We start from the raw sequence: 114,112 nt of genomic DNA, 5'->3' as shown, positions 1-114,112 counted from the left end.
CGTCTTGATCTCGTTCTGGAGCGTGTCGAGTCGGCTGCGGTAGGCGATCGCGTCGTGCAGCGCGTGCCGGTAGGAGTAGATCCCGGCCTCCTGCAGCATGGCGGTCTCGTCGGCGTTGACGATCCGGCCCTGCAGTTCGGCCAGTTGCCGCTCGGCATCGGAGACGTCCTTGCGGTGCCGGTCCGCCTCCTTGCGCACGCGTTCGGTCTCCTTCGCGGTCCGGCGCGCGTCGTCGAGGATCTCCTTCGCCGTCTCGCGTGCGTCCTTAAGGATCCCCTCGGCCTCCTCGGCGGCTTCGGCGCCCGCCTTCTCACGCAGCGCGGTGGCCTCCGCCTCGACCTGCCGTACGAGGTCCGCGACTTGCGCTGCATCCAGGCCCTGCGTCCGTGCGATCCACGCCCGCAACTCGTCGGCCTCGGACACGGCATCCGAACGACGCCGCCCGAACAGCCCGCTCTTCCGAGGCGCCGGCACCGCGGTCGTACTCCCTGGAGCGGGTGCGGCCGGTACAGCAGAGGCTCCGGTGGCAGGGCTGACGGCGAGGGTGTCGGGGGTGGAACCAGCCTCCGGGACCCATAACTGCCATCCGTCGGGCATCGGGGGCCACGATGGGTCGGGCCGCCAGTCCGGCGGCGGCATCCATCCCGCGGGTGGCGTAGGCCAACCCGGCGGCGGATTGAAGCGGTAAGTACTCATTCCCCATCCCCTCGCCCCTGAGGCTCCCCAGCCCACAGGGCGCCGGACAATCCCGGCGAACGTAGAGTGACATTTTCTTGCTGATCAGCCACCAGATTGCCTGCCCGTTCCACCTCGTGATCATCTTGTGACTAAAAGTAAGGAAGGGGTGCGATGCGTCACCGGGCGCCGCGGCGGCCCGGGCGGCGGCCGGCTCGGCGCCGGAGTGCCGCTGTGTCAACCTGGTGATGAGGAGCTTGCCTGGTAGTTGTGGCAAACGCCCAGTGACGGCTCCAACAGATCTGGCTCAATGGGCACATGGAGATTGGCGAGCACTGGGCGTACCGCGCGAGGCCGAAGGACCTGGGCAGCGAGGTCCTCCATATGGAGGTCGTTCGAGTGGGCGGCCCCGGCAGGTCTGGCTGGGTCCACGTGCGGTTCCTCGAAGGCGATGCTGCTGGCCTGCAGGAGTGGGTCAGTTCCGGCTCTCTTGTAGCACCGTGGGCGGATGTTGATACGTTCCGCGCGGACGACGCGGCGGAGCTGGCGCTGGCCGAGTCCTCTCGTCACGTCCGGGGCAGCACGGATTTCGAGGCTGCCCGCATGGTCCTCGGCTTCGTCCGTCCGAAGAACAGGCTCCGTCTGCGCCGAACGGTGGCCGACGCCGGGGTCCTGGAGCTGAGCCGCCTCGACGAGACGGCACCGCTCATCGGCATGGACGCAGCTGAACTCCGCGGCGACGCCATGGTCTACGAGAACCGCCACGGCATGTGCCTGGCCGGGTGGCCGGTCACCGAACGCGTCGCCCACCAGGTCGCCAGCCGCCTCGCCGACGAGATCCTTCCGGAGGCGGACCGCAAGCAGCAGGCCATCGAGCAGGAACGCGCCCAGTCTTCCTGGTACTCCTACAGCCGACGGGACGACCGGAAGTTGGACGCGGAGTCGGCCGTCCTGCGAACCGTCCGGGCCTGGTGCGGCGAAGACAAGGCCGACCGCTACGACGAGTTGGTAGCCCTGCGCGCCGAGGTCATCCGGCTCGGGGAACTCGTCGAGAAGGCGGCCAAGGCCCTACGCGACCGAGGTCATGGCGTCATCGCCTCCACCATTGAGCGCGACCTGGGCGTCCATATCGCCACCCTTGATCCTGATGTGCGTCGATGACGCCGCGCCACGGGTCTGGCTCCGGCCTCGGAGGCGTTGGCTGTGCCGGAGGCTCCTTCTCCGGCCGGTCCGGCCGCCAGCCGTCGAGGAACAGTCGCAGCTGCTTTTTCGTCGGCTCCACGTTGAAGTCATGGGTGGCCAGGCCCTTGCCGTTCGTCGTGGGGTCGAGCTGATCGGCCTCCGCGTTCCCCCACGCCGACCACTCGCGCAGCCTGTCAGCTTCGAGGGCGTCTTCCGACGCGGCGGCGACTTCATCCAGCGCGGCGCAGAACGCCCGGATCTCACCTGCGGCCCGCCACTGTTCCAGGGCCATGCCGAAGTGCTCGGCCCGTACCGAGTGAACCGCCTTGACTGAAGCCGTACTTACGGCGGCCTTCCACTCCCGCCGCTCGCGCTCCTCCCGCTCCGCCGCCAGCCGACGGCGCTCGGCCTCCTGGCGCTCGCGCTCCTCTCGCAGACGCCGCTGCTCCGCCTCCCGTTCCAGCCGGGCCCGCTCCTGCTCCTCCGCGCGTGCCTTCAACGCCCGGAAAATTGAAGCGATCTGCTCCTCCAACGGCTTCTTGGCCGTGTCGGCCCATTCCTTCTTCCAGCCGTAGCTGTAGCTGTAACCCGAGTTCTCGCTGACCAGCAGCTCCAGTTCGCCGGACGGCTCGGACTTGTGGGCCGGCGTGACCCGCTGCCAGTCGTACGTGCGTCGGCCCGGCTGCTTGGGGACGTACCGGACCTGCTTCTGCCGCTCACGAAAGCCGACCTCGTACGTCCTGCCGTGGACAGTGAGCAGCGGCCTCGGCTGCCTTCGTTTCTTGGACACTGCGATCTCGCCGTACCGCGCGAGTGCCTGTTCGGCGAGGAGCCGAATCAGCGCGAGCACCCTCGGGAGGACCTCCTCGGAGATCTCGAAGGCGCTGTGGTCCTTGGTAACAGCGGCGAGCACGTCCTCGACATCGGTGATCACACGGCTTCGCGCTAGCCGGATCCGGTTCCACTCGGTGTCGTCCTCGCCGGACACCCTGAGCAGACCGAGGAAGAAGTCTCCCTTCGCCCGTCCGCTGTACTTCAGGTGATACCCCTCCGCGAGCGCACTGCCGCGCCGCGTCGAACGCCCTGCGATACCGAGCCCGTTCCGCCTCGCTGGGGTCCGGAATCCGAAGGAATCGTCCGGCCTCCTGCACCTGCGCGATGAGCGCCGGTCCGACAGTCGCCGACGACGGGCGCGGAGGTTTCACGGCCCGTTTCGGGGAGGGCTTCGTCTCGTTCGGGGGATCGGCATCCTGTGACGGATCAGCGGCAACCTGCGCCCCGGCTTCAGACGCCGCTGCGCGAGGCTTGCGTGGAGCCGGCTCCGGACGGTCGGGATGGTGACCGTGCTCCAGGTAGAAGCGCCCCGCGTCAGTGATCTCCGCCTGCCACCTCCCCTTCTTCCGAGGCATGGTCACCAAGCCCCGGTCCCTGAGCGCGCGAGCTGTGACGGCGAGCTCGGGGCTGTCCGACGTGACGGGGTCTCCGTCCCCAATACGGGTGAGGAGTGCGAGCTGCCGGTCGTTCAACGGAGACCAAGGGTGCATGGCGATCGTCGTACCGTCTTAGGTCTGCTCGGCACAAGCCGTGCAGTGACTCATTCGGGGCGCGATGGATACGCCCGCGCCAAGAGGAGCCAGCAGGCCGCTCCTCGGGGAGCCACGGGGAGCCGGATCCCGAAGATCACACCCAGTTGACTCCCAAATGGCTCCCAAAACAGGGCCACAAAGCAAATCAGACCCGTTACTGATCTCTCAGTAACGAGCCTGATCTGCTGTTCTGGCTGTCGGGGTGGCGGGATTTGAACCCACGACCTCTTCGTCCCGAACGAAGCGCGCTGCCAAGCTGCGCTACACCCCGATGTCGCTGCTGGTCCTGCTTGTCGCGGCGACGTCGTTTACTTTAGCCCACCGGTGGCTGTAGACGAAATCCGGTTTTGGCGCGGTGGCGGACGGGGTTCGGGCGGGCGTGGTCCAAGGCCACGAGGAGGACGGCCAGGGCGTAGAAGGCGAGGCCGAGGAGGAGGGCGTTGCCGAGGACGCTCTTGTAGCCGTGCAGGTCCACGTCGAGGAAAGGGTAGAGGTAGCGGCCGGGCGTGCCGGGGAGGATCAGCTCGCCCCGGGTGAAGGAGAACGCCAGGTACGCCAGGGGGTAGAGGAGCCACGTCGCCGCTTGGCGCAGGTGCAGGCGGCCGGGGTGTGTCAGGAGCAGCCAGTCCAGTACCGCTGCCACCGGGACCGCCGTGTGCAGGACCTGGTTCGTGATCCAGTGCCAGCCCGTCGGAGGGGCGGTCTCGCCCGTCATCGAGAAGGGGCTGGAGGCGTTCGCCAGGAGCAGGTGGTACACCGAGCCGGTGATGACGATATAGAGGAGGGCCGCACCTGTCAGGGCCGACGGGAGCGGGCGGCGGGCCGTCCATGCGCGGCGGGCGGACAGCGTGAGGACCAGGGCCAGGAAGATGTTGCTCTGGATCGTGAAGTAGCTCAGGACGTGGACCGGGCGGCCCAGCAGCAGCTCGATGGTCACGGCGCCGGCCGCCGCCAGGGCGACCAGCAGGCGGTACGCGGCGGCGAGGCGTCGGCGTACCGGGGCCACCACCGCCGTGGCGGGGACGGGGGAGGGCAGCAGCGCGGGCACGCCCGGGACCGCGGGGAGGTCCGGGATGTCCCTGGGTATCGGGGCGGTCATGCCCTCAAGCTAGGCAATCCGGGCATAGGGGGCGAGGTGGGCGGTCCGTGCGGGTTACGTCACCGAGCCCGGCCTGGCGTCACACCTCGCACTCGTGCACACGCCCGGTACCGCGCCCCGCACCCGCGTTCCGCGCCTTACACGCTCGTCCGCGCCCGGCACGGCGGCACACGCTCACCCTCCGCGCCCGGTACCGCGCCCTGTATCGCGCTCAACGCTGGCGCCCCACCGCCCCGCCCTCGCCCTGGGCGGTAGCCCGGCTGGCACTGCACAAGCCACCCACACACACTCGCCCCAGCGGAGCTGCGCTCGCACCGCAGCCCACGGCGGCTCACCCTCTCGTCAGCACCCAGCACCCAGCACCCAGCACCCAGCACCCAGCACCCAGCCCCTCGCCGGCGCCCACCCCCACCTACACCCGCTCCACCAACGTCATCAACGTAACCTCCGGCGGACAAGCAAACCGCACCGGCGTATACCGATTCGCCCCGCACCCCGCCGACACATGCAGATACGACGTACGCCCCTCCGCCCGATGCCGGGACAGCCCCTTCACCCGGTCCGTGTCGAGGTCGCAGTTCGTGACCAGGGCGCCGTAGAACGGGATGCAGATCTGGCCGCCGTGGGTGTGGCCGGCCAGGATCAGGGGGTACGAGTCCGCCGTGAACGCGTCCAGGACGCGCAGGTACGGCGCGTGCACCACGCCCATCGAGAAGTCCGCGCCGGCCGACGGGCCGCCCGCCACCTCGGCGTACCGGTCCCGCTTGATGTGCGGGTCGTCCAGTCCCGTCAGCTCCAGCGACATCCCGTCGATCTTCAGCGTGCCCCGCGTGTTCGTCAGGTTCAGCCAGCCCGCCGCGTCGAATCCGTCCCGCAGGTCCTCCCACGGGTTGCGGGGCACGTTGACCGGCGGCGGGTTGCCGTTCAGCCCGTGGCGGCCCTGCACCTTCTCCAGCAGATACCGGGCGGGGTTACGCGGCTTGGGACCGTAGTAGTCGTTCGAACCGAAGACGTACGCGCCCGGGAACTCCATCAGCGGCCCCAGCGCGTCCAGCACCTCCGGCACACCCTCCGGGTCGGACAGGTTGTCCCCCGTGTTGATCACGAAGTCCGGACGCAGGCCCGCCAGCGAGCGCAGCCAGCGCTGCTTCTTGCGCTGGCCGCCGACCATGTGGATGTCGGAGACCTGCAGGAGGCGCAGGGGGCGCATCCCTCTGGGCAGGACGGGCACCGTGACCCGTCGGAGGCGGAAGGAACGGGTCTCGAACCCCGCCGCGTACACCACACCGGCGGCACCGGCCGCCGCGATCCCCAGAGGTACTCCGTATCGAGCGCGCATGCGTCCATCGTGTCAGACCCGCGGGACCCACCGAGCCGGCCCACCACCCCTTGGCCGTCGACGCCCACCGCCCTTTAAATCAGCGGGCGTCCGCCCTCCCGTACCTGCGACAATCAAACCCATGACCACCACGCTCAAGCAGAAGCTGCAGGAAGACCTCAACACGGCGATCAGGGGGCGCGACGAGCTGCGCTCCTCCACCCTCCGGCTGACGCTTGCCGCGATCACCAAGGAGGAGGTCGCCGGCAAGACGAAGCGGGAGCTCTCCGACGACGAGGTTCTCAAGGTGATCACCAAGGAGGCGAAGAAGCGCCGCGAGGCCGCCGACGCCTTCGCGCAGGGTGGCCGCGCCGAGAGCGCCGAGCGGGAGAAGGCGGAGGGCGAGGTCCTCGCCGAGTACCTGCCCAAGCAGCTCGGCGACGAGGAGCTGGAGCGGATCGTCGCCCAGGCCGTCGAGGAGGCGAAGGCGGCGGGCGCCGAGGGCCCGCGCGCCATGGGCGCCGTCATGAAGATCGTGAACCCGAAGGTCGCCGGCCTGGCCGAGGGTGGCCGGGTCGCCGCGGCGGTCAAGAAGCACCTCGCCGGCTGACCGACCCGCGCAGAGCAGCAGAGCAGCAGAGCAGACGAACGGCCCCTTTCCCCTCGTACAAGACTCGTACAAGCGCAGTCTCTACGAGGAGAAAGGGGCCGTCGGCCTGTTCAGTGCACGGCGTCAGCCGCGCGGTCCCTGTCCGGGCTAGCCGCGTCCCCCGCTGTTCCCGTTCCCGTTGCTGTTGCCCTGGAACAGGTTTTCCGGGATGGAGAACGTGGGCGTCGGGATGGTGCCGCCGTCGGTGCCGCCCGTGTCGGTGCCGCCGTCGGTCTGGCCCTGGTCGGTGGTGCCGCCGTTGTCGCCGTTGTTCCCGTCGTCGTTGCCGTTCCCCTTGCCCTTGTTGGCGTCGGGGATGTTGACGAGGTTGAAGCTCTCCACCGGCTTGCCGTCGAGCGCGCCGGTCATCATGTCGCGCCAGATCGGGCCGGGGACCTGGCCGCCGTAGACCTTCTCGTTCCAGACGCCGCCGATGGTGATGTTCTTCATCTGGCGCTCGTGGGCCGGGTCGCCGACCCAGACCGCGCCCGCCATGTTCGGCGTGAAGCCGACGAACCAGGCGGCGTAACGGTTGTCCGTCGTACCGGTCTTACCGGCGCTCGGACGGTCGCTCAGGCCGGCCTGGGTACCCGTACCGTCCTCGACCACGCCCTTCAGCAGCGTCGTCACCGTGTCGGCGGTCTTCTCCGACATCGCGCGCGAGCAGGTCGACTTGGGCACCTCGAAGGACTTCTTCTGGGTCCCGACGGTCTGGGTGATCGACTCGATGGCGATCGGCGTGCAGTACATGCCGCGCGAGGCGAAGGTCGCGTACGCGTTCGCCATCGTCAGCGGGGACATCTCCTGGGTGCCGAGCGCGATGGACGGCGCCTGCTGGAGCTTCTTGCCGTCGGCCCGCTCGACGCCCATCTTCTGCGCCATCGTCGTCACCGGGCAGATGCCGATGTCGCTGATCAGCTGCACGTAGTACGTGTTGACCGACTTGGCGGTCGCTTCCTTCATCGAGTACGGGCCATGCTCCGACTCGCTCTCGTTGGTGAGCTTGACGCCCTTCTCGTCCCAGGTCCTGCCGTCACAGGCGGAGACCGGCGCCGGGTAGTCCATCTCGTACGGCGAGGAGTACGTCTGTGTCGCCGGCGTGCCGCCCTCTATGGCGGCCGCGGCCACGATCGGCTTGAACGTCGAACCGGGCTGGTAGCCCGCGCCGCCGCCCATGGCCGCGTTGACCGACAGGTTGATCTGCGTCTCGTGCTTGCCGAAGCCGTACGGCCGCGACTGGCCCATCGCCAGGATCTTGCCGGTGCCGGGCTCGACGATGGTGGCGGCGGTGGCGACCGGGTCGCTCTTGTAGACGTGCTCCTTGATGGACGTCTGGACCGACTCCTGCGCCTGCGGGTCGAGGGTCGTACGGATCGTCAGACCGCCCTGGTTCCAGATCTTCGCCCGGGCTTCCCTGGTCTTGCCGAAGATCGGGTCGGTCAGGAAGACCTCGCGCACGTAGTCGCAGAAGAAGCCGGCGCCCTTGACCGCGGTGATGCAGCCGTTCTTCGGCTGGCTGGGGTCGAGGCCCAGCGGGGTCTTCTTGGCCTTGTTGGCCTCCGCCTGCGAGATGTCGCCCATGTCGGCCATGCGCTGCAGCACGACGTTACGGCGCTTGGTGGCCTCCGTGGCGTCGTTGACCGGGTCGTACCGGGTCGGCGACTGGACGATGCCCGCGAGCAGCGCCGCCTGCTGGACGTTCAGGTCCTTGGCGTGCTTGGAGAAGTAGCGCTGGGCGGCGGCCTCGACGCCGTAGGCCTGCTCACCGAAGAACGTGATGTTCAGGTAGTTCTCGAGGATCTTCTTCTTGCCGAGCTCTTCCTCGAGCTGGATCGCGTACTTCAGCTCCTTTATCTTGCGGCCGATCGTCTGCTGCGTGGCCTGCGCGACCTTCGTCGGGTCGTCGCCGGCCTCCTCGATGGCCACGTTCTTCACGAGCTGCTGGGTGAGCGTGGAGGCGCCCTGGGCCACCCCGCCGCTCTGCGCGTTCTTGTTGAGGGCGCGCAGGACGCCCTTCAGGTCGATCGCGCCGTGCTGGTAGAAGCGCGAGTCCTCGATCGCGACGATCGCCTTCTGCATGTACGGCGAGATGTCCTTGAGGGGGACCACCGTGCGGTCGCGCGAGTACACCGTGGCGATCTGGCCGCCGTCGGCGTCGAGGATCGTGGTGCGCTGACTCAGCGGCGGAGTCTTCAAGTTGGCCGGGAGCTCGTCGAAGCTCTCCACCGACCCCTTGGCCGCGAGTCCGAGCGCGCCGAAGGCGGGCAGCGCGATGCCGGCCATGACGGCACCGGCGAGCACACTGACACCGAGGAACTTGGCGGCCTGCTGCGTTGGCGACAGACCACCGCCCGAGCGCTTCTTTGGCATGAGGGCAGCCTACGTTCTCATTCGCCGGACACGCGTATATGCCTTGGCCTAAGCTGCTCTCAACTGTCACAGCAGTAGGGCTACGTATCAATACGTCCGGCGACCCCGAATCGTTCCGGAGGTTCCCCAACTTTTTTGTTGGGGGTGTGTCCGAATCCGCCTTGTGTGTCGGGCGGTGTCCGTTGTGACTCCATGGAACTGTCCCGGTTTGCCGGGAAGGTCACGCATGTCGCCAGCTCACTCCCCCGGGTGATCTGCCGCTTACGCATAGTCCGTTCGGGCCATTCAAGATTGGGCCCGAAGGGGGTGTTGCGCTGTGCCCGCCTTCCGTAACGTCCTCAACTGGCGGCGGTGAATATGCCGCTGCCGCCGTGGGGGAGCCTCGATTCGGGAGAGGACGGCGCCGGTATGGGCTGGGTAACCGACTGGAGTGCGCAGGCCGCCTGCCGCACTACCGATCCGGATGAACTGTTCGTTCAGGGAGCAGCGCAGAACAGGGCCAAGGCGGTGTGCACCGGATGTCCGGTACGCACCGAATGCCTGGCCGACGCGCTCGACAACCGCGTCGAGTTCGGCGTGTGGGGAGGCATGACGGAGCGGGAGCGCCGCGCACTGCTGCGCAGGCGGCCCACCGTGACCTCCTGGCGCCGGCTCCTCGAGACGGCTCGTGTGGAGTACGAACGCGGTGTGGGCATCCTGCCGCTCGACGACGACCAGGTGTACGAGAACTACGCGGCGGTGAGCTGAGGGCACCCTCTGGGCAGGGTCCCTCAGACACGCACCTCGGGCAGCTCCGGCCGGTTGGCCGCGAGCCGGTCGCCGATGTCCCTGAGGCCCGCGAGGTCGTGCACATCGCCGGGCAGCGCGGCCACTTCGGCCACCGCCACCTCGGGGTGGAGCGCCGTGAAACGGTCGCGCGTGCGCTGCTCGCGGGAGAGCAGCCGCATACGCTCGGCGTGCAGCCTCAGCAGGCCCGCGGCGAGCCGGTCGACGTCCCGGTCCGCCCCGGGGGAGTGGGGCTCGGACACGGGAGGCCCGTCGGCCGCGGGCGCCGCGGCGGGCTCGGATGCGGGAGATTCTGAACTGCCGTACGTGTCGGGAGAGTTACGAAGTCCAGCTTTCCCGCCGTCCTGATCGACAATGCGGGGCGCCGCAAGATTTTCCCCGCGGGGTTCGACGAGGCTCTCCGCGGCGGCGAGCGCACGCTCGGCCGACAGCCGGTCGGCGCCGCTGCCGTGGACGCGGTTGAGCACCAGTCCGGCCAGCGGCATGTCCTCGGCCGCCAGCCGCTCCACGAAGTACGCGGCCTCGCGCAGCGCGTCCCGCTCCGGCGCCGCGACCACGAGGAACGCCGTCCCGGGCGCCTGAAGCAGCTTGTACGTGGCGTCCGCGCGCGTGCGGAACCCGCCGAAGGTGGTGTCCATCGCGGCCACGAACGTCTGGACGTCCTTGAGGAGTTGGCCGCCCAGCAGCTTGCCGAGGGTGCCGGTCATCATCGACATCCCGACGTTCAGGAACTTCATCCCCGCGCGGCCGCCGAGCTTGGCCGGCGCGGTCAGCAGCCGGATCAGCCGGCCGTCCAGGAACGAGCCGAGCCGCTTGGGCGCGTCCAGGAAGTCCAGCGCCGAGCGGGACGGCGGGGTGTCCACGACGATCAGGTCCCACTCGTCCTTGGCCCGCAGCTGGCCCAGCTTCTCCATCGCCATGTACTCCTGCGTGCCCGCGAAGCCCGCCGAGAGCGACTGGTAGAAGGGGTTCGACAGGATCGCGGCCGCCCGCTCGCGGTCCGCGTGCGCCTCGACGATCTCGTCGAAGGTGCGCTTCATGTCGAGCATCATCGCGTGCAGTTCGCCGTCGCCGTCCACGCCCTTCACCCGGCGCGGGGTGTTGTCGAGCGAGTCGATGCCCATGGACTGGGCCAGGCGGCGGGCCGGGTCGATGGTCAGCACGACGACCTTCCGGCCGCGCTCGGCGGCCCTGAGGCCCAGCGCCGCGGCCGTGGTGGTCTTGCCGACCCCGCCCGAGCCGCAGCACACCACGATCCGGGTCTGCGGATCGTCGATCAGCGGGTCGACGTCGAGCACGCGCGTGGCGGAGATGCCGTGCTGGGTGGCGGCCGGGTTCGGACTCATGACATCCCCTGCTTCCGACTCGTGCTCCGGCTCATGACAGACCCTGCTCGCGCAGCTCCGTGGCCAGCTCGTACAGCCCCGCCAGGTCCATTCCCTCGGCGAGCAGCGGCAGTTCGTGCAACGGCAGGCCCTGCTCGCCGAGGACCGCGCGCTGCTCGTGCTCCAGCGCGTACCGCTCGGCGTACTCCTCGGCCTGGGTCAGCAGGGGGTCCACCAGCTTCTCGGCGTTCCCTCCCCGCCGCGCCCCGCCCAGTCCCGCCGTCGACAGTGCCTTCGCCACAGAAGAACGCGGCACGCTCCGTACGAGTTCCAGATCCGCCGCGTCCAACACCTCGGGGCGGACCATGTTCACCACGATCCGGCCCACCGGCAGCTTCGCCGCGCGCAGTTCGGCGATGCCGTCCGCGGTCTCCTGGACCGGCATCTCCTCCAGGAGCGTGACCAGGTGCACGGCCGTCTCCTTGGACTTCAGCACCCGCATCACGGCCTGCGCCTGATTGTGTATCGGCCCTATCTTCGCGAGGCCGGCCACCTCGTCGTTCACGTTCAGGAAGCGGGTGATGCGGCCCGTCGGGGGCGCGTCCATGACGACGTAGTCGTACGCGAACCGTCCTGCCTTGTCCTTCCTGCGCACCGCCTCGCACGCCTTGCCGGTCAGGAGTACGTCCCTGAGGCCGGGCGCGACGGTGGTGGCGAAGTCGATCGCGCCGAGCTTCTTCAGGGCTCTGCCCGCGCCCCCGAGCTTGTAGAACATCTGGAGGTAGTCCAGAAGGGCCAGTTCGGGGTCGATGGCGAGGGCGTACACCTCCCCGCCCCCTGGAGCGACGGCGATCTTCCGCTCCTCGTAGGGCAGCGCTTCCGTTTCGAAGAGCTGCGCGATGCCCTGCCGGCCCTCGACCTCGACGAGAAGCGTCCGCTTCCCCTCCGTCGCGAGGGCCAGCGCGAGGGCGGCGGCGACCGTGGTCTTTCCGGTCCCGCCCTTGCCGCTGACGACCTGGAGCCTGCTCACGTCTTCGAGCCTAACCAGTCCCTGTGCGGATCACGCGACAGCCTGTGGATAACTCGACGACGGATGGCGGACGGCCAGCGGCTAAAGTCGGCCACATGACCAAGTGGGAATACGCAACCGTGCCTCTGCTCGTCCACGCCACGAAGCAGATTCTGGACACCTGGGGCGAGGACGGCTGGGAGCTCGTCCAGGTCGTGCCCGGGCCGAACAACCCGGAGCAGCTGGTGGCCTACCTGAAGCGGGAGAAGCCGTAATGGGCGCCGTCGACGAGCGGCTCGCGGAGCTGGGCCTGACGCTGCCCGAGGTCGTCCCGCCGCTCGCCGCCTACCAGCCGGCCGTGCAGTCGGGCGCGTACGTGTACACGGCCGGCCAGCTCCCCATGGTCGAGGGCAAGCTGCCCGTCACCGGCAAGGTCGGCGCGGAGGTCACGCCGGAGGAGGCCAAGGAACTGGCCCGCACCTGCGCCCTGAACGCCCTGGCCGCGGTCAAGTCGGTCACCGGCGACCTGGACCGCATCGCGCGCGTGGTGAAGGTCGTCGGCTTCGTCGCCTCGGCCTCCGACTTCACCGGCCAGCCCGGAGTGGTCAACGGCGCGAGCGAACTGCTCGGCGAGGTCCTCGGCGACAAGGGCGTGCACGCGCGCAGCGCGGTGGGCGTCGCGGTGCTGCCGCTGGACGCGCCGGTCGAGGTCGAGATCCAGGTCGAGCTCACCGAGGCATAGCCGCCGGGCCCTGGCCGACGCTCTGACCTCGGGGACCTCTCGAACATTCGCGCACCACGGGATAGCCTCCGCCCATGGCGAATGGGCAGTGGTTTCCGCAGGACTGGCCGGAACGCATCCGTGCGCTCGCCGAGGGCACGCTCACCCCGGTCGTCCCCAAGCGCGCGGCCACCGTCATGCTCCTGAAGGACACCGCCACCGGCCCCGCCGTCCACATGCTGCGCAGACGCGCCTCCATGGCCTTCGCCGGAGGCGCGTACGCGTATCCGGGCGGCGGCGTCGACCCGCGCGACGACGAGCACCAGATCCGCTGGACGGGCCCCACGCGCGCGTGGTGGGCCGAGCGCCTCGGCGTGGACCAGGCGGCCGCCCAGGCGATCGTCTGCGCGGCCGTGCGCGAGACGTACGAGGAGGCGGGCGTCCTGCTCGCCGGACCCTCCGCCGACTCCGTGGTCGGCGACACCACGGGTGAGGACTGGGAGGCGGACCGCGCGGCCCTGGTCGCCCGTGAGTTCTCCTTCGCCGAGTTCCTGGACCGCCGCGGCCTGGTCCTGCGCTCCGACCTGCTGGGCGCCTGGACCCGCTGGATCACGCCAGAGTTCGAGACCCGGCGCTACGACACCTTCTTCTTCGTCGCCGCCCTCCCGCACGGCCAGCGCACCCGCAACGCCTCCACGGAGGCCGACCGCACTGTGTGGACCCGGCCCGCGGAGGCCGCCGACGGCTACGACAAGGGCGAGCTGCTGATGATGCCGCCCACCATCGCGACCCTGCGCCAGCTGATCCCGTACGGCACGGCCGCCGAGGCGCTCGCCGCGGCTCCCGGCCGCGACATGACCGCCGTACTGGCGAAGGCGCGTCTGGAGGACGGCGAGATCGTGCTGACCTGGCCGGGCCACGACGAGTTCACCAAGCACATCCCGACCGACCTCCCGACCGGTGGAGCCTCGGCGTGACCCCCGCTCCGGCCGCCCCGAAAGGTTTCCTCGCATGACCGACGCCGCAGCCCTCCCCGGCCAGCCGCGCGGCGGGGTCCTCACCGGCCCCGCCACCCCGCGGGCCGTCAACGTACTGGCGCCCAACGCCTCGGCGATGACGCTCGACGGCACGAACACCTGGATCCTCGCCGAGCCGGACTCCGAGCTGGCCGTCGTGGTCGACCCCGGTCCGCTGGACGAGGGCCATCTGCGCAACGTCGTCGACACCGCCGAGAAGGCGGGCAAGCGCATCGCCCTGACCCTGCTGACGCACGGCCACCCGGACCACGCGGAGGGCGCCGCGCGCTTCGCCGGGCTGACCGGCACCAAGGTGCGGGCCCTGGACCCGGCGCTGCGGCTGGGCGACGAGGGGCTGGCCGCAGGAGACGTGGTCGCGGTCGGCGGCCTGGAGCTCAGGGTCGTACCGACCCCCGGCCACACCTCGGACTCCCTCTGCTTCCATCTCCCGGCCGATCAGGCGGTCCTCACCGGCGACACCGTCCTGGGCCGCGGCACGACGGTCGTGGCGCACCCCGACGGCCGCCTGGGCGACTACCTGGACTCGCTACGGCGCCTGCGCTCGCTCACGGTCGACGACGGCGTCCACACGGTGCTCCCCGGCCACGGCCCGGTCCTGGAGGACGCCCAGGGCGCGGTCGAGTTCTACCTCGCCCACCGCGCCCACCGCCTCGCCCAGGTCGAGACGGCCGTCGAGGACGGCTACCGCGAGCCGTCCCAGGTCGTCGCCCATGTGTACGCGGACGTGGACCGCTCCCTGTGGCCGGCCGCGGAACTGTCGGTGCGCGCACAGCTGGACTACCTGGAGGAGCACGGCCTGATCTAGGCCGGCCCCTCGGCCCTGGGTGCCTTCACGCCGTGCACGCGCGCGTACTCGTCGGCGAGCCACGGCCCGAGGTCGTCGACGTAGGAGCGCAGTACGGCGGCGTCCCCGGCCGGCTCCTGGCCGCGTACGGCCGCCGCGCGCATCTGGTCGGCCCGCTCCGGGTAGTACGCGCCGAAGGCCTCGGCCATCTCCGCCAGGTCGCTGGTCCAACCGTTCCAGCGGGGCATGACCAAAGTGAAGCCGGTGCGGACGAGATGCCGGGACATGAAGCGGACGAGGGGCCGCCGGGCCGCCTCCGTGTCGTCGGCGTCCGCGATCCGCCGCCGCCACCGGGGAAGCAGCAGCGCGAGGTCGCCGTTGGTCTCGCGGGCGAGCAGGGAGTCCGGCCGGTAGCGGGGCAGGTACTCGGCGAGGTCCTCCCCGAGCAGGGGCGTGCACATACAGGCGACGAACCAGCCCAGGTCGTACGTCTCCGCCTCGCTCAGCAGCCGGGCCCGGCCGTAGAGCAGCGTGCCGACGCCGTCGACCTGCGCGAACTCCTTGTCGACGGCCTCTCCGAGGGCCCGCGCGGCCTCCCGGTCCGCCTCGGCCGGGTCCTCGCGCAGGGCGACCAGCAGATCCAGGTCGCTGCGCCCCACGCGCGTGGTGCCGCGCGGAATCGACCCGTAGAGGTACGCGCTGTGCAGCCGCGCCCCGAAGACGTCCAGCAGCCGGTCGCGGGCCGCGGCGACGACCGGACGGAAATCGCGCGGCACGCGCGCGAGGGAGCCCTCTCGCTCGATGTAGCCCTGGGGGTCGAGACCTCTGGAGGACGACACGCTTTCGGCCATATGCCCACTACATCAGCCGGGGCCCCGCAACGGCGTCAACGCGAACGCTTGGCGAGCCTTTCGACGTCCAGGAGGATGACGGCCCGCGCCTCCAGGCGCAGCCAGCCTCGCTGGGCGAAGTCGGCCAGCGCCTTGTTGACCGTCTCGCGGGACGCGCCGACCAGCTGGGCCAGCTCCTCCTGCGTCAGGTCGTGCACGACGTGGATGCCCTCCTCGGACTGCACGCCGAAGCGGCGGGACAGGTCCAGCAGGGCACGCGCCACACGGCCGGGGACGTCGGAGAAGACCAGGTCGGACATCGCGTCGTTGGTCTTGCGCAGCCGGCGCGCGACGGCGCGCAGCAGGGCGCCGGCGACCTCGGGGCGCGCGCTCAGCCAGGGCTGCAGGTCGCCGTGGCCGAGACCGAGCAGCTTGACCTCGGTCAGCGCGGTGGCCGTGGCCGTCCGCGGACCCGGGTCGAACAGCGACAGCTCGCCGATCAGCTCGCTGGGGCCGACGACGGCGAGCATGTTCTCCCGGCCGTCGGGGGAGGTGCGGTGCAGCTTGACCTTGCCCTCGGTCACCACGTAGAGGCGGTCACCGGGGTCGCCCTCGTGGAAGAGCGAGTCGCCGCGCGCGAGGGTCACCTCACTCATGGAGGCGCGGAGCTCCGCGGCCTGCTCGTCGTCGAGCGCCGCGAAGAGCGGGTTCCGCCGCAGAACGTCGTCCACGAGTTCTCTCCTTGTCGACCTGCTCAGGGGATCTTGCTCCCCCTTGGTACCAGGGGACCGTGCTCCCCATTTTGCCGGACGGTCCAAACAGTGTGATCTGTCACAAGGATGCCGCACAGGTGTCCCGAGGTAAGCGGCAGGGGTCCAATTGGGGGCTGATCTCCGGGGTCCGGGGCGGATGTCAGTGCCGGGCTCTAGGCTGGCCGGGTGTCCAAATCGCCGGTGAGAGCACAGGCCAAGGGGGCTGGGCGGGTGGTTGTACGTCGTGATTCCGCTGTGGGCGAACAAGACTCCGGTGGCGGAAAGAAACCGGCAAAAGCGACAAAGAAGGCTGCGGCGAAGAAGGCCTCCACGGCAGGTGGGGGCGTGAAAAAGCCGACGGCTGTGAAGAAGTCCGCGACCGCGAAGAAGGCCCCGGCCACCAAGAAGACGGCTGCCGTGAAGAAGTCCGCCGCCGTCAAGAAGGCGACCGTCGCTCCCAAGAAGGCCTCGGCCGCCGTCGAGGGCGTGCCCGCCGCCAAGACCGTCGCCAAGCCGCCCAAGGGCGAGTCGCAGACCGCTCTCGTCCGCCGGGCCCGGCGTATCAACCGCGAGCTCGCCGAGGTGTATCCGTACGCCCATCCGGAGCTGGACTTCGAGAACCCCTTCCAGCTCGTGGTCGCGACGGTGCTGTCCGCGCAGACCACCGACCTCAGGGTCAACCAGACGACACCGGGCCTCTTCGCGAAGTACCCCACACCGGAGGACCTGGCCGCGGCGAACCCCGAGGAGGTCGAGGAGATCCTGCGTCCGACCGGCTTCTTCCGGGCGAAGACCAAGTCGGTGATAGGCCTGTCGAAGGCCCTGGTGGAGCAGTTCGGCGGCGAGGTGCCCGGCAGGCTGGAGGACCTGGTCAAGCTGCCCGGCGTCGGCCGCAAGACGGCGTTCGTCGTGCTCGGGAACGCGTTCGGGCGCCCCGGCATCACCGTGGACACGCACTTCCAGCGGCTGGTGAAGCGCTGGCAGTGGACCGACCAGACCGACCCGGACAAGATCGAGGCCGCCGTGGGAGCGCTCTTCCCCAAGAGCGACTGGACCGACCTCTCGCACCACGTGATCTGGCACGGCCGCCGCATCTGCCACGCCCGCAAGCCCGCGTGCGGCGCTTGTCCCATCGCCCCGCTCTGCCCGGCGTACGGCGAGGGGGAGACGGACCCCGAGAAGGCGAAGAAGCTCCTCAAGTACGAGAAGGGCGGCTTCCCGGGCCAGCGCCTGAAGCCCCCGCAGGCGTACCTGGACGCGGGCGGCAAGGCGGCGCCGCCGCTGGGGGCCGGATGACGGGGCGGACCCGGACGTCGGCTCAGGGACCGTCTCGGGGTCGATCTCAGGGGCGGCGGCTGGAACGATCAAGGGACTGCGCGGCGTTGTACCGGGCAGGACTACGGGGGTGGGTATGACGCGGGCGAGTGAGACACAGGGTGGGGCGGTGACGCTCAGCAAGGACGGGCTGCCGGGGTGGCTGGACCCGGTGGTGCGGGCGGTGGAGACCGTCGAGCCGCTGCAGCTGAGCCGGTTCCTGCCGCCGGAGGACGGGGCGGGCCGGCAGTCCGCCGTGCTCGTGCTGTTCGGCGAGGGCGAGCGCGGACCCGAGCTGCTGCTCATGGAGCGGGCCGGCTCACTGCGCTCGCACGCGGGCCAGCCCTCCTTCCCCGGTGGTGCCCTCGACCCCGAGGACGGCGACCCGAAGGCCGACGGGCCGCTGCGGGCCGCTCTCCGCGAGGCCGAGGAGGAGACCGGGCTCGACCCGTCCGGCGTCCAGCTCTTCGGTGTGCTGCCGCGGTTGTACATCCCGGTCAGCGGCTTCGTCGTGACCCCGGTGATGGGCTGGTGGCGCGAGCCGAGCCCGGTCGGGGTGGTCGACCCGAACGAGACGGCGCGGGTGTTCACCGTCCCCGTGGCGGATCTCACGAACCCCGACAACCGCGCCACCACCGTCCACCCCAGCGGCCACCGAGGTCCGGCATTCCTGGTCGAATCGGCCCTGGTCTGGGGCTTCACGGCCGGAATCATCGACCGCCTGCTGCACTACTCGGGCTGGGAGCGCCCCTGGGACCGCGACAAGCAGGTCCCGCTCGACTGGCGGTCATGACAGGGTGTCCACCGTGAACGTGCTGGACATCCTGTTGCTGGTCGCCGCCGTGTGGTTCGCGATCGTCGGCTATCGCCAGGGCTTCGTCGTCGGCATCCTGTCGGTGATCGGCTTTCTGGGCGGCGGCCTCGTCGCGGTCTACACGCTGCCCGTCATCTGGGACGCGCTGACCGACAACTCCGAGGTGAGCACGACCGCCGCCGTCGTCGCGGTCGTCATCGTCATCGTCTGCGCCTCCGTCGGCCAGGCCCTGACCACCCACCTCGGCAACAAGCTGCGCCGGTACATCACCTGGTCCCCGGCCCGCGCCCTGGACGCGACCGGCGGCGCCCTCGTCAACGTCGTCGCGATGCTCCTCGTCGCGTGGCTGATCGGCTCCGCCCTGGCCGGCACCACCCTGCCGACCCTCGGCAAGGAGGTCCGCAGCTCCAAGGTGCTGCTCGGCGTCTCCCGCGCACTGCCCGACCAGGCCGACACCTGGTTCGCGGACTTCTCCTCGGTCCTCGCGCAGAACGGCTTCCCGCAGGTCTTCAGCCCGTTCTCGAACGAGCCGATCACCGACGTCCAGCCCCCTGACCCGGCGCTCGCCAACAGCCCGGTCGCCACGCGCGCGAAGAGCTCCATCGTCAAGGTCATGGGCACCGCCACGAGCTGCGGCAAGGTCCTGGAGGGCTCCGGCTTCGTCTTCGGCGACCGCCGCGTCATGACCAACGCGCACGTCGTGGGCGGTGTCGACGAGCCCACCGTCCAGATAGGCGGCGAGGGCCGCAAGTACGACGCCAAGGTCGTCCTGTACGACTGGCACCGCGACATCGCCGTGCTCGACGTGCCCGACCTCAGGGCGCCCGCGCTGAAGTTCGCCACCACGGACGCGAGGAGCGGCGACGGCGCGATCATCGCGGGCTTCCCGGAGAACGGCTCGTACGACGTCCGCGCCGCACGCGTGCGTGGCCGCATCCCGGCCAACGGCCCGGACATCTACCACCGCGGCACCGTCCGCCGCGACGTCTACTCGCTGTACGCCACCGTCCGCCAGGGCAACTCCGGCGGCCCGCTGCTCACCCCCGAGGGCAGGGTGTACGGCGTGGTCTTCGCGAAGTCCCTCGACGACGCCGACACCGGGTACGCGCTCACCGCCGACGAGATCCAGGAGGACATCGTCAAGGGACGTACCGCGAACGAGCAGGTCGACAGCGACAGCTGCGCTCTGTAGGCGTCAGCCTCGAGGGTGACGCAGGCGCACCGAGACCCAGCGGGCCCGGCGGCGCAGGATGCGCGGAATGCCCACCCGGAGGTCCGTGCCCGGCAGCTGCGGGGCGCCTCCCTGGTGAGGGCTCAGCCCGTTGGCCGAGCGGCGAGTGCGTGCTGCGTCACTGTAGTCGTGCGTCCAGCCCATACCCCGACGTCTGCCCCTGCCCCATGGTCGATAACCACCCCCGTGGACCCCAATTGGCCTATGCGCCGGGCAATTGGCTGTTCGTAGGACAGATGTTCAGGTCCGGATACCGGGCGCACAGGCTCGGTCACCGATCGGGTTCGGGGTCTTTCAGCCAATTGACCAGTTCTGTGGAAAAACTGACCGGATCCTCCTCCTGCGGGAAGTGCCCGAGCCCGTCGAACAGCCGCCAGCGGTACGGCGCTTCGACGTACTCGCCGGATCCGGCCGCGCTCCGCGTCCGCATCACGGGGTCGAGCGAGCCGTGCAGATGGAGTGTCGGGACCCGGAGGGGGCGCTTCATGCGCCGGTTGAACTGGATGCCGTCCGGCCGGGCCATCGACCGCACCAGCCACCGGTACGGCTCGATCGAGCAGTGCGCCGTCGACGGGATGCACATCGCGCGGCGGTACGTCGTGAGCGCCTCGTCGTCCGGCGCGTTCAGCCCGGACCAGTCCCGGATCAGCTCGGCGACGAGCGCGCCGTCGTCGGCGGTGAGCTGGCGTTCGGGGATCCAGGGGCGCTGGAAGCCCCAGATGTAGGAGCCCGCGCGGGTCTGCCGGACGTCGGAGAGCATCGCCGAGCGCCAGCGCCGGGGATGCGGCATCGAGGCGACCGCGAGCCGTCGTACCAGCTTCGGGCGCATCACGGCCGCCGTCCACGCCAGATAGCCGCCCAGGTCGTGGCCCACCAGCGCGGCGTCCGGCTCGCCGAGGGAGCGGATCACGCCGGTGACGTCGAGGGCGAGGTTGACGGGGTCGTAGCCGCGCGGGGTGCGGTCGCTGCCGCCGACGCCTCGCAGGTCCATGGCGACGGCCCGGAAACCCGCGTCGGCCAGCGTGCTCAGCTGGTGCCGCCAGGTCCACCAGAACTGCGGAAAGCCGTGCAGCAGCAGCACCAGCGGGCCGTCACCGGCCTCGGCGATGTGGAAGCGCGCGCCGTTGGCGGCGACGTCGCGGTGCGTCAGCTTCGTACCGTCGGGAAGGGTGTCCGGTCGTACGAGCGAGGCCGGTTGCGCCGAAGGTGTGGCGGGATCCGTCATGAGGTCGAGCGTCCCACAGCTTCGATGGCCGCGGGGGCGCGGTCCTCGAGGGCCGGCGTCTCCGGGCGCGGGTGCGGCTTGGCCTTCTGCAGGACGTTCGCCGTCTCCTTCATGGACGCGGCCACCTTCTGCGGGCCCTGGCCCTTCTTGGCCTTCTTCGCGAACACCACGCCGATCAACGCGAGGACGCCCGCGACCAGCACGTTCGCCGCGAAGGAGAGCAGGAAGCAGATCGCGAGGTTCCAGTCGCTCCAGGTGCGGATCCCGTACGCCAGCGCGAAGTTGAGCATCGGCAGGGAGAACACCAGCACCATGGCGGCCACCGTGAACGCGCCGCCGCTGGTCGCGCCGCGCTTGACGTCCTGCTTGAGCTGGGCCTTGGCCAGCGCGATCTCGTCGTGCACCAGCGCGGACATCTCGGTCGTCGCCGAGGCGAACAGCTGGCCGATGCTGCGTTCGGCGCCGACCGGGCTGCCGTCGGGTGCGCTCATCGCGGTCTCCCTCTATCTCTTTATGTCCGGCTCATGTAGCGACTCTTTTGTACCGTCCCGTCAGATCATGCCGGACGGCCGTCCTCGTCGCCTGCCCCGCCCGTCACTTCGGCAAGCGCGCGTCGCTCGGCTTCCTTGATCCCGGCGATCCGGCGGTGCTCGGCGGCCTTGTTCTCGTAGATCTCCGCCATCCTCAGGTGGTACGCCGGATCGTCCTGTTCGTAGATGTCCGGGATGCCGTCGAGGTCCTCGTCCCGTTCCTCGGCCTCGACCAGCCGGCGGTACTTGGCGTTCCGTATCTTCAGCAGCACGGTCGCCAACGTCGCCGCGACGAGCGATCCCACGAGTACGGCGGCCTTGACCTCGTCGGTGAGCGTCGCGTCGCCGTCGAAGGCGAGCTCGCCGATCAGCAGCGACACCGTGAAGCCGATGCCGGCCAGGGTCGCCACCGCGAACACGTCCGCCCACTCCAGGTCCTCGCTGAGCGTCGCCCTGGTGAAACGTGCCGTCAGCCAGGTCCCGCCGAAGATCCCGGCCGCCTTGCCGACGACGAGCCCGAGGACCACGCCCAGCGTCTCCGGCCTGGTGAACACATCGCCGAGCGCGCCGCCCGAGACCACGACACCCGCGCTGAACAGCGCGAACAGCGGCACGGCGAGGCCCGCCGACAGGGGCCGTACGAGATGCTCGATCTGCTCACCGGGGGAGTGCTCCTCGCCCTCGTGGCGGTGGCAGCGCAGCATCAGGCCCATCGCGACGCCGGCGATGGTGGCGTGGACTCCGCTGTTGTACATCAGCGCCCAGATGACGAGCGCGAGCGGGACGTACACGTACCACCCGCGCACGCCCTTCCTCAGCAGCAGCCAGAAGACTGCGAGGCCCACGACGGCGCCGCCGAGCGCGGCGAAGTCGATGCTGCTGGTGAAGAAGACCGCGATGATCAGGATCGCGAAGAGGTCGTCGACGACGGCGAGGGTGAGCAGGAAGGCGCGCAGGGCGCTGGGCAGGGACGTCCCGATGACCGCGAGCACGGCGAGTGCGAAGGCGATGTCGGTGGCGGTCGGCACGGCCCAGCCGCCGAGCGAGCCGCTGCCGGTGACGTTGGTGAGCGTGTAGACGAGGGCCGGTACGGCCATGCCGCACAGGGCCGCGACGACCGGCAGGGCGGCCGCCCTGGGGTCGCGCAGGTCGCCGGCGACGAGTTCGCGCTTGAGCTCGATGCCGGCGACGAAGAAGAAGACGGCGAGCAGGCCGTCGGCGGCCCAGTGCGCGACGGAGAGGTTCAGGCCGAGGGCCCCGGGGCCCAGGTGGTAGTGGCTGACGGTCTCGTAGCTGTCGCGTAGTGCGGGTATGTTCGCCCAGATCAGCGCGGTGACGGCGGCTATGAGGAGCAGCACACCGCCGACGGTCTCGGTGCGCAGGGCGTCCGCGACGAAGGTCCGCTCGGGGAGGGACAGCCGTCCGAGGACCTTGCGAGGGGGCGCGGGCATGGGGGAGACCTCCGGTGGATGGGCAGGGCGGAACTGTTCGCCGACCAGACTTCCCGGCACACCTTGAGGGTCACGCTGTTTTGCTTAGTTTACCTAAAAGGGGCGCCCGGCGCTTTTCGCGCCGGACGCCCCTGTCAGGGAGTGTCGGTCCTCGCTGCTCAGTCCTCGCTCGGCGCCGCCGGCAGCTTCGCCTGGATGAGGTCCATCACCGTCGAGTCGGTCAGCGTCGTCACATCGCCGAGCTGGCGGTTCTCGGCCACGTCGCGCAGCAGCCGGCGCATGATCTTGCCGGAACGGGTCTTCGGCAGCTCGGCCACCGGCAGGATCCGCTTCGGCTTGGCGATCGGGCCGAGGGTGGCGCCGACGTGGTTGCGCAGGTCGTTGACCAGGCCCTCGTCCTCGGCGTTCGCCGTCCCGCGCAGGATGACGAAGGCGACGATCGCCTGCCCGGTGGTCTCGTCGGCCGCGCCGACGACGGCGGCCTCGGCGACGGACGGGTGGGACACCAGCGCCGACTCCACCTCCGTCGTGGAGATGTTGTGGCCGGATACGAGCATGACGTCGTCGACCCGGCCGAGCAGCCAGATGTCGCCGTCGTCGTCCTTCTTGGCGCCGTCACCGGCGAAGTACTTGCCCTCGAAGCGGGACCAGTACGTGTCGAGGAAGCGCTGGTCGTCGCCCCAGATGGTGCGCAGCATGGACGGCCACGGCTCGGTCAGCACCAGGTAGCCGCCACCGCCGTTGGGCACCTCGTTGGCCTCGTCGTCCACGACCGTCGCCGAGATGCCGGGCAGCGGGGTCTGCGCCGAGCCGGGCTTGGTGGCGGTGACGCCGGGCAGCGGGGAGATCATCATGGCGCCGGTCTCGGTCTGCCACCAGGTGTCCACGATCGGCGTGGCATCGGCGCCGATGTGCTTGCGGTACCAGATCCACGCCTCGGGGTTGATCGGCTCACCGACCGAGCCCAGCACCCGCAGGCTGCTGAGATCGAACTTGGCGGGGATGTCGTCGCCCCACTTCATGAACGTACGGATCGCGGTCGGCGCGGTGTAGAGGATCGTCACCCCGTACTTCTGCACGATCTCCCAGAACCGGCCCTGGTGCGGGGTGTCCGGCGTCCCCTCGTACATGACCTGGGTGGCGCCGTTGGCCAGCGGCCCGTAGACGATGTACGAGTGGCCGGTGACCCAGCCGACGTCGGCGGTGCACCAGTACACGTCCGTCTCGGGCTTGAGGTCGAAGACGGCGTGGTGGGTGTACGAGGTCTGGGTGAGGTAGCCGCCGGAGGTGTGCAGGATGCCCTTGGGCTTCCCCGTCGTACCGGACGTGTAGAGGATGAACAGCGGGTGCTCCGCCTCGAACGCCTCCGGTGTGTGCTCGGCGGACTGCCGCTCGACGATCTCGTCCCACCACACGTCCCGGCCCTCGGACCAGGCGACCTCCTGGCCGGTACGGCGCACCACGAGGACGTGCTCGACGTTGTCGACCTTGGCGATCGCCTCGTCCACGGCCGGCTTGAGCGCGGAGGGCTTGCCGCGCCGGTAGCCGCCGTCGGAGGTGATGACGACCTTGGCGTCGGCGTCCTGGATACGGGTCGCGAGGGCGTCGGCCGAGAAGCCGCCGAAGACGACCGAGTGCGCGGCGCCGATGCGGGCGCAGGCCAGCATCGCGATCGCCGTCTCCGGGATCATCGGCATGTATACGGCGACCCGGTCGCCCTTCGAAACACCGAGCTCCAGCAGCGCGTTGGCGGCCTTGGACACCTCGTCCTTCAGCTCGGCGTAGGTGATCGCACGGCTGTCGCCGGGCTCGCCCTCGAAGTGGATCGCGACCCGGTCGCCGTTGCCCGCCTCGACGTGCCGGTCCACGCAGTTGTACGCGACGTTGAGCGCGCCGTCCTTGAACCACTTGGCGAACGGCGGGTTCGACCAGTCCAGCGTCTCGGTGGGCTCGGTGGCCCAGGTCAGCCGGCGGGCCTGCTCGGCCCAGAAGCCGAGCCTGTCAGCCTTGGCCTGTTCATACGCCTCCGCGGTGACGTTGGCATGCGCGGCCAGGTCGGCGGGGGGTGCGAACCTGCGCTCTTCCTTGAGCAGGTTGGCCAGGCTCTCGTTGCTCACGGCATCTGCCTTTCCCAGGGTGTCCGTTGTGTCCCAGGCCACAGCTCATCAGAACCGAGGGGCCGATGACAAGGGTCGCCCGACAATTGGTTTAGACCTATCGGTTCAGCCTGTCACCGGGGTGCCCGACCGGCTCGGCCGATCAGGCGGCTTCGACCGCGGTGGCCCGGGTCATTCGTACCCACGAGGACAGCCCGGGCGGGGTTCAGGAGTGTTATCCCCTTCACACCCGCCCCGGCACCCGGGTTACCCGGTCAGGGAGACAGCTCCACCGCCTCCACATGGCCGAACACCTGCTCCTCGTCCGCCTGGGCCAGCAGATACGCCTGTGCCTCGCCCACGTGGAAGTACATCCCGTGCAGCTCCAGCGCCCCCTTCCGCAGGGCCCGCGCCACCGACTCGTGGGCGCGCAGGTGCTCCAGCTGCTGGACCACGTTGGTCAGGCACAGCTGCTCGACCGCGTCGGCCGGTGCGCGGCCCGCGAGCCGGGTCCACGGGCGACCGTCGTCGGCCATGCGCTCCAGGCTCGGCAGCCCGTGCCGCAGCCACCGCTTGAGCGGTGTCCGGGGGCCGCCGGGATCGGAGTTGAGCAGCGCCTGCATGGCTCCGCACCCGGAGTGCCCGCACACCGTGATGGACCGCACCTGCAGCACGTCCACGGCGTACTCGATCGCGGCCGCCACCGAGTCGTCGCCGCTCTCCTCGCCGGGCAGCGGCACGAGGTTGCCCACGTTGCGCACCACGAAGAGGTCGCCGGGACCACTGGAGGTGATCATCGACGTGACGAGCCGCGAGTCCGCGCAGGTGAGGAAGAGCTGCGACGGCTGCTGCCCCTCCCGGGCCAGCCGGGCGAGCTCACCCCGCACGAGTGGCGCGGTGTTGCGCTGGAAGGCGCTGATGCCGCGGGCCAGTTGGTGGCTGCCGGGGCCACTGGGGGTGGCGGGGCTGCCGGGGCTGCCGGGGCTGCCAGGCGTGGCGGGGCCGCCGGTGCTGCCGGGCCCGCCGGTGCCGACCGGGTTGGCGGAGCCGTCGGAACCGTCGTAGCCCTGGGAGCTGTCGGTCGTGCCGTCGGAGCCGTCGGAGCCGTCGGTGCTCGGCCCCTGCGGCGTGTCGGGATGGGCGGCCGGCGGTGCGGAGCTCGGGTGCCCGCACTGGTGGTTGCGCCAGGGTGTCCAGGGGTGGCAGCGGCAGCCGGCGGGTGACGGTGAGGCGGGCTCTGCGGTGCTCACCCCGGCGCGGCGGCCGGTCAGTTCGGCGGAGCCACCCTGTGCGGTGTGCGTCTTCTGCCAGTCCTGCAGTGACTCGTACGCCGCGTGGTCCATGAACGAACCGTCCAACTCCACGACGGCGTGGGCGCCTTGGGGTACGAGGTGCAGGGTCCGGCTGAGCCGTGGCACCGCGAGGAACGTCAACTGGCCTCGGACGTGTACGTGATGGACTCCTTCCTTCTCGTCGTGCGTGATACGGGTGCGGGCGAGGCGGTTCATGGCGACGGCGACGGCCACGGCGATCCCCAGCGTCACGCCCTCCAGGACGCCGAGGAACACCACGCCGAGTGTGGTGACGGCGTACACCAGCACCTCGCGGTGGCGGGTCACCGTGCGGATGTGGTGCAGGGACACCATCTGGATGCCGACGGCCATCACCAGGGCGGCGAGCGAGGCGAGCGGGATGAGCTCCAGGATCGGGACCATCAGCAGCGCGGCGATTACTACGAGAACGCCGTGCAGCATCGTGGAGTTCCGGCTCACCGCCCCCGCGTTCACATTCGCCGAACTCCGCACCGCGACCCCGGCCACCGGCAGTCCGCCGAGCGCGCCGGAGACGATGTTGGCGGCGCCCTGGCCGAGCAGTTCGCGGTCGAGGTCGGAGCGGCCGATGCGGGTGCTCAGCCCGGGCCGGGCGGCGATCAGCTTGTCGACGGCGACCGCGCCGAGCAGTGACTGCACACTGCACACCAGCGTGATGGTGAGGACGGCGGCGGTCAGGCCCAGCACCGGGCCCTCGGGAAGTCCGGCCAGGGCGTGGCTGCTCCAGGACGGCAGGTCCACCCTGGGCACGGTCAGCCCGGCGAGCGAGGCGGCCGCGGTGGCACCGGCGACGGCGACGAGCGCGGCCGGGACCTTGCGCAGCAGGCGTCCCGCCCGGCCGGGGATCCGCGGCCAGAGCAGCAGCAGGGTCAGGGTCAGCGTGCTGACGGTCACGGCGGCCGGCTGCAGGTTCGCCAACTGGGCGGGCAGCGCGCGGAGGTTGTCGAGGACGGAGCTCTGCGGGGTGCCGCCGAGGACGATGTGCAGCTGGGCGACGGCGATGGTGACGCCGATGCCGGCGAGCATGCCGTGCACGATGGCGGGGCTGACGGCGAGCGCGGTGCGGGCCACGCGCAGGCAGCCCAGCCCCAGTTGGGCGAGTCCGGCGAGGACCGTGATGGCGCAGGTCGTCCGCCAGCCGTAGCGGTGGATGAGGTCGGCGGTGACGACGGTGAGGCCGGCAGCGGGGCCGCTGACCTGGAGCGGGCAGCCGCCGAGCCGGCCGGCGACGAGCCCGCCGACGGCCGCGGCGACGAGGCCGGCCTGGAGCGGGGCGCCGGTGGCGAGGGCGATGCCGAGGGACAGGGGCAGGGCGATCAGGAAGACCGCGATGGAGGCCGACACATCGGCGCCCGCGATGCGGAAGCGGCGGTGCGGGGCCGGTGGCGGGCTGTGGGGCTGGTGCATGCGCTCGGTCCGAGTGGGGTCGGTGGCGCGGCTGGGTGCGCAGGCTGACATGTTTCCCGTCTCCTCCGGGGCGGCGCGGTCGCGGAACAGGTGGTCCCCGTCGATGGCGGGGCTCGGGTCGCGGCCGTGGGTCACGGCTTGCAGCGGCGGGATGAATCAACGCTCGGTAAATGGATCGTAATGCAGAGTAAAGGCCAGGCATAGACTTTCCGGGCAAATGGGTTAATAAATCACTCTCCAGGGTGAAGCAGATATTTCATCGGCTTGTCGTACTAATTCCTTCTCGGTCCCGTGCGAACTTGGCGGCGCTGTGGCCCCAGAGTCCTAGAGAAGGAAGAAGGTGGGCGGAAATGGCCGCCACCCAGAGGATCGCCGCCGGTGCCGTGGTAGTCGCGGCCTGTGCCGTCTCACTGGCCGGCTGCGGGATCGGTACCGACGGAGCCAAGACGGGGGCGGCCGGCCCCCAGAAGGCCAAGCCGGCTCATGCACCGAAGAGCGTGGTCCGCCTGATCGGCGACGGCTCCACCTCCTACACCGGAGCCCAGCCGCATCTGCCCAGGCCGGAGCGGCTCAAGCCCGGCCAGAAGCCCCCGCAGTTCGTCGTGTTCTCCTGGGACGGCGCGGGCGAGGACAGCCAGAAGCTGTTCTCCCACTTCCGCAAGGTCTCCAAGGCCAACCACGCCACGATGACGTACTTCCTCAGCGGCGTGTACATGCTGCCGGAGGAAAAGCGCGACCTCTACAAGCCGCCGCAGCACTCGCCGGGCCGCTCCGACATCGGCTTCAACGACGAGCAGGGCATCGCCGACACCGTGAAGCAGCTGCGCCTGGCCTGGCTGGAGGGCAACGAGATCGGCACCCACTTCAACGGCCACTTCTGCGGCAAGGGCGGCGGCGTCGGCGAGTGGTCGGTCGACGACTGGAAGGACGAGATCTCCCAGGCCAAGCAGTTCGTGAAGTCCTGGAAGACCAACGCCGGCATGAAGAAGGCAGCCCCGCTCCCCTTCGACTACGACAAGGAGCTCATCGGCGCCCGCACACCCTGTCTGGAGGGCCAGAAGAACTTCATGAAGGCCGCGAGCCGGCTCGGCTTCCGCTATGACACCAGCGGGGTCAACGACCAGCTGTGGCCGAAGAAGAAGGAAGGCCTCTGGGACCTGTCCATGCAGCTCGTGCCCTTCCCCGGGCACTCCTACGAGCAGCTCACCATGGACTACAACTTCATGGTCAACCAGTCCGGCACCCAGACCCAGGGCGACCCCGACAAGTACGAGTACTGGGGCGACCAGATGCGTGACGGCCTGCTCGCGGGCTTCCGCCGGGCCTACGACGGCAACCGCGCGCCCCTGGTCATCGGCAACCACTTCGAGTCCTGGAACGGCGGCACCTACATGCGGGCCGTCGACGAGGTCGTCGAGAACGTCTGCAACAAGCCCGACGTGCGCTGTGTGTCCTTCCATCAGCTGGCCGACTGGCTGGACGCCCAGGACCCGCAGGTCCTGGCCAAGCTGCGCACCCTGAACGTCGGTGAGGCGCCGAAGCAGGGCTGGGCGTCCTTCCTGACGGGCCGCCCCGCCCCGGCCCCGAAGGGCGTGCCCGGAGCGCCGGCCGCCAAGCAGTAGTCCTCGTCACGCGGGGGCGACAACGCCCTCGCCCAGCACGAACCCGGGGTCGACCTGCGCCGCCAGGTCGGCCCCGGTGCGCTCATTGCCCCAACTCTGCGCGTTCTTCAGGTGGAAGTGCACCATCTGCTGGGTGTAGCGCTCCCAGTCACGCAGCTCATACGTGGCGTCCACGGCGACCCGGAGCGTGTGCAGGGCACGGTGGTTGGTGTCCTCCAGGAGCTCGAACCGGGGCGGGCGGCCCTTCTCCATGGCGCGCACCCAGTCCGAGTGCCCGACGGTCACCAGCAGGTCGTCCCCGACCTCGGCGCGCAGGAAGTCAAGGTCGTCCTGGCCCTGCACCTTGTTGCCGACGACCTTGAGCACGACGCCGAAGTCACGGGCGTACTCCTTGTACTGGCGATAGACGGAGACCCCCTTCCGGGTCGGCTCGGCGACGAGGAACGTGATGTCGAAGCGGGTGAACATGCCGGAGGCGAAGGAGTCGGAGCCCGCCGTCATGTCCACCACGACGTACTCACCGGGCCCGTCCACCAGGTGGTTCAGGCACAGCTCCACCGCTCCCGTCTTGGAGTGGTAGCAGGCGACCCCCAGGTCGGCGTCGGTGAAGGGGCCGGTGACCATCAAACGGACGGCCCCGCCGTCGAGTTCCACCGGTCGCGCGCAGGCGTCGTACACCGGATTGGTCTCGCGTACCCGCAGCAGCCGTGAGCCCTCGCCGGGCGGGGTGGTCTTGATCATCGTCGCGGCGGACGGGATGCGCGGGTTGGAGCCGCGCAGGTAGTCCTTGATCAGCGGCAGCCGGTCGCCCATCGCGGGCAGGGCGGCGGCCTCCGTCTCGTCGAGGCCGAGGGCGGGGCCCAGGTGCTGGTTGATGTCCGCGTCGACGGCGAGGACCGGTGCCCCGATGGCCGCGAGATGGCGGATGAACAGGGAGGACAGGGTCGTCTTGCCGCTGCCGCCCTTCCCGACGAAAGCAATTTTCATGTTCACGAAGGGTAGTGGGGTGATAGCTGTACGTGGCAGGCGTGCGTGAAGAAGACCACTCATTCGTGGGGCACGCGCGCGTAGTGCGTAATGTCGTACTCATGAGTACGACAGGTGCGACCGCCGATCCGCTCGCGGCACTGGGTTCGCTGCCCGGGGTGGCCGAGTCCGTGGAGTCCGTGCGCAAGGCCGTGGACCGGGTCTACGGGCACCGGGTCATGCGGCGCCGCAGCAACGAGATCACCTCCGAGGCGGCCCTGCGCGGCGCCCGCGGGTCCGCGGCGCTGTCCGGCTCCGACTGGGCCCTGGAGGAGGTGCGGCGGCGTACCGACTTCAGTGGTGACGAGGACGCGCGCGTGGTGGGCGCCGCGTTGCGGCTGACCGCCGAGGCGGGCCAACTGCTGTCCATCTGGCGGCAGTCGCCGCTGCGGGTCCTGGCCCGGCTGCACCTGGTGGCCGCGGCGACCAACGGAGACGAGGTGGGGCGTCCGCGGCTGGCCGGCGAGCCGGTCGCGGAGCCGCTGATCGAGCTGCCGCTGCCGGGCGCGGACGAGGTGCACGGCCGCCTTGAGGGCCTCGCCGAGCTGGTCGTCGAGGGCAGCTCCGCGCCGGCCCTGGTGACGGCCGCCGTGGTCCACGGCGAACTGCTCGCTCTGCGCCCCTTCTCGTCCCACAACGGCCTGGTCGCGCGCACCGCCGAGCGCATCGTCCTGGTCGGCAGCGGCCTGGACCCGAAGTCGGTCTGCCCGGCGGAGGTCGGCCACGCCGAACTGGGGCGCGCGGCCTATCTGGCGGCGCTCGACGGGTACGTCTCCGGCACTCCGGAGGGGATGGCCGCCTGGATCGCCCACTGCGGCCGGGCCGTCGAGCTGGGCGTGCGCGAGTCGACGGCCGTGTGCGAGGCGCTGCAGCGCGGGGCCGCATAGGGATGCGGCGGTACGAGGATCCGTACCGCCGCTGGCATGCCCACCGGGTTACCAAGCGTCCTCGATATGTTGCCCATCAGGTCGGGAACTTCGCCCGTAACCTGGTGCGGCTGGCCCGTAATCGACGGGTCGACGTCGCGTGGGTGCCCGGTGTTCATGCGCCGGTCCGTGGGGCCAAATGCGTTATTAAGGTGATCCTTTCGGATGTCCTTGGTCTCGCGGGCCGTTAAACCCTTTGTACTCCAGGTCCGAAGCAAGCGGAACCCCCGGCTGTACTTCTTTACTTTTAGTCTCAAATTGGTTTCAAACGGACACGGGTATGTCAGACGGTCGCGGCCCGGCGGCGGCTGGCGTACCAGACCAGGCCCGCGGTGGCCGCCGCGGCCCCTATGGCGGCCGCCGCGACAAGGGCCGGGCGGGGCGGTACGGAGAATCCCGGGATGCGCTGCTTGAGCCGTACCGGTCGGTGGAAATCGAGAATCGGCCACCCGCGCGCGAGTGCCTCGCGACGCAGCGCACGGTCCGGATTCACCGCATGGGGATGCCCGACGGACTGGAGCATCGGCAGATCGGTCGCCGAATCGCTGTAGGCGTAACAGCGGTCCAGGTCGTATCCCTCGGAGGCGGCCAGTTCCCTGATCGCCTCGGCCTTGGTGGGGCCGTACGCGTAGTACTCCACCTCTCCGGTGAAGCAGCCGTCCTCGCCGACCACCATGCGGGTCGCCACCACCCGGTCCGCGCCCAGCAGTTCACCGATCGGCTCGACCACCTCGGCGCCCGAGGTCGACACGATGACGACGTCGCGGCCGGCGGTGTGGTGCTCCTCGATGAGGGAGGCGGCCTCGTCGTAGATGATCGGGTCGATCAGGTCGTGCAGCGTCTCGGCGACGATCTCCTTGACCTGCTGGACGTTCCAGCCGCGGACGAGCTGCGAGAGGTACTCGCGCGTGCGCTCCATCTGGTCGTGGTCCATACCGCCGACGAGGAACACGAACTGGGTGTACGCCGACCGCAAGGCGGCCCTGCGGTTGATCAGCCCGCCTTGGTAGAACGACTTGCTGAACGTGAGCGTGCTCGACTTCGCAATGACCGTCTTGTCCAGGTCGAAGAAGGCCGCTGTGCGGGGCAAGGAGTGGTTTTCCACGCCCCGAGCATAGGCGCAGCCCATTCGGCGTAAGGTGGGGCGCGTGGGTTTGCCTGAGAGGGCTCTCGGGTACACCATGGAAGTCACGGATCGTTCGCGACCGTGCTAACCCGGTCCGGCTCCTCCCCCCCCGAGTCGGCCGTGGAGACGACCCCCACTCTCCCCCCCGGTGGGGGTCGTCGCATGTCCGGGTGGGTTTTCACTCCTCCCCTCTTTCCCTGCGTGGTCGTACGACCGTCCCGGGGCGGCTGCGGCCGCCCCTTCCGCATGTGCATGATCCGTCACTGTGCGTAGTGCTGGCGCTGCTCTGCGGAAGTCGCACAGAGGTCGGTACAGGGCTCACCGGTATGGGTGACGGCGATATTCACAACCGCCGAGTTGTCCACAGTTATCGACCAAGATCCACACGATTTCCGGGAGCGCTGCACCGTGATTCCAACGCGTCCCGGCCGCACCGAGTTCATGACCGGATCCGGTTAGTCGGGCGGGTTTGGCCGGTTCCTATCGGCCGTTCATATGGAGGCCGGTTGCCGGTTCTTCACATGTTTGGGAATCGCGGGGCCGCAGGGGCCCGGCGAGTTGCAGCGAAGGGGGATGGACACCGTGGCCGGAGCAGTCACACAGGAACCACCGCCGGCCGCCTCGGGGCGGCAGGCCGGACCGCTGATCGTCACGGAGGACGTGGAGCTCCTCGACGACCTGCTGCGGCTGTGCGCCGCGGCCGGGGCGACACCGGAGGTCCACCACTCGGTGCCGGAGCGCGCGGGCGGCTGGGAGGCCGCACCGCTCGTCCTGGTCGGCGACGACGCGGCCCGGCGGGTGCGCGGGGCCGCGCGCAGACGGGGAGTGGTGCTGGTCGGCCGCGACCAGGACGACTCGGGGGTGTGGCGCCGGGCCGTCGAGATCGGCGCCGACCACGTCCTGATGCTGCCGGACGGCGAGCAGTGGCTGGTCGACCGGATCGCCGACGTGGCCGAGGGCGTCGGCCGGCCCGCCCTCACCGTCGGCGTCATCGGAGGACGCGGCGGGGCCGGAGCGTCCACGCTCGCGTGCGCCCTCGCCGTCACCTCCGCGCGTGAGGGGCTGCGCACCCTGCTCGTGGACGCCGATCCGCTGGGCGGCGGACTCGACGTACTTCTCGGCGGCGAGACCGCCGAGGGCCTGCGCTGGCCCGCCTTCGCGGCCTCCCGGGGCCGGGTCGGCGGCGGCGCGCTGGAGGAGTCCCTGCCCGAGCTGCACTCGCTGCGGGTGCTCAGCTGGGACCGCGGCGACCGCATCGCCGTACCCGCGCAGGCGGTACGGGCGGTGCTCGCGGCGGCCAGACGGCGCGGTGGCACGGTCGTCGTCGACCTCCCGCGCCGTATCGACGACGGGGTCGCCGAGGCGCTCGCCCAGCTCGACCTCGGGGTCCTCGTGGTCCCCGGCGAGCTGCGCGCCGTCGCCGCGGCCGGGCGGGTGGCGTCCGCCGTGGGGATGGTGGTGCGGGACCTCAGGGTGGCGGTGCGCGGGCCGTACGCTCCCGGGCTCGACGACCGCGAGGTGGCCCGGCTGCTCGGACTGCCGCTGGCCGGCGAGCTGCCGGTCGAGGCGGGGCTGGCGCGACCGGGGGAGGGCAAGGTGCCGCCCGGGGCCGGTCGGGGGCCGCTGGCGCGCTTCTGCAGGGAGTTCTGGGAGCGGGCGCTGCTGGAAGCGGGTGCGGCATGAGCGCGCCCGACGGACTTCTCGATGGCGTACGGCAGTGGCTCGTCGAGAGCGGGGCGGAGCCCACCCCCGCGCGCGTCGCACAGGCGTTGCGCGAACAGGGCCGGGTGCTCGGCGACGCCGAAGTGCTCGGAGCGGCGCGGCAGTTGCGCTCCGAGCTGGTCGGCAGCGGCCCGCTGGAGCCGCTCCTCGCCGACCCGTCGGTGACCGACGTACTGGTGTCGGCACCCGACCGGGTGTGGGTGGACCGGGGTGGCGGCCTGGAGCTGACCGGCGTCTCCTTCCCGGACGCGGCAGCGGTACGACGCCTCGCGCAGCGCCTGGCCGCGGTGGCCGGACGTCGCCTGGACGACGCCCGCCCCTGGGCCGACGCCCGGCTGCCCGACGGGACCCGGCTGCACGCGGTGCTGCCACCGGTGGCCGTGGGCTGCACCTGCCTGTCCCTTCGGGTGGTACGACCGCGGGCGTTCACGCTCGCCGAACTCGTGGCGGCGGGAACGGTGCCGCCGGGCGGGGACCGCGTCCTGCGGGCGCTGCTCGACGCCCGCCTGTCCTTCCTGATCAGCGGCGGCACCGGCAGCGGCAAGACGACGCTGCTGAGCGCGCTGCTCGGGCTGGTGGGCCCGGGCGAGCGGATCGTCCTGGCCGAGGACTCGGCGGAGCTGCGGCCGGATCATCCACACGTCGTACGGCTGGAGTCCAGACCGGCCAACCAGGAGGGCGCGGGCCTGGTCACGCTGCAGGACCTGGTGCGGCAGGCGCTGCGGATGCGGCCGGACCGGCTGGTCGTGGGTGAGGTGCGCGGGCCCGAAGTGGTGCATCTGCTGGCCGCGTTGAACACCGGCCACGAAGGGGGCTGCGGAACGGTCCACGCCAACGCCGCGGCCGACGTGCCGGCCCGGCTGGAGGCGCTCGGTACGGCGGCCGGCCTCGACCGGGCCGCGCTGCACAGCCAGTTGGCGGCGGCGCTGTCGGTGGTCCTGCATCTCGTACGGGACCGCTCCGGGCGCCGGCGGATCGCCGAGGTGCATGTGCTGGAACGGGATGCGGCCGGGCTGGTGCGGACGGTGCCGGCGCTGCGGTGGGGCGCGGAGGCCTTCGCGCACGAGCGGGGGTGGGAGCGGCTGCGGGGGCTGCTTCGGGGCGAGTACGTCGAAGCGGGGCGACACGGTGGACAAGGGGGACGACATGGGTGAGACGGCGATGGGGGCGGCCGTGCTGTGCGTCGGGGCGGCGGCTCTGCTGCTCGGCGGATGGCATTCCGGGGCCCGGCGGGCGGAGTTGATGCTCGCGGGCGGAGGGGCGGTCGGGGACGGGCCGCCTTCCTGGCGGGAGACGGTCCGGAAACTACGGCGGATTCGGGGCCGGTTGAGGCCCGAATGGTGGGTGCTGGCCGTCGGTCTGGTGCTCGCGGTGCTGGGCGCATCGGTGGTGCCGGTCGTCGCGGGGGCGGCCGGAGTACCGGTGCTGCGACGGCTGCGGCTGGCCGGGGAGGCCCGGCGGGCCCGGGAGCGGCGCGCGGACGGGGTGATCGGGCTGTGCGGGGCGGTCGCCGGGGAGGTACGGGCGGGCCGGCAGCCGGAGGAGGCGCTGCTGCGGGCCGCACGGGACCCCGACGGACTCGGGGACGCGCAGGCGGCGGTACTGGCGGCGGCCCGCTTCGGCGGCGACGTCCCGGGCGCGCTCGCCGGGGCGGCACGACAGCCGGGCGCCCAAGGGCTGCTGGGACTGGCGGCGTGCTGGCGGGTGGCGGTGGACCAGGGGGCGGGCCTCGCGACCGGCCTCGACCGCCTGGCAGCGGCGCTGCGGGCGGAACGGGACCAACGCGCGGATCTGCGCGCGCAGTTGGCGGGCGCCCGGTCGACGGCACTGATGCTTGCGGGATTGCCGGCGGTGGGGCTGCTGCTCGGGGCGGCATTGGGGGCCGATCCGTTGCGTGTCCTGCTGCATACGGGGGCGGGGATGGGGTGCTTGGTGGTTGGGGGGTTGCTGGAGGGGGTGGGGGTGTGGTGGGCGATGCGGATTGTGCGGGGGGCGGAGGGGGTGTGAGGGCGGGGCGGGCCGAGGTGGGTGTCGGTGCAGTGCGGGTCGGACGGGTTGAGGAAAGGAGTCGTGGTGAGTGCGGAAGTTGTCCACAGGCTGGGGGTGGCCGTGGGGATGTTGCTCGGTCTCGCGTGGCTGCTTCGGTGGGTGGAAGGGGTGCGGCGGGAGCGGAGGGTTCGGCGGCGGTTGGCCGAGTTGGTGGCGCTTGCCGAGGTGACGGGAGCCGGTCGGCGGGCGGAGAGGCTTGCGGCTGCGCGGCGGTGGGCGCCCCTGGTGGGTGTGGTGTGTGCCGGGTGGGTGTTGGTCGGTGGGTTCGGCGGTGTGCTCGTGGGCGTGGCCTGCGCGGTCGGATTGTGGCGGTGGCGGCGTAAGCAGGCGGGCGCGGTGGCCGCCGGTGCGGTCGATTCCGGCGAGGCCGCTCGGCAACTTCCGCTCGCCGCCGATCTGTTGGCCGCCTGCATCGCCGCGGGGGCCGGTCCGGTGGTCGCCGCGCAGGCCGTGGGCGAGGCGCTCGGCGGTCCTGTCGGGGACGCGTTGGCGCGGGGTGCTGCCGAGGTGCGGCTGGGCGGTGAACCGGGCGAGGCCTGGCGGAGGTTGGCCGCGCTGCCAGGAGCCGGGGCCCTGGCCGGGCTGCTGGAGCGGGCCGACGTCTCGGGACTCCCGGCCGCGGGACCGGTGGCCCGGCTGGCCGGCGAGGCCCGTGCCGACTGGGGGCGCGCGGCGACGGCGCGGGCGCGGCGGGCGGCCGTCATGGTCACCGTCCCGGTGGGGCTGTGCTTTCTACCCGCCTTCATCGCGGTCGGCGTACTGCCCGTGGTGATCGGGCTCGCGGGCGGCGTGCTGGGAGGGGGTGCCGGATGACGGCGGAGGGCTGAGCGGGCAGCGGGCGACGACTGGACGACGAAAGCTAACGGAACGGAACCTCACGGGGGTTGAGATGTACAAGGCGGTACGGGCGCGGCTGTGTGCCCTGGTGTGCAGGGTGCGGGCGGCGCGGAGTGACGGGGGGATGGTCACCTCCGAGTACGCGATGGGGATCGTGGCGGCGGTGGCGTTCGCGGTGGTCCTTTACAAGGTGGTGACGAGCGGGGCCGTCAGCGAGGAGCTGCAGGACATCGTGAAGCGGGCCCTCGATGCGCCGATGTGAGCGGGGCGCGGACCGGGGGTTCGTGACGGCGGAGTCGGCCGTGGTGCTGCCCGTGCTGGTGATGTTCGCGACGGCGCTGGTGTGGGGGCTGCTGGTGGTGGCCGCGCAGATCCAGTGCGTGGATGCGGCGAGGACGGGGGCGCGGGCGGCCGCCCGCCAGGATCCGGCCGACGCGGTCGTCGAGGCGACCAGGCGGGCGGCACCGCGCGGGGCGGAGGTCACGGTGAGCAGAGAGGGCGACCAGGTCCGGGTGACGGTCACGGCGAGGCCGCCGGCCCTGCGCGCGTTGCCCTTCGAGGTACGGGAGGAGGCCGTGGCGGCGGCGGAGGAGACGGTGGGGGTGAGGGTGCCGTGAGGGGCACGGCTGCGGGGCGCCGCTGGGCGGCCGCGTCTCACAGGGGCCGTCGTATCGCCTCCGCATGGCGATCGGGCGGGGTTGCCTCCGCATGGCGTTCCGACCGTGCCGCCTCCCCATGGCGTTCCGACCGAGGCTCCGCCACCGTCTGGAGCCTCGGTGCCATCGCCGTGCTCTGCGTGGTCTTCGGGATCGTGCTCGCGCTGGGGCAGGCCGTGGTGGTCCGGCATCGGGCCGCCGGCGGTGCGGATCTCGCGGCGCTGGCCGCGGCGGACCACTGGGCGGACGGGGGTACGGCGGCGTGCGCCCGGGCCGACCGGGTGGCTCGGGCGCAGGGCGTGCGGCTGGTGCGGTGCGTGGTCGTGGGCGAGATCTCGGACGTGACGGCGGCATCGGGCCGGGGCCCGTTCACGGCGGAGGTCAGGGCACGGGCGGGGCCTGCGGGGCCGGATCCGGCGTCGACCTCTCCGCCCGCGCCCCCTCCGGACCCCCTACGGACGGCCCCACCGGCACCGACGGCTCCCTGACGCCTTCTCCGGGCTCCCCCTGGGCCGACGGCTCTGTGCCGCCCTCCTTGGGTCCTCCCGAGGCCGACGGTCCCCTGGCACCCTCTGCGGGCTCCCCTTGGACCGACGGTTCCTCGGCACCCTCCCCAAGCCCCCCTTGCCCCGACGCCTCCCCACCCTTCTCCTCCGCCGCCCCCCGCAAAAGCACCGTGAGCAACCGCACCGCCCCCCTCTTGTGCAGCGGGTCGTTGCCGTTGCCGCACTTGGGGGACTGGATGCAGGACGGGCAGCCGGACTCGCACTCGCAGGAGGCGATGGCCTCGCGGGTGGCCGTCAGCCAGGTGCGGGCCGTGTGGAAGGCGCGTTCCGCGAAGCCCGCGCCGCCCGGGTGGCCGTCGTAGACGAAGACCGTCGGGAGGAGGGTGTCGGGGTGGAGCGGGATCGAGACGCCGCCGATGTCCCAGCGGTCGCAGGTCGCGAAGAGGGGGAGGAGGCCGATCGAGGCGTGCTCGGCGGCGTGCAGGGCGCCGCCGAGGATCTCGGGGTTGATGCGGGCCTCGTCGAGCTGGTCCTCGGTGACCGTCCACCACACCGCGCGGGTGCGCAGCGTGCGGGCGGGGAGGTCGAGCTTCGTCTCGCCCAGTACCTCGCCGGTGATGAGCCGGCGGCGCAGGAAGGAGACCACCTGGTTGGTGACCTCGACGGAGCCGTAGCACAACCGGCCCTCGCCCCAGGGGACTTCGACGTCCGTCTCCAGGACGGAGATGGACGTGGTGTCGCGGGCGACGGTCGAATACGAGGGGCTCGCCTCCTCGACCAGGGCCACCGAGTCCTCCAGGTCCAGGGATCGGACGAGATACGTGCGGCCCTGGTGGAGGTGGACCGCGCCCTCGTGCACCGTCGTGTGCGCGGCGCCCGCGTCGACCGTGCCGAGCAGGCGGCCCGTGCCCGACTCGACGATCTGGACCGGTCGCCCGCCCTCGCCGCGGATGTCGGTGAGGTCGGCGGCCCGTTCCCGGCGCGTCCAGTGCCAGGCCTTCGTACGGCGGCGCAGCAGCTTCGCGGCCTCCAGCTGGCCCAGCAGCTCCTCCGTGGCGGGGCCGAACAGCTCCATGTCCTCGTCCGTCAGCGGCAGTTCGGCCGCAGCGGCGCACAGGTGCGGGGCGAGGACGTACGGGTTGTCGGGGTCGAGGACCGTCGACTCCACCGGCTGGTCGAAGAGGGCCTCGGGGTGATGGACGAGGAAGGTGTCCAGGGGGTCGTCGCGGGCGACGAGGACCGCGAGGGCGCCCTGCCCGGCGCGGCCCGCCCGGCCCGCCTGCTGCCACAGGGAGGCGCGCGTGCCCGGGTAGCCGGCGATCACCACCGCGTCCAGGCCGGAGACATCGATGCCGAGTTCGAGGGCGGTGGTGGCGGCCAGGCCCAGCAACTCGCCCGAGTGGAGGGCCTGTTCGAGGGCGCGGCGCTCCTCCGGGAGGTAGCCGCCGCGGTACGCCGCCACGCGCCGGGCCAGGGAGCGGTCGACCTCGGCGAGGCGTTCCTGGGCGATGACCGAGATCAGCTCGGCGCCGCGCCGGGAGCGGACGAAGGCCACCGAGCGCACGCCCTGCACGGTCAGGTCGGTGAGGAGGTCCGCGGTCTCCGCCGTGGCCGTACGGCGGACCGGCGCGCCCTTCTCGCCCTGCAGCTCGGTGAGCGGGGGCTCCCAGAGGGCGAACACCAGTTCACCGCGTGGGGAGGCGTCGTCGGCGACCTCGAGCACCGGGAGGCCGGTGAGGCGGCGGGCGGCGACGGCCGGGTCGGCGGCGGTCGCGGAGGCCAGCAGGAAGACCGGGGAGGCGCCGTAGCGGGCGCAGAGGCGGCGCAGGCGGCGCAGTACCTGGGCGACATGGGAGCCGAAGACGCCCCGGTAGGTGTGGCACTCGTCGATGACGACGTACTTCAGCGCCTTCAGGAAGGAGGCCCAGCGGGAGTGGGACGGGAGTATTCCCCGGTGCAGCATGTCGGGGTTGGTCAGCACGTAGTTGGCGTACTGGCGGACCCACTCGCGTTCCTCGAACGGGGTGTCGCCGTCGTACACCGCGGGGCGTACGGCATTTCCCAGCGGTTGTGAAAGTTCCTTCACGGATCTGCGCTGGTCGGCCGCCAGAGCCTTGGTGGGGGCCAGGTAGAGAGCCGTGGCGCCGCGGCCGTTCGGGGCCTCGGAGCCGTCCAGGAGCGTGGAGAGGACGGGTACGAGATACGCCAGGGACTTGCCGGACGCCGTGCCGGTGGCGACCACCACCGAGTCGCCGTCCAGCGCGTGCTCGGCGGCGAGGGCCTGATGGGCCCAGGGATGCTCGATGCCGCACTCCTGGACGGCCGCGATGACCTCCGAACGAATCCGGTCAGGCCAGACGGCATGGCGGCCCTCGCGCGGGGGCAAGTGCTCCGTATGAGTGATGCGCGAAGCCCGGCTCGGCCCGGAGGCGAGCCGGCCCAGGACCGTGGCCGGCGCGAGCCGGGAGACGGGGTCCGTCGGGGATCGATCGGATCGGTGATTCTTGGCCATCGGCACCGAGTGTGTCACTGGCGTGACGGACAATGGGACCAAGGCGTCGTGCACGCCTGCCGTAAGTGATTGAATGCCATCGCGGCTGGCGAACCGTTCCGGGGGCTCTGCCGAGGTGTCCCGAGGGGCGACCGCTCGAGTAGCAAGGTGCTGGAGGATCCGTGGACCTGTCCCTGTCGACCCGTACCGTCGGCGATCGTACGGTCGTCGAGGTCGGTGGCGAAATCGACGTATATACCGCGCCCAAGTTGCGTGAGCAGCTGGTCGAGCTGGTGAACGACGGGAGTTTCCACCTCGTCGTCGACATGGAGGGCGTCGACTTCCTCGACTCCACCGGGCTCGGCGTGCTGGTCGGCGGCCTGAAGCGGGTGCGTGCCCATGAGGGCTCGCTGCGCCTGGTCTGCAACCAGGAGCGCATTCTGAAGATCTTCCGCATCACCGGCCTCACCAAGGTGTTCCCGATCCACACCTCGGTCGAGGAAGCGGTGGCGGCGACCGACTGATCGACCGGCCCACAGGGAGCGGGAAAGGACCGCTCCGGGCCGGAAGAAGGACGGAAGTAGTACCAACAGGGGGTCCGGGCTTTCGGCGGCCCGGTCCCCCGACAGCACGCCCGTAGTTCCGAGGGGGATGCATGGCCACCGTTGAACTCCGCTTCAGCGCGCTGCCCGAGCACGTCAGGACCGCACGGCTGGTGGCGGCGGCGGTGGCGCGCAGGGCCGGAGTGGACGAGGCCGTCCTCGACGAAGTCAGACTCGCCGTCGGCGAGGCCTGCACACGGGCCGTGGGACTGCACCAGAGCGCCGGCATCACCGCGCCGGTGAAGGTGCAGCTGATCGAGGAGGAGAAGCAGTTCTCCATCGAGGTCGGCGACGAGGCGCCGCGCATCGCCCCGGGAGACCGGGCGCCGGGTGCGGCGGGCGACGACCTGGAGGCCGAGGAGGACGAGATGGGCCTCGCGGTCATCAGCGGCCTCGTCGACGACGTCGAGGTCACCGCCGGGGAGAACGGCGGGCAGATCCGGATGACCTGGCCCACCGCCCCGCCCAGTGCGGTGCTTGCCTGAGCCACCGCTGAGCTTCCGTACCCGAAGGGCCCTACCTCGTAGGGCCCTTCGGCATGTCGGCGCACAAGGCCGCGCACCTACATTGGTCAGGTGCGATGGATTTCGTGAATTCCTTCACGATCAATCACCCGATAATTCGATCAAGTCAATGTCGGCGTCAATGGCTTTGGAGCATTACCACTTTCGGGTTCTGTGGCGTGACGTCGATCATTTGCTGAAGAGCATGTGAAGGCCAATTCCGTTTACCGTGGACTGTTTTGATCAGCATGCGGTACCTAGAATCCGTCCACATCTTGAGCTCAGCACAGGCGTCAAGGAGGACGAATGGCGGGGCTTTCTACCCCTCATCAGTTTGACCACCCCACAACCTTCGCAGCCGCAGTCCTGACCGACGACAACCGGATCATCGTGATGGTCATCGGGCTCGTCGCCCTGGCTGCCCTCGTGGTCGCGGGCGTCCTGGTGCGCCAGGTACTCGCGGCGGGCGAGGGCACCGACAGCATGAAGGAGATCGCGGGAGCCGTACAGGAAGGCGCCAACGCCTATCTGGCCCGGCAGCTGCGCACGCTCGGCGTATTCGCCGTGGTCGTGTTCTTCCTGCTCATGCTGCTGCCCGCGGACGACTGGAATCAGCGGGCAGGCCGATCGATCTTCTTCCTGATCGGCGCGGCGTTCTCGGCGGCCACCGGTTATATCGGCATGTGGCTGGCAGTGCGCAGCAATGTGCGTGTCGCGGCGGCGGCACGGGAAGCGACCCCGGCGGAGGGTGAGCCGGAAAAGGATCTCACCGCCGTCTCGCACAAAGCAATGAAGATCGCTTTCCGTACGGGCGGCGTCGTCGGCATGTTCACGGTGGGGCTCGGTCTGCTGGGCGCCTCCTGCGTGGTGCTGGTGTACGCGGCCGACGCGCCGAAGGTGCTCGAAGGCTTCGGCCTCGGCGCCGCCCTCATCGCCATGTTCATGCGTGTCGGCGGCGGCATCTTCACCAAGGCCGCCGACGTCGGCGCCGACCTGGTCGGCAAGGTCGAGCAGGGCATTCCGGAGGACGACCCGCGCAATGCCGCGACCATCGCCGACAACGTGGGCGACAACGTCGGCGACTGCGCGGGCATGGCGGCCGACCTCTTCGAGTCGTACGCCGTGACCCTGGTCGCCGCGCTGATCCTCGGCAAGGCGGCCTTCGGCGACTCCGGACTCGCCTTCCCGCTGATCGTGCCCGCGATCGGCGTGATCACCGCCATGATCGGCATCTTCGCCGTGGCCCCGCGCCGTGCGGACCGCAGCGGGATGTCGGCCATCAACCGCGGCTTCTTCATCTCCGCGGTGATCTCGCTCGCGCTGGTGGCGGCGGCCGTCTTCATCTATCTCCCGTCCACGTACGCGGACCTCGACGGCGTCACCGATGCCGCCATCAAGGCCAAGGACGGCGACCCGCGGATCCTCGCGGTGGTCGCGGTGGGCATCGGCATCCTGCTGGCCGCGGTGATCCAGCAGCTGACCGGCTACTTCACCGAGACCAACCGCCGCCCTGTCATGGACATCGGCAAGACCTCGCTGACCGGCCCGGCCACCGTCGTCCTCGCCGGTATCTCGGTGGGTCTGGAATCGGCCGTCTACACCGCCCTGCTGATCGGCCTCAGCGTCTACGGCGCCTTCCTGCTCGGCGGTACGTCGATCATGCTGGCGCTGTTCGCGGTGGCCCTGGCCGGCACCGGCCTGCTCACCACGGTCGGCGTGATCGTCGCCATGGACACCTTCGGCCCGGTCTCCGACAACGCGCAGGGCATCGCCGAGATGTCCGGCGACGTCGAGGGTGCAGGCGCCCAGGTGCTCACCAACCTGGACGCGGTCGGCAACACGACCAAGGCCATCACCAAGGGCATCGCCATCGCCACCGCCGTCCTGGCGGCGTCGGCGCTCTTCGGGTCGTACCGTGACGCGATCACGACGAACGTGCACGACGTCGGCGAGAAACTCACCGGCGCGGGCGCGCCGCTGAGCCTCTCGATGGACATCTCGCAGCCCAACAACCTCGTCGGTCTCATCGCGGGCGCGGCGGTCGTCTTCCTCTTCTCGGGGCTGGCGATCAACGCGGTGTCGCGGTCGGCGGGTGCGGTGGTCTACGAGGTGCGCCGGCAGTTCCGCGAGAAGCCCGGGATCATGGACTTCAGCGAGAAGCCGGAGTACGGCAAGGTCGTCGACATCTGCACCAAGGACGCCCTCAGGGAGCTCACGACGCCGGGTCTGCTGGCCGTCATGGCGCCCATCGCCATCGGGTTCACACTCGGTGTCGGCGCCCTCGGCTCGTACCTGGCCGGCGCGATCGGCACGGGCACGCTGATGGCGGTGTTCCTCGCCAACTCCGGTGGCGCGTGGGACAACGCCAAGAAGCTCGTCGAGGACGGCCACCACGGCGGCAAGGGCAGCGAGGCCCACGCCGCGACCGTGATCGGCGACACGGTCGGCGACCCCTTCAAGGACACCGCCGGTCCCGCGATCAACCCGCTGCTGAAGGTCATGAACCTGGTCTCGCTGCTCATCGCGCCCGCGGTGATCAAGTTCTCCTACGGCGACGACAAGAACCTCGGCGTGCGGATCGCGATCGCGGTCGTCGCGCTGATCGTCATCGTCGGGGCGGTCTACGTCTCCAAGCGGCGCGGAATCGCCGTCGGCGACGAGGAGGGCAAGAGCGAGCGGGTGGCCAATTCGACGGATCCCGCGGTGGTTTCGTAGACGGTCTTACGGGACCCGGTCCGGGCGGTCGTACGAGGCCCGGCCCAAAGGGCGGGCGGGAGGCGCGCGTTGGCGCGTCGCCCGCCCGTTCGCGTGTCCGCGCGCGGTATGTGTGCAGCCTCACGGTGAGCCTTCTCTCGCCTGGTGCAAATGGCTTCAAAAGGGTCCGTAGTGGATGCTCGGCATGCGGTTGGCGTGTGTGCGCCGTGTATGTTCCGGGGCCGAGAGCCATGGAAGGGACCAATCCGGTGAACAAGAAGCTCGCGGCCGCACTGTCCGGCGGTGCGGTACTGGTACTGGCGCTGTCGGGATGCAGCAGCGACGACGGCAACGACAAGCTGGACGCCTGGGCCAAGCAGGTCTGCGACTCCGTGCAGCCGCAGGCCAAGAAGATCGAGGCCGCCAACGCCGCGATCCAGAAGCAGACCTCGGACAACAGCACGCCGGAAGCGGTCCAGAAGACCGACGCGCAAGCCTTCCAGGACATGTCCGACGCCTACAAGGCGATCGGGGCCGCCGTCCAGAACGCCGGGGCGCCGAACGTCGACGACGGAGCGACGAAGCAGAAGAACGCGGTCAAGGAGCTCAACGACATCTCCGCCGCGTACGCCTCGCTGAAGACGCAGGTCGACAAGTTGAACACCAAGGACCAGGCGAAGTTCGCCGACGGCCTCAAGGACATCGCCACCTCCCTGGACAAGCTGAGCCAGAGCGGGAACGACGCGCTGAAGACCCTGGAGGAGGGCGACGTCGGCACGGCGATGGCGAAGCAGCCGAGCTGCAAGTCGGCGTCCGCGTCCGCGTCGGCGACCGGCAGCTGAGGTTCCGCGGCGGCGATCGGCGCTGCGGGCCGTGCGTACAGCGGTTGGCGACACAATGGGGGCGTGAGCGACTCCACTCTGCCTGCCCTGCCCGCCGTCCCTGCCCCCGGCCGACCCGATGTCGCCGCCCGGCTGCGGGACGCCCTGCTCGGGGCGTCCTTCACCGTCGACGGGCTGCTCGAACTGCTCGGCGCCCCCGCGTACGCGGCGCTGGCCCGCAGCGAGACCGTGCCCGCGCTCCGGGCGACCCGCGGGGACACACCGCTAGAGGTGCTCGTACGGCTGTTCCTGCTGCAGCAACCCGTGCTCCACGCGCGCGTGGCGGCCGTTCTGCCGGTCGACGCCTGTCTGGAGAGCGGGTGGCTGGTCCGGGTCGGCGCCGACGAGGTGGCCGCGACCGTGGACGTACGGCCGTACGGCGGGCCCGACGGCGAGGACTGGTTCATCGTCTCCGACCTGGGCTGCGCCGTGGGCGGGGCCGGCGGCATCGGCAGCCGTGCGGAGGGCGTCGTCCTGGGCGTCGGCGGCGCCTCCACGACCCTCGCGGGCATCACCGTCCGTACGCCCGTCTCCGCCGCCCTCGACCTCGGCACCGGCTCCGGCATCCAGGCGCTGCACGCCTCCCGCCACGCCACGCGCGTGACGGCGACCGACCTCAACCCGCGCGCGCTGCACATCACGGCGCTCACCCTGGCGCTCTCCGGCGCGCCCGCGGCCGATCTGCGCGAGGGTTCGCTCTTCGAACCCGTCCGCGCCGACGAGACGTACGACCTGATCGTCTCGAACCCGCCCTTCGTGATCTCGCCGGGCGCGCGGCTGACCTACCGGGACGGCGGGATGGGCGGGGACGATCTGTGCCGCTCGATCGTTCAGGGGGCAGGGGAACGGCTGAACGAGGGCGGGTTCGCGCAGTTCCTCGCCAACTGGCAGCACGTGGAAGGGGAGGACTGGCAGGACCGGCTCAGGTCGTGGGTGCCGCGCGGGTGCGACGCGTGGATCGTGCAGCGCGAGGTGCAGGACGTCACGCAGTACGCCGAGCTGTGGCTGCGGGACGCCGGTGACCACCGGGCGGATCCGGCGCAGTACCAGGCGCTGTACGACGCCTGGCTGGACGAGTTCGAGGCGCGCAAGGTGAGGGCGGTCGGCTTCGGCTGGATCACCCTGCGCCGGACGGGCGCCGCCGTGCCCTCGGTCACGGTGGAGGAGTGGCCGCACCCGGTCGAGCAGCCGCTCGGCGAGACGGTACGGGCGCAATTCGACCGCCTGGACTACCTGCGGGCGCACGACGACGCGGCCCTGCTGGCGGCGCACTTCAAGCTGGCCTCCGAGATCGTCCAGGAGCAGGTCGGGCTGCCCGGCGCCGAGGACCCCGAGCACGTCGTGCTGCGCCAGAACCGCGGGATGCGCCGGGCCACCAAGGTGGACACGGTCGGCGCGGGCTTCGCGGGCGTCTGCGACGGCTCGCTGAGCGCGGGGCGCATTCTGGACGCCATCGCCCAACTGGTGGGCGAGGACCCGGTGTTGCTGCGCGACCGCACTCCGGCGCAGATCAGGCTGCTGGTGGAGCAGGGGTTTCTGGAGCCGGCGTGAGGTGACGTACCGGGATTGGCGCGGGGCGATTTTCCGAGCCGGTGTCAGGCAGGCGCCGACGCGCCCCCGCCACCGGGCCCGCGTCACGGCTGGGGCGCGCCCGCACCCCTGATGCCCATGTGTCCGGTCTGGTGGGATTGATGCCGAAAAGGCCTCCTGTCAGTGGCACGTGCGAAGCTACCTTCGAGAGACAGGTTCCACGCGTCCTCGGGGGAGGCGCGCTGTCTCGGGGGAGGCACGATGGCGGGGGAGACGCCGGAGCAGGGCGAAGGCAGGGTCATCAACGGCCGGTACCGGCTGTTGCGGACGCTCGGCGCGGGCGGCATGGGCCGCGTATGGCTCGCGCACGACGAGGAGTTGGCCTGCGAGGTGGCGCTGAAGGAGATCGCGCTCCCGGAGATGCCGACGGACGCTGCCGAGCCCGCGCAGCGCATCGCAAGGGCCCGCAGCGAGGCGCGCCACGCGGCCCGCCTGCGCGGGCATCCGCACGTGGCGACGGTGCACGACGTGGTGGTGCACGAGGAGCTGCCCTGGATCGTCATGGAGTACGTGCCGGACGCGGTCGACCTCCAGGCGGTGGTACGGCGTTCAGGGCCGCTGCCGCCCGCCCAGGTGGCCCGCATCGGGCTCGCCGTGCTCGACGCGCTGACCGCCGGGCACCGGATCGGCATCCTCCACAGGGATGTGAAACCGGCCAACATCCTTCTGGCGTCCGACGCTTCGGGCGACCCGTACGCGCGCGTGCTGCTCACCGACTACGGCATCGCCCTCCAGCCCGAGTCCCGCGAGCCGCGCCTCACCGCCACGGCCGGCATCCTCGGCACGCCGGGCTATCTGGCGCCGGAACGCGCGCGTGGCGAGCCGCCGACCCCGGCCGCCGACCTCTTCTCCCTGGGCGCCACGCTGTACGCCGCGGTCGAGGGCCGCGGCCCCTTCGACCGCCACGGCGACTACGCGACCCTCACGGCGCTGCTCGGCGAGGAACCGACCCCACCGCTGAGGGCGGGCGCACTGGCGCCGGCACTCCAGGGGTTGCTGGTGAAGGACCCGGTGCGGAGGTCTTCGCCGGAGGCGGTGACGCGGGGGCTGGAGCGAGTGGTGCAGGGAGCGGCGGCCGGAGGGACGGGGTTCGGCACGCCGGGTGGGGGGTTCGGAGCGCAGCAGGGTTGGGGTGCGGGGGCGAGTGCCGCGGGGGCGGGTGCAGCCGGTGCGGCGGCAGCGGGCTATGGCGCCTCGCCCGGCGGATTCGGGCCACCGGGCGACGCGTTCGGAGCGCGGACGCCGGAAGGGCAGGGCGGAGCTGGTGGGGGCGGGGCGCCGGGCCGACCGGGGACGCCTGCGGGACCCGGAGCCGAAGGCGTGCCACCCGGGTACGTCGGCAGCCCGCCTCCGGGGTATGTGGGCGGCCCGCCACCGGGGCACGGCGACGGCCCGGCACCGGGATACGGCGAGAGCCCACCCCCGGGGTACGTCGCGAGTGCGCCTCCCGGTGGCTGGAACGGTGGGGTCGGCGGACCCGGCACTCCGCAGACGCCAGGAGCAGGAGCACCGCCGACGCCGAACACGCCCCACACGCCGGGCGGCGCCTCCGACACACCGGCCGGGGCGCCCGGTTCATCAGCCGGGGCGCCCGGTTCGCCGGCGTACGACGTCTGGCGGCAGCCTGCGCCACGGGACCCCTTTGCTCCGGCCAATCCCTACGCCCAGGGTCCGGCGACTCCGGGCGGGGGGCCCGGCGGTGCGCAACCTCCGCCGTATGCGGGCGGCGCGGCCACACCATCGCCGTACGGCACCAGCGCTCCGGGCTCAGGGTCGCCGGCTCCGTACGGCACCAGCGCTCCCGGCTCGGGGCCACCGTCTGCGTACGGCACAGGCTCGCCGGGCTCCGGTTCGCCGTCCCCGTACGGCACCGGCGCCCAAAGCCCCAACTGGGCCGCCGCCCCCACCGCCCCCGGCACCGGTGGCCCGTCCTTCCCGCCTCCGAAGCCATCGCCCGGTCCGCCCGGTCCGCCGTCCGGGAAGAAACAGCTGGCGATCGTTGCGCTGGTCGTCGCCGCCGTACTCGTGCTGGCCGGGGGAGCGTGGGGGGTCTACTCGCTGACCAGCGACGACGGCGGTGGACGTAAGAACAGCGCGACCACCAAGAAGTCGCCGTCGGCGAGCGCGTCGCAGAAGTCGTCGACGCCGACCGGGCCCGTGCTGCCGTACGGAAGCGCGGTCGGTCTCAGCCAGCCGTTGCAGACCGGCGACTGTGTGAAGGCGGTCTGGACGGGGACGCCGTTCAAGTCGGCGCCGAACCTCGGCGTCGTGAGCTGCAGCCCCGACAAGTGGCCCGACGGCCAGGTCGTCGGCATCGACACGGCCACCGACTACGCCGACGCCCGCGCCCAGGGCGCGAAACGCTGCGACAACCAGAGCCGGGCGATCGCCGACGCGCTGCCGGACGCGGGCGGATACGCCGTCCTGCCGACCAAGGAGGGGTTCGCCGCGGCCAAGGGCGGTACGGCGTGTCTCGTACTGGGGCGGCATGCCGCGATAGGCGGCGAGGTGGGCCGTTTCCGGGACGAGGGCTCGGACCTGTGGGTCGGCCAGATGAGCGTCGGTGACTGCTGGGTCTACAAGGAGGTCGGCGACCGGTACAAAGCCCCGCTCACCGACTGCGCCAAACTCCACAACTACCAGGTCATAGGCGCGGTTCAGGCCCCCGACAAAATGAGCTACAAGAAGGGCATCGACAACGCGAACAAGCTGTGCAGCAACAAATTCGAGTCGACCTGGGCGCCGGATGCCGAGCGTGTCGTATACGGCTGGGTGGCCGATCAGCACGACTGGGACCTGGGCTTCGACAAGGCGGTCTGCACGGTGAGCCGGTCCGACGGCAAGCAGACGACCGGAAAGATACCTGCGCCGGGTTCGGTCTGAGCCGGAGGCTGCCCGCGGCCGGAGCCGGGGCGGTCCACAGCCGCGTCGGCTCCGCGTTCACCTCCGGTTCGCCCGGCCGTCTCCCGTGCGTGTCAGTCTCCCGGGGCGGGGCACTCGCGGACGGGCAGAAAAGGGGCACGCGGAGCCATGGAGAGCGGACCGGCGATCTTCGCGGGAGTGGTGTTCGCCCTGTTCGGCGGCTCACTGCTGGTGTGGACCGCGACCCGGGTACGGCGTGGCGAACCCGTCGCCCACGGTGTGAACCCCGTCGCATCGGCGACCCTCGCGAGCCTCGCTTCGGTGATCGCGCTGGCTCTCGGCGCCTGGTGCTTCACCCGCGTCTGAAAGCCGCCCGCGGGCTGCGACTCCGTTAATTGGGAGGCGCTCCTCCGGATGGGCTCGAAATGGCCGCTGAGCACTCCGGGCGGCAGGAATGGCGCGACTCGGGTTACCGTTCGAGTGGCCGTTGCGGGCTTTTCCCGTTTGACACGGGGGCGGGATGTACCGTCACACTCCGCAGCGTCACCATGACATGACCCCGGGGCACAGCCCGGGCAGACCCAGTGTCGACCGGAGAGAAGAGCGAAGTTGTCCCCGACCAGCGAGACCGCACACGGCGGCCGCCGACTCGTCATCGTCGAGTCGCCTGCCAAGGCGAAGACGATCAAGGGCTACCTCGGCCCTGGTTACGTCGTCGAGGCGAGCGTCGGGCACATCCGCGACCTCCCCAACGGCGCCGCGGAGGTGCCGGAGAAGTACACCGGCGAGGTCCGCCGCCTCGGCGTGGACGTCGAGCACGACTTCGAGCCGATCTATGTGGTCAACGCCGACAAGCGGGCCCAGGTCAAGAAGCTCAAGGACCTGCTGAAGGACTCCGACGAGCTCTTCCTCGCCACCGATGAGGACCGCGAGGGCGAGGCCATCGCGTGGCACCTCCAGGAGGTGCTCAAGCCCAAGGTCCCGGTCAAGCGGATGGTCTTCCACGAGATCACCAAGGCCGCGATCCAGGCCGCCGTGGCCAACCCGCGCGAGCTCAACCAGAAGCTCGTCGACGCCCAGGAGACCCGCCGCATCCTCGACCGCCTCTACGGCTACGAGGTCTCGCCGGTCCTGTGGAAGAAGGTCATGCCCCGGCTGTCTGCCGGCCGCGTCCAGTCGGTCGCCACCCGACTTGTCGTGGAGCGGGAACGCGAGCGGATCGCGTTTCGTTCTGCTGAGTACTGGGACCTGACGGGGACCTTCGCGACCGGCCGCGCCGGGGATCCGTCGGACCCGTCGTCGCTGGTCGCCCGCCTGCAGACCGTCGACGGCAGGCGGGTCGCGCAGGGCCGCGACTTCGACTCCCTGGGACAACTCAAGAGCGAGCAGGTCCTCCACCTCGACGAGGCGAACGCCCGCGCCCTGGCCGCCGCCCTGGAGCAGACGCAGTTCGCCGTCCGCTCGGTCGAGTCCAAGCCGTACCGCCGCTCGCCGTACGCCCCGTTCCGTACGACGACCCTCCAGCAGGAGGCGAGCCGCAAGCTCGGCTTCGGCGCGAAGGCGACCATGCAGGTGGCCCAGAAGCTGTACGAGAACGGCTTCATCACCTACATGCGTACGGACTCCACGACCCTGAGCGACACCGCGATCGCCGCCGCCCGCGCGCAGGTCACGCAGCTCTACGGCGCCGACTACCTGCCGTCGAGCCCGCGGACGTACGCCGGAAAGGTCAAGAACGCGCAGGAGGCGCACGAGGCGATCCGCCCGTCGGGTGATCGTTTCCGCACGCCTGCCGAGACCGGCCTGACCGGCGACCAGTTCAAGCTCTACGAGCTGATCTGGAAGCGGACCGTCGCCTCCCAGATGAAGGACGCGACCGGCAACAGCGTGACCGTCAAGATCGGCGGCACGGCCGCCGACGGCCGGGACGTCGAGTTCAGCGCGTCCGGCAAGACGATCACCTTCCACGGCTTCCTGAAGGCCTACGTCGAGGGCGCCGACGACCCGAACGCCGAGCTGGACGACCGCGAGCGCCGGCTGCCGCAGGTCGCCGAGGGCGACCGGCTCACCGCCGAGGAGCTCACGGTCGACGGGCACGCCACCAAGCCCCCGGCCCGCTACACCGAGGCCAGCCTGGTCAAGGAGCTCGAAGAGCGCGAGATCGGCCGCCCGTCGACGTACGCCTCGATCATCGGCACGATCCTCGACCGCGGCTATGTCTTCAAGAAGGGCACGGCACTCGTCCCGTCCTTCCTGTCCTTCGCCGTGGTCAACCTCCTGGAGAAGCACTTCGGGCGGCTCGTCGACTACGACTTCACCGCCCGCATGGAGGACGACCTCGACCGCATCGCGGCCGGCCAGGCGCAGTCCGTGCCGTGGCTGCGGCGCTTCTACTTCGGTGAGGGCGGCGGCGAGGGCGGCGCGGCCGACGCCGGCAACGGCGACGGGGACCACCTCGGCGGCCTCAAGGAGCTGGTGACCGACCTGGGCGCGATCGACGCGCGCGAGGTGTCGTCGTTCCCGGTGGGCAACGGCATCGTGCTCAGGGTCGGCCGCTACGGCCCGTACATCGAGCGCGGCGAGAAGGACTCCGAGAACCACCAGCGGGCCGACGTGCCCGAGGACCTGGCGCCGGACGAGCTGTCCGTCGAGCTCGCGGAGGAGCTGCTCGCCAAGCCGAGCGGCGACTTCGAGCTGGGCGCCGACCCGGAGACCGGCCACCAGATCATCGCGCGCGACGGCCGCTACGGCCCGTATGTCACCGAGGTGCTCCCCGAGGGCACCCCGAAGACGGGCAAGAACGCCGTGAAGCCGCGTACGGCCTCGCTGTTCAAGTCGATGTCGCTGGACACCGTGACGCTCGAGGACGCCCTCAAGCTGATGTCCCTGCCGCGCGTCGTCGGCACCGACGCCGAGGGCCAGGAGATCACCGCGCAGAACGGGCGCTACGGGCCGTACCTGAAGAAGGGCACGGACTCGCGTTCGCTCACCTCCGAGGACCAGCTCTTCACGATCACGCTCGAAGAGGCGCTGCAGATCTACTCGCAGCCCAAGCAGCGCGGTCGTGCGGCAGCCAAGCCGCCGCTGAAGGAGCTGGGCACCGACCCGGTCAGCGAGAAGCCGGTGGTGGTCAAGGACGGCCGCTTCGGGCCGTACGTGACGGACGGGGAGACCAACGCGACCCTGCGCTCCGGCGACAGCGTCGAGACGATCACCCCGGAGCGCGGCTTCGAACTCCTCGCCGAGAAGCGGGCGAAGGGGCCCGCCAAGAAGACGGCGAAGAAGGCGCCCGCCAAGAAGGCCGCCCCAGCCAAGAAGACGGCCGCCAAGAAGACCGCGGCGAAGAAGACGACGACGGCCGCGAAGAAGACGACCGCCAAGAAGACCACCGCCGCGAAGAAGGCGACGGCTTCGAAGGCGGCGGCGTCGGACGACTGAGGCGCTTCCTCCACGGAGACTTCGCGAAACGCCACGGAGACTTCGCGAAACGAACGCCCCGATATCGCTTTGGTGTCGGGGCGTGCGCACGTTCGGGCGCGTGCCGCGGGCTGTCAGTCCGTCCCGATAGGCTGAAAGCATGACGCGAGCCGAGCAGCCAACGGCCCACCACCCGGCCCCCGACGACGCCCTTGTCGCGGACTCCCGCGAGCGCGCCGTCCGCGCCCTGTTGCGGCAGCCGCAGCTGAGGCGGCTGTGGAGCGCCCACCTCGTGGGTTCGGTCGGCGATGCCCTCACCCTCTTCGTCCTGGTGCTCCTCGCACTCCAGGCGGCGATCAGCGAGGGCTCCTTCGGCGGCGACTACCGCGGCGTGGCGTTCGCAGTGGCGACGGTTTTCGGAGTGCGCATCCTGGCGACGCTGCTCTTCGGAGCCGTACTACTGGGCCCGCTGACTTCGCTCACTTCGCAGGACGGCCCCCTCGACCGCCGCTGGACCATGGCCGGCGCCGACGGCATCAGGGTGCTCGCGCTCATCGTCGCGCCCCTGTGGATCGACTGGACGCCGGACGACGCGCTGGCGGTCCTCCTGGTCACCGCCTTCGTCACCGGAGTCGCCGAGCGCTTCTGGACGGTGGCCCGCGAGAGCGCCGCGCCCGCGCTGCTGCCGGCCCCGCCCCTGGAGGGCGCGACGGTACGGCCGTTGCCTGACCACATGGACGCGTTGCGCCGCCTGTCGCTGCGTACGTCCTTCGTGGCGATCCCCCTCGCGGCCGCCGCGCTCGTCGTCGCCGGGCTGCTCAACAACCTTCTGGGCGCCGGGATCGACTGGTTCGAGCAGCACCAGGCGGCCCTCGCGTCGTACGTGGCGGCCGGCCTGTTCGCCGCCTCGCTCTCCGTCGTCACCTTCCTGGAACTGCCCGCCACGCGCACGCCACGCGCGCGTTCGCCGCTCGAAGGGCTGCGCCGCCCCAAGACGGGCACGGGCGTGGACAAGGGCCGTACCGGCGCGATCCCGCTGCTCGTCCTCGCCTGCGCGGCCGTCGCGGGAGCGGTCTCGGCCGCGGTCGCCGTGGCCGTGCTGCACGCCACGGACCTGGGCGGCGGCCCGGTCCTGTACGGGCTGCTGGTGCTCGCGCTGACCGGCGCGGTCGTCGTCGGCATCCGTACGGCGCCCAAGGTGCTGGTGTCGCTGTCGCGGCGCCGCCTGCTCGCGCTGGCGATCGCCTTCACCGGACTCGCGTTGCTGGCCGCCGGCCTCGTCCCGGACGTCACCACCGTGCTGCTGATCGTCGCGCTGGCCGGTGTCGGCGCGGGCGTGGCCGCCAACACCGGGCACACCCTGCTCGACCAGGAGGCCGAGGAGTACCGGCGCACGCGCACCACGGAACACCTCCACGCGGTGGTACGGGTCTCCGTGGCACTCGGCGCGGTGATCGCGCCGGTGGTGGCCGCGGGGATCGGCCCGCACCGCCTGGAGAACGGCAGGTTCGTCTTCGCGCACGGCGGCGCCGCCTTCACCCTCATGCTGGTCGGCGCGCTGCTGCTGCCCGTGGCCGCCCTGGTGCTGGCCAAGGTCGACGACCGCTCCGGAGTGCCGCTGCGGCACGACCTGCGGGACGCGCTGCTCGGCGGCGACGACCCGGTGACGGCACCCGCCGCGAACGGTTTCTTCATCGCCCTGGAGGGCGGTGACGGCGCCGGCAAGTCCACCCAGGCCGAGGCGCTCGCCGAGTGGATAAGGGCCAAGGGCCACGAGGTCGTCGTAACCCGGGAGCCTGGTGCGACGCCGGTCGGCAAGCGGCTGCGATCGATCCTGCTGGACGTGTCGAGCGCCGGGCTGTCCCACCGGGCGGAGGCGCTGCTGTACGCGGCGGACCGCGCGGAGCACGTGGACACCGTGGTCCGGCCCGCGCTGGAGCGCGGCGCGGTGGTCATCTCCGACCGCTACATCGACTCCTCCGTGGCGTACCAGGGAGCGGGCCGCGACCTGTCCCCGACGGAGATCGCCCGCATCAACAGGTGGGCCACGAACGGCCTGGTTCCTCACCTGACCGTCCTCCTGGACGTCTCCCCGGCGATCGCCCGCGAGCGCTTCACCGAGGCGCCGGACCGGCTGGAGTCCGAGCCCGCCGAGTTCCACGCGCGCGTGCGCTCCGGTTTCCTGACGCTGGCCGCGGCGGACCCCGGGCGGTACCTGGTGGTGGACGCGGGCCAGGAGCCCGAGGCCGTCACCACCGTCGTACGCCACCGTCTCGACCAGTTGCTGCCGCTCTCCGAGGCCGAGATCAAGGCCCAGGAGGAGGCGCGGAAGAAGGCCGAGGAGGAGGCCCGCCGCAAGGCGGAGGAGGAGGCCGCGCGCAAGGCCGAGGAGGAGCGGCTGGAGCGCGAGCGCCAGGAGCAGCTCGCCAAGCTGCGCGCCGAGGAGGAGGAGCGCAAGCGGCGCGAGTTGGAGGAGGCGCAGCGGCGCGAGGCCGAGCGGCAGGCGGAGGAGGCCCGGCAGCGGGCCGAGGAGGCGCACCGGCGGGCAGAGGAGGAGCGGCAGCGGCTGCTAGCCGAGGAGAAGGCACGCGCCGAGGAGGAGGCCCGCCGCAAGGCCGAGGAGGAGCGGCGGCGCAAGCAGGCCGAGGAGGAGGCCCGGCTGCACGCCGAGGCCGAGGCCCGGCGGCTGGAGAAGCAGCGCAAGGCCGAGGAGGCGTTGCTGCGGGCGGAGGAGGCCCGACGGCTCGCCGAGCAGGCGGCGGCCGCGGCGGAGGCGGGTGCGCAGCAGCCGACGGCTCCGGCGGTTCCTCCGGAGGCGTCGACCGTGCCCACGCCGGTGGTGACGCCGACGAACGCGTCGGGCGGGCCCGTCGAGGAGACGGCTGTGCTGCGGCCGGTGCGGGATGGTGAGGCGCGCGGTGCGGATGACGCGCGGGGCGCGGACGACGCTCGTGGTGCGGGTGGTACGCGGGCCGGTGGTGAGTCCGAGTCGGAGGTGACGGCGAAGCTGCCGCAGCCGCCGGCTCCTGCGGGCGCGGCGGACGAGACGGCGGTGTTGCCGCCGGTGCCTTCCGGGGCGGAGGACGAGACTTCGGTGCTGCCGCCCGTGGTGCCGGGGGCGGCTGACGAGACCGCGGTGTTGCCGCCGGTTCCCTCCGGGGCCGAGGACGAGACGTCGGTGCTGCCTCCCGTGCGGGGGGAGGGGCCTGCCGATCGGGTGCCGCCGGGCTACTTCCGGGACGAGCAGGGCGGCGGTGCGGCGGCGGATCGCGGCGAGGACCGTACGCGGGAGATGCCTCAGGTCGACGCGGAGGGTGCGCCTCGGCGGAGGGCTCGGTCGGACTGGGCCGAGGAGACGCCGCTGGACGATCTGCCGTCGCTGGCCGACGAGTTGCTCGGGCCGCGGGATGAGTACGACGACGATGCGGGGCGGGGGCGGCGTAGGGGTCGGGGGCGCTGAGGTCGATTGCGGGTGCGGGTGCGGGTGCGGGTGCGGGTGCGGGTGCTGGTCGGCGGGCGGCTGGGGTACGTGCGTGTCGCTTGCCCGCGCTGGCGGGGTGCCGCCTGCGCCCACCCGTGCCGCCCCAGCGGCACGACTGCCCGCAGGCTGGGTGGGGTTTGGTGTAGCGGCTGGGGGCAGGCTGGGTGGGGCTTGGGCGGCACGGCTGCCCGCAGGCTGAGCCGTTTGCGATCGCCCGCGACCCGTTGTCAGTGCCAGCCCCCACAATGGATCCCGCAACGCGAACCATGACGAAAGGGCGGGGTGGCGTATGACCGTCTGGGACGATCTCGTCGGGCAGGAGAAGGTGGCCGGGCAGCTTGATGCGGCTGCTCGGGACGCCGACGCGCTCGTTACCGCGGCCGCCGCCGACGCGCCTCCGCCCGAGGCCTCGAAGATGACGCACGCCTGGCTGTTCACCGGGCCCCCCGGTTCCGGGCGGACCCAGGCGGCGCGGGCCTTCGCCGCCGCCCTGCAGTGCGTGTCGCCGGACCGCGCGCTCGGCGGATCCCCTGGCTGCGGCTTCTGCGACGGATGTCACACGGCCCTCGTCGGCACGCACGCCGACGTCACCACCGTCGCCGCCGTCGGCACGCAGATCCTCGCCGACGACATGCGGGACACTGTACGGAAGTCCTTCACGTCACCGGCGAACGGCCGTTGGCAGATCATCCTCGTCGAGGACGCCGAGCGACTGAACGAGAAGTCGGCCAACGCCGTCCTGAAGGCGGTGGAGGAGCCCGCGCCCCGTACGGTCTGGCTGCTGTGCGCGCCGTCCATCGAGGACGTCCTGCCCACGATCCGCTCCCGCTGCCGGCACCTCAACCTGCTGACGCCCTCGGTGGACGCCGTCGCCGACATGCTCGTACGGCGTGAAGGCATCGAGCCGCCCGTGGCCGCCGCGGCGGCCCGCGCCACGCAGGGGCACGTCGACCGCGCGCGCCGACTCGCCACCGACCCGGCCGCTCGCGAGCGCCGTGCTGCCGTGCTGAAGCTGCCGCTGCGGGTCGAGGAGATCGGCGGCGCGCTGAAGGCCGCCCAGGAGCTCGTCGACGCCGCCGCCGAGGACGCCAAGCAGCTCGCCGAGGAGATGGACGGCAAGGAGACCGAGGAGCTGAAGGCGGCGCTCGGCGCGGCCCAGGGCGGCCGGATGCCGCGCGGCACGGCGGGCGTGATGAAGGACCTGGAGGACAAGCAGAAGCGCCGCCGCACGCGCACCCAGCGCGACAGCCTCGACCTCGCCCTGACCGACCTCACCGGCTTCTACCGAGACGTACTCGCCCTCCAACTCGGCTCCCGCATCGCCCTCGCCAACGCGGACGCCGAGGACACCCTGGAACGCCTCGCGCGCGGCAGCTCCCCCGAGTCCACCCTCCGCCGCATCGAGGCCATCGGCGCCTGCCGCGAGGCCCTCGACCGCAACGTGGCCCCGCTGCTCGCGGTGGAGGCGATGACGATGGCGCTCAGAGCGGGTTGATTCTCCCGAGTCTTCAGAGCGGGCTGACTCCCCGCACCGGCGATTCCCTAGACGATCCACCGCCAACTGCCTCGACGATCCACCGCCGACTCCCTCGACGATCAACGGAGGTTGACCATGTAACTCGTACGGGCAACGACATGCACGTACGGCATTCGATCCACTGCGCAGAGTTACGCTCGCCTGATGCACACCAGGCGCAGCTTCCCTCCCGGCCGGTCCCGGACCGCCGCCACTCTCCTCGCCACCGCAGCCCTGCTCGTCTCGGCCTGCTCCTCCTCGGGTTCGGCGAGCGACGCCAGTAGCGCGGCCGAGGCGGCGCTGGCCGCGCTGCCGCAGTCGACGCCGTCCGTGCTGGCGCCGTACTACGGGCAGAAGCTGAGCTGGCGCACCTGCGGTGTCCCCGGCTTCGAGTGCGCCACGATGAAGGCGCCGCTCGACTACGCCAAGCCGGGCGCCGGGGACGTACGGCTGGCCGTCGCGCGCAAGAAGGCCACCGGCAAGGGCAAGCCGCTCGGGTCGCTGCTGGTGAACCCGGGCGGGCCGGGCGGCTCGGCGATCGGCTATCTGCAGCAGTACGCGGGTATCGGCTACCCGGCGGAGGTCCGCGCACGGTACGACATGGTGGCGGTCGACCCGCGCGGGGTCGCCCGGAGCGAGCCGGTCGAGTGCCTCAGCGGGCGGCAGATGGACGCGTTCACGCAGACGGACACGACACCCGACGACAAGAAGGAGACCGACGAACTCGTCGACGCCTACAAGGAGTTCGCGGAGGGCTGCGGGGCGCGCTCGGCGGGTCTGCTGCGGCATGTGTCCACCGTCGAGGCGGCCCGGGACATGGACATCCTGCGGGCGGCGCTGGGGGACAGGAAGCTGACGTACGTGGGGGCGTCGTACGGGACGTTCCTGGGGGCGACGTACGCCGGACTGTTCCCGGAGCGGGTGGGCCGGCTCGTGCTGGACGGCGCGATGGACCCGTCGCTGCCCGCGCGCCGCCTGAACCTGGACCAGACGGCCGGCTTCGAAACCGCCTTCCAGTCCTTCGCGAAGGACTGCGTACGGCAGCCGGACTGCCCGCTCGGCCGCAAGGGCACGAAGCCGGCCCAGGTCGGCAGGAACCTCAGCGCCTTCTTCAAGAAGCTGGACGCGCACCCCATCCCCACGGGCGACGCCGACGGCCGCAAGCTCGGCGAGGCCCTCGCCACCACCGGCGTGATCGCGGCGATGTACGACGAGGGCTCGTGGGCACAGCTGCGCGAGGCGCTGACGTCGGCGATGAAGGAGAACGACGGCGCGGGCCTGCTGGTCCTGTCCGACAGCTACTACGAGCGGGACGCCGACGGCCGCTACTCGAACCTGATGTTCGCCAACGCGGCGGTGAACTGCCTGGACCTCCCGGCGGCTTTCTCCTCCGTCGACCAGGTGGAGAAGGCGCTCCCCTCCTTCGAGAAGGCGTCCCCGGTCTTCGGCGACGGCCTGGCGTGGGCGTCGCTGAACTGCGCGTACTGGCCGGTGAGGCCGACGGGCGAGCCGCACCGGATCGCGGCGAAGGGCGCGGCCCCGATCGTGGTGGTCGGCACGACCCGCGACCCGGCGACGCCGTACCGCTGGGCCCAGTCCCTCTCCCGCCAGCTCTCCTCGGCGAGGCTGCTGACGTACGAGGGCGACGGCCACACGGCGTACGGGCGGGGCAGCGACTGCATCGACGCGACGATCGACACGTATCTGCTCCGCGGGACCCCGCCGGCGAAGGGAAAGCGCTGCTCATAGGGGCCTGCCGCGCCCCGGAGCGGCCGCCTCCGGGGTGTGTTCGGAGCACCCTCGGAAACTGTGTAGACTTACCGACGTTGCTGATCGCACCATAGTGCGGACAGCGCGCCGCCTTAGCTCAGATGGCCAGAGCAACGCACTCGTAATGCGTAGGTCTCGGGTTCGAATCCCGAAGGCGGCTCTTTTTGAACCCCAGGTCAGGTAACTGACCTGGGGTTTTCTGTCATTCATGCCGTGTCGTCCGGGGTGGAACCTGGCAGTTGACCTGCACAGGCGTGGGCGCGGTTGGTTCCGTCGGCCCCCTATTATGGATAAGTGCAGCTATAATAACTGTATCTATCTGTGGGAGCTGGGTGCTGTGGACAAGCCCGCCGAGATGTTCGACCGTGTCTTCGAATGGTCCGAGCTGACCCGGTTCGCCACCCTGCCGGGCCCGCGCGCCACGCTGGGCGTGGTCTCCGGTCGTCGCCGACAGGGCAAGACCTTTCTGCTCGACGCCGTCGCTCGTGCCAGTGGCGGCTTCATGTTCACCGCCACCGAGACCACCGAGGCCGACGCCCTGCGTCAGTTCGGTGAGGCACTGGCCCGTTATCGCGGGCAGCCCACTCCGTTCCGTTTCGCGCACTGGGACGAGGCGGTCGCGGAACTCATGCGCATCGCCGACGCTGGCGGCCCCACCGTGGCGGTCATCGACGAGTTCCCCTTCCTCGCCAAGGCATCTCCCTCCTTGCCTTCGATCATCCAGCGCGCTCTGGACCCTGCTGCCCAGCACACCAACACTCCCGTGCGTCTGCTGCTGTGCGGCTCCGCGCTGTCGTTCATGGGCCGGTTGCTGTCCGGCAATGCTCCGCTGCGTGGCCGAGCCGGCCTCGAACTCGTGGTCCCAACCCTGGACTTCCGGCTCGCGGCCGAGTTCTGGCAGATCGACGACCCGCGTACCGCGCTCCTGACCAACGCCATCGTCGGGGGTACGCCCGCCTACCGCCGTGAGTTCACCCAGGGGGACACCCCGGCCGGGCCGGACGACTTCGACGACTGGGTCATCCGCGCCGTCCTCAACCCGGCGCGTCCGCTCTTCCGAGAGGCCCGCTACCTTCTCGCCGAAGAGCCCGAACTCCACGACACCGCGCTGTACCACTCGGTACTGGCAGCCATCGCCTCCGGCAATGCGGCTCGTGGTGGCATCGCCGACTATCTGGGGCGCAAGTCCACCGACCTCGCCCACCCATTGAGCGTCCTCCAGGACGTCGGCATGATCACCCACGAGGCGGATGCCTTTCGCCGCAACCGCTCCGCCTACCGCATCGCCGAGCCGCTCGTCACCTTCTACCACGCGGTCATGCGCCCGTCCTGGGGCGATCTGGAACGCCCCGGGCGGGCGACTGAAGTATGGCAGCGCGCCCAGTCCACCTTCCGCAGCAAAGTGGTCGGCCCGCGCTTCGAGCAGGTCTGCAGGGAATGGGCCCGCTGGCACGCTGCGCCCGACACTCACGGAGGGCATGTCACACAGGTCGCCAGCGGTACCGTCAACGACCCCGCGGCCAGGACCAGCCATGAAGTCGACGTCGCCGTCCACGGTGAGTCCCACGAAGGCCGCCAGGTGCTGCTCGCCATCGGCGAAGCGAAGTGGAGTGACGTGATGGGAACCGGCCACCTGGAACGCCTCCGGCACATCCGTTCCCTCCTGACCAGGAGCGGCACAGCTACCGAGGCAACGAGGCTCTACTGCTTCAGCGGCACCGGCTTCACCGATGAGCTGAATCACCTCGCAAAGAACGACCCTACGATTCAACTGATCGACCTGCCCCGCCTCTACCACGGAGAGTGACTCTCGATCCGCAGCGCGGGGGAGCGGTCGGCCGCACCGGCCAGCGGACCCGTATGAGGAGATCGGGCTCGAATAGCTCGGCGACGCCGCCCTCGCCGATCGGCTGCGGACCGCCATCCGCGGCCGAGGTGCCTTTCGGCGTTTCAAGGATGTCCTCGCCCTTGACGAGTGCGCCTGGCGCCGGTTTCACCGGCTCAGCGATGAACTACGCCTCGGACGGGCCCGCGCCTGGCTGGCCGAAGAAGGCTGTCGTCCAAGGCTTCCGTTCGGCGGCAACGGGTAGGGCAGCCCAGGCCCCCGGCCAGGACGGGCGGGGTGGCCCCGACGCCGTGAGCCGGCGGCCCACCGGGCCCGTGGTCTTCTGAGCGCCTGGTTGAGGATGCTCCTCTCATACCGCCGAGGGGCCGATCGCGCCGCAGAAGTGCGGTGGCCGCTGCTCCGCCGAAGAGCGGCGACGCAGCGGCCACGAGAGCTGCGGTCAGCGTCGGAAGCCGCGCCCCGGGTCCCGGGCGTCCGGGTATCCGAATGGCTCGAACCAGGCTGCGGTGCGCAGGTCTCCCATGCCGAGGCGCTGGTTCACGTCGCCGTCCGGGTCCTCGATGCCGTCGAGGCGTGCGTCGAAGAGCATGAGGACGTCGTGGTCCTGGAAGAACAGGTCGGAGCAGGCGTCCCAGTCGTAGTCGTCCCGGTGTTCGGGCAGGGTGCCGTGTGCGGTGTCGCGCGTGTCGATGTCGTCCAGGTAGCCGGGCGCGTCCTCGATCGCCAGGTGCAGGGCCATCTCCTCGGCAGTGCACGAGGGTTGGGGCCATCGGCCGTGTTCCAGGTCGTCGGTCAGGTCGTCGAAGGCTCGTGCCATTCGGCGGCGCCAGTTCCGGTCGGCGGACCAGGTGAGGGAGGGCAGGCGAGTGAACAGCTCCCAGTCGCCGGGCTGTTGCTTGGTCACGGGCTGGTCCCGTAGTTCGTCGGCGTCGTCGTAGGCCTGGTCGGCCAGAACGCTCAACGCGGTCAGGAGTAGGTCGGCGGTGCGCGGGGTGAGTTGCCAGCCGCAGTTCTCGCAGTCCTCGTCGCCGCAGGAACACTCCTTGACCGGGAAGAGCGCGACCAGGTCGGGCTGCTCCTCGTCGGCCGGCGCGTCGGGGGCCGCACGGCGCAGCCGCCACCCGTGGTGGAAGTGGACTGTTACCGGGACGGGGCTCCAGTCCGTGAGCTCGTCACCGTGCCCGGCGCGCAGCAGTTCTGCCTCGCTCTGGTCTTCCAGGGTGTCGGCACCGGTGATCCAACTGCCGCTCTCGGTCAGGGTCATCACGGCGCCGACCAGATCGCGAGGATCGTCCGCGTCCAACTCGGACGCGGGCAGCGGCTCCCAGCCTTCGTCGATCGCCGCACGTATGAGCGCGTCCTCGTCGGTGATGTGGAACTCGCGCAGATGAGCAATGCGTACGACCTTGCCCGGCAGATCCTTCAGACGCGCGCCGTCAGGTGTTTCTGACCCTGGTGCGGTGGGGGCCTCGTCGACTTGCGTGTCCTCGTCCTCTCCGAGGTCTTCGTCAGGTGGGCAGAACGTCGTGCCTGCGGGGGCGGGCCATGTTCCTGAGGCTGCGTGGGCCGTCGCCGCCCGCAAGGAGCTGGCGGGGGCGTCGGGCAGCGCGGTGGCCAGAGCGTTCAGGTCTTCCATGACGACGGCAGTGTCGCGGGAGGCCAGTGCGCGGCGCAGCAGCTGGACCGATTGGTAGGCGTGGTGCTTGTCCTTGCAGGTCAATACTGCGGTGAGGGAACGAGCGCCGTGGTAGGGACCGATCAAGGCCATGACGCGGCTCTTGCTGGGGCTGTGCTCGCACAGGAAGTCGACGACTGGAGTGAGTTCGGGCTCGGTGGCCATGCGGGAGACTCCGGGACGCGTTGGGTGCGCAACCTTGCGGATGCGCAACCGAGAAGGAGATTTCCGCTGGTGAGCGCGGTACTGCCGCGCTCCCGGACGGGGAAGTAGGTGAGCTTCGGCTGGTGCCTCCGGTGCTACCGGTGGTCCGGGCCGTGCGGAAAGCCAGCGTACGTCAGGGCACTGACATCGGGCGCCCAGATGGGTGGACAGAGCCGCGGAGTTCCTGGGAGCCGCGGAGGCCAGGATCCTCACCGAGCGGAACGGCCGGGGTCAGGCCGACGACGACGTCCTGCTGCAACGTGCCTTGGGCGCCGTGCTCCTGGAAGGTCCGCCGGACGCTGCCGCCGCGGCACAGCGTGTGGTCGACTGCCTGCGACGCCACGAGAAGCCGGACGAACTCAAGCGCGCGAAACTGGCCTTCGTCGCGGTGGCGCAGGAGTGCTGCCGGATCCGGTGAGCCCCGTGGACCTCGCCTGGGTCGGCCGTCGGCCCCTTGTCCGATCCCGGAGAAATCAAGCCAACTTCTCACGCCCGTGCCGGGGTCAACTCGCGCCTGATGCCGACGCGTAGGCCCCCGACATTCCTGGAGCGACTCGCCACTTGGCTGCGGGCTCGGTGTCGTGAGTGTCGGGTGGGGCGGCTGATTCGGCGTGGCGTGATTGGTGCTGTCCCCTCGGAGAAAACACTTCCGACAACTCTTGTGAGTTGGTTACCAACTCCAATTATGTTGTCCCCACTTGGAAGCAGGTCATAAACAATTCCCGGGTGACTCACTCTGACGAGGCGGCGTAATTTCGCGACAACCGGCGGAGCCAACTGGTGGTGCTGGGCGGATGCGCGGTCTGCCATCCGGTCGGGCGATAGTGCTGTGACCTGCGCATAGCTGATCCATCCACCGTTTCAATGACCCGCCATGTCACTCAAGTTGGCAACCAACTTCACTATTGTTATCTCCGCTTGGCAGCAACTCATAAACACTTCCCAAGCAACTGCCGCAAGGTGGCGCGGAGTTGTACTGTCGGGGGTAGTGGGAGCGGAATACGTGCCCTACACTCGCAACACCCCTTCGGGGTAAGGGAATCGCGTCTTTCAGCTGGGGGCGCGATTCGTTGCCTCTGCGCGCGGGGCGCACCCCCGCACGTATGGCCCACGGGCCGGAAGGGAGCCGGTCTTGATGCTGATCAATTGGCTGACGGACCGGTGGCAGGATCACGTACGACCACTGATTTCCTCAGAGCGGGTCTCTGCGACCTGCGACGTGATCGTCACGATCGCGCTGATCTATCAGTGGATCCCGCGGTCCTGAAGTGCGTGGGCCCCGACTGAGCGATCAGCCAGGGCCCACACCACCGAAGCAAGAGCCTCGTTCTCGCGGTCCGTCGGCGGCAACCGACGGGAGGGCGGGGCTCTTGGCCGTTCTCATCACCAACGCTATTGACTACCCCAAGAGGCTAGCCGGTCAATCGCAAGCTGTAAGGGGGTTTCCGCGCCGACCTCAAGGCCGTGGAATGGTGATCACCAAACCCATTCCGGGAGGCACATTCATGGGCGGCTCCAGTTCGGCCGGTTCCGGATACTCCGGTACCCCCCTCGCCAAGAAGATCGGCATCAAGCCCGGCCACCGGGTCGCGCTCCGGCACGCCCCGGACGTCTTCGACATCCCCGGCCTCCCCGACGGCGTCGCCCTCACCCCCGGCGGCCCCCGCGACGCGGACGTCACCGTCGCCTTCTACCGCGCGCACGCCGACCTGGCCGCCGAAGCCCCCGCCCTCGTCGCCGACCTCGCCGACGACGCCATTCTCTGGATCGCCTGGCCGCGAAAGGCCGCCGGGCACGTCAGCGACATCGCCGAGAACGACCTGCGTGACCTCTTCCTCCCCCTCGGCGTCGTCGACGTGAAGGTCGCCGCGCTGGGGGAGGACTGGTCGGGGCTGAAGTTCGTACGGCGCAAGGAGAACCGGCGCGGCGGCGCGTGACCGAACCGGTCAGCTCAAGCCGGGCGGCCCAAGACGGTCAGCTCAAGCCGGTCGGCCCAAGACGGTCAGCTCAAGACGGCCGGACCAAGACGATCAGCCCAAGCCGGTCAGCCCAAGACTTGGCATACGACACGGCGTACTTAAGAAGTCCTTACCGTGAACGGCTAGCATCGCGCCCGGAGTTTTCGGCGGCCGGACGGGGTGAGCTCATGGAGGAGTGGAACGCGCCGAGGATCGCCGTCGCCGTGGTCACCATGGGGAACCGGCCCGCCGAGGTCGACGCCCTGCTGGAGTCCGTCGCCAAGCAGGACCTCGCCCCCGCCAGGATCGTCGTCGTCGGCAACGGCTGCCCGCTCCCCGACTTCGCCGCCCGCCTCGCCCTCCCCGGCGAGGTCACCCTCCTCGAAGTCGACGAGAACCTCGGCTGCCCCGGCGGCCGCAACCAGGCCCTCGCCCGGCTGCGCGACTTCGGCGACATCGACATCGTCGTCGAACTGGACGACGACGGCCTCCTCGTGGACGCCGATGTACTGCACCGCGTGGGGGAGTTGTTCGCGGCCGACCCCCGCCTCGGCGTCGTCGGCTTCCGTATCGCCGACGAGCACGGCGAGACCCAGCAGCGGCACGTGCCGCGCATCGGCGCCTCCGATCCCCTGCGCGGCGGCTACGTCACCGGGTTCCTCGGCGGCGGCCACGCCTTCCGAATGACCATGCTCGACGAGATCGGCGACTGGCCGGCCGCGTTCTTCTTCGCCCACGAGGAGATCGACCTTGCCTGGCGGGCCGCCGACGCCGGCTGGAAGATCCTCTACGCCCCCGAGCTCCTCCTCCAGCACCCGAAGACATCCCCCGCCCGCCACGCCATCTACTACCGCGTGAACGCCCGGAACAGGGTGTGGCTCGTGCGCCGCCGCCTGCCGCTGCCGCTCATCCCCGTCCACCTGGGCATCTGGACGCTGCTCACGCTGCTGCGGACCCGTTCGCGGGAGGGGCTGCGGGCCTGGTTCGGCGGCTTCGTGGAGGGCCTGCGGGAACCCGCCGGCGAACGGCGACCCATGCGCTGGCGGACGGTGTGGCGGCTCACGCGGCTGGGACGCCCGCCCGTCATCTGACACGGGCGACCCGTCATCTGACGCGGACGACCCGTCATCTGACGCGGACGAGTTGTCAGGGATCGCTTGAGGGACGAGGGTCCCGGCCGTTCACCTCCGCCGACCGGGACCCTCTCGCGTCCCCGGATCCGGCCTCGGCGGCGTCACTCCCCCGAGCAACGCGTCGTACGCGCGCACCCCCGGGCCGGTCCGTGATGTGATCACATCAGGTCGCGCCAACGGATCGCTAACATGTGGCCAACGGTCCACCGGAGGGCGACCGCCCGACTGGCCGGAAGCGGCCCCACGGCACCTGCTCGGCGGCTCGAACCGTAACGGATTCCGGCGCTGGCCGGGCAGAACAGGGCTGGCGGGAAACCGCCGTACGGAGGGCGGAATTCCGCCAGGAAACGGTGGGTTCGGTCATGGAGCGCGGTCCGTGGTCGGTGCGGCGCGCGGAAAGGCAGTCGACGGCGTGAGGCGGCACGCGCTGCGGTTCGGACTACTGGGACCGCCCGTTCTTTACGACGTCCAGGGATACGACGTCCAGGTGCGCGACGTCCAGAGTTACGACGTCCAAGGCCACGCCGGTGAGTTCAGCGCCGACGAGTCGGCCGGCCGTACCGGCGAGGAAGCCGGCGTCCGCAGCATCGGCAGCCCGAAAGTCCGCGCCCTCCTCGCCGCGCTGCTCCTCGAAGCCGGGCGGGTAGTCTCCGTCGAGGCCCTCAAGGACGTGCTGTGGGGCGGCGCGCCGCCCGCCTCCGCGCAGGCCTCGCTGCACAACCACGTGGCCCGGCTGCGCAGGCTCCTCGACGACCCCGAACGACTGCGCGCGGTGCCGCCCGGCTACGTACTGCGCGTGGAACCGGGCGAGTTGGACGTCCACGTCTTCGAACGCCACATCGCGGCGGCCCGCGGCGCGCACGGCGCCCGCAACTGGGAGCGGGTCGTACGCGAATGCGCCGCCGCGCTCGCGCTGTGGCGCGGCACCCCGCTGAGCGGCCTGCCGACCGACGCCGCCGGCTACGCCTACGTCCAGCGCTTCGAGGAGGCGCGACTGCTCCTGCTGGAGTGGCGTTACGACGCCGAACTCGCCCTCGGCGGCACCCGCCTGGACACCCTCGTACCGGAACTCTCGGCCCTCACCGCCGCACACCCCCTGCGCGAGTCCTTCCACCGCCAGCTGATGCTGGCCCTGCACCGCACCGACCGCCAGCCGGAGGCCCTGGCCGTCCACCGCGACCTACGCACCCGCCTCCTGGACGAACTGGGCATCGAACCGGGCCAGGCGGTACGGGATGCCCACGTGGAGATACTCCGCCGGGTACCCGACACGGAGACACGCCCCGCACCCGCCGACGGCGCCTCCGCTCCACATGACCGCCCCGCACGCGCCGACGGCGCCTCCGCTCCACATGACCGCCCCGCACCCGCCGACGGCGCCTCCGCCCCACAGGGGCCACCCGCACCCGACGACGAAAGCCGCACGGGTGATGCGGGTGGGAAACCAAATCCGGCCCCCAACCCACCCGCACCCGCCCAACTCCCCCCTCCCCCCATCCACTTCACCGCCCGCACCCCCGAACTCCACGCCCTCCAGCGCACCCTCCTCACCCGCCGCACCCACGCCGTCACCCTCATCAGCGGCATGGCCGGCGTAGGCAAGACCGCCCTCGCCCTGCACGCTGCCCACCAACTGCGGGAACGTTTCACCGACGGCCAGCTCTACGTGAACCTGCACGGCGCCACCCCCGGCATGACCCCCCTCACCACCACCCAGGCCCTCACCGCCCTCCTCCGCGACCTCGGCACCGACCCCCGCGACATCCCCGAACACCCGGACGCCGCAAGCGCGTTGCTCCGCTCCCTCCTCGCCCCCACCCGTACCCTGCTGCTCCTGGACGACGCGGCCACAGCCGCCCAGGTGCGCCCGCTCCTCCCGGCCGGCCCCGGCTGCGCCGTCATCGTCACCAGCCGTTCCCCGCTCACCGCCCTGGACGGCGCCCGCCGCTTCCCGCTCACGCCCCTGTCCGCCGAGGAGAGCGCCACCCTGCTCCGCTCCCTCTCCGGCCGGCACGGCGACGGCCTCGACGCGGCCCACCCCCTCGTCGAACTCACCGGCCGCCTGCCCCTCGCCCTCCGCATCGTCGCCGCCCGCCTGGCCGCCCGGAACGCCCTCAGCCCGGACGTCCTGGCCCGCCAACTGACCGCCACCGAAGGCCGGCTGCACCATCTGGAGTACGACGACCTCAGCGTCCGCCGCTCCCTCGCCGTCGCCCACGACGCCCTCGCCGCCTCGGACCGCCCGGCCGACCGCGACGCCGCCCTCCTCCTGCGCGGCGTCGGCGCCCTCGACCTCCCCGCATACGGCGCCCCCCTCCTCGCCCGCCTCACCGGCACCGACCCGCACCGCGCCGAAGCCGCCCTCGACCGCCTCGTGGACGTGGCCCTCCTGGAGGAAACGGCCTACGGCCGCTACGCCCCCCACGACCTGGTCCGCGACTTCGCCCGCGAACTCGCCGACGCGGAAACCGAGGCCGACACGGACGCCGGTGCCGATATGTCGGCGACAGCCACCGACCCAAACGCCACCCCGGCCACCCTCCCCACCCCCACCGACACCGCCCTCCGCTGGTACGCCGCCGCAGCCGACCGCGTCCTCACCGCCATCGTCGAACCCGGCCTCGACCAGGACGACCGCCGCCGGCCCACCGCCGCCCAGCCCCCGGACCACCGGGCGGAAGTCGACACGCTCCCCTCCTTCGAGAGCGCCGAACAGGCCTTCGCCTGGGGCGACATGGAGCTGGAGAACGTCGTGACGCTGGTGGCGCGGTACGCCGACGACCCCGACGCGGGCCGCGCCGCCCGCGTCTCCGTACTGATCCGTCTCCTCTTCCCGTACGTCCGTCGCAGTGGCCGCGTCGCCGAGATGGAGGCGCTCGGCGGAGCCGCCCTCCGTGTGGCCCGGCGGCTCGGTGACGAGGCCGCCGAGGCGTACGCGCTGGGCGACCTCGCCGGTCTGCACTTCCTGACCGGCCGCCAGAGCGAGGCCCTCGCCCTCAACGACGAGGCCCTGGCCATCTGGTCCCGGCTCGGCCGCCTCTCCTGGATGCGCCGCTGCCTCAACAACCGCGGCCTGCTGCTCGAAGGCCTCGGCCGTTACGAGGAGTCGGGCCTCGCCCTGCGCCGGAGCCTGGAGTACTCACGGCGGCTGAACGACCCGCACGGCGAGGCCGTGACCCACAGCCACCTCGGCAACCTCTACGAGCACACCGACCCGCGCGCCGCCATCGAGCAGCACCGCCGGTCGCTCGCCATCGGCACCGAGCTCGGCGCGGTGATCGTGCAGCACTCCGCGCACTGCAACATCGGCTACGCCCACCTCACCCTCGGCGAACCGGCCGCCGCCCTCCCGCACTTCGAGGAGAGCCTGCGCGTCCTCGGCCGCCGCGGCGACTGGCACGGCGAGTCCCAGACCCGCCTCGGCCTGGTCCGCGCCCTGCGCCTGCTGGGCCGTACCGACGACTCCGCCCGCGAATGCGCCGAGCTGCTGCGCCGGGCCGACGCCCGCGCCGACCGCTACACCGGCGGTCTCGCCCGCCACCAGCAAGGACTCCTGCTGCGCGAACGGGGCCGTATCGAGGAGGCGTACGCGCAGTGGCGCACGGCCCTCGACGCCCTGGACGGCACGGACGAGAAGGCGGTGGTGGCCGAGCTGCGCGAGCTGCTCGCCGAGTCGGCCGTACGGTGACCGGCGGGCGTCGGTGCTTCACTTCGCGTCGGCATAGCACTCCACCACGGCCGTCGTGAACGGGAACCGTACCGGAGTCTGACCGAACGTCAGTCGCCCCGCCAGCTCCGCCGCTTCCCGGATCGCCGTCACGACCGTCTCCGCCTCCTCCTCGGGACAGTGCACGATCACCTCGTCGTGCTGGAAGAAGACCAGCTCGGCGGCCATGTCCGCGCACGCCTGGCGGAGGGCGGCGAGCAGCAGCAGGGCCCAGTCGGCCGCGCTGCCCTGGACCACGAAGTTGCGGGCGAAGCGGCCGCGCGCCCGGGCGTTGGTGGAGGCGTAGCCGGGCATCCAGCCCTGCTCGGCGGGCTGTTCGGCCGGTTCGTCCTGCGGGATGCCCGCCTCCTCCGCGTCGTCGCCCGTCCCGGCCGCCGGTGGGCAGGTACGCCCGAGCCAGGTCCGTACGAGCCGCCCCTCCTCGCCCGCGCGCGCCGCGTCGTCGACGTACGCCACCGCCCTGGGGAAGCGGCGTCTGAGCGCGGCGAGGTTCTTGAGGCCGTCGCCGGAGGTCTGGCCGTAGACCGCGCCGAGCACGGCGATCTTGGCCTGGTCGCGGTCGCCGGAGAAGGCCCGGTCGGAGACGGACTGGTAGAGGTCGCTCTCGCGCCCGGCCACCTCCATCAGTCCGGGATCACGGGAGATGGCCGCCAGGACGCGCGGCTCCATCTGGTCGGCGTCGGCGACGACCAGCCGCCAGCCGGGGTCGGCGACGACGGCCCGCCGGATCACCTTGGGGATCTGCAGGGCGCCCCCGCCGTTGGTGACCCAGCGGCCGGTGACGGTCCCGCCCGCCATGAACTCGGGCCGGAAGCGCCCCTCGCGCACCCAGTCCTGCAGCCAGGACCAGCCGTGGGCCACCCAGATCCGGTAGAGCTTCTTGTACTCGATCAGCGGTTTCACGGCCGGATGGTCGATGGACTCGATCTCCCAGCGCCGGGTGGAGCGGATCTTGATCCCGGCCTGCGCGAAGGCCTTCACGACGTCGGCGGGGAGATCGGGGCGGACTCTGCGTCCGAAGGCCGCCGACACCTCGTCGGCCAGCTCGGCCAGGCGGCGGGGCTCGCCGCCGCCCGCGTACCGCTCGCCGAGCATCTCGTGCAGCACCCGGCGGTGCACCTCGGCGCTCCACGGCAGCCCGGCGCGGTTCATCTCGGCCGCGACCAGCATCCCCGCCGACTCGGCCGCGGTCAGCAGTCGCATGCGGTCGGGGTGGGCGGTGGTGTCGTGCCGGCGCTGCTGCTCGGCGTACACCTCGACGAGGTCGGGGAGCGGCACGGGGATGGTGCGGGGTTCGAAGAGGGAGGACTGCAGGCCTGGTTCGGCCGAGCGCTGGGGCGGGTCGGGTGGTACGGGGCCGCCGCGCAGCCGGGCCAGGGCGGCGGCGGCCGAGCGTGGTTCGCCGTACCGCCCCTCGTGGCCCAGGAGGAGGGTCTCGGCGTCCTCGATGTCGTAACACCGCTCCACTCGCACCCCCGCGGCGAGCAGGCGCGGGTAGACCTCGGGTGTGGACCGCCAGACCCACCGGCCGACCTCGGGCCGCCCCCGTACGGCCTCGGCCAGGTCCCCCTCCCGCCTGACCGGCCCTGCGAGCAGCCCGTCCGGGCCGAGGGGGGCGAGCTCCACGCCACCGTCCTCGGCCGGAGCGAGTGCCCAGCGGTCGGTCATGGTTGCGAGTGTGGCAGGGGGGTCTGACAACGGCCTCAGATCGAGGCGGGCGGGGCCTGCAGATACCCCTCCAGCAGCCTGGCCAGCTCCGTCTCCACCGCTTCCTTCCCGACGCCGAGGCCGGACAGGACCCCGCCGCCGTGCTCGAACTCCAGCAGGGCCAGCAGGATGTGCTCGGTGCCGATGTAGTTGTGGCCCAGGCGCAGGGCCTCACGGAAGGTGAGCTCCAGGACCTTCTTCGCGTCCGAGGAGTACGGCACGAGCTCCGGGCCTTCCTCCGCGACAGGCGGCAGCGCGGCCCGCGCCGCCTCCCGCACCGCGTCGAGAGTGACGCCCCGGGCGACGATCGCCTTGGCGGCCAGGCCGTCCGGTTCGGCGAGCAGGCCGAGGACCAGGTGGGCGGGGACCACCTCGGTGTGGGGTGCGGACTTGGCCTCGTTGTGCGAGGTCATGACCACGTTGCGGGCGCGCAGGGTGTAGCGGCCGAAGCCCTGGTTCGGGTCCAGGTCGGTCGACTCCTTGGGCACGAACCGCTTCTGCGCGGCCTGCCGGGTGACGCCCATGCTCTGGCCGATGTCCGTCCAGGACGCGCCCGAGCGGCGGGCCTGGTCGACGAAGTGGCCGATCAGGTGGTCGGCCACCTCGCCGAGGTGGTCCGCGGCGATCACCGCGTCCTGGAGCTGGTCGAGGGGTTCGGAGTGGACCTTCTTGATGGCCGCGATGAGGTCGTCGAGACGCACGGATGACGTGGTGGGGTTCGGGTTCGTCGACATATGTCAACCGTAGGTTGACAGCGAAGGGGTGTCAACCTTGAGTTGACAGTCGGATCGCCAGGCCCGTGAAGACCGTCCCGGTGAAGATGTTCAGCCCGCGCGCCACCCGCCGGCTGCGGCGCAGCAGGGCGGAGAGCTTGCCGGACAGCAGGCCGATGGAGCCGTCCACGACGAACCCCATGACGGTGATGGTCAGCCCGAAGACCAGGAACTGCTCGCGCACATGACCGAGCCCGGGGTCCACGAACTGCGGCAGGAAGGCCACGTTGAAGAGGATCACCTTGGGGTTGAGCAGATTGGTCACGGCCCCCTGCCAGAAGGCCCGCCGCCGCCCGGGCTCGGCCGGCCCGCCCTCCTCGGCAGGTTCCCCGCGGTCCCGGAAGGCCTTCACCGCGAGGTAGAGCAGATAGGCCGCGCCCGCCCAGCGCAGCGCGTGGTACAGCGTCGGCAGCGACAGGAACAGCGCCGACAGGCCGAGCGCGGCGGCCACCGTGTGCACGAACATCGCGCAGGCCACCCCGGCCGCCGCCAGCACCCCGGTCCGTGGTCCGCCGCGGCCACCCATCGCCACGATGAACATCATGTCGGGGCCGGGGGTGACACAGAGCGCGAAGGCGGCCACGAGGAAGGCCGCGTACGAAGACAAGTCCACCATGGGGCCATGCTCGAAGCCGCGGGGGAGCGGAGCGAGCGAATTTCGTGGAGTGAGACGAGTCCCGGGAAATGCTGTGTAGGGATTGGGGGGAAGTGGTTGACTCGCCTGCCATGACCACGACCACAACGCCGTCCGGAACGGGCCTTCCCGAGACCTCCGCCTCAACTCCCGCCCCTGTCACGGACGTTCCGGCGATCGTGGACGAGACGGCCCGGCTGCTCACCGAGCACTACATCTTCCCGGACGTTGCCGAACAACTGGCGGCCCTGCTCCGCCAGCGGCTCGCCGAGGGGGCGTACGACGTCGCGGGCGCCGAGGAACTCGGCGGTCTGGTCAGCGCGGATCTGCAGTCGGTCAACGGCGATCCGCACCTGCGCCTCATGTACCACCCGGAGCGCGTACCGCAGGGCAGGGGCGAGGCCGCCGAGGCCGCCATGCGCCGCGAGTTCGAGGCCTCCCTTGGCGGTGTCCCGCGCGTGCAGCTGCTCGACGGCGGCACCGCGCTCCTCGAACTCGCCCCCGTCCTCTTCCCGCTGGCCTGGTCGGCCGAGCCCCTCACCGCGGCGCTCACCCTGGTCGCCCGCGCCGACGTCCTGGTCCTGGACCTCAGATCCACCAGAGGCGGCGATCCGGACGCCGTCGCCCATGTCTGCAGCTACCTCCTGGACGAGCGCACCCACCTGAACACCCTGTACGCGCGCGTGGGCGACCGATACGACCAGTACTGGACGCAGCCGCACGTGCCCGGCTCCCGCTTCGGCGGCGCCAAGCCGCTCTACGTCCTGACCGGCTCGCGCACCTTCTCCGCCGCCGAGGAACTGGCCTACGACCTCCAGCAGCTGGGCCGCGCGACAGTGGTGGGCGAGCCGACCCGGGGCGGCGCCCACCCGCGCGAGGGCTGGACCGTACACCCCAACCTGGAGGCCACCATCCCGGTGGCCCGGGCGATCAACCCGGTCTCCGGCACGAACTGGGAGGGCACGGGGGTCCTCCCGGACGTCCCGTGCCCGGCGTCGGAGGCGCTCGACCGGACCCTGACGCTGATCCGGTCCCTGCCGGCCCAGCGCGCCTGATCCGGTCTCCGTCGGCCCAGCGCACCTGATCCGCCCCGGCACTCCTGACATCCACCCCGCCACGCCTGATTCACCCCTCCCGAATCACCGGCCGCTCCCGTTGTCAGTGCCCCGTGGCACGATCGACGTGTGAGCAGCAGTACGCCCAGCACCGTCGAGCGGGCCTTCGAGGTCGCGCTGTACGCCGAGTCCGATGCCGCATTGGACGCCGGCGCTTCGATGCTGGCCGCCGATCCCGGCGCGGACGGCGAACTCGACCGGCGGGGGCGGGAGTTCGTGGCGTCGGCCTGGGGGCGGGGCTGGCAGCCCGCCGACGTGGTCCGGATCGTGCGCCGCGAGCTGGACGACGTACATGCGCGGCTGGTGTCCGCGCTGATCCGCGCTCAGCAGCCGGACGACCGCCCGCGCGGACCCCGTTGGACCGCGCAGCTGGACGAGCTCGCGGCCGAGGCCGCCGAAGCCGCCGCGGCCGGCAGGCCGCCCCGCACCGACCGCTTCTCGCACGCCACCACCGTCCTGGAGCTGTACCGCCTGCTGCTCCGCCTGCCCACGCTGGAACCGCTCGACGAGCCCGCCCGGCACCCCGCCGGCCCGGCCGAGTCCCGCATGCTCACCCGTATCCGCGCGCTGCTCGCCAAGGCCGAGGCGACCGGCTTCCCGGAGGAGGCGGAGGCACTCACGGCCAAGGCGCAGGAGCTGTCGGCCCGGCACAGCATCGACGAGGCGTTGCTCGCGGCCCGGGCGCCCGCGAAGGACGCCCCGGGAGCTTGCCGGATCGGTGTCGAGCCGCCGTACGAGCAGGCCAAGGCGGTGCTGCTGGACGCGGTCGCCACCGCCAACCACTGCCGGGCGGTGTGGAACGAACCGCTGTGCTTCTCCACGGTCGTCGGCTTCGAGGCCGACCTGGAGGCCGTCGAGCTGCTCTACACCTCGCTGCTGGTGCAGGCCACGCGCGCGATGACGAAGGCGGAGGCGGCGCAGAGGGCCGGGGGCAGGGGCCGTACCAAGACCTTCCGGCAGTCGTTCCTCGCGGCGTACGCCCACCGAATAGGCACCCGGCTCGCGGCCGCCGCCGAGACGCAGGTGACCGACGACCTGCTTCCCGTACTCGCCTCCCGCGAGGTCGCGGTCACAGCACAGACGGACCGGCTGTTCCCGAGCACGACCACGACCCGGCTGCGCGGGGTGAGCGACGAGGCGGGCTGGACGGAGGGCGCCGAGGCCGCGGACCGGGCCCGGGTGGGTGCCCGGCCACGGCTGCCGTGAGGCGGAGCGTCAGTCGCCGGCCTGGGTGAGCGGGGTGACCGAGGCGTTCGGCGCGTTCCCGGCGCCCTTGATCGCGACCTCGCCGTAGGACCAGGTGAAGCTGTGGTCGGCGGTGGCGCCGGGCAGGGTGAACTTCACGGTCTTCACCGGGAGGCTCTCCTTCCCGCCCGCCTCGCCGCGGGTGTACGTGATCGTGAAGGAGGCCGTCGCGTCCTTGGCGAGCGTCAGCTTCGCGGGCGTCGCGGCCTTGTCGGTCGGGACGGTCGTGGAGACGTTGCCGGCGTAGAGGTCGACGCCGGGGAAGCCCTTGAGCGTGCACTTGGTGTCGCGGTTGGTGAGGGTGACGGTCACGTTGCCGGTGTCCCCGGCGGACGGGGCCGCGCTCGCGGCGACGTCGACGCCGAGCGAGTCCAGTACGCACGCGTCGCCGGTCTTCTTCGTGGCGCTGTCGTCACCGCCGTTGTCGTCGCAGGCGGTCAGGAGGAGGGCCGCGGCGAGGGCGGCGACGGTGACGTGGGTGGCGCGCATGTGGTTCCTTGGGTGCTTCGGGGCGTGAGTCCATGGATCGAGTCCATGGATCATCACGCACGGAGCCGTGGACCGGCGAAACGGGGTTACTGCCCGAGGCTGGCTGTGGGCAGGCCCGTCGGTAGCTTGCCGCCCTCCGACTTGGTGAACGTCTCCTTGCCGAGACTCCCCGACCAAGTGACCGCCATGGTCTTGGAGTTGACGGAGTCGACCATGCCGCTCGCCCGGTCCTTGCTGCCGTCCGTGCACTTCAGATGGATCATCTCCATGCCGGCCTCCTTGCCCGCGGTGCCGCTGCACACGGAGCCGCCGGTGGAGAAGAGGCCGGCCTCCTTGCCGGTGATCACCAGGGCGACGGCCTTGCCGCCGGTGGTGGCGAGCCAGTTGCCCTGCAGCCCGTCGGAGGCGGCCGTCGCCTCGCCGCTGCCGCCGCCGGTGTCGGCGGTCGAGGTGGCGGATGCGCTGGCACTGGTGCTGGCCGAGGAGTCGTCGTCGGAGTCGCCGCCGCCGCTGCACCCGGTCAGCACGAGCGCGCCGGTCAGCCCCGCGGCGGCGGCCGCGATCCGCAGCTGCCGGCGCGACACCGTGCGGGCGGGACGCGTGAAGGTCGCCGAAGTCACAGGAAGCTCCCAAGCTGTAGCGGTCCGTGCCGAAACGCCGGACCCCAAAGCCCGACGACCGCAGCAAGCTACCAGCCCCACCCGTCCCACCCATGGGAAGCACCTGTGAGGCTTACCGGCAGGACTCGCACCCTCCTGGCACCGCGCAACTGCCGAGTCCCCGACGACCGGGAAGCACCGCAGACCGGGACCGCCGCCCGAGCTCGCCCACTACGGCTGCCGCCCGAGCCCACCCCCGCCGCCTGGCACTCGCCGCAGCCGCCCCCTCACCCCAGCCGCCCCCTCACCCCCTCACCCCCTCACCAAGACGCCTTCCGCACCCCCGGCAAATACCCCGCATGCGCCTGCCCCCGCAGCCCCACCCGTGACAACCCGAACGCCCGGAAGTACCCCCGCGGCCGCCCATCCACCTGATCCCGGTTCCGTACCCGCGTCGCGCTCGCGTCCCGTGGCTGGCGCTCCAACTCCCGCCTGGCCGCGTCGCGTTCCGCCTCCGTCGACCTCGGGTGCCGGATGATCTCCTTCAGCTCGGCCCGCCGCTCCGCGTACCGCGCGACGGTCTCCCGCCGCTTCTCGTTCTTCGCGATCTTGCTCTTCTTCGCCATCAGACCCGCACCCCCCGCGCCCGGATCCGCGCCACGGCCGCCTCGACGCCGATCGCGTCGACGGTCCTGATCCCCCGCGCGCTCAGCCGCAGCCGCACATGACGGCCCTCGCTCGGCAGCCAGTACCGCTTGCTCTGGATGTTCGGGTCGAAGCGGCGCGAAGTCCGCCGGTGGGAGTGGGAGACGCGGTTGCCGAAGCCAGGCCGTGCCCCGGTCAGCATGCAGTGCGCGGACATTGAGTGACGTACCTCTCCTGGTGTGATTCCCGTAGCCCTGTCGCTAATGGAATTCATTTTCAGTAAGGTACCAGCATGGCACGCAACGAACTCCGCCCGGTCATCAAGCTCCGGTCGACGGCCGGCACCGGCTACACCTACGTGACCCGCAAGAACCGCCGCAACGACCCGGACCGCATGACCCTGCGCAAGTACGATCCGGTCGCCGGCCGCCACGTCGACTTCCGAGAGGAGCGCTGAACCACCGCCATGCGCAAGGGAATCCACCCGGCCTACGGCCCCGTCGTCTTCCGCGACCGCGCCGCGAACCACGCCTTCCTCACCCGCTCGACGATGACGAGCCAGAAGACGATCGAGTGGGAGGACGGCAACACCTACCCGGTCGTCGACGTCGAGATCTCGAACGTCAGCCACCCCTTTTACACCGGCACCGCCCGCGTCCTGGACACGGCCGGCCGCGTCGAGCGCTTCGAGCGCCGGTTCGGAAAGCGGGGCGGAGCGTGAGTCTCGCGGTGGTGATCGTCGGCGGGCTGCACGCCGACGCCCGTCGGGCGACGGTCGCCCAGTTGCTGACCGAGGTGCCCGGCAGCGTCGTACTCCACCACGACCTGGCAACCGCCGCGGCGGGCACGGTCGTCCGCACGATCCGCGACGCGACCGGCATCCGCTCGGCCGGCGAGACGCCCCTCGTCAACGACTGCGCGTGCTGCGCCCTGCGCGAGGACCTCGTCCCCGAGCTGCGCCGCCTCGCCGCCGACGGCACCACCCGGCTCGCGATCGTCGAACTGTGGGACTCCGTCGAGCCCAAGGCGATGGCGGAGGTGGTGGCGGCCGGCGGCCTGACCGTCACCGGCGTGATCACGGCCGTCGACCCGGCCCTGGTCCTGCCCTACCTGGGCAACGGCGACGACCTCGCCGACCGCGGTCTCGCCGCGGCCGCCACCGACCAGCGCACGGTCGCCGACACCTTCGCCCGCCAACTGGAGTACGCCCCCGTCCTCGCCGTCACCGACTCACCGGAGGCGGACGACGAGGACCGCGAGCTGCTCGCCCAGCTGCATCCGACCGCCCGCCAAGTGCCCGTCCGCGGGACCGGAACATCCGCACCTGCATCCGCAATTGCACCGGCCCGTCCACGGGATCTCCGCAACACCTCCCCGTCGGTCTTCCCGCCCACCCCGCTGGCCCGGGCCGCCCTCGCCGGCTTCGACGTCGAGGCGGCCGCCGCCGCCCAGCACCCGGCCTGCGCCCTGCTCCCCGCCGAGGCCGACGCGCACGGCGTCTGCACCCTCGTATGGCATCGGGAGCGGCCCTTCCACCCGGAGCGGCTGTACGAGGCGCTGGAGGATCTGACCTGTGCGGCCGCCCGCAGCCGGGGCCGGTTCTGGCTCGCCGACCGGCCGGACACGCTGCTGCACTGGGACGCGGCCGGCGGGGCGCTGTGCGTGGAGGGCGTCGGGCCGTGGCTCGCGTCTCTCCCGGACGCGGCCTGGGACATGGTGCCGCCCGTGCGCCGGGCCGCCGCCGCGCTGGACTGGCACCCCGAGCACGGCGACCGCTGCCAGCACCTCGTCTTCACCTCGCCCGGCCTCGACCGCGACGGACTCGAACGGCTGCTGGAGTCCTGCCTGTTGACCGACACCGAGTACGCCGCCGGGCGGGACGCCTGGAAGCGGCTGCCGCCCGCCTTCGACACCCTCCTGGAGGTCTGAACCCCATGGCCAGAAAGCTCGACCGCAAGCCCGCCAAGAACCGGCCCAACCCCCTGGATGCGGCCGGGGTGACCTACATCGACTACAAGGACACCGACCTGCTGCGGAAGTTCATCTCCGATCGCGGCAAGATCCGCAGCCGCCGCGTCACCCGCGTCTCCGCCCAGCAGCAGCGTCAGCTGGCCCGTGCGATCAAGAACGCGCGGGAGATGGCGCTGCTGCCGTACTCCAGCAGGTGAAGCGGCATGGGTAGGGGATTGCCTACGATTGACATGTAGGGAATCTCCTACCTATCGTCGTCTCCATGAACATCACCCACGCCTCCTTCGTCACCCTCCCCGTCTCCGACCAGGACCGAGCCCTGCGCTTCTACCGCGATCTCCTCGGCTTCGAGGTCACCGCCGACCTCGATCTGCCGCAGGGCCGCTGGCTCCAGGTGGCGCCCAAGGGGGCCCAGACCGTGTTCACGCTCTCCGGTCCGGGGATGGGCGGTTTCGTCGCCGGATCCGCGCGGGGGATCATGTTGGTCACGACCGATGTCGACGCGGACTGCGCGCGGCTCGCGGAGGCGGACGTCGCGGTGGAGGGGCCCGGCGAGTACCCGTGGGGCCGGATGGCCTCCTTCGCGGACCCCGACGGCAACGGTCTGATGCTGCTGACGGAGGCATACCAGTAGGAAGGCCGGCATGACCGCACCCGGGGCCGTCGAGGCCGACGCGGACCGCGTCTTCGCCGCGCTCGCCAACGCCACCCGCCGCGAGGTGCTGCGGCTGCTGCGCGACGGCGGCCCGCAGCCCGTGCAGGCCCTGGCCGACCACTTCGACATGCGCCGGCCCAGCCTGTCCGAGCACCTCAAGGTGCTCCGGGACGCCGGCCTGGTCTCCGAGCAACGCTCCGGCCGGCAGCGCATCTACCGCCTTGAGGCGGCCCCGCTCGCCGAGGTGCAGGACTGGCTCCATCCGTACGAGCGGTTCTGGCGCGAGCGCCTGAAGGGCCTCGGCGAGCTGCTCGACCGTATGCCGGACGATGACGCGACATGAGCACCGAACCGACCGCCGCACCGGGCGGCGAACCCGCCGAGGACCTCACCGTCATCCGCGTCGACCAGTTCTTCCCGCACCCGCCCGCCAAGGTCTGGCGCGCCCTCACCGAGCCCGAGCTGCTCGTGCAGTGGCAGATGCAGGGAGCCGAGGACTTCCGTCTGGAGGTCGGGCACCGTTATCGGCTGACCTCCGTACCCCGGCCGAACACCAAGTTCTCCGGTGTCGTGGACGTGCAGGTCCTGGCCTACGACATCGAGCGGATGCTGTCCGTCCGGTGGGCCGACGCCGATCCGGCCAACCCCGCGGACTGGACCATCACGTGGACGTTGGAACATGAAGGGCGCGGAACGCGTCTCTTCCTAGTGCACGAGGGATTCGATCCCGACGACCCGGCGCAGCTGATGGCGCGGAGGATCATGGACGGCGGCTGGCGTTCGCATGTCCTGCGGTCTTTGGGGCACACGCTGGAGCGACTCCGGTAAAGGGGCCGTCAAAGCTGTAACCACGGGAACACCCCGCGTGCACGTGCATCTGCTCATGCATCTGCACGTGAACAGGGCTATGATCCGGAACAGTTGACCTCTGCATCAATGGCCCCAAGGCCACCGCACCACACGGGAGCGACCTGTGGACCACGACGTGTACAACGGCATGGCAGCCACGGAGCTGAACGGGGTGGCCTGGCAGAAGAGCCGGCACAGCAACTCACAGGGTTCCTGCGTGGAGTTCGCCCGGCTGCCCGGCGGTGACGTGGCCGTACGCAACTCCCGCTTCCCCGACGGGCCCGCGCTCGTCTACACGCGCGCGGAGATCGTGGCGATGCTCGCGGGCGTCAAGGACGGTGAGTTCGACCACCTCGTGGCGGGCTGACGGTCCGGCCCCGGGATCGATGACGTAACGCGCGTAGAACCGCGGCGTCGAAAAACGCCGCGGTGTCTCACTCCGTGCGGTCCGCGGCGCCGGCCTGCGGGTTCGGCAGCTGGAACAGGGCCCAGACCACCTTGCCGCCGAGGGTGCCCGCGAGCGGGTGCCAGCCCCAGCTGTCGGCGAAGGAGTCGACGAGGAACAGGCCGCGGCCCGACTCCGCCGAGAAGTCCTCGGTCTCGCGCTCGACCGGGCTGTCCTGGCTGGGGTCGCGCACCGCGCACACCAGCCGCTCGGTCCAGCGCATCAGGTGCAGCCGCACGGACGGGTTCTGCTCGACCGTGCACACGGCGCCGGCCGGCAGCGCGTGCCGCAGGGCGTTGGTGACGAGTTCGGAGACCACCAGGCAGATGTCGTCGAAGCGGTCGCCCATGTCCCACTGGTCGAGTGTCCGGCGGGTGAAGAGTCTCGCCTCGCGCACCGCTTCGTAGCGGGCGGGCAGAGCACACGACGCGGCGTTGGACACGGCCGCGGGATCAAGCGGCGGAAGGCCCTGCCGTAACGGCTCGAGCATGGTCGATCCATTCGTCCCCATGCGAGGCACTCCCGGGAATTCGCGGTCGTTGCGATGCAGCGGTTGCGCGGGACCATGGTTTCGGATGTGGGGTGCAGATGCAAGGTGCAGATGCACGTGCACGTGACCGATATGGAGGCTCCCGTACCGTTTGTTGGTCATTTTTTCCGCCAACTTCCCTCCCCCTACTTGCCAACTCCTTCCCGATTCCTGTGCAGAATCTTTGGCTCTTTTCCTTCTCTGTAATCGGACGAGTACTGCTCGGAGTGTTTTAGTGGCAGACTTCGGCCCCTGAAGGCGTTGGGGAGGCTGGCGAACGTGAGCGTGGGAGAGCCCGGATCGGTGGTGCGGCGCATGCTGCTCGGCTCGCAACTCAGGCGGCTGCGCGAGGCGCGCGGCATCACCCGGGAGGCGGCGGGGTACTCCATCCGCGCCTCCGAGTCGAAGATCAGCCGGATGGAACTGGGCCGGGTGAGCTTCAAGACACGGGACGTAGAGGACCTGTTGACGCTGTACGGCATCACCGACGAGACGGAGCGCACCTCGCTGCTCTCCCTCGCCCGGGAGGCCAACGTGGCCGGTTGGTGGCACAGCTACTCCGACGTACTGCCGAGCTGGTTCCCCACCTATGTGGGCCTGGAGGGCGCGGCATCGCTGATCCGGGCGTACGAGGTGCAGTTCGTGCACGGGCTGCTGCAGACCGAGGCGTATGCACGTGCAGTCGTCAAACGCGGCATGAAGGGTGCGAGCGAGTCGGAGATCGAGAAGCGGGTGGCCGTACGCCTGGAGCGGCAGAAGTACCTCGTCTCGGAGAACGCCCCCGACTTCCACATCGTCCTCGACGAGGCCGCGCTGCGCCGCCCGTACGGCGACCGCGAGGTGATGCGCGGTCAGCTCCAGCACCTGATCGAGGTCTCCGAGCATCCGAACGTACGGCTGCAGATCATGCCGTTCAGCTTCGGCGGCCACTCCGGCGAGAGCGGCGCCTTCACGATCCTCTCCTTCACCGAGTCCGACCTGACCGACGTCGTCTACCTGGAGCAGCTCACCAGCGCCCTCTACCTGGACAAGCGCGAGGACGTGGCCCAGTACGAGAAGGCTCTCAAGGAGCTCCAGCAGGACAGCCCCGGTCCGCACGAGAGCCGCGACCTTCTACGAGGTCTCCTCCAACTCTCCTAGGGTTTTCCCCACAACCTCGCTCAGCGTCCCCAACTCACCTGCGTCACAAGTACGATGACGTGTGATCAGCCCGTGATGTAGATCGCGTGTCTGCTAGTGATTTGGGGATCACATGTCGTCGTACTTCACCGACCTGGCCCAGCAGTACATCGACGGTGAGTGGCGCCCGGGGACCGGCTCCTGGGACATCATCGACTTCAACCCGTACGACGGCGAGAAGCTCGCGTCGATCACCATAGCCACGGTCGACGAGGTCGACGAGGCCTACAAGGCGGCGGCCAGAGCCCAGAAGCAGTGGGCGAAGACCAACCCCTACGCCCGCCGTGCCGTCCTGGAGAAGGCGCTGCGCCTGATCGAGGAGCGCGAGCAGGAGATCACCGAGGTGATCATCGCCGAGCTCGGCGGCACCTACCTGAAGGCCGGCTTCGAACTGCACCTCGCCAAGGAGTTCCTGCGCGAGTCGATCCAGTGGGCGCTGCGCCCCGAGGGCAAGATCCTGCCCTCGCCGGTGGACGGCAAGGAGAACCGCCTCTACCGCGTCCCGGTCGGTGTGGTGGGCGTGATCAGCCCCTTCAACTTCCCCTTCCTGCTCTCGCTCAAGTCGGTCGCCCCGGCCCTGGCGCTCGGCAACGGCGTGGTGCTGAAGCCCCACCAGAACACCCCGATCACCGGCGGCTCCCTGGTCGCGAAGCTCTTCGAGGACGCGGGCCTGCCCGCCGGCCTCCTGAACGTCGTCATCACCGACATAGCCGAGATAGGCGACGCCTTCATCGAGCACCCGATCCCCAAGGTCATCTCCTTCACCGGCTCCGACAAGGTCGGCCGCCATGTCGCCACGGTCTGCGCCGCGAACTTCAAGCGCTCGGTCCTCGAACTGGGCGGCAACAGCGCCATCGTGGTCCTCGACGACGCCGACATCGACTACGCGGTCGACGCGGCGGTCTTCAGCCGGTACGTCCACCAGGGCCAGGTCTGCATGGCCGCCAACCGTGTCCTGGTCGACCGCTCGATCGCCGACGAGTTCACCGAGAAGTTCGTCGCCAAGGTGAAGACCCTCAAGGTGGGCGACCCGAGCGACCCGGCCACCGTCATCGGCCCGGTGATCAACTCCTCGCAGGCGGAGGCCATTTCGGGCGTCGTCGACCAGGCGGTCACCGAGGGCGCCACGGCCCTGCTGCGCGGCGCGACCAACGACAACCTCATCGAGCCCTCGGTCCTCACCGGCATCCCGGCCGACTCGGCCCTGCTGCGCCAGGAGGTCTTCGGCCCGGTCGCCTTCGTGATCCCCTTCGACGGCGAGGACGAGGCGGTCCGCATCGTCAACGACACCCCGTACGGCCTGAGCGGCGCGGTCCACACGGGTGACGTCGAGCGCGGCGTCTCCTTCGCCAAGCAGATCGACACGGGCATGTTCCACGTGAACGACGGCACCGTCCACGACGAGCCGCTGGTCCCCTTCGGCGGCGAGAAGAACTCGGGCATCGGCCGCCTGAACGGCGAGGGCACCGTCGAGTGCTTCACCACGCAGAAGTGGATCTCGGTGCAGCACGGGCGGAGCGGCTTCCCGTTCTGATTGCTTGACCCAAGTGCGGGAGCCGGGCCATTGAGGACAGGAACTGACCTCGATGGCCCGTAGCTTCGTCGGTGTCAGGCAGGGGGACGGACTCCCCGCCACCGGCGAAAGGCGAAGGCCATGGTCACTCACGTTCCCGCAGAGGCGCAGGGCGACGAGCGCGGAGCACTGCTCGCGTTCATCGAGGAGCAGCGCGGCGGGATCCGCAGGGCGCTGCTGGGGCTGACCGAGGAGCAGGCCGCGAGCAGGCCGAGCGCCAGCGAGCTCTCCCTCTCCGGGCTGCTCAAGCATGTCGCCGAGGTCGAGCAGGGCTGGATCGCCCGCGCCAAGCAGGAACCGCCGGCGATCAAGCGCGACGAGACCAACTGGCACGAGACCTTCCAGCTCGTCGACGGCGAGACCGTCGGGTCCCAGCTCGCGTACTGGGAGAAGGTCGCCGCCGAGACCGAGGCGTACATCCGCTCGGTCCCGAGCCTCGACGACACCTTCCCGCTCCCGAACGACCCCTGGTTCCCGCCGGAGGGCCGCGTCTCCGTCCGCTGGCTCTGTCTGCACCTGATCCGCGAGACGGCCCGGCACGCCGGCCACGCCGACATCATCCGCGAGTCCCTCGACGGTGCCACCGCCTTCGAGCTGGTCGCCAAGGAGCAGGGCACGAGCTGGGGCTGACGTCAAGGGTCCTACGCTGGCCCCATGTCAGCGATCCGTCTCCTGGTGCTCGGCGCGGTCCGCCAGCACGGGCGGGCCCACGGCTACCAGGTGCGGGGCGACCTGGAGTACTGGGGCGCGCACGAGTGGTCCAACGCCAAGCCCGGCTCGATCTACCACGCGCTCAAGCAGATGGCCAAGCAGGGGCTGCTGCACGCGCACGAGATCGCGCCGTCCACGGCCGGCGGCCCGCCGCGCACGGAGTACGAGATCACCGACGCGGGCACCGAGGAGTACCTCCGCCTGGTGCGCGAGGCGCTGACCTCCTACGACCAGAAGATGGACGTGAAGTCGGCGGCCATCGGCTGCATGGTCGACCTGCCGCGCGCCGAGGTGGTGTCCCTCCTGAAGGAGCGGACCCGGCGCATCGAGGAGTGGCGGGGGGCCGTCACCGAGCACTACATCCCCGAGGACGGCCCCGAACAACTCGGCCACATCGGCGAGATCATGAACCTCTGGATCCACACGGCCGACGCCGAGGCCGAGTGGACCCAGGGGCTCATCGGCCGGGTCGAGGGCGGGGCGTACACCTTCGCGGGGGAGGGCGAGCCGTTCGTCGGCGTCCTGGTCGACGGCCAGGAGAACCCGTACGCGACGGGGGAGCGGCATCCGGGGGACGAGGGCTGAGCTGTCAGTCCTCGATCAGGTCGGCGAGGTCGATCTCGACGGGGAAGGGGACCTCGGTGGCCAACCGGCCGGTGTGGGTCGGCAGGTCGGGCCGGGGGACGAAGACACCACTGTCCTTGTCGCGCCAGAACTCGTGCACCTCGGGGATGTCTTTCTCGCCGCGCTCGACGCGCCAGTAGTAGCTGACGCCGGCTTCGGCATAGAGCCCCGGCTTGTGGAAGCGATCCATGCCGCGTGAACCTGGGGAGACCACCTCGACGGCGAGAACGACGCTGCTCATGGGCGTGCAGTCGAGGGTCCTGATGTCGAGGCCGGTCCTGTCGTAGACGACGACGTCCGGCTTTGGAACGTCGTGTTCATTGATCTGGCTCCAGAGCTCCACGGCGGCGCGGTAGGGCGGGCGCTGAGCGCTCCGAAGCCGGAAATACAGCTCGTTGCGAACCTGGTCGTGCCAAGGCGTCGTCACCCCACGTACCACGATGATCCCATCCACGAGTTCCCAGTAGAACGGGACGTCCAGCTCCTTGACCTGGTCCCATGTCCAGCCCTCCTCGGGCGGGAACATCCAGTTCTCAGGAGTGGCCCGCGTGTGCTGTTCGGTGTGTGCCTCTGCGGCCATGACTGCTCCCATGAGGAAGATCGTGGGCGGTCGTGCTACGTGCTTGCTCCCCGTACGACGGTAGCTTCACCCGCCCGAGTGAGGAGGCAAGGTTCCTGCGTACGGGGGAGGCGCCTGAAGCTCCTCAGCCGACGGACGCCCTCAGTGATGGAACCCGGTGGCCGCCTCCTTGTCCCCGGTCAGGGGATGCGGCTGCCGGCGCAGCTCCGGAAGCAGCCGTCCCAGATCCTCCACGAACAGGTCGGCGAGGTCGGTCGAGAAGCCGTTGCGGCACACCACCCGCAGCACGGACAGGTCCTCCCGGTTCGGCGGGAAGGTGTACGCCGGCACCAGCCAGCCGCGCTCGCGCATCCGCCGGGACACGTCGAAGACGTCGTACGACTCCACGCCCGGCGCGGTCGTGAAGGCGAACACCGGCAGCTCCTCGCCCCTGGTGAGGAGCCTGAAGTCGCCGAGCGCCTCGACACGTTCGGCGAGTTGCCGGGCCACGTCGCGCGTCGTCTGCTGCACCGCCCGGTAGCCCTCGCGGCCCAGCCGCAGGAACGTGTAGTACTGCGCGACCACCTGGGCGCCGGGGCGGGAGAAGTTCAGCGCGAAGGTCGGCATGTCGCCGCCCAGGTAGTTGACGCGGAAGACGAGCTCCTCGGGCAGCGCCTCCTTGTCGCGCCACAGGGCCCAGCCGACGCCCGGATACACCAGCCCGTACTTGTGCCCCGAGGTGTTGATCGACGCCACGCGCGGGAGGCGGAAGTCCCACACCAGGTCCTGGTCGAGGAAGGGCGCGATCATGCCGCCGGACGCGCCGTCCACGTGGACCGGGATGTCCAGGCCGGTGCGCTCCTGGAGGGCGTCCAGGGCCGCGCACAGGTCGGCGATGGGCTCGTACGAGCCGTCGAAGGTGGAGCCGAGGATGCCGACGACCCCGATGGTGTTCTCGTCGCACAGCTCGGCGGCGGCCTGCGGGTCGAGGTGGAAGCGGTCGCCCTCCATGGGGACCAGACGGGGCTCGACCTCCCAGAAGTTGCAGAACTTGTCCCAGCAGACCTGGACGTTGATCCCCATGACCAGGTTCGGGCGGGCGCCCGGCTTCGGATTCCGCTTGCTCCAGCGGCGCTTGAGGGCCATCCCGGCGAGCATGCACGCCTCGCTCGACCCGGTCGTCGAACAGCCCACGGCCGTCGCCGGATCCGGCGCGTTCCACAGATCGGCCAGCATCGCCACGCAGCGCCGCTCCAGCTCGGCCGTGCGCGGGTACTCGTCCTTGTCGATCATGTTCTTGTCCCGGCACTCCGCCATGAGGACGCCAGCCTGCGGCTCCATCCACGTGGTGACGAAAGTGGCCAGATTCAGCCGGGAGTTGCCGTCCAGCATCAGCTCGTCGTGCACCAGCTGATACGCCGTCATCGGGGGCAGGGGGGAGTCCGGCAGGTGGTGCTTGGGCGGCGCCTGGGTCATGCCGCCGACCGGATTGGCCTCCCCGAAGAAGGGGTTGACCGACATCGGGCGCTCGTCGGGCTTCTCGGGACCTTTGTGGAGCGGCATGGACGTGTCTCCTCGTGTCGTCTGAAGAACGGATGTCAGCGGAGGGGAGTTCCGTCGTCCCGCAACTGCATCTGCGGGCGCCCGGTCACCAGCAGCCAGGCGGGCAGCGAGGCCAGGCACAGCAGGGCGAGGATCTCCGGCGAGGACACCAGCACGGCGGCCGTGAACAGGCTCACCCAGCCCTGCCGGGTGACGGCGAGGAGGACGCCCAGTACGCCCGTGGCGACACCGAGCGCCGGATGAACGGCCGGTACGAGCGCGTGCGCCCCGAGCCCGAAGGCGGCGCCCACGAACACCGCCGGGAAGATCCGGCCGCCCCGGAACCCACAGGACGCGGCCACCAGCAGCGCGGCCAGCTTCACCACCGCCATCCCCACGAAGGCGCTCGCCGAGTGGCCCTCGTAGTCCCGCGCCAGCTCCGCGACCTCGTCGAGCCCCTTGAAGAGCGTCAGATGCCCGCCGAGGGCCCCGAGCAGGCCCAGCACGAGCCCGCCGAGCGACAGGGCCGGCATCGGGTGCCCCAGGCGCCGGAAAGCGCGGTGGACGTACGGGAAGGCGTACACCGCGCACATGCCGAGGACGGCCGCCAGCGACGCGACCACCAACGCCGACAGCAGATCACCCCAGCCGGGCCGCCCGAACGCGGGCAGCTGAAGGTCGAAGGTCGGATGCGCCACCAGGGTGGTGGTCAGGGCGCCCGCGCCCGCCGCCACCAGCGGCCCGAACACGTTGTCCCACAGCAGCCCCTTGAGCTGCCGTCCGGCCAGCGCCTCGGAGATCACCAGCGCCGCCGCGACCGGCGTCCCGAACAGCGCGCCGATCGTCGCCGCCTCGGCCAGCGCCGCCCACAGCCCGCCCGGCATCCGGGGCGCCAGCCGTCCGCCGAGCCAGAAGGCGAGCCCCACGTTCACCGCGATGATCGGGTTCTCCGGGCCCAGGCTCGGCCCGCCCGCCAGCATCAGCGCGGTCGCCAGCAGCAGCCCCGGCAGCACCCCGGGCCTCATCGGGGCCGCCGCCAGCCCCAGGGTCGCCGGATCCGGCCCCGCGTGCCCGGGCGCCTTCCACACCACCAGGCCGACCGCCACGCCGGTCGCGGTCAGCATCACGAGCATCCACAGCACGGAGTACCGGCCGACCCCCAGGGCGTCCGGGAGATTCCGCCACAGCACGTGCTGAAGGGCCTCCGCGGCCTCGCTCACCCCGAGGAACAGCAGGCTCGCGCCCACGCCCACCAGGAGAGCGGGGAGGATCAGTGGCAGCAACGCGCGCGTGGGGGCCGCCGGGGCGGTCGGCGCCTGTCGCGCGGTGTCGGGGGCCACGGGCTCACGATAAGCGGACGAAACGGGCGCAACATCCGGAGCGGGAGCCCGCGCGCGAACGGGCTTGCACCTCACGCGACGTGAGGACCCACCGTGGAGCGCGTACCGAGAAGGGAGCGGAGAAGTGAGCCACTCGGCAGGACAGGCCGGCCACTCCGTGGGACAGGTCGCGGGCTACGCGCGCGTGACGGTGCGCACGCTGCACCACTACGACGCCATCGGCCTGCTCGTCCCCAGCGAGCGCAGCCACGCGGGCCACCGGCGCTACAGCGACGCCGACCTCGACCGGCTGCAGCAGATCCTGTTCTACCGGGAGCTCGGCTTCCCGCTCGACGAGGTCGCGGCCCTGCTCGACGACCCGGAGGCGGACCCGCGCGCGCACCTGCGCCGCCAGCACGAGCTGCTGACCGCCCGGATCGAGAAGCTGAGGAAGATGGCCGAGGCCGTGGAGCACGCCATGGAGGCACGCAAGATGGGCATCAACCTCACCCCCGAGGAGCGGTTCGAGGTCTTCGGCGGCAAGGACCCGGAGCGGTTCGCCGAGGAGGCGGAGGCGCGCTGGGGCGGCACCAAGGAGTACGTCGAGTCACAGCGCCGGGCCGCCCGCTACACCAAGGACGACTGGAAGCGGCTGCAGGCCGAGGTCGACGCCTGGAGCGAGCGGTACGCCGCCCTGGTGGCCGCCGGCGACCCCCCGACCGGCGAGGCGGCCATGGACCTGGCCGAGGAACACCGCCTGCACATCCACAGGTGGTTCTACGAGTGCCCGTACGAGATGCACGTGGGCCTCGCCGGGATGTACGTCGCCGACGAACGCTTCAAGGCGTTCTACGACTCCATGCACCCCGGCCTGGCCGAGCACCTGAAGGACGCGATCACGGCGAACGCGGCCCGGCACACCTCGTAGGCCTCCTGGTCCGGGGGCTCACTCCCGGGCCAGGACCACCGCGGTGCCGTACGCGCACACCTCGGTGCCCACGTCGGCCGCCTCCGTCACGTCGAAGCGGAACATCAGGACCGCGTTCGCCCCACGCGCGCGTGCCTGCTCGACGAGGCGCTCCATGGCCTGGTTCCGGGTCTGCACGAGCGTCTTGGTGAGCCCCTTGAGCTCGCCGCCGATCATCGACTTCAGCCCGGCCCCGATCTGGCTGCCCAGATGCCGGGACCGCACGGTCAGCCCGAACACCTCTCCGAGCACCTCCTGCACGTGGTACCCGGGAACGTCGTTCGTGGTGACGACCAACACATCCGGCTGGGGACCCTGCCCGCCGCCGTACTCATCGATTCCCATGACCTCACAGCTTTGTCCCAGTCGGCGCACAGTGCATCCTGGAGACACCGGTGGAACCTGGGGCGGACACATTGCGTTGATAGCTTTGTGCGCCCGCAGAAGGACGCCGTGCCTTCCTCCACCCCCTCAGGGAGCCCGGAACCGTGACGACGCTTGCCCTAGGCCCGAACTGGCTGGATCCGAACTACCTTCTCGACACGTTCGGCATCTGGGGCCTGCTCCTGATCGTCTTCGCGGAGTCGGGTCTGCTGATCGGCTTCTTCCTGCCCGGTGACTCCCTGCTGTTCACCACGGGCCTGCTGATCACCTCGAACCAGATGGACTTCCCGCTGTGGGGTGCCATCGCCCTGATCTGCGTCGCCGCGATCCTCGGCGACCAGGCGGGCTACATGTTCGGCAACAAGGTCGGCCCGTCCCTCTTCAACCGCCCGGACTCCCGCCTCTTCAAGCAGGAGAACGTGGTCAAGGCCCACGAGTTCTTCGAGAAGTACGGCCCGAAGTCCCTGGTCCTGGCCCGCTTCGTCCCCGTGGTCCGCACGTTCACGCCGATCATCGCCGGCGTCAGCGGCATGAAGTACCGCTCGTTCCTGACGTTCAACGTCATCGGCGGCGTCCTGTGGGGCGCCGGAGTCACCCTGCTCGGCTCCTGGCTCGGCAAGATCGACTTCGTCCACAAGAACATCGAGGCGATCCTCATCCTGATCGTCTTCGTCTCGGTGATCCCGATCATCATCGAGTTCCTGAGGGCCCGGGGAAAGAACAAGCAGGCGGCACCCCAGCAGCCCTCGCCCCCGGTCCAGCACCAGGCCCCGCCGATGATGGACGACGCGACGACCCAGCTCCGCCGCATCCCGTCCGCGGACGAGCAGCCGTACTACCAGCCCCAGCAGCAGCCGTACGACCCGAACCAGCAGTACGCCCAGCCCCAGTACCCCCAGCAGCAGTACGGCGGCCGGCCGAACGGCCAGTACCCGAACAACCAGGGTTACTGAGCCCCTCAGAAGCCCCTGGTCCGCTTAGCCGCCCGCCGCTTGTCCGCAGACCCGATCCGCAGGAACATCCGCGAGATCTCCGACCCCAGATTGACCCCGATGGCGATGGCCATGGCCAGCGACGCGGCCGTGGCCAGCGACACCAGCCCCTTGTCGACGTCGTTCTGCGCGATGGACAACAGCCCGAAGTACGTCGAGGAACCCGGCAGCAGAGGCCCGATCGCCGCCGTCGTGTACGGCAGCGCGGAGGCGAACCGGTACCGCGACAGGAGCTGCCCGAAGAGCCCCACCAGCCCCGCCGCCACGGCCGTGGAGGCAACCGGAGACAGCCCGCCCGGGAAGTGCAGCGCGCCGTACACACACCACGCGACGCCCCCGTTCAGCGTCACCCACAGCACGGTGGACCGCTCCTGCTGGAGCAGCACGGCGAAGGTCAGCGACAGCAGCATGGACGCGGCGATCTGCCACCCCGGCCGCTCGGCGATCGTCACGGCCGCGTCGGGATTGAGCTTCGCGCCCAGGTACACCCCGAAGTACAGGACCACCAGCACGCCCACGACGATCCCGACGAACAGGTAGACGACCTCCAGGAGCCGCGCGGACGCGGTGATGTAGAACCCGGTCAGCCCGTCCTGCACGCCCGCCACCAGCGCCCGCCCCGGCAGCAGCGCGAACAGCCCACCGGTGATCACGGCGGACGCCTTCACGTCGACATGAGCCACGGTGAGCGCGACCCCGATCGCCGCCGGAGGCATCGCGGCCACCGTGAACTGGTAGAACTCCGGCAGCCCCCGCCCCGCGCACAGCCACGCCAGCCGGTCGCCGAGCATCGCGCCCACCATGGCCGCGAGGAACACGATCACGTCACCGCCGACGAGCACGGATGCCGCGCCCGCGAGCAGCCCGCTGGCCCCGGTGAGCACCCAGGTGGGGTACGGGTGCCGATTCCGCCGTATCTCCGCGAGCCGCCGGTAGGCCTCCTCCAGCGAGATGTGCGTCTCCGGGTCGCTGAGGTCGTCCACCAGCCGGAACACGGCCGCGAGCCGCGTGTAGTCGGTCGCCCGGCGCCGCACGGTCCGCGAGGCCGTCACCGGGTCGTCCACCAGCGACGGCTGGTACGAGATCGACAGCAGCGTGAAGGTGACGTTCGGCTCGCACCGGTCAAGCCCGTACGAGCGGCAGACCGCGAACATCGCGGCCTCCACGTCCTCCGCGCCCTCACCGCCCGCGAGCAGCAACTCGCCGATGCGCAGCGTCAGGTCGAGCACGCGCGGGACGGCCGGACCGCCCTCCTCGGCCTTCGGCGGCGGCTCCGGCGCGGGCCGCTCGGCCACCGGCATCCGCAGCATCGTGCGCATCCGGTCCTGCCAGGGCACGTCCTTGGTGAGACTCACCACCGGTACGCCGGTCGCCGGCGTGAACGCGGCCGGGGCGTGCTCGGCGCTGTAGGTGCTCGGCGTGCTGAACGCGGAACCCTCCGTCTCGGCCGCGGGGGCCGGTGACGGGCCGAGTCCCCGGGGGAGGGCGAACTCGGAAGTGATCTCGGACTCGCTGCCCTCGACCTCGACGCCGGCCGGTGGTGTGAAGGCCATCCGAGCCTCGTCCGACTGCGGTTTGCGGTCCTCCGCTTCCATCACTTGCGTAGCGCTCCCTCTACGACGCCTCCGGCAGCCTCAGTATGCGCGGGCATGCGAATGGGCCGCACACGCGCGTGTACGGCCCGCTCACCCGCCGGAGGCCTCAGTGGCCGCCGGACTCCTTGAAGCGCTTGTACGACCGCTCGATCTCGACCTCGGCGTCGACCCGGCCGACCCAGTTGGCGCCCTCGACGGACTTGCCGGGCTCCAGGTCCTTGTAGACCTCGAAGAAGTGCTGGATCTCCAGGCGGTCGAACTCCGACACGTGGTGGATGTCACGCAGGTGCTCCACGCGCGGGTCCGTCGCCGGCACGCACAGCAGCTTGTCGTCGCCGCCGGCCTCGTCCGTCATCCGGAACATGCCGATCGCACGGCACTTGATCAGGCAGCCCGGGAAGGTCGGCTCGTCCAGGATGACCAGCGCGTCCAGCGGGTCGCCGTCCTCGCCGAGGGTGTTCTCGACGAAGCCGTAGTCGGTCGGGTAGGCGGTCGAGGTGAAGAGTCGACGGTCCAGGCGGATCCGACCGGTCTCGTGGTCCACCTCGTACTTGTTCCGCGAACCCTTCGGGATCTCGATCGTGACGTCGAACTCCACCGGTGGCTCCTCCATGATCAGCACATAGTTCTGGTGGTTAAGTGTCCCTCACGCAGGTGTGTGATCGCGAAAGGGGCTGGTGGTCGTGCCTGAGCTGAGGCCTTGGCGGGCCGCGAGACCGCATGTGGCGCGGGCCGCGAACGCCGTACGACCGCGTCTGGCACGGGCCGCCGGGACCGTACGCCCGCAGCTCGAACGGGCCGCGAACGCCGTGCGCCCACGTCTCGAACGGACCGCGAACGCCGCGCGACCGCGCCTCGCACGAGCCGTGGCCGCCGCGAAACCGCGCCTCGCGCGCGTGCGCCCGAGCCGGATCGCCCGGCCGGAGCCCGTCCGGACCTGGCAGTACACCGCGGGCGCCGCCACCGCCGGTCTGGCGCTGGCCGTCACCGTGGCCACCGCCGTCGGCCCCTGGGACTCCACCGGTCAGCGTACGGCCGAGGCGGACCGAGCAGTCGCCCTGGGCCGACTGGGTGGCGCAGATCACGGTCGTAATTCCGATACGTCCGCCTCCTCCGGTACGGCCGCGGGGGCGCCCCGGCCCGCACCGAGCGCCGCCTCCGTCCTGGTCGGCCTCGGCGGCGCCGCGAGCACCGTGAAGAACGCGCCGGTCGGCCCCGCCCTCGCCGACGTCCTGGGCCCCCTCCTCGGCGAGGCCGCGCTCGGCACCCACCACTCCGCCGCGGTGGTCGACGTGGCCACCGGCAGGCGCCTCTACGGCGCCGGGGCCGACGACGCCCTCACCCCCGCCTCCACCACGAAGATCGCCACCGCCGTCGCCGCCCTGACCGCCATGGGCGCCGACCACCGCCTCACCACCCGCACGGTCCTGGAGCCCGACACCAAGGAACTCGTCCTGGTCGGCGGCGGCGACCCGACCCTGACGGCCCGCAAGGACGCGGAGGGCTGGGCGAGCCTGCGCGACCTCGCCGACAAGACGGCGGCCGCCCTCAAGAAGCGCTCGGTGAGCGAGGTGACGCTCTCCTACGACACGACCCTGTACTCCGGCCCCGAACTCCACCCCATCGGCAAGAACACCAACCTCGCGCCCGTCAGCGCCCTGATGGCCGACGAGGGCCGCACGGACGACTCCACGAGCGGCACGGCCATCCGCGTGGACGACCCGGCGGCGGACGCGACAACCAAGTTCGCGAAGTTCCTGGCGGCCAAGGGCATCAGGACGACGTCCCCCGGCCCCTCCAAGGCGACCACGCGCGCGCAGGCCCTCGCCGCCGTCTCCTCGCCCCCGCTCTCGGCCCTGGTCGAGCGCATGCTGACCAACTCCGACAACGACATCGCGGAGGCCCTGGCCCGCCAGACCGCGGTCGCGACCGGCGGCCGGGCGAGCTTCGACGGCGGCGCGAGCGCGATCGCCGCCCAGCTCAAGAAGCTCGGACTCCCGCTCAAGGGCGCCCGGTTCCACGACGGGAGCGGCCTCAACCGAGAGGACAGACTGACCGCGGACCTGCTCACGGCCCTGCTGGTCAAGGCGGGCGCCCCCGCCCACCCCGAACTCCGCGCCGTACTCACCGGCCTCCCGGTGGCGGGCTTCACCGGCACGCTGACCGCCCGCTACGCCGACGGCGCGGCAGGAGTCGTACGAGCGAAAACGGGCACCCTGACCGGGGTGAACACCCTTGCGGGCACGGTGGTGGACCAGGACGGCCGGCTCCTCGCGTTCGCGTTCCTCGCGTCGGACACGAGCAGCGCGGAGGCGGCCCAGGCGGCGCTGGACCGGACGGCCACGGCACTGGCGGCCTGCGGCTGCAGTTGACGTCCCGCCCGGTGCGGCCGGGCTCCGCGGCCTGCCCCAAGTGGGAACGCTCACGTACCGTTGACGCATGACGAGCATCGGTGGTGCCGAGATGGTCGACTGGAATCTCGCGGTCGCGACCGCGACCCGGCTCGTACGGCCGGGCCCCGACGTGAGCCGTGACGAGGCCCGGGAGGTCGTCGCGGAACTGCGCCGGCATGCCAAGGCCTCGGAGGAACACGTCCGGGGCTTCACCCGGATGGGGAGCGAGGAACTCCACGACACTCCCGTGCTGGTCGTCGACCGGCCCGGCTGGGTGCGGGCGAACGTCGCCGGCTTCCGGGAGATCCTCAAGCCCCTCCTCGACAAGATGCAGGAGCGGCGCGGCAACAGCCCCGGCGGCGCGGTCCTCGGCGCGGTCGGCGGCAAGGTCACCGGCGTCGAGCTCGGGATGCTGCTGTCGTTCCTCGCCTCCCGCGTCCTCGGCCAGTACGAGACCTTCGCCCCCGCGACCCGTGACCTCCCGGCGGGCGAGAACGGCGGCGGGCGCCTGCTCCTCGTGGCCCCCAACATCGTGCACGTGGAGCGCGAACTCGACGTCCAGCCCCACGACTTCCGCCTCTGGGTCTGCCTGCACGAGGAGACGCACCGCACCCAGTTCACTGCGGTGCCCTGGCTGCGCGACCACCTGGAGGGCGAAATCCAGTCGTTCTTGGGGGAGACGGACGTCGACCCCATGACCGTCCTGGAACGCATCCGCGAGGCCGCCCAATCCCTCGCGGGCGGGCGCCCCGAGGCTGAGGAGGACGACGGCGGGCGCTCCTTCGTCGAGATCGTGCAGACCCCGGCCCAGCGCGAGATCCTCGGCCGCCTCACCGCCGTGATGTCCCTCCTGGAGGGCCACGCCGACTTCGTGATGGACGGAGTGGGCCCGGCCGTCGTGCCGTCCGTCTCCGAGATCCGCGAGAAGTTCCAGCAGCGACGGGCGAAGGGCGCCTCCCGCCTGGACATGGCCCTGCGCAAGCTGCTGGGTTTGGATGCCAAACTCAGGCAGTACCGGGACGGCGAGCGGTTCGTACGGGCCGTCGTCGACCAGGTCGGCATGGACGGCTTCAACCGCGTGTGGACCTCCCCGAACACCCTGCCGACCAAGACGGAGATCGCCAAACCGGCGGACTGGGTCGCGCGGGTGCACCGCAAGACCGAGTCGTGAACCTCGCGGAAAGGTCGTGAACCGAATCCGGCCGACGGCAGGCGAACGCCCCTCCAATCACCCGTCCGAGGGACCGTGAGCCCCGGGTAGGCGTGCGATGCTCGGGGAACGGCCCGGTTCTGTCACCATCTACACACTCTGAGTGACCGACCTCGGGCTCACCCCCCGAAAACTTCATGAAGGGAACCGGACATGGGTCCCCATCCTGCGGTCGCGGCGATACGCCTGGCGGTCCGCCGCGTCCTGCACGACATCCTCAACGAAGCCAGTCGTACGCCCGCGTACAGCCCCGCCGCCGGGGAGAACCGCACGGCCGACGACAGCCGCCCGGCCGGGGTGGTCCCGGCTCCCGGCACCCCGCACGAGCGCCCGCCCTCGCCGCTCGTGCTCGTGGCGTGCTCCGGCGGCGCCGACTCCATGGCACTCGCCTCCGCCCTCGCCTTCGAGGCCCCCAAGCTCGGCTTCCGGGCCGGCGGCGTCACCGTCGACCACGGCCTGCAGCCCGGCTCCGACCTGCGCGCCGAGGAAGTCGCCCTGCGCCTGCGGGAGATGGGGCTCGACCCGGTGGACTCCGTCGCCGTGACCGTCGGCCGCGAGGGCGGCCCCGAGGCCGCCGCCCGGGACGCCCGCTACGCCGCCCTGGACGCCGCCGCCGCCCGCCACGGCGCCACCGCGATCCTCCTCGGCCACACCCGCGACGACCAGGCCGAGACCGTCCTGCTCGGCCTCGCCCGCGGCTCCGGCATCCGCTCCCTGTCCGGAATGGCCGCGGTCTCGGGGGCCGACGGCCGTTACCGCCGCCCCTTCCTCCAGCTCGACCGGCAGACCGCCCGCAAGGCCTGCATGGTCCAGTCGCTCCCGGTCTGGGACGACCCGCACAACGCCGACCCGGCCTACACCCGCTCCCGGCTGCGCCACGAAGGCCTGCCCGCCCTGGAGAAGGCGCTCGGCAAGGGCGTCGTCGAGGCCCTCGCCCGCACCGCCCAGCTCTCCCGCGACGACGCCGACGCCCTCGACGCCTGGGCCCGCCAGGCCGCGGCCTCCGTACGCGACGCCGCCGGCCTCCTGGAGTGCGCCAAGCTCTACGCCCTGCCGCCCGCCGTGCGCCGCCGCATCCTGCGCCGGGCCGCCATCGAGGCCGGGGCGCCCGCCGGGTCGCTGTTCGCCCGTCACATCGAGGAAGTCGACCGGCTGATCACCGGCTGGCGCGGCCAGGGAGCCATCAATCTCCCCGGCAAGGTCGTCGCCCAGCGCCAGGGTGGCAGACTGGTGATTCGGCAAGGCTGAAACCTTGCCCCCCTTTGGGGGGTGATGGGTGGCCGGTGGGACGACCGAAAGTGATGCGGGTGGACGCGAAAGACATGGGCACCGACCTCAAAGAGGTGCTCATCACCAAGGAAGAGATCGACGCGAAGCTGGCCGAGCTGGCCGCGAAGATCGACGCGGAGTACGCGGGCAAGGACCTGCTCATCGTCGGCGTCCTCAAGGGCGCGGTGATGGTCATGGCCGACCTCGCGCGGGCGCTGTCCACCCCCGTCACCATGGACTGGATGGCCGTGTCGTCGTACGGCGCGGGCACCCAGTCCTCCGGTGTGGTGCGGATCCTCAAGGACCTCGACACCGACATCAAGGGCAGGCACGTCCTGATCGTCGAGGACATCATCGACTCCGGACTGACCCTGTCCTGGCTGATCAACAACCTCGGCTCGCGCGAGCCCGAGTCCCTGAAGATCTGCACCCTGCTGCGCAAGCCGGACGCCGCCAAGGTCGCCATCGACGTCGAGTGGGTCGGCTTCGACATCCCGAACGAGTTCGTCGTCGGCTACGGCCTCGACTACGCCGAGAAGTACCGCAACCTCCCGTTCGTCGGTACGCTCGCGCCCCACGTCTACGGCGGCTGAGCCGGCCTTGGGGCCAAGCGAGCCGTCTTTGTAGGACGATCGGGAACCCCGGCGGGTTTCGCGCCGTTGGAGCATGCAGAGACGGATCCAACAGCCGTCCGAGCGGCTTCGTGCAGCTTCGGGCAACATTGCTGGGGTACCGTCAGAAGAACTGTCTTATCAAACTCACTATGGCAGGAGGGACGGGGCGACACCGCTCCGTATGGATGGACGTGAAGCGATACTTCCGTGGGCCGGTCATGTGGATCGTGCTGGCCGTCCTTGCCGTGGTCGTGTTGATGCAGGTCGTCGGCTCGTCCGGCGGCTACAAGACGGTGGACACCGGCCAGGTCGTGGCAGCGATCAACGACAACAAGGTGGAATCGGCGAAGCTGACCACCGGTGACGAGCAGACCATCAAGGTCCAGCTCAAGGACGGCGAAAAGGTCGAGGGCAGCTCGAAGATCCAGGCGAGCTACATCGGCGACCAGGGCGTGACCATCGCCAACACGCTGCAGACCAAGTACCAGGACAAGCAGATCCCCGACGGCTACACCGTTTCGCCGTCGAAGCAGAACCCGTTCCTCGGCATCCTGCTCTCCCTGCTTCCCTTCGTCCTGATCGTGGTCGTCTTCCTGTTCCTGATGAATCAGATGCAGGGCGGCGGCTCCCGGGTCATGAACTTCGGCAAGTCCAAGGCCAAGCTCATCACCAAGGACACCCCCAAGACGACCTTCTCCGACGTCGCGGGCTGCGACGAGGCCGTCGAGGAACTCCACGAGATCAAGGAGTTCCTCCAGGAGCCGGCCAAGTTCCAGGCCGTCGGCGCCAAGATCCCCAAGGGCGTGCTGCTCTACGGCCGCCCCGGTACCGGCAAGACGCTGCTCGCGCGCGCCGTCGCCGGCGAGGCGGGGGTCCCCTTCTACTCGATCTCCGGTTCCGACTTCGTCGAGATGTTCGTCGGTGTCGGTGCCTCCCGAGTCCGTGACCTCTTCGAGCAGGCCAAGGCGAACGCCCCGGCGATCGTCTTCGTCGACGAGATCGACGCGGTCGGCCGCCACCGCGGCGCCGGCCTCGGCGGCGGTCACGACGAGCGCGAGCAGACGCTCAACCAGCTGCTCGTCGAGATGGACGGCTTCGACGTGAAGGGCGGCGTCATCCTGATCGCCGCCACGAACCGGCCCGACATCCTCGACCCGGCCCTCCTGCGCCCGGGCCGCTTCGACCGCCAGATCGCGGTCGACCCGCCGGACCTGCAGGGCCGTCTGGAGATCCTCAAGGTCCACCAGAAGGGCAAGCCGGTCGCGCCCGACGTCGACCTGGCGGCGGTCGCCCGCCGTACGCCCGGCTTCACCGGCGCGGACCTGAGCAACGTCCTCAACGAGGCCGCCCTGCTCACCGCCCGCAGCGACAAGAAGCTGATCGACAACTCCATGCTGGACGAGGCGATCGACCGTGTGGTCGCGGGCCCGCAGAAGCGGACCCGGATCATGTCGGACAAGGAGAAGAAGATCACCGCGTACCACGAGGGCGGACACGCCCTGGTCGCGGCGGCCTCCCCGAACTCCGACCCCGTCCACAAGATCACGATCCTGAGTCGCGGCCGTGCGCTGGGCTACACGATGGTGCTCCCGGACGAGGACAAGTACTCGACCACCCGCAACGAGATGCTCGACCAGCTCGCCTACATGCTGGGCGGCCGCGCGGCCGAGGAACTGGTCTTCCACGACCCGACCACGGGCGCCGCGAACGACATCGAGAAGGCCACGGCAACGGCCCGCGCGATGGTCACGCAGTACGGCATGACCGAGCGTCTCGGCGCCATCAAGTTCGGCGGCGACAACACCGAGCCGTTCCTCGGACGTGAGATGGCTCACCAGCGCGACTACTCGGAAGAGGTCGCCGCGCTGGTGGACGAGGAAGTCAAGAAGCTCATCGAGAACGCGCACAACGAGGCCTGGGAGATCCTGGTCGAGAACCGCGACGTGCTCGACAACCTCGTCCTGCAGCTGCTGGAGAAGGAGACGCTGGGCAAGGAGGAGATCGCCGAGATCTTCTCCGCGATCGTCAAGCGTCCGGCCAGGCCCGCCTGGACCGGCTCCTCCCGCCGCACGCCGTCCACCCGCCCGCCGGTGCTCTCCCCGAAGGAGCTCGCACTGACGAACGGCGCGAACGGCGCGACGCCGGCGATCACCACCGCCAAGGCGACGGCGACGGAGCACGCTCCGGCGACCGAGCCGGCTCCGGAGGACCGTCCCGAGAGCTGACCACTCCTGCCCGGTGGTCCCGTCCACCAGGACCGGAATGGATGCCGCGTCCCCCAGGTTCTAGCCTGGGGGACGCGGCATTTTCAGCCATGCCGGCAGATGAGGCGCGTGGCCCACACGCGTGACCCGCACAGGAACGAGGCACCACATGACCGACCCCGTGACGCTGGACGGCGAGGGCCAGATCGGCGAGTTCGACGAGAAGCGTGCCGAGAACGCCGTGCGCGAACTCCTGATCGCGGTCGGCGAGGACCCCGACCGCGAGGGCCTGAGGGAGACACCGGCGCGGGTGGCGCGGGCGTACCAGGAGATCTTCGCGGGGCTGTGGCAGAAGCCCGAGGACGTGCTGACGACCACGTTCGACCTGGGGCACGACGAGATGGTGCTGGTGAAGGACATCGAGGTGCTGAGTTCCTGTGAACACCATCTCGTGCCGTTCGTCGGAGTCGCCCACGTCGGCTACATCCCGTCGGTCGACGGCAAGATCACCGGCCTGTCCAAGCTGGCCCGGCTTGTGGACGTCTACGCCCGTCGGCCTCAGGTGCAGGAACGACTCACCACACAGATCGCCGACTCTCTGATGAAGATCCTGGAGCCCCGCGGGGTGATCGTCGTGGTCGAGTGCGAGCACATGTGCATGTCCATGCGGGGTGTGCGGAAGCCGGGAGCCAAGACCATAACGTCGGCGGTCCGCGGCCAGCTGCGCGACTCCGCCACCCGCAACGAGGCGATGAGCCTCATCATGGCGCGCTGAGTCATGGTGCGCTGAGTCATGGTGCTTTGAGGCGCCACCCGGCTTCAGGCCGGTGACGCCGCGCCGTTGTTGTGTTCGTCGTCCTCCGGGAGTTTGCAGACTCGCTCCAGGAAGATGGCCGCCGCTATGACCGCGATGCCCGCCACGACCGAGAAGCCGGCGTAGATGGCCTGGTCGCGGCGGGCCGGGATGTCCAGGAGCTCCAGGAGGAAGGCGCCCGTGCCGCCGTACATGCCGGCGACGAGGGCGGCGACCAGGGCGCTGGCCTGGCCGAAGACGACCGCGCGGGCCGCCATCAGGGGGTCGACGCCCTTGGCCTCGGGGCGGCGCTCGCGCTGGGCCTTGAAGCGGCCGCGCAGCGAGAGTGCCGTGGCCGTCAGCACCACGGCGATCAGGGCGAGGACGATGGGGGCGGCCAGGGGGACGCTGGGCAGGGTCCCGATCGAGTTCCAGAGGCGGGCGCCCGCCCAGGACAGGACTGCGGCCACGACGAACACGCCGGCCAGCACCCTGATGCGCAGCTCTCTCACGGTGTCCCTTCAGCTCCCCCGGATTCCGTGGACCGTATGCCGCGGGCAGTGGTCCTCGTGACCTTTCGTCCTGACCTTAACGACTACTCGGGCAGGTGGAGTTCCAGGTCCTTGCGGGGGACCACGCCGTCGCGGGTGACGGTGTCGAGGAGGTCGCCGACCCGGCCGCGGCCGGGCAGCGAGGCCTCGGGCTCCAGGTCGTGCCAGGGGGCCAGGACGAAGGCACGCTCGTGTGCGCGCGGGTGGGGGAGGGTGAGCTGCGGGTCGTCGGAGACGACGTCGGCGTACGCGACGATGTCGACGTCCAGGGTGCGCGCGCCCCAGCGCTCGTCCCGTACGCGGTGGAAGGCCTCCTCGACCGCGTGCGCCCGCTCCAGGAGCGAGGACGGGGGCAGGGTGGTCTTGAGCACCACCACCGCGTTGAAGTACGACGGCTGGCTGCCCGGCTCGACGCCCCACGGCTCCGTCTCGTACACCGGCGAGACGGCCTTGATGCGGACGCCGGGGGTGTCCTCCAGAGCGTCAATGGCGCCCTGGAGGGTCTCCAGGCGGTTGCCGAGGTTGGCGCCGAGGGAGATCACCGCCCGCTTCGGGTTCTGGAGGGTCGTGTCGGCGGCGTCGACCTGCTCGACGACGGAGGCGGGCACCGGCTGGACGGTCGGGTCGACGGGACCCTGCGTGAAGGACGCGGTCATACTCGGCTCCGGGTGATGGTGACGGTCACGTCGTCGAAGGGGACCGTGATCGGTGCGTCCGGTTTGTGGACGCAGACCTCGACCTCCTGGACCCCGTCGTGCTTGAGGCAGGCCTGGGCGATGCGCTCGGCGAGCGTCTCGATGAGGTCGACGGGCTCGCCCTGGACGACGGCCACGACCTCCTCCGCCACGATGCCGTAGTGCACGGTCTTCGCCAGGTCGTCGTCGGCCGCGGCCGGCCGGGTGTCCAGGCCGAGCACGAGGTCCACGATGAAGGTCTGGCCCTCCTCGCGCTCCCTGGGGAACACCCCGTGATGCCCGCGGGCCCTGAGGCCGCGCAGCGCGACACGATCCACGCGAATCACTCCTGCAATCGTCGGTTGCGGCCGGTCTCTGCCGTGTGCGGGCGGCACACCGGCCTCGAACGAATCTACCTGCGGGCACTGACAGGGCCGGGCCACGGGGGCGCGGGCCCGGACCGGGGCCGGCAGGTTTCATCGCGTGTTTCCCCTGGGGAACCCGGTGGCTCATGGGTTGGTAGCCGCCCCTACCCAGGTGGTCGTGATTCCAACCACTTCTTGGTCCCGGCGGGTGCCTGTCGGGCGTCCGCGGGAGTCTCGAGGGGTCGCCTACCCCGTCAGGAGGGGGTGTCCTCGTCCTCGGCCTCGTCGTTTTCGGCCAGAACCGGGGAGGCGTGGTGGGACCAGAGCTTCCAGCCGTCCGGGGTACGGCGGAACACGTTGGTGGCGACCACCAGCTGGCCGACGAGCGGACCGAGCTCCTCGCCGCCCTCGGGGGCCGGGCCGCCGCTGAGGATGTTCTCCGTGCAGGTCACCAGGGCGGTGTCGCCGGTGACGGAGACATGCACGTCGGTGAGGAAGAACTGGATGTAGTCGGTGTTCGCCATGATCAGCGCGTACGACCTGAGGACCTCGCCGCGGCCGGTCAGCACCGGCCAGCCGGGGTGCACGCAGGAGATCACGCCGGCGTCGGCCGGGTCGTGGTACTCCTCGTCGACGCCCAGGTCGGCCGGGGTCAGCCAGAGCGAGGACAGCTCCTCGAAGTCGCCGCGCTCCATCGTCTCGTAGAAGGCGGTGTTGGCTGCCTCCACCTGCTCGACGTCGGTGTGGGGGGCGCTCACCGGGCTCCTTCCGAGCCGGGCGTGCGGTGGGAGTCTCGCGCCCCGCTTGCGGTGGTCGAGCCCGGCGCGGGGTGGGCGTCATGCGCCCCGCGTGCGGTGGCGGCGCCCGGCGCGTTCTCTCCGGCGCGCGCCTCCTCCACGGCGCGTGCGACCCGTACCGCGTCCGCCGTCGCGCGCACCTCGTGCACGCGCACCGCCCACGCGCCGGCGTGCGCCGCGAGCGCGGAGACGGCGGCTGTGGCGGCGTCGCGCTCGCGCGCGGGCGGCGGCGCGCCCTCCGGCCCGGCGAGGACGCGCCCCAGGAACCGCTTGCGGGAGGCGGCGACGAGCAGGGGGTGGCCGAGGGCGAGCAGGCGGTCGAGGTGGGCCAGCAGGACGAGGTCGTGCTCGGCGTCCTTGGAGAAGCCGAGGCCCGGGTCGACGACGATGCGGTCGGGGGCTACGCCGCCGGCCAGGACGGCCTCCACGCGCGCGTGCAGTTCGTCCACGACCTCGGCGACGACGTCGTCGTACACACCCTTGACGTTGCCGCCCTCCAGGAAGCCGCGCCAGTGCATGACGACGAAGGGGGCGCCCGTCCCGGCCACCAGGGGGATCATCGCGGGGTCGGCGAGGCCGCCGCTGACGTCGTTGACGAGGGCGGCACCGGCGGCGAGGGCGCGCTCGGCGACGGAGGCGCGCATGGTGTCGACGGAGACCGTGACGCCCTCCGAGGCGAGGCCGCGGACGACGGGGACGACCCGCTTGAGCTCCTCGGCCTCGTCCACGCGCGTGGCGCCGGGGCGGGTGGACTCACCGCCGACGTCGACCAGGTCGGCGCCCTGGGCGACCAGCTCCAGACCGTGCTTGACGGCGGCCGTGGTGTCGAAGAAGCGGCCGCCGTCGGAGAAGGAATCGGGAGTGACGTTCACGACTCCCATGACCGCGCAGCGGTCCCATTCCGGAAGGCCCGCGACGCGCCCGCGTCCGCTCTGCTTGCTCATACGTTCAGCCTAGGCCCCGGACCGGCCCCTAAGCCGCCGCGGCCCGGACGCGGGCTCCCCGGGCCGACGGGGCGCGGCCTGCGTCCGGTCCGGTGCTCGGTTCACGCCGCTCGTACGTCGCGCTCCGCGACGGCGTGCGTGCACGCGCGCGGGGCGGGCCTGCGGCGGCGCAGGAAGCGCGGCAGGGGCAGTGCGAGGTTGACGAAGCCCTCCGCCTGCATGGCGGCGAAGCCGATGCGCGGCAGGTCCGCGGAGGCGCGGTAGACGACGAAGCGGGGCTCCCAGCGCGGGCGGAACTTCGCGTTGAACTTGTACAGGGACTCGATCTGGAACCAGCGGGAGAGGAACACCAGGAGGCCGCGCCAGGCGCGCAGCACCGGGCCGGCGCCGATCTTCTCGCCACGCGCGAGTGCCGAGCGGAACATCGCGAAGTTGAGCGACACGCGCGTGATGCCGAATTTCGGGGCCGCCTGGAGGGCGGCGACGATGAGGAGTTCGTTCATCCCGGGGTCGGCCGAGCGGTCGCGGCGCATCAGGTCGAGGGAGGCGCCGTCCGTGCCCCACGGCACGAAGTGCAGGATCGCCTTCAGGTCGCCGTACTCGCCCGGGTGTTCGTCCGCCTTGTGGGCGGTGGCGATGAGGCAGTCGCCGTCGGAGGTGTCGCCGATGCGGCCGAGGGCCATGGAGAAGCCGCGCTCGGTGTCGGTGCCGCGCCAGTCCTCGGCGGCCTGCCGGATCCGCTCCAGCTCGGCCTCACCGAGGTCACGTACACGTCGTACCCGGGTTTCGTAACCGGCGCGCTCGATGCGCTTGACCATCTGGCGCACGTTGCGCATCGCGCGGCCGGCGAGGGAGAAATCCGCTACGTCCACCACCGCCTCGTCGCCCAGTTCGAGGGCGTCGAGGCCGGTCTCGCGGGTCCACACCTCGCCGCCCGTCTCCGAGCAGCCCATGACGGCGGGGGTCCAGGAGTGGGCGCGTGCCTCGTCCATGAAGCGCTCGATGGCGCCCGGCCAGGCCTCGACGTCGCCGATGGGGTCGCCGCTGGCGAGCATCACACCGGAGACGACACGGTACGTCACCGCCGCCTTGCCGCTGGGCGAGAAGACGACCGCCTTGTCGCGGCGCAGCGCGAAGTGGCCCAGCGAGTCGCGGCCGCCGTGCTTCTCCAGCAGGGCGCGCAGGTGGGCCTCGTCCTCCTCGGTGAGCCGCGCGGCCGGGTGTTCGGGGCGGAAGGCGAGGTAGATCGTCGTCACGGCCGTGAGCAGGCCCAGGGCGCCCAGGGAGAAGCCGACGGTCCAGGAGGTGTCGCCCTGGTAGTCGACGGGGCCCTCGAAGCCGAACAGGCCGTACAGGACGTGCGTAATGCGGTCGGCCAGGCTCGGGTCGCCGACCATCCGGTTCGGGTGGACGCTGACGATGATCAGTCCGAGGACGAGGGAACCGGCGCCCATGAGGACGAAGTTGGCGAGCGCGCGCCACCTGCTGCGCGGGTCGGGCAGCGCCCTGAACTGGTCCCGGTGGCGCACCAGCGGTGCGAGCAGCGCCAGCGAGATGAGCACCCCGATGAGCGAGTGCCGGTACGTGAACTGCGCCACGGCACCCGCCGGAAGCAGCACCACCGCGGCCCGCCAGGCCCGCCGCTTGCCGCGCTTGAGACCGTGCGCGAGCAGCAGCAGGAGGATGCCGGCGCTGAGCGAGAGCGCGGCCGCGAACGGGCCGAAGGCGCCGGGCAGCACCTCGGCGATGGTGTGCATACGGCTGTGCCTGAAGCGCGGGAAGACGCCCGCGGCGACGTCCAGGACGCCCACAAGAGCGCAGGCTCTGGCGACGAGGACGGGGACGGCCTCGGGGCGCGGCCCATGCAGCATGCGCCGCCCAGTGCGTGCTCGGGACGGAACCCCGCCCGACATTTCCTCATCTGTCCTGACAGACATCGCATCCCGTAGTTCTGCGAGAGACCTTGGATCCGGTACCGATTCGGGCATCCGGCGACATTGCGCCCTCTAGGACGGTGTCACGGCAGGAGAGGTTCACTCCGCTTCTCAAAGCCGTTTCAAAGGCCGGGGAAAGTCCCGGACAAGCCCTCGCGAAGGTGTGGGGGAGACGGGCGTAACCGCAGGCAGGAAGCAGGTCATGGGTCTTACGAGCAACAACGTGCTGTGGTTGGCGGTCGCGTTCGCCGTACTGCTGTTCGTCGGCACGGTCTGGCTGTGGCCGCGGCTGTCGCGGCGGAACTGGCGGGCCGTCAGCGGACGCGTCGGCCTGCTCCTCGGCACCCAGCTCGCCCTCTTCATGTCGCTGGGACTCGCCGCCAACCAGGCCTTCGGTTTCTACGCCAGTTGGGCGGACCTGTTCGGCCGGGAGAAGGACCAGGGCGTGGTCGTCAACCACACCGCGCTGGGTGGGACCGGCGGCCCCCTCCAGGTGGTCGACACGGCACGCGTGCGTGGAGCGGGCGGTTCCCCCGGTTCCGGGGCGCGGACGGGCGGGCAGATCCAGAAGGTCGACATCGTCGGCCGTACGACCCACATCGCCACGCCCGCGTACGTGTACCTGCCGCCGGAGTACTTCCAGCCCCAGTACCGCACGCGTACGTTCCCCGCGGCGGTCGTCCTGACCGGATATCCCGGCACCGCCGAGGCGCTCGTGGACAAACTGCACTACCCCGCAACGGCCCAGAACCTCGCCAAGAGCGGCCGTATGCAGCCGATGATCCTGGTCATGCTGCGGCCCACGGTGGCGCCGCCGCGGGACACCGAGTGCGTGGACGTCCCGGGCGGTCCGCGGACGGAGACGTTCTTCGCCAAGGACCTGCCCGACGCCGTACTCGCGCACTACAGGGTGGGCAAAAAGCCGGGCAGCTGGGGCATCATCGGCGACTCCACGGGCGGCTACTGCGCGCTGAAGCTCGCGATGCACCACCCCGGGGCGTACGCGGCCGGTGCGGGCCTTTCGCCGTACTACAAGGCGCCGATCGACCCGACCACGGGTGATCTCTTCCACGGCGACAAGGTACTGCGCAATCGCGCCGACCTGTGGTGGTGCCTCAAGCACCTGCCCGCGCCGAACACTTCACTGCTCGTCACCAGCAGCCGGATCGGGGAATCCAACTACAAGGCGACACTGAAGTTCATAGGGCGCGTGGAGGCCACCAAGCTGACCCGGATCTCGTCGATCATCCTGGATAGCGGCGGCCACAACTTCAACACCTGGCGGCGCGAGATTCCGGCGACACTGCAGTGGATCAGTGGGCGGCTGAGCGACCGGTGACCGGTGTTCCGCAAGTTGGTGATCTTGCCGAATTCGATGCGGAACAATTCCTGATGCCCTGTGAACGTTTCGGTATGGCTGTGTTTTTACGGGGCGGGGAGCCAACAGTCGCCTACGCGCGGTAAGTTTCTGGCCATGCCACGTGGACGTCACCGCCATTCACCGCCCTTGCACAGGCTGCTGCCCCCGTCGGCGATCGCAGGCGTCTCCCTCGTCTGCGCATTCGGCCCCTGGGTGTTCACGCAGTCGGCCGTGCTCCGCGTCATCGCCGCGTTCGCCGCGGCGACGGCGGTCGTCGGCGCGGCCGTCATGCGCCGCTGGGACGCGCAGGCCGGCAAGCAGGTCGCCGACCTCACGCGCGCGCGTGCGAGCGACGAGTGGCGGCACGAGGAGCGGGTCGCCGAGCTGGAGACCGACCTCGAGGAGTCGCGCGAGCTGCGCGCCAAGCTGGAGCAGCGGCTGCGCGCCAAGCGCTCCGAGCTGGCCGGCCTGCGCAACGAGCACGCGGCCCTGCTGCGCCGGTACGCCACCGCGGAGACCGAGCGCGCGAGCGCCCTGGAGGGCCGCCGGCTGCTGGAGATAGAGGCCGGCGCCCCGACGACGCCCGCGCTGCCGCCGGTGTCGGCGGACGAGGACGAGACGGATTCGGTGGAGGAAGCCGAGGCTGTGGCTGCCTCGGCGGACGAGACCGAGGCCGAGGCCGCCCTGGCGGAGGCGGACGCGTCGGACACCGACGAGAAGCCCGAGGGTCCCGCGGTCTTCTCGCCCGAGGGTTCGAAGCTGTTCCTGCGGGCCGGCGCGGCGCTGAAGAAGTTCGACAAGGACGGTGACGGTTCTCCGAAGGACACCGACGCGGTGGCGGGGGAGGCCGACGCGGAGGACGAGACCGCGGGTGACCTTCAGGTCGAGGCCGATGTCGACGCCGAAGGTGACGTCGAGGCAGAGGCCGACTCCGACGACGAGGTAGCCGCTGCTTCGGACGAGGGTGCTTCCGAGGACGGCGCTTCTCCCGAGGACGACGGCTCCCCGAAGGGTGGCGGTTCGCCCAAGGGTGACGGCCGGTCGAAGCGTGACGGCGCTCCCAAAGGCGCGCCCGTGACGGCGCAGAACGGCGCCTCGGCGAGCCAGGCGCCCGCGCCCGCCGCGCAGACCGCCCCCGCGGTGGCCGAGGCGGTGGCGGACGGTGGCGTCGAGGCGGCGGCGCAGGAGGACGAGGCGCAGGGGCAGCCCGAGGCGGTCGACGGGCATGAGCGCGCGGCCGCCACCACTCCGGCCCGCTCGGCCCAGCCCGTGCAGCAGCCCTCGGGACACTTCGTCGCGCCGACCGCGGTGGCCGTCGTACCGGCCGCGCCCGTGCGGCGCCCGGCGATCGAGGGCGGCTTCGACTTCTTCGGCAACAAGAAGGAGCCGAACCCCGCGACCATGGACGCCGTCCAGAACGAGGACCTCGCCGACGTGGTCGGCCAGGAGGCCCTTGCCGTGCACAAGGCGGAGGCCGAGGCCGAGTTCAAGCCGGCCGACGAGGGCGCCCGAGGCGTGGGCCAGGTGATCGACCTGACGGCCCACGACGAGACGGAACAGATCAACCTGCAGGGCCTGCGGAGCGCGGTTTCCTGACCCCGGGTCGTGGTGGGGTGCTTGCCGGTCGTACGACGCCGACGGCCCGCCCTACGACGCCATCCACCGGTCCGGCCGGGCGTCCCGCCGCCCCGTCCGTGACCGTTCCGCCTGGCCGCGCAGCAGCTCCGCGGCCTCCTGTGCGTCTCTCAGGCGGGCTGTGACGGTCTTGTTGGCCCCCGTGTCCACATGGACGTCGGCAAGCCGCCACAGCCGCTCCCAGGGTCCCTGAGCCAGCCGTACGCTCTGCACCTTCGCGTGCGGGACCAGCGCCAGGCTCCGCTTCAGCAGCCCGTGCCGCGCCGCGAACACCGTGTCGGTGACCGCGAGCCCGTAACCACGCCACCACAGGGGCACGCACCGGCCTGCCCGCCGCGGCGACCGCGACAGCGCTGCGGCCGCCGGCACGCTCACCCCCGGCAGCACGCGCGCGACGACCGCCTCCGCGACCTCGCGCGGGGCGACCGGCACGAGCACCGAGTTGGACGAACCGGCCACATCCAGTTCCACCCGCACCCACCCGCGCCGCCGCCACAGCAGCGGCTCCACGATCCGCACGGTCTGCACCCGCCCCGGCGGCACCGTCTCGTGCGTACGGTCCAGCAGCCCGTGGTCGATGCGCAGCCCGTCCGGCGACTCGCCCACCGTCCAGTCGTACTCCCCGACGAAGCGCCCCACGCTGCTCGTGGCCGCCGCGCCCAGCAGGGGCACGCCGGTCGCGAGGACCGTCCACACGCTGTGGGTGGCGAGCCACAGGACGGGCGGTACGACGAGCGCGGCGGCCAGCGAGCCCCAGGTGGCGCCCGTCAGCACGAGGGAGATCGCGAGGTGCAGCGGGGGCGTGCGCAGCAGCACCTGCGCCGGCGCCTCTCCGACTTCGTGCGCCGTCTCGGGCGCGAACCCGGCGGCGCGCGCCAGCAGTTCCGCGCGCAGCGCACGGGCCTCGCGCTCCCCCAGGAAGGCCAGCTCGTCCTTCTTGTCGGTGCCTATGACGTCGAGTTTCAGCTTGGCGACGCCCGCCACGCGCGCGAGGAGCGGCTGGGTGACGTCGATCGCCTGGATGCGCTCCAGCCGGATGTGCGCGGTACGGCGGAACAACAGGCCAGTACGGATGCGCAGTTCGGACTCGGTCACCGCGAAGTGCGTGAACCACCAGGTGAGGAAGCCGTACAGGGCGGCGGCCGGGACCAGCACGGCGAGGGCGATGAGCAGCGTGGTGGCCGTCAGTCTGGTCAGCTGCCGCTGCGCCTGGTCGGGGTCGTGCACCGCCCACCCGATGAGCACCGCGACCGGCGCCCACGCCCGCCGCAGCGGCGTTATGGGATGCAGCCGGCGCTCAGTGACTGGTTCCTTCGCGCGTACGGCGTCGTCGACGCCCGGCGCGGTCACAGGCCCGCCGATCGGGCCTCGCCGAGCTCGGTGAGCCGGTCGCGCAGCCGTTCCGCCTCGGCCGGGTCGAGGCCCGGGATGGTCGCGTCGGTCGCCGCGGCCGCGGTGTGCAACTGGACGCTGGCCAGCCCGAAGTGCCGCTCGACGGGCCCGGAGGTCACCTCGACCAACTGCATGCGCCCGTACGGCACGACGGTCTCCTCGCGCCACAGCACGCCCCGGCTGATCAGCAGGTCGTCGGCGCGCTCGGCGTACCGCCAGGAGCGCCAGTTGCGGCCCAGCAGCACCCAGCCCCAGGCCATGAGCGTGAGCGGCAGCAGCGCGAAGGCCGCCCAGCCGGGACCGGCGAGCAGGCCGAGCAGCAGACCCAGGGCGAGGGCGATCAGCCCCAGCCACACCACCAGCAACAGCCGCCGCATCCGCAGCAGCCCCGGCGGCAGCCCGGTCCACACCGGTTCCGCCGCCTCGTCCCCCGTCGTGCCCGTACCCCGCGCGCTCCCCGTCTCCATACGGCCAGCGTACGTAGGAGAGACTGTGTCCATGACTCCCACGACGGAGACCATGGTCGGTATCGGCGGCGCCGCGGAGAGCACCGACATGGTGCTCAACATCGGGCCGCAGCACCCGTCCACACACGGCGTACTCAGGCTGCGCCTGGTGCTGGACGGCGAGCGCATCACGCACGCGGAGCCGGTGATCGGGTACATGCACCGCGGCGCGGAGAAGCTCTTCGAGGCGCGCGACTACCGCCAGATCATCATGCTCGCCAACCGCCACGACTGGCTGTCGGCCTTCTCGAACGAGCTCGGCGTGGTCCTCGCCGTGGAGCGCATGCTCGGCATGGAGGTCCCCCCGCGCGCGGTGTGGACGCGCACCCTGCTCGCGGAGCTCAACCGGGTCCTCAACCACCTGATGTTCCTCGGCTCGTACCCGCTGGAGCTCGGCGGGATCACGCCGATCTTCTACGCCTTCACGGAGCGCGAGGAGCTCCAGCACGTCATGGAGGAGATCTCCGGCGGGCGCATGCACTACATGTTCAACCGCGTCGGCGGCCTCAAGGAGGACCTGCCGGCCGGCTGGACCACGCGCGCGCGTGCCTCCGTCGTGGCGCTGCGCTCCCGCATGGACCGCTTCGACGACCTGGTGCTCGGCAACGAGATCTTCCGGGGGCGCACGCGGGGCGTGGGCGCGCTCGCGCCGGAGACCGTGCACGCGTACGGCGTGAGCGGGCCCATCGCGCGCGCCTCGGGCGTCGACTTCGACCTGCGCCGGGACGAGCCGTACCTCGCCTACGGGGAGTTGCAGGACACCCTCAAGGTCGTCACCCGGCAGGAGGGCGACTGCCTCGCCCGCTTCGAGTGCCTCCTGGAGCAGACGCACAACTCCCTCGACCTCGCCGACGCCTGCCTCGACCGGCTCGCCGAACTGCCGCCCGGCCCGATCAACCAGCGGCTCCCGAAGGTCCTGAAGGCACCCGAGGGCCACACCTACGCCTGGACCGAGAACCCGCTCGGCATCAACGGCTACTACCTCGTCAGCAAGGGCGAGAAAACCCCGTACCGCCTGAAGCTCCGCTCGGCCTCGTACAACAACATCCAGGCCCTCGTGGAACTCCTCCCCGGCACGCTGGTCGCGGACATGGTGGCGATCCTGGGGTCGTTGTTCTTCGTGGTCGGGGACATCGACAAGTAGGTCGGGGACGCCGACAGGCAACGCGGGAAAGAAGGGCTCTCTTGGCCCGCTATCCCGCCAGCGGGTCCGGAATTCCAACCGGCTGGAGCAGCCAGCCGAAATCGCCGAGGCCGCCGGGGGCGGTGAGTTCGGCGGCTTCACCGGCGCTCGCGAGGGCGCGTACGTAGGCGGCGGGTTGTGCGGTCGCGAGCGCGAGCGGGGGGCGTGCGCCTGCGATGCCCAAGGCGCGCAGGGCGTCCCGCTGACGCAGGAGGCGCGCACCGGAGGCGGCGTGCGCCATGGAGTGCGCCGCGCACGCGTCCAGCGCCACATGCGCCGTGATGTCGCACGACCCGTCCGGCACGGGCGCCGTCTCGCGCCCCGCGCGGAATCCGGTGAGCGTGCCGAACAGAGGGCGCGCATCCGCGGAGTGCGCGTAGTCCACGGCGACCGCGAGCCCCCGCTCGACGGCCGAGACCGCGTCCGCCCAGGCCTCGTCCCGGGGCAGCCCGATCTCGGCCCGGAGCCCCTCCTCCTCCGGGAGCGGCCACCACCGCGCCAGCCACTCCACCTCCGCGCCGCCGACGGGCTCCCCGAGGCGTTCGGTGCCGTCGCGGCGTACGAGAACCCGGCGCGGTACTCCCGCGCCGTCCACCTCGGCGACGTCGACCGGGACGTTGTCGAGCCATTCGTTGGCGAACAGCAGGCCGGTGATGCCGGGGGGAGGTGATGTCCGCCACTCGATGCGTGTGTCGAGGGTCTCGGGGCGGTCGGCCAGCTCGACGGCGTAGGCACGCACGCGTGCCGTCACGTCGGCGGGCAGGGCCGCCAGGACGGCGGTGACGAGTTCGCCGCGGCCCGCCGCCATGTCGACGAAGTCGAGGCGCGCGGGCCGGTCCAGGGCC

102 protein-coding genes and 2 tRNA genes (2 of these 104 only partly in view) are annotated in these 114,112 nt (G+C 71.0%); 61 read left to right on the top strand and 43 right to left on the bottom strand.

The window, feature by feature from the left end:
• A protein-coding gene (locus ABZ848_RS06490; protein ID WP_360826248.1) for a DUF4041 domain-containing protein crosses the window boundary here: on the bottom strand, positions 1-474 show its beginning. Its footprint begins 951 nt before the window's first position; only the first 474 of its 1,425 coding nucleotides appear in the window; the start codon lies at positions 472-474; its stop codon lies beyond the left edge, outside the window.
• A gap of 519 nt (positions 475-993) precedes the next feature.
• Between ABZ848_RS06490 and ABZ848_RS06485 the strand changes: the two genes are divergently transcribed.
• Positions 994-1,836: a PE-PGRS family protein gene (locus tag ABZ848_RS06485; protein WP_360826245.1), complete on the top strand. Its 843-nt coding sequence runs from the start codon at positions 994-996 to the stop codon at positions 1,834-1,836.
• Here the strand turns inward: ABZ848_RS06485 and ABZ848_RS06480 are convergent.
• The 4 genes from ABZ848_RS06480 to ABZ848_RS06465 form a co-directional block, all read right to left on the bottom strand.
• The gene (locus ABZ848_RS06480) at positions 1,766-2,791 is read right to left on the bottom strand and encodes a hypothetical protein (RefSeq protein WP_360826242.1); all 1,026 of its coding nucleotides are present in this window, start codon (positions 2,789-2,791) and stop codon (positions 1,766-1,768) included. The genes ABZ848_RS06485 and ABZ848_RS06480 overlap by 71 nt on opposite strands.
• An 849-nt stretch (positions 2,792-3,640) precedes the next feature.
• Positions 3,641-3,714: transfer RNA gene (locus tag ABZ848_RS06475), tRNA-Pro, on the bottom strand.
• Positions 3,715-3,756: 42 nt separating this feature from the next.
• Positions 3,757-4,542 carry a Pr6Pr family membrane protein gene (locus ABZ848_RS06470; RefSeq protein ID WP_360826239.1) on the bottom strand — a complete coding sequence of 262 codons (786 nt, stop codon included), beginning with the start codon at positions 4,540-4,542 and terminating at the stop codon, positions 3,757-3,759.
• A 412-nt stretch (positions 4,543-4,954) separates the two neighbouring features.
• Complete coding sequence (locus ABZ848_RS06465; protein WP_360826236.1) at positions 4,955-5,881, bottom strand: metallophosphoesterase; 927 nt, start codon at positions 5,879-5,881, stop codon at positions 4,955-4,957.
• Positions 5,882-6,002: 121 nt separating this feature from the next.
• Here ABZ848_RS06465 and ABZ848_RS06460 point away from each other — a divergent pair, with 121 nt between their 5' ends.
• Positions 6,003-6,470 carry a GatB/YqeY domain-containing protein gene (locus ABZ848_RS06460; protein ID WP_360826233.1) on the top strand — a complete coding sequence of 156 codons (468 nt, stop codon included), beginning with the start codon at positions 6,003-6,005 and terminating at the stop codon, positions 6,468-6,470.
• A gap of 147 nt (positions 6,471-6,617) precedes the next feature.
• On the opposite strand, the gene ABZ848_RS06455 is transcribed toward ABZ848_RS06460, so the two are convergent.
• Positions 6,618-8,879, bottom strand: a complete 2,262-nt coding sequence (locus ABZ848_RS06455; protein ID WP_360826230.1) for a transglycosylase domain-containing protein — start codon at positions 8,877-8,879, stop codon at positions 6,618-6,620.
• 408 nt (positions 8,880-9,287) lie between these two features.
• Here ABZ848_RS06455 and wblA point away from each other — a divergent pair, with 408 nt between their 5' ends.
• Positions 9,288-9,626 (top strand): transcriptional regulator WblA, encoded by a 339-nt coding sequence (gene wblA, locus ABZ848_RS06450; protein ID WP_242777617.1) that lies wholly within the window; start codon positions 9,288-9,290, stop codon positions 9,624-9,626.
• A 23-nt stretch (positions 9,627-9,649) separates the two neighbouring features.
• On the opposite strand, the gene ABZ848_RS06445 is transcribed toward wblA, so the two are convergent.
• Together ABZ848_RS06445 and ABZ848_RS06440 are read right to left on the bottom strand one after the other, a co-directional pair.
• Positions 9,650-11,011, bottom strand: coding sequence for an ArsA family ATPase (locus ABZ848_RS06445; RefSeq protein ID WP_360826227.1), 1,362 nt, complete (start codon positions 11,009-11,011; stop codon positions 9,650-9,652).
• A gap of 31 nt (positions 11,012-11,042) precedes the next feature.
• Positions 11,043-12,020 carry an ArsA-related P-loop ATPase gene (locus ABZ848_RS06440; protein ID WP_360826224.1) on the bottom strand — a complete coding sequence of 326 codons (978 nt, stop codon included), beginning with the start codon at positions 12,018-12,020 and terminating at the stop codon, positions 11,043-11,045.
• Positions 12,021-12,115: 95 nt separating this feature from the next.
• Between ABZ848_RS06440 and ABZ848_RS06435 the strand changes: the two genes are divergently transcribed.
• From ABZ848_RS06435 to ABZ848_RS06420, 4 genes are all read left to right on the top strand, one after another.
• The gene (locus ABZ848_RS06435; protein ID WP_019992579.1) at positions 12,116-12,274 is read left to right on the top strand and encodes a DUF4177 domain-containing protein; all 159 of its coding nucleotides are present in this window, start codon (positions 12,116-12,118) and stop codon (positions 12,272-12,274) included.
• Entirely contained in the window at positions 12,274-12,741 is a 468-nt protein-coding gene (locus ABZ848_RS06430) for a RidA family protein (RefSeq protein WP_360826221.1), read from the top strand. Before ABZ848_RS06435 ends, ABZ848_RS06430 begins: the two co-directional genes overlap by 1 nt.
• A 74-nt stretch (positions 12,742-12,815) precedes the next feature.
• On the top strand, positions 12,816-13,697 hold the full coding sequence (locus ABZ848_RS06425; protein ID WP_360826219.1) for an NUDIX hydrolase: 882 nt from the start codon (positions 12,816-12,818) through the stop codon (positions 13,695-13,697).
• A 34-nt stretch (positions 13,698-13,731) separates the two neighbouring features.
• Positions 13,732-14,562: an MBL fold metallo-hydrolase gene (locus ABZ848_RS06420; RefSeq protein ID WP_360826216.1), complete on the top strand. Its 831-nt coding sequence runs from the start codon at positions 13,732-13,734 to the stop codon at positions 14,560-14,562.
• Here the strand turns inward: ABZ848_RS06420 and ABZ848_RS06415 are convergent.
• Both ABZ848_RS06415 and ABZ848_RS06410 read right to left on the bottom strand, forming a co-directional pair.
• Positions 14,559-15,392, bottom strand: a complete 834-nt coding sequence (locus ABZ848_RS06415) for a nucleotidyltransferase domain-containing protein (RefSeq protein WP_360826213.1) — start codon at positions 15,390-15,392, stop codon at positions 14,559-14,561. The two genes, ABZ848_RS06420 and ABZ848_RS06415, sit on opposite strands and share 4 nt — an antisense overlap.
• Before the next feature lie 35 nt (positions 15,393-15,427).
• Complete coding sequence (locus ABZ848_RS06410; RefSeq protein WP_115906767.1) at positions 15,428-16,102, bottom strand: Crp/Fnr family transcriptional regulator; 675 nt, start codon at positions 16,100-16,102, stop codon at positions 15,428-15,430.
• A gap of 366 nt (positions 16,103-16,468) precedes the next feature.
• Here ABZ848_RS06410 and nth point away from each other — a divergent pair, with 366 nt between their 5' ends.
• The 3 genes from nth (at position 16,469) to ABZ848_RS06395 (ending at position 19,443) form a co-directional block, all read left to right on the top strand.
• Complete coding sequence (gene nth, locus ABZ848_RS06405) at positions 16,469-17,419, top strand: endonuclease III (protein WP_360826208.1); 951 nt, start codon at positions 16,469-16,471, stop codon at positions 17,417-17,419.
• A 115-nt stretch (positions 17,420-17,534) separates the two neighbouring features.
• Positions 17,535-18,230 carry a CoA pyrophosphatase gene (locus ABZ848_RS06400; protein ID WP_360826205.1) on the top strand — a complete coding sequence of 232 codons (696 nt, stop codon included), beginning with the start codon at positions 17,535-17,537 and terminating at the stop codon, positions 18,228-18,230.
• Between the two features lie 13 nt (positions 18,231-18,243).
• Positions 18,244-19,443, top strand: a complete 1,200-nt coding sequence (locus ABZ848_RS06395; RefSeq protein WP_360826202.1) for a MarP family serine protease — start codon at positions 18,244-18,246, stop codon at positions 19,441-19,443.
• 3 nt (positions 19,444-19,446) lie between these two features.
• Here ABZ848_RS06395 and ABZ848_RS06390 read toward each other — a convergent pair whose 3' ends face one another.
• The 6 genes from ABZ848_RS06390 to ABZ848_RS06365 form a co-directional block, all read right to left on the bottom strand.
• A complete protein-coding gene (locus ABZ848_RS06390) occupies positions 19,447-19,626 on the bottom strand; it encodes a hypothetical protein (protein ID WP_360826199.1) in 180 nt (59 codons plus the stop codon).
• 127 nt (positions 19,627-19,753) lie between these two features.
• A complete protein-coding gene (locus ABZ848_RS06385; protein ID WP_360826196.1) occupies positions 19,754-20,707 on the bottom strand; it encodes an alpha/beta hydrolase in 954 nt (317 codons plus the stop codon).
• The gene (locus ABZ848_RS06380) at positions 20,704-21,198 is read right to left on the bottom strand and encodes a phage holin family protein (protein ID WP_360826193.1); all 495 of its coding nucleotides are present in this window, start codon (positions 21,196-21,198) and stop codon (positions 20,704-20,706) included. Before ABZ848_RS06380 ends, ABZ848_RS06385 begins: the two co-directional genes overlap by 4 nt.
• Positions 21,199-21,263: 65 nt before the next feature.
• The gene (gene nhaA / locus ABZ848_RS06375; RefSeq protein WP_360826190.1) at positions 21,264-22,688 is read right to left on the bottom strand and encodes a Na+/H+ antiporter NhaA; all 1,425 of its coding nucleotides are present in this window, start codon (positions 22,686-22,688) and stop codon (positions 21,264-21,266) included.
• 158 nt (positions 22,689-22,846) lie between these two features.
• A complete protein-coding gene (gene acs, locus ABZ848_RS06370) occupies positions 22,847-24,847 on the bottom strand; it encodes an acetate--CoA ligase (RefSeq protein WP_360826187.1) in 2,001 nt (666 codons plus the stop codon).
• Positions 24,848-25,059: 212 nt separating this feature from the next.
• Positions 25,060-27,573: a SulP family inorganic anion transporter gene (locus ABZ848_RS06365; protein WP_360827149.1), complete on the bottom strand. Its 2,514-nt coding sequence runs from the start codon at positions 27,571-27,573 to the stop codon at positions 25,060-25,062.
• 299 nt (positions 27,574-27,872) lie between these two features.
• Here ABZ848_RS06365 and ABZ848_RS06360 point away from each other — a divergent pair, with 299 nt between their 5' ends.
• Complete coding sequence (locus ABZ848_RS06360; RefSeq protein WP_360826184.1) at positions 27,873-29,144, top strand: hypothetical protein; 1,272 nt, start codon at positions 27,873-27,875, stop codon at positions 29,142-29,144.
• A 6-nt stretch (positions 29,145-29,150) separates the two neighbouring features.
• On the opposite strand, the gene ABZ848_RS06355 is transcribed toward ABZ848_RS06360, so the two are convergent.
• Complete coding sequence (locus ABZ848_RS06355) at positions 29,151-30,131, bottom strand: ATP-binding protein (protein WP_360826181.1); 981 nt, start codon at positions 30,129-30,131, stop codon at positions 29,151-29,153.
• 101 nt (positions 30,132-30,232) lie between these two features.
• Between ABZ848_RS06355 and ABZ848_RS06350 the strand changes: the two genes are divergently transcribed.
• Positions 30,233-31,057, top strand: coding sequence for an oxidoreductase (locus ABZ848_RS06350; RefSeq protein ID WP_360826178.1), 825 nt, complete (start codon positions 30,233-30,235; stop codon positions 31,055-31,057).
• Positions 31,058-31,379: 322 nt separating this feature from the next.
• Here the strand turns inward: ABZ848_RS06350 and ABZ848_RS06345 are convergent, their stop codons facing one another.
• The gene (locus ABZ848_RS06345; RefSeq protein ID WP_360826176.1) at positions 31,380-32,225 is read right to left on the bottom strand and encodes an HAD family hydrolase; all 846 of its coding nucleotides are present in this window, start codon (positions 32,223-32,225) and stop codon (positions 31,380-31,382) included.
• Between the two features lie 579 nt (positions 32,226-32,804).
• Here ABZ848_RS06345 and ssd point away from each other — a divergent pair.
• The 7 genes from ssd to ABZ848_RS06310 all read left to right on the top strand — a co-directional run bounded on the left by ssd (position 32,805) and on the right by ABZ848_RS06310 (position 37,974).
• Entirely contained in the window at positions 32,805-33,905 is a 1,101-nt protein-coding gene (gene ssd, locus ABZ848_RS06340) for a septum site-determining protein Ssd (RefSeq protein WP_360826173.1), read from the top strand.
• A complete protein-coding gene (locus ABZ848_RS06335; RefSeq protein WP_360826170.1) occupies positions 33,902-35,098 on the top strand; it encodes a TadA family conjugal transfer-associated ATPase in 1,197 nt (398 codons plus the stop codon). The genes ssd and ABZ848_RS06335 overlap by 4 nt, the downstream gene beginning before the upstream one ends.
• Positions 35,091-35,951 (top strand): type II secretion system F family protein, encoded by an 861-nt coding sequence (locus tag ABZ848_RS06330; RefSeq protein WP_360826168.1) that lies wholly within the window; start codon positions 35,091-35,093, stop codon positions 35,949-35,951. The genes ABZ848_RS06335 and ABZ848_RS06330 overlap by 8 nt, the downstream gene beginning before the upstream one ends.
• A 66-nt stretch (positions 35,952-36,017) precedes the next feature.
• Positions 36,018-36,806: a type II secretion system F family protein gene (locus ABZ848_RS06325; RefSeq protein ID WP_360826165.1), complete on the top strand. Its 789-nt coding sequence runs from the start codon at positions 36,018-36,020 to the stop codon at positions 36,804-36,806.
• Positions 36,807-36,882: 76 nt separating this feature from the next.
• Entirely contained in the window at positions 36,883-37,092 is a 210-nt protein-coding gene (locus ABZ848_RS06320; RefSeq protein ID WP_360826162.1) for a DUF4244 domain-containing protein, read from the top strand.
• Entirely contained in the window at positions 37,079-37,447 is a 369-nt protein-coding gene (locus ABZ848_RS06315) for a TadE family type IV pilus minor pilin (protein ID WP_360826159.1), read from the top strand. The genes ABZ848_RS06320 and ABZ848_RS06315 overlap by 14 nt, the downstream gene beginning before the upstream one ends.
• Before the next feature lie 164 nt (positions 37,448-37,611).
• Positions 37,612-37,974, top strand: a complete 363-nt coding sequence (locus tag ABZ848_RS06310; RefSeq protein WP_360827146.1) for an Rv3654c family TadE-like protein — start codon at positions 37,612-37,614, stop codon at positions 37,972-37,974.
• Here the strand turns inward: ABZ848_RS06310 and ABZ848_RS06305 are convergent.
• Positions 37,868-40,504 carry a DEAD/DEAH box helicase gene (locus ABZ848_RS06305; protein ID WP_360826156.1) on the bottom strand — a complete coding sequence of 879 codons (2,637 nt, stop codon included), beginning with the start codon at positions 40,502-40,504 and terminating at the stop codon, positions 37,868-37,870. The genes ABZ848_RS06310 and ABZ848_RS06305 overlap by 107 nt on opposite strands.
• A gap of 161 nt (positions 40,505-40,665) precedes the next feature.
• Between ABZ848_RS06305 and bldG the strand changes: the two genes are divergently transcribed.
• From bldG to ABZ848_RS06240, 13 genes are all read left to right on the top strand, one after another.
• A complete protein-coding gene (bldG, locus tag ABZ848_RS06300; RefSeq protein WP_003975386.1) occupies positions 40,666-41,007 on the top strand; it encodes an anti-sigma factor antagonist BldG in 342 nt (113 codons plus the stop codon).
• A gap of 131 nt (positions 41,008-41,138) precedes the next feature.
• Positions 41,139-41,570, top strand: coding sequence for an ATP-binding protein (locus ABZ848_RS06295; RefSeq protein WP_360826153.1), 432 nt, complete (start codon positions 41,139-41,141; stop codon positions 41,568-41,570).
• A gap of 324 nt (positions 41,571-41,894) precedes the next feature.
• A complete protein-coding gene (locus ABZ848_RS06290) occupies positions 41,895-44,303 on the top strand; it encodes a sodium-translocating pyrophosphatase (RefSeq protein WP_360826150.1) in 2,409 nt (802 codons plus the stop codon).
• 230 nt (positions 44,304-44,533) lie between these two features.
• Positions 44,534-45,124, top strand: coding sequence for a small secreted protein (locus ABZ848_RS06285; RefSeq protein ID WP_360826147.1), 591 nt, complete (start codon positions 44,534-44,536; stop codon positions 45,122-45,124).
• 63 nt (positions 45,125-45,187) lie between these two features.
• Positions 45,188-46,714, top strand: coding sequence for a class I SAM-dependent methyltransferase (locus tag ABZ848_RS06280; protein ID WP_360826144.1), 1,527 nt, complete (start codon positions 45,188-45,190; stop codon positions 46,712-46,714).
• A gap of 240 nt (positions 46,715-46,954) precedes the next feature.
• Positions 46,955-49,636, top strand: coding sequence for a protein kinase (locus tag ABZ848_RS06275; RefSeq protein WP_360826141.1), 2,682 nt, complete (start codon positions 46,955-46,957; stop codon positions 49,634-49,636).
• Positions 49,637-49,783: 147 nt separating this feature from the next.
• The gene (locus ABZ848_RS06270; RefSeq protein WP_360826138.1) at positions 49,784-49,981 is read left to right on the top strand and encodes a hypothetical protein; all 198 of its coding nucleotides are present in this window, start codon (positions 49,784-49,786) and stop codon (positions 49,979-49,981) included.
• Between the two features lie 243 nt (positions 49,982-50,224).
• Entirely contained in the window at positions 50,225-53,053 is a 2,829-nt protein-coding gene (gene topA, locus ABZ848_RS06265) for a type I DNA topoisomerase (RefSeq protein ID WP_360826135.1), read from the top strand.
• Between the two features lie 139 nt (positions 53,054-53,192).
• Entirely contained in the window at positions 53,193-56,492 is a 3,300-nt protein-coding gene (tmk, locus tag ABZ848_RS06260) for a dTMP kinase (RefSeq protein ID WP_360826132.1), read from the top strand.
• Between the two features lie 310 nt (positions 56,493-56,802).
• On the top strand, positions 56,803-58,008 hold the full coding sequence (locus ABZ848_RS06255; RefSeq protein ID WP_360826129.1) for a DNA polymerase III subunit delta': 1,206 nt from the start codon (positions 56,803-56,805) through the stop codon (positions 58,006-58,008).
• Positions 58,009-58,194: 186 nt separating this feature from the next.
• Positions 58,195-59,778, top strand: coding sequence for an alpha/beta hydrolase (locus ABZ848_RS06250; RefSeq protein ID WP_360826126.1), 1,584 nt, complete (start codon positions 58,195-58,197; stop codon positions 59,776-59,778).
• A 107-nt stretch (positions 59,779-59,885) separates the two neighbouring features.
• Positions 59,886-59,959: transfer RNA gene (locus ABZ848_RS06245), tRNA-Thr, on the top strand.
• A 195-nt stretch (positions 59,960-60,154) separates the two neighbouring features.
• Positions 60,155-61,606, top strand: a complete 1,452-nt coding sequence (locus tag ABZ848_RS06240; protein ID WP_360827143.1) for an ATP-binding protein — start codon at positions 60,155-60,157, stop codon at positions 61,604-61,606.
• Positions 61,607-62,084: 478 nt separating this feature from the next.
• Here the strand turns inward: ABZ848_RS06240 and ABZ848_RS06235 are convergent, their stop codons facing one another.
• Entirely contained in the window at positions 62,085-63,485 is a 1,401-nt protein-coding gene (locus ABZ848_RS06235; RefSeq protein WP_360826123.1) for a hypothetical protein, read from the bottom strand.
• A 202-nt stretch (positions 63,486-63,687) separates the two neighbouring features.
• On the opposite strand from ABZ848_RS06235, the gene ABZ848_RS06230 reads away from it, so the two are divergent.
• The 4 genes from ABZ848_RS06230 to ABZ848_RS06215 all read left to right on the top strand — a co-directional run bounded on the left by ABZ848_RS06230 (position 63,688) and on the right by ABZ848_RS06215 (position 70,303).
• Entirely contained in the window at positions 63,688-63,942 is a 255-nt protein-coding gene (locus tag ABZ848_RS06230) for a hypothetical protein (protein WP_360826120.1), read from the top strand.
• Between the two features lie 1,087 nt (positions 63,943-65,029).
• A complete protein-coding gene (locus ABZ848_RS06225) occupies positions 65,030-65,461 on the top strand; it encodes a DUF3052 domain-containing protein (protein WP_360826117.1) in 432 nt (143 codons plus the stop codon).
• 209 nt (positions 65,462-65,670) lie between these two features.
• The gene (locus tag ABZ848_RS06220; RefSeq protein WP_360826114.1) at positions 65,671-66,573 is read left to right on the top strand and encodes a glycosyltransferase; all 903 of its coding nucleotides are present in this window, start codon (positions 65,671-65,673) and stop codon (positions 66,571-66,573) included.
• A gap of 454 nt (positions 66,574-67,027) precedes the next feature.
• Positions 67,028-70,303 (top strand): BTAD domain-containing putative transcriptional regulator, encoded by a 3,276-nt coding sequence (locus ABZ848_RS06215; protein WP_360826111.1) that lies wholly within the window; start codon positions 67,028-67,030, stop codon positions 70,301-70,303.
• Positions 70,304-70,321: 18 nt separating this feature from the next.
• Here ABZ848_RS06215 and ABZ848_RS06210 read toward each other — a convergent pair whose 3' ends face one another.
• Genes ABZ848_RS06210 through ABZ848_RS06200 form a run of 3 tightly spaced genes read right to left on the bottom strand, consistent with a single transcriptional unit; the run spans position 70,322 to position 73,438 of the window.
• Positions 70,322-72,010: a bifunctional 3'-5' exonuclease/DNA polymerase gene (locus ABZ848_RS06210; protein WP_360826108.1), complete on the bottom strand. Its 1,689-nt coding sequence runs from the start codon at positions 72,008-72,010 to the stop codon at positions 70,322-70,324.
• Between the two features lie 35 nt (positions 72,011-72,045).
• Positions 72,046-72,783 (bottom strand): Clp protease N-terminal domain-containing protein, encoded by a 738-nt coding sequence (locus ABZ848_RS06205; RefSeq protein ID WP_360826105.1) that lies wholly within the window; start codon positions 72,781-72,783, stop codon positions 72,046-72,048.
• A 31-nt stretch (positions 72,784-72,814) separates the two neighbouring features.
• The gene (locus tag ABZ848_RS06200) at positions 72,815-73,438 is read right to left on the bottom strand and encodes a LysE family translocator (RefSeq protein WP_360826102.1); all 624 of its coding nucleotides are present in this window, start codon (positions 73,436-73,438) and stop codon (positions 72,815-72,817) included.
• A 110-nt stretch (positions 73,439-73,548) separates the two neighbouring features.
• On the opposite strand from ABZ848_RS06200, the gene ABZ848_RS06195 reads away from it, so the two are divergent.
• Both ABZ848_RS06195 and ABZ848_RS06190 read left to right on the top strand, forming a co-directional pair.
• Entirely contained in the window at positions 73,549-74,511 is a 963-nt protein-coding gene (locus ABZ848_RS06195) for a S41 family peptidase (protein WP_360826099.1), read from the top strand.
• A 129-nt stretch (positions 74,512-74,640) separates the two neighbouring features.
• Complete coding sequence (locus tag ABZ848_RS06190) at positions 74,641-75,777, top strand: DUF2786 domain-containing protein (RefSeq protein WP_360826096.1); 1,137 nt, start codon at positions 74,641-74,643, stop codon at positions 75,775-75,777.
• 9 nt (positions 75,778-75,786) lie between these two features.
• On the opposite strand, the gene ABZ848_RS06185 is transcribed toward ABZ848_RS06190, so the two are convergent.
• From ABZ848_RS06185 to rpmB, 4 genes are all read right to left on the bottom strand, one after another.
• Complete coding sequence (locus ABZ848_RS06185; RefSeq protein ID WP_360826093.1) at positions 75,787-76,305, bottom strand: DUF4232 domain-containing protein; 519 nt, start codon at positions 76,303-76,305, stop codon at positions 75,787-75,789.
• Between the two features lie 86 nt (positions 76,306-76,391).
• Complete coding sequence (locus ABZ848_RS06180; RefSeq protein ID WP_360826090.1) at positions 76,392-76,925, bottom strand: hypothetical protein; 534 nt, start codon at positions 76,923-76,925, stop codon at positions 76,392-76,394.
• A gap of 299 nt (positions 76,926-77,224) precedes the next feature.
• The gene (gene rpsN, locus ABZ848_RS06175; RefSeq protein WP_360826087.1) at positions 77,225-77,530 is read right to left on the bottom strand and encodes a 30S ribosomal protein S14; all 306 of its coding nucleotides are present in this window, start codon (positions 77,528-77,530) and stop codon (positions 77,225-77,227) included.
• On the bottom strand, positions 77,530-77,766 hold the full coding sequence (gene rpmB / locus ABZ848_RS06170; protein ID WP_360826084.1) for a 50S ribosomal protein L28: 237 nt from the start codon (positions 77,764-77,766) through the stop codon (positions 77,530-77,532). Before rpmB ends, rpsN begins: the two co-directional genes overlap by 1 nt.
• Positions 77,767-77,841: 75 nt before the next feature.
• Here rpmB and rpmG point away from each other — a divergent pair, with 75 nt between their 5' ends.
• The 8 genes from rpmG (at position 77,842) to ABZ848_RS06130 (ending at position 81,391) form a co-directional block, all read left to right on the top strand.
• Positions 77,842-78,006, top strand: a complete 165-nt coding sequence (gene rpmG, locus ABZ848_RS06165) for a 50S ribosomal protein L33 (RefSeq protein WP_030573688.1) — start codon at positions 77,842-77,844, stop codon at positions 78,004-78,006.
• Between the two features lie 9 nt (positions 78,007-78,015).
• Positions 78,016-78,270 carry a type B 50S ribosomal protein L31 gene (locus ABZ848_RS06160; RefSeq protein WP_360826080.1) on the top strand — a complete coding sequence of 85 codons (255 nt, stop codon included), beginning with the start codon at positions 78,016-78,018 and terminating at the stop codon, positions 78,268-78,270.
• The gene (locus tag ABZ848_RS06155; protein WP_360826077.1) at positions 78,267-79,478 is read left to right on the top strand and encodes a GTP-binding protein; all 1,212 of its coding nucleotides are present in this window, start codon (positions 78,267-78,269) and stop codon (positions 79,476-79,478) included. The genes ABZ848_RS06160 and ABZ848_RS06155 overlap by 4 nt, the downstream gene beginning before the upstream one ends.
• Positions 79,479-79,483: 5 nt before the next feature.
• On the top strand, positions 79,484-79,717 hold the full coding sequence (rpsR, locus tag ABZ848_RS06150) for a 30S ribosomal protein S18 (RefSeq protein ID WP_360826074.1): 234 nt from the start codon (positions 79,484-79,486) through the stop codon (positions 79,715-79,717).
• Between the two features lie 65 nt (positions 79,718-79,782).
• On the top strand, positions 79,783-80,154 hold the full coding sequence (locus tag ABZ848_RS06145) for a VOC family protein (protein ID WP_360826071.1): 372 nt from the start codon (positions 79,783-79,785) through the stop codon (positions 80,152-80,154).
• A gap of 10 nt (positions 80,155-80,164) precedes the next feature.
• Positions 80,165-80,518 (top strand): metalloregulator ArsR/SmtB family transcription factor, encoded by a 354-nt coding sequence (locus ABZ848_RS06140; RefSeq protein WP_360826068.1) that lies wholly within the window; start codon positions 80,165-80,167, stop codon positions 80,516-80,518.
• Complete coding sequence (locus ABZ848_RS06135) at positions 80,515-81,003, top strand: SRPBCC domain-containing protein (protein WP_360826065.1); 489 nt, start codon at positions 80,515-80,517, stop codon at positions 81,001-81,003. Before ABZ848_RS06140 ends, ABZ848_RS06135 begins: the two co-directional genes overlap by 4 nt.
• Before the next feature lie 169 nt (positions 81,004-81,172).
• Positions 81,173-81,391, top strand: coding sequence for a DUF397 domain-containing protein (locus ABZ848_RS06130; protein ID WP_242778638.1), 219 nt, complete (start codon positions 81,173-81,175; stop codon positions 81,389-81,391).
• Positions 81,392-81,458: 67 nt separating this feature from the next.
• Here the strand turns inward: ABZ848_RS06130 and ABZ848_RS06125 are convergent, their stop codons facing one another.
• Positions 81,459-81,959 (bottom strand): ATP-binding protein, encoded by a 501-nt coding sequence (locus ABZ848_RS06125; RefSeq protein WP_360826062.1) that lies wholly within the window; start codon positions 81,957-81,959, stop codon positions 81,459-81,461.
• 354 nt (positions 81,960-82,313) lie between these two features.
• Between ABZ848_RS06125 and ABZ848_RS06120 the strand changes: the two genes are divergently transcribed.
• The 4 genes from ABZ848_RS06120 to ABZ848_RS06105 all read left to right on the top strand — a co-directional run bounded on the left by ABZ848_RS06120 (position 82,314) and on the right by ABZ848_RS06105 (position 86,046).
• Positions 82,314-83,138, top strand: coding sequence for a helix-turn-helix transcriptional regulator (locus ABZ848_RS06120; RefSeq protein ID WP_360827139.1), 825 nt, complete (start codon positions 82,314-82,316; stop codon positions 83,136-83,138).
• A 112-nt stretch (positions 83,139-83,250) separates the two neighbouring features.
• Positions 83,251-84,711, top strand: coding sequence for an aldehyde dehydrogenase family protein (locus ABZ848_RS06115; RefSeq protein ID WP_360826059.1), 1,461 nt, complete (start codon positions 83,251-83,253; stop codon positions 84,709-84,711).
• 120 nt (positions 84,712-84,831) lie between these two features.
• Entirely contained in the window at positions 84,832-85,380 is a 549-nt protein-coding gene (locus tag ABZ848_RS06110; protein WP_360826056.1) for a DinB family protein, read from the top strand.
• A 24-nt stretch (positions 85,381-85,404) separates the two neighbouring features.
• Positions 85,405-86,046: a PadR family transcriptional regulator gene (locus tag ABZ848_RS06105; RefSeq protein WP_360826053.1), complete on the top strand. Its 642-nt coding sequence runs from the start codon at positions 85,405-85,407 to the stop codon at positions 86,044-86,046.
• A gap of 4 nt (positions 86,047-86,050) precedes the next feature.
• On the opposite strand, the gene ABZ848_RS06100 is transcribed toward ABZ848_RS06105, so the two are convergent.
• The 3 genes from ABZ848_RS06100 to ABZ848_RS06090 all read right to left on the bottom strand — a co-directional run bounded on the left by ABZ848_RS06100 (position 86,051) and on the right by ABZ848_RS06090 (position 89,526).
• Positions 86,051-86,665, bottom strand: a complete 615-nt coding sequence (locus ABZ848_RS06100; RefSeq protein ID WP_360826050.1) for a Uma2 family endonuclease — start codon at positions 86,663-86,665, stop codon at positions 86,051-86,053.
• A 141-nt stretch (positions 86,666-86,806) separates the two neighbouring features.
• The gene (locus ABZ848_RS06095; RefSeq protein WP_360826047.1) at positions 86,807-88,207 is read right to left on the bottom strand and encodes a glutamate decarboxylase; all 1,401 of its coding nucleotides are present in this window, start codon (positions 88,205-88,207) and stop codon (positions 86,807-86,809) included.
• Positions 88,208-88,242: 35 nt separating this feature from the next.
• Positions 88,243-89,526: an ion channel protein gene (locus ABZ848_RS06090; RefSeq protein WP_360826044.1), complete on the bottom strand. Its 1,284-nt coding sequence runs from the start codon at positions 89,524-89,526 to the stop codon at positions 88,243-88,245.
• A 124-nt stretch (positions 89,527-89,650) separates the two neighbouring features.
• On the opposite strand from ABZ848_RS06090, the gene ABZ848_RS06085 reads away from it, so the two are divergent.
• Entirely contained in the window at positions 89,651-90,433 is a 783-nt protein-coding gene (locus ABZ848_RS06085; RefSeq protein WP_360826041.1) for a MerR family transcriptional regulator, read from the top strand.
• An 18-nt stretch (positions 90,434-90,451) separates the two neighbouring features.
• Here the strand turns inward: ABZ848_RS06085 and ABZ848_RS06080 are convergent, their stop codons facing one another.
• Complete coding sequence (locus ABZ848_RS06080) at positions 90,452-90,817, bottom strand: YbjQ family protein (RefSeq protein WP_360826038.1); 366 nt, start codon at positions 90,815-90,817, stop codon at positions 90,452-90,454.
• 143 nt (positions 90,818-90,960) lie between these two features.
• Between ABZ848_RS06080 and ABZ848_RS06075 the strand changes: the two genes are divergently transcribed.
• The gene (locus ABZ848_RS06075) at positions 90,961-91,809 is read left to right on the top strand and encodes a VTT domain-containing protein (RefSeq protein ID WP_360826035.1); all 849 of its coding nucleotides are present in this window, start codon (positions 90,961-90,963) and stop codon (positions 91,807-91,809) included.
• 5 nt (positions 91,810-91,814) lie between these two features.
• On the opposite strand, the gene ABZ848_RS06070 is transcribed toward ABZ848_RS06075, so the two are convergent.
• Both ABZ848_RS06070 and ABZ848_RS06065 read right to left on the bottom strand, forming a co-directional pair.
• Positions 91,815-93,446: a threonine/serine exporter family protein gene (locus ABZ848_RS06070; protein WP_360826032.1), complete on the bottom strand. Its 1,632-nt coding sequence runs from the start codon at positions 93,444-93,446 to the stop codon at positions 91,815-91,817.
• 103 nt (positions 93,447-93,549) lie between these two features.
• A complete protein-coding gene (locus tag ABZ848_RS06065) occupies positions 93,550-94,041 on the bottom strand; it encodes an inorganic diphosphatase (RefSeq protein ID WP_194078292.1) in 492 nt (163 codons plus the stop codon).
• A 79-nt stretch (positions 94,042-94,120) separates the two neighbouring features.
• Between ABZ848_RS06065 and dacB the strand changes: the two genes are divergently transcribed.
• The 6 genes from dacB (at position 94,121) to folE (ending at position 101,908) form a co-directional block, all read left to right on the top strand.
• A complete protein-coding gene (gene dacB / locus ABZ848_RS06060) occupies positions 94,121-95,815 on the top strand; it encodes a D-alanyl-D-alanine carboxypeptidase/D-alanyl-D-alanine-endopeptidase (RefSeq protein ID WP_360826028.1) in 1,695 nt (564 codons plus the stop codon).
• Positions 95,816-95,882: 67 nt separating this feature from the next.
• Positions 95,883-97,007, top strand: coding sequence for a zinc-dependent metalloprotease (locus ABZ848_RS06055; RefSeq protein ID WP_360826025.1), 1,125 nt, complete (start codon positions 95,883-95,885; stop codon positions 97,005-97,007).
• A gap of 192 nt (positions 97,008-97,199) precedes the next feature.
• Positions 97,200-98,294: a tRNA lysidine(34) synthetase TilS gene (gene tilS / locus ABZ848_RS06050; protein WP_360826022.1), complete on the top strand. Its 1,095-nt coding sequence runs from the start codon at positions 97,200-97,202 to the stop codon at positions 98,292-98,294.
• 53 nt (positions 98,295-98,347) lie between these two features.
• Positions 98,348-98,908, top strand: coding sequence for a hypoxanthine phosphoribosyltransferase (gene hpt, locus ABZ848_RS06045; RefSeq protein WP_360827136.1), 561 nt, complete (start codon positions 98,348-98,350; stop codon positions 98,906-98,908).
• 206 nt (positions 98,909-99,114) lie between these two features.
• The gene (gene ftsH / locus ABZ848_RS06040) at positions 99,115-101,154 is read left to right on the top strand and encodes an ATP-dependent zinc metalloprotease FtsH (RefSeq protein ID WP_360826019.1); all 2,040 of its coding nucleotides are present in this window, start codon (positions 99,115-99,117) and stop codon (positions 101,152-101,154) included.
• A 148-nt stretch (positions 101,155-101,302) separates the two neighbouring features.
• A complete protein-coding gene (folE, locus tag ABZ848_RS06035; RefSeq protein ID WP_360826016.1) occupies positions 101,303-101,908 on the top strand; it encodes a GTP cyclohydrolase I FolE in 606 nt (201 codons plus the stop codon).
• A gap of 44 nt (positions 101,909-101,952) precedes the next feature.
• Here the strand turns inward: folE and ABZ848_RS06030 are convergent, their stop codons facing one another.
• The 6 genes from ABZ848_RS06030 to ABZ848_RS06005 all read right to left on the bottom strand — a co-directional run bounded on the left by ABZ848_RS06030 (position 101,953) and on the right by ABZ848_RS06005 (position 107,170).
• Positions 101,953-102,438 (bottom strand): DUF3180 domain-containing protein, encoded by a 486-nt coding sequence (locus ABZ848_RS06030; protein ID WP_360826013.1) that lies wholly within the window; start codon positions 102,436-102,438, stop codon positions 101,953-101,955.
• A gap of 83 nt (positions 102,439-102,521) precedes the next feature.
• On the bottom strand, positions 102,522-103,133 hold the full coding sequence (gene folK, locus ABZ848_RS06025) for a 2-amino-4-hydroxy-6-hydroxymethyldihydropteridine diphosphokinase (RefSeq protein WP_360826010.1): 612 nt from the start codon (positions 103,131-103,133) through the stop codon (positions 102,522-102,524).
• Positions 103,130-103,489, bottom strand: a complete 360-nt coding sequence (gene folB / locus ABZ848_RS06020) for a dihydroneopterin aldolase (RefSeq protein ID WP_360826007.1) — start codon at positions 103,487-103,489, stop codon at positions 103,130-103,132. The genes folK and folB overlap by 4 nt, the downstream gene beginning before the upstream one ends.
• A 281-nt stretch (positions 103,490-103,770) precedes the next feature.
• Entirely contained in the window at positions 103,771-104,274 is a 504-nt protein-coding gene (locus tag ABZ848_RS06015; RefSeq protein ID WP_360826004.1) for a nuclear transport factor 2 family protein, read from the bottom strand.
• Positions 104,271-105,257, bottom strand: a complete 987-nt coding sequence (gene folP / locus ABZ848_RS06010; RefSeq protein WP_360826001.1) for a dihydropteroate synthase — start codon at positions 105,255-105,257, stop codon at positions 104,271-104,273. The genes ABZ848_RS06015 and folP overlap by 4 nt, the downstream gene beginning before the upstream one ends.
• A 101-nt stretch (positions 105,258-105,358) precedes the next feature.
• Positions 105,359-107,170 (bottom strand): phosphatidylglycerol lysyltransferase domain-containing protein, encoded by a 1,812-nt coding sequence (locus ABZ848_RS06005; RefSeq protein ID WP_360825998.1) that lies wholly within the window; start codon positions 107,168-107,170, stop codon positions 105,359-105,361.
• A gap of 223 nt (positions 107,171-107,393) precedes the next feature.
• On the opposite strand from ABZ848_RS06005, the gene ABZ848_RS06000 reads away from it, so the two are divergent.
• A complete protein-coding gene (locus tag ABZ848_RS06000) occupies positions 107,394-108,530 on the top strand; it encodes an alpha/beta hydrolase-fold protein (protein WP_360825995.1) in 1,137 nt (378 codons plus the stop codon).
• A gap of 135 nt (positions 108,531-108,665) precedes the next feature.
• Positions 108,666-110,147, top strand: a complete 1,482-nt coding sequence (locus tag ABZ848_RS05995) for a hypothetical protein (protein ID WP_360825992.1) — start codon at positions 108,666-108,668, stop codon at positions 110,145-110,147.
• A 51-nt stretch (positions 110,148-110,198) separates the two neighbouring features.
• Here the strand turns inward: ABZ848_RS05995 and ABZ848_RS05990 are convergent, their stop codons facing one another.
• Both ABZ848_RS05990 and ABZ848_RS05985 read right to left on the bottom strand, forming a co-directional pair.
• Complete coding sequence (locus ABZ848_RS05990) at positions 110,199-111,536, bottom strand: PH domain-containing protein (RefSeq protein WP_360825989.1); 1,338 nt, start codon at positions 111,534-111,536, stop codon at positions 110,199-110,201.
• Entirely contained in the window at positions 111,533-112,045 is a 513-nt protein-coding gene (locus tag ABZ848_RS05985; RefSeq protein ID WP_360825986.1) for a PH domain-containing protein, read from the bottom strand. The genes ABZ848_RS05990 and ABZ848_RS05985 overlap by 4 nt, the downstream gene beginning before the upstream one ends.
• 31 nt (positions 112,046-112,076) lie before the next feature.
• Here ABZ848_RS05985 and ABZ848_RS05980 point away from each other — a divergent pair, with 31 nt between their 5' ends.
• The gene (locus ABZ848_RS05980) at positions 112,077-113,228 is read left to right on the top strand and encodes an NADH-quinone oxidoreductase subunit D (RefSeq protein ID WP_360825983.1); all 1,152 of its coding nucleotides are present in this window, start codon (positions 112,077-112,079) and stop codon (positions 113,226-113,228) included.
• Between the two features lie 49 nt (positions 113,229-113,277).
• Here ABZ848_RS05980 and ABZ848_RS05975 read toward each other — a convergent pair whose 3' ends face one another.
• A protein-coding gene (locus ABZ848_RS05975; protein ID WP_360825980.1) for an SAM-dependent methyltransferase crosses the window boundary here: on the bottom strand, positions 113,278-114,112 show its 3' portion. The gene runs 179 nt beyond the window's last position; 835 of the gene's 1,014 nt are visible here — the last part of the coding sequence; the start codon falls outside the window, past its right edge — the gene reads right to left on this strand; its stop codon occupies positions 113,278-113,280.

Origin of the sequence: Streptomyces sp. NPDC047081 (assembly GCF_040643775.1) — a bacterium.
Taxonomy (GTDB): Bacteria; Actinomycetota; Actinomycetes; order Streptomycetales; family Streptomycetaceae; genus Streptomyces.
The sequence above is the reverse complement of the archived record's forward strand: the minus strand, read 5'-3'. Positions and strand labels throughout refer to the sequence as shown.

Coding starts and splice junctions, on each gene's coding strand:
- ABZ848_RS06250 (WP_360826126.1), top strand. CDS start 58,195: ATGCACACCAGGCGCAGCTTCCCTCCCGGCCGGTCCCGGACCGCCGCC.
- ABZ848_RS06105 (WP_360826053.1), top strand. CDS start 85,405: ATGTCAGCGATCCGTCTCCTGGTGCTCGGCGCGGTCCGCCAGCACGGG.
- ABZ848_RS06145 (WP_360826071.1), top strand. CDS start 79,783: ATGAACATCACCCACGCCTCCTTCGTCACCCTCCCCGTCTCCGACCAG.
- ABZ848_RS06185 (WP_360826093.1), bottom strand. CDS start 76,305: ATGCGCGCCACCCACGTCACCGTCGCCGCCCTCGCCGCGGCCCTCCTC.
- ABZ848_RS06080 (WP_360826038.1), bottom strand. CDS start 90,817: ATGGGAATCGATGAGTACGGCGGCGGGCAGGGTCCCCAGCCGGATGTG.
- ABZ848_RS06420 (WP_360826216.1), top strand. CDS start 13,732: ATGACCGACGCCGCAGCCCTCCCCGGCCAGCCGCGCGGCGGGGTCCTC.
- ABZ848_RS06435 (WP_019992579.1), top strand. CDS start 12,116: ATGACCAAGTGGGAATACGCAACCGTGCCTCTGCTCGTCCACGCCACG.
- ABZ848_RS06055 (WP_360826025.1), top strand. CDS start 95,883: ATGACGAGCATCGGTGGTGCCGAGATGGTCGACTGGAATCTCGCGGTC.
- folP (WP_360826001.1), bottom strand. CDS start 105,257: ATGAGCAAGCAGAGCGGACGCGGGCGCGTCGCGGGCCTTCCGGAATGG.
- ABZ848_RS06225 (WP_360826117.1), top strand. CDS start 65,030: ATGGGCGGCTCCAGTTCGGCCGGTTCCGGATACTCCGGTACCCCCCTC.
- nhaA (WP_360826190.1), bottom strand. CDS start 22,688: ATGCCCGCGCCCCCTCGCAAGGTCCTCGGACGGCTGTCCCTCCCCGAG.
- rpmB (WP_360826084.1), bottom strand. CDS start 77,766: ATGTCCGCGCACTGCATGCTGACCGGGGCACGGCCTGGCTTCGGCAAC.
- ABZ848_RS06200 (WP_360826102.1), bottom strand. CDS start 73,438: ATGGTGGACTTGTCTTCGTACGCGGCCTTCCTCGTGGCCGCCTTCGCG.
- ABZ848_RS06125 (WP_360826062.1), bottom strand. CDS start 81,959: ATGCTCGAGCCGTTACGGCAGGGCCTTCCGCCGCTTGATCCCGCGGCC.
- wblA (WP_242777617.1), top strand. CDS start 9,288: ATGGGCTGGGTAACCGACTGGAGTGCGCAGGCCGCCTGCCGCACTACC.
- ABZ848_RS06460 (WP_360826233.1), top strand. CDS start 6,003: ATGACCACCACGCTCAAGCAGAAGCTGCAGGAAGACCTCAACACGGCG.
- ABZ848_RS06295 (WP_360826153.1), top strand. CDS start 41,139: ATGGCCACCGTTGAACTCCGCTTCAGCGCGCTGCCCGAGCACGTCAGG.
- ABZ848_RS06220 (WP_360826114.1), top strand. CDS start 65,671: ATGGAGGAGTGGAACGCGCCGAGGATCGCCGTCGCCGTGGTCACCATG.
- ABZ848_RS06290 (WP_360826150.1), top strand. CDS start 41,895: ATGGCGGGGCTTTCTACCCCTCATCAGTTTGACCACCCCACAACCTTC.
- ABZ848_RS06425 (WP_360826219.1), top strand. CDS start 12,816: ATGGCGAATGGGCAGTGGTTTCCGCAGGACTGGCCGGAACGCATCCGT.
- ABZ848_RS06345 (WP_360826176.1), bottom strand. CDS start 32,225: ATGGGCTGCGCCTATGCTCGGGGCGTGGAAAACCACTCCTTGCCCCGC.
- ABZ848_RS06360 (WP_360826184.1), top strand. CDS start 27,873: ATGGCCGCCACCCAGAGGATCGCCGCCGGTGCCGTGGTAGTCGCGGCC.
- ABZ848_RS06390 (WP_360826199.1), bottom strand. CDS start 19,626: ATGGGCTGGACGCACGACTACAGTGACGCAGCACGCACTCGCCGCTCG.
- ABZ848_RS06210 (WP_360826108.1), bottom strand. CDS start 72,010: ATGACCGACCGCTGGGCACTCGCTCCGGCCGAGGACGGTGGCGTGGAG.
- ABZ848_RS06100 (WP_360826050.1), bottom strand. CDS start 86,665: ATGGCCGCAGAGGCACACACCGAACAGCACACGCGGGCCACTCCTGAG.
- ABZ848_RS06110 (WP_360826056.1), top strand. CDS start 84,832: ATGGTCACTCACGTTCCCGCAGAGGCGCAGGGCGACGAGCGCGGAGCA.
- ABZ848_RS06160 (WP_360826080.1), top strand. CDS start 78,016: ATGCGCAAGGGAATCCACCCGGCCTACGGCCCCGTCGTCTTCCGCGAC.
- ABZ848_RS06275 (WP_360826141.1), top strand. CDS start 46,955: ATGGCGGGGGAGACGCCGGAGCAGGGCGAAGGCAGGGTCATCAACGGC.
- ABZ848_RS06415 (WP_360826213.1), bottom strand. CDS start 15,392: ATGGCCGAAAGCGTGTCGTCCTCCAGAGGTCTCGACCCCCAGGGCTAC.
- ABZ848_RS06400 (WP_360826205.1), top strand. CDS start 17,535: ATGACGCGGGCGAGTGAGACACAGGGTGGGGCGGTGACGCTCAGCAAG.
- ABZ848_RS06465 (WP_360826236.1), bottom strand. CDS start 5,881: ATGCGCGCTCGATACGGAGTACCTCTGGGGATCGCGGCGGCCGGTGCC.
- ABZ848_RS06430 (WP_360826221.1), top strand. CDS start 12,274: ATGGGCGCCGTCGACGAGCGGCTCGCGGAGCTGGGCCTGACGCTGCCC.
- ABZ848_RS06470 (WP_360826239.1), bottom strand. CDS start 4,542: ATGACCGCCCCGATACCCAGGGACATCCCGGACCTCCCCGCGGTCCCG.
- rpsN (WP_360826087.1), bottom strand. CDS start 77,530: ATGGCGAAGAAGAGCAAGATCGCGAAGAACGAGAAGCGGCGGGAGACC.
- ABZ848_RS06255 (WP_360826129.1), top strand. CDS start 56,803: ATGACCGTCTGGGACGATCTCGTCGGGCAGGAGAAGGTGGCCGGGCAG.
- ABZ848_RS06140 (WP_360826068.1), top strand. CDS start 80,165: ATGACCGCACCCGGGGCCGTCGAGGCCGACGCGGACCGCGTCTTCGCC.
- ABZ848_RS06330 (WP_360826168.1), top strand. CDS start 35,091: ATGGGTGAGACGGCGATGGGGGCGGCCGTGCTGTGCGTCGGGGCGGCG.
- tilS (WP_360826022.1), top strand. CDS start 97,200: ATGGGTCCCCATCCTGCGGTCGCGGCGATACGCCTGGCGGTCCGCCGC.
- ABZ848_RS06235 (WP_360826123.1), bottom strand. CDS start 63,485: ATGGCCACCGAGCCCGAACTCACTCCAGTCGTCGACTTCCTGTGCGAG.
- ABZ848_RS06335 (WP_360826170.1), top strand. CDS start 33,902: ATGAGCGCGCCCGACGGACTTCTCGATGGCGTACGGCAGTGGCTCGTC.
- ABZ848_RS06455 (WP_360826230.1), bottom strand. CDS start 8,879: ATGCCAAAGAAGCGCTCGGGCGGTGGTCTGTCGCCAACGCAGCAGGCC.
- rpsR (WP_360826074.1), top strand. CDS start 79,484: ATGGCCAGAAAGCTCGACCGCAAGCCCGCCAAGAACCGGCCCAACCCC.
- folK (WP_360826010.1), bottom strand. CDS start 103,133: ATGACCGCGTCCTTCACGCAGGGTCCCGTCGACCCGACCGTCCAGCCG.
- ABZ848_RS06240 (WP_360827143.1), top strand. CDS start 60,155: ATGTTCGACCGTGTCTTCGAATGGTCCGAGCTGACCCGGTTCGCCACC.
- ABZ848_RS06315 (WP_360826159.1), top strand. CDS start 37,079: ATGCGCCGATGTGAGCGGGGCGCGGACCGGGGGTTCGTGACGGCGGAG.
- ABZ848_RS06195 (WP_360826099.1), top strand. CDS start 73,549: ATGACCACGACCACAACGCCGTCCGGAACGGGCCTTCCCGAGACCTCC.
- ABZ848_RS06115 (WP_360826059.1), top strand. CDS start 83,251: ATGTCGTCGTACTTCACCGACCTGGCCCAGCAGTACATCGACGGTGAG.
- ABZ848_RS06005 (WP_360825998.1), bottom strand. CDS start 107,170: ATGTCGGGCGGGGTTCCGTCCCGAGCACGCACTGGGCGGCGCATGCTG.
- tmk (WP_360826132.1), top strand. CDS start 53,193: ATGACGCGAGCCGAGCAGCCAACGGCCCACCACCCGGCCCCCGACGAC.
- rpmG (WP_030573688.1), top strand. CDS start 77,842: ATGGCACGCAACGAACTCCGCCCGGTCATCAAGCTCCGGTCGACGGCC.
- ABZ848_RS06285 (WP_360826147.1), top strand. CDS start 44,534: ATGGAAGGGACCAATCCGGTGAACAAGAAGCTCGCGGCCGCACTGTCC.
- ABZ848_RS06445 (WP_360826227.1), bottom strand. CDS start 11,011: ATGAGTCCGAACCCGGCCGCCACCCAGCACGGCATCTCCGCCACGCGC.
- ABZ848_RS05995 (WP_360825992.1), top strand. CDS start 108,666: ATGCCACGTGGACGTCACCGCCATTCACCGCCCTTGCACAGGCTGCTG.
- ABZ848_RS06385 (WP_360826196.1), bottom strand. CDS start 20,707: ATGACGGATCCCGCCACACCTTCGGCGCAACCGGCCTCGCTCGTACGA.
- ABZ848_RS06120 (WP_360827139.1), top strand. CDS start 82,314: ATGCTGCTCGGCTCGCAACTCAGGCGGCTGCGCGAGGCGCGCGGCATC.
- ABZ848_RS06350 (WP_360826178.1), top strand. CDS start 30,233: ATGAGTACGACAGGTGCGACCGCCGATCCGCTCGCGGCACTGGGTTCG.
- ABZ848_RS06270 (WP_360826138.1), top strand. CDS start 49,784: ATGGAGAGCGGACCGGCGATCTTCGCGGGAGTGGTGTTCGCCCTGTTC.
- ABZ848_RS06305 (WP_360826156.1), bottom strand. CDS start 40,504: ATGGCCAAGAATCACCGATCCGATCGATCCCCGACGGACCCCGTCTCC.
- ABZ848_RS06095 (WP_360826047.1), bottom strand. CDS start 88,207: ATGCCGCTCCACAAAGGTCCCGAGAAGCCCGACGAGCGCCCGATGTCG.
- ABZ848_RS06205 (WP_360826105.1), bottom strand. CDS start 72,783: ATGTCGACGAACCCGAACCCCACCACGTCATCCGTGCGTCTCGACGAC.
- ABZ848_RS06355 (WP_360826181.1), bottom strand. CDS start 30,131: ATGAAAATTGCTTTCGTCGGGAAGGGCGGCAGCGGCAAGACGACCCTG.
- ftsH (WP_360826019.1), top strand. CDS start 99,115: ATGGACGTGAAGCGATACTTCCGTGGGCCGGTCATGTGGATCGTGCTG.
- ABZ848_RS06000 (WP_360825995.1), top strand. CDS start 107,394: ATGGGTCTTACGAGCAACAACGTGCTGTGGTTGGCGGTCGCGTTCGCC.
- ABZ848_RS05980 (WP_360825983.1), top strand. CDS start 112,077: ATGACTCCCACGACGGAGACCATGGTCGGTATCGGCGGCGCCGCGGAG.
- ABZ848_RS06485 (WP_360826245.1), top strand. CDS start 994: ATGGAGATTGGCGAGCACTGGGCGTACCGCGCGAGGCCGAAGGACCTG.
- hpt (WP_360827136.1), top strand. CDS start 98,348: ATGCGGGTGGACGCGAAAGACATGGGCACCGACCTCAAAGAGGTGCTC.
- ABZ848_RS06320 (WP_360826162.1), top strand. CDS start 36,883: ATGTACAAGGCGGTACGGGCGCGGCTGTGTGCCCTGGTGTGCAGGGTG.
- ABZ848_RS06135 (WP_360826065.1), top strand. CDS start 80,515: ATGAGCACCGAACCGACCGCCGCACCGGGCGGCGAACCCGCCGAGGAC.
- folE (WP_360826016.1), top strand. CDS start 101,303: ATGACCGACCCCGTGACGCTGGACGGCGAGGGCCAGATCGGCGAGTTC.
- ABZ848_RS06130 (WP_242778638.1), top strand. CDS start 81,173: ATGGCAGCCACGGAGCTGAACGGGGTGGCCTGGCAGAAGAGCCGGCAC.
- ABZ848_RS06365 (WP_360827149.1), bottom strand. CDS start 27,573: ATGTCAGCCTGCGCACCCAGCCGCGCCACCGACCCCACTCGGACCGAG.
- ABZ848_RS06380 (WP_360826193.1), bottom strand. CDS start 21,198: ATGAGCGCACCCGACGGCAGCCCGGTCGGCGCCGAACGCAGCATCGGC.
- ABZ848_RS05985 (WP_360825986.1), bottom strand. CDS start 112,045: ATGGAGACGGGGAGCGCGCGGGGTACGGGCACGACGGGGGACGAGGCG.